This window comes from Cryptocyanus atlanticus LEGE 06306 (assembly GCF_056633155.1).
Genome location: NZ_JBSJOZ010000003.1, coordinates 162,357 through 258,553 on the forward strand (window position 1 = coordinate 162,357; position 96,197 = coordinate 258,553).

General features: G+C 68.2%; 92 protein-coding genes, 2 tRNA genes and 1 pseudogene (1 of these 95 only partly in view). 54 read left to right on the forward strand and 41 right to left on the reverse strand.

All coding sequences use genetic code 11. The features are described from left to right. The 9 genes from lpxD to fba all read left to right on the forward strand — a co-directional run. Positions 1–1,013: the 3' portion of a UDP-3-O-(3-hydroxymyristoyl)glucosamine N-acyltransferase gene (gene lpxD / locus ACWJI7_RS05080; protein ID WP_479935865.1), read on the forward strand. It extends 25 nt beyond the left edge of the window; the window shows 1,013 of its 1,038 coding nt (coding positions 26–1,038); the start codon falls outside the window, past its left edge; its stop codon occupies positions 1,011–1,013. A 46-nt stretch (positions 1,014–1,059) separates the two neighbouring features. Continuing rightward, positions 1,060–2,133, forward strand: coding sequence for a 3-isopropylmalate dehydrogenase (leuB, locus tag ACWJI7_RS05085; protein ID WP_479935866.1), 1,074 nt, complete (start codon positions 1,060–1,062; stop codon positions 2,131–2,133). An 82-nt stretch (positions 2,134–2,215) separates the two neighbouring features. Beyond that, the gene (locus ACWJI7_RS05090) at positions 2,216–3,118 is read left to right on the forward strand and encodes a phosphoribulokinase (protein ID WP_479935867.1); all 903 of its coding nucleotides are present in this window, start codon (positions 2,216–2,218) and stop codon (positions 3,116–3,118) included. Positions 3,119–3,165: 47 nt separating this feature from the next. Then, complete coding sequence (locus tag ACWJI7_RS05095) at positions 3,166–3,555, forward strand: hypothetical protein (protein WP_479935868.1); 390 nt, start codon at positions 3,166–3,168, stop codon at positions 3,553–3,555. A gap of 16 nt (positions 3,556–3,571) precedes the next feature. Beyond that, entirely contained in the window at positions 3,572–4,402 is an 831-nt protein-coding gene (locus ACWJI7_RS05100) for a prepilin peptidase (RefSeq protein WP_479935869.1), read from the forward strand. Positions 4,403–4,435: 33 nt separating this feature from the next. After that, on the forward strand, positions 4,436–5,314 hold the full coding sequence (gene accD / locus ACWJI7_RS05105; protein WP_479935870.1) for an acetyl-CoA carboxylase, carboxyltransferase subunit beta: 879 nt from the start codon (positions 4,436–4,438) through the stop codon (positions 5,312–5,314). Further along, positions 5,311–5,730: a hypothetical protein gene (locus ACWJI7_RS05110; RefSeq protein ID WP_479935871.1), complete on the forward strand. Its 420-nt coding sequence runs from the start codon at positions 5,311–5,313 to the stop codon at positions 5,728–5,730. Before accD ends, ACWJI7_RS05110 begins: the two co-directional genes overlap by 4 nt. Continuing rightward, positions 5,727–6,860: a Gfo/Idh/MocA family protein gene (locus ACWJI7_RS05115; RefSeq protein ID WP_479935872.1), complete on the forward strand. Its 1,134-nt coding sequence runs from the start codon at positions 5,727–5,729 to the stop codon at positions 6,858–6,860. The genes ACWJI7_RS05110 and ACWJI7_RS05115 overlap by 4 nt, the downstream gene beginning before the upstream one ends. Before the next feature lie 110 nt (positions 6,861–6,970). Next, the gene (gene fba / locus ACWJI7_RS05120) at positions 6,971–8,044 is read left to right on the forward strand and encodes a class II fructose-bisphosphate aldolase (RefSeq protein ID WP_479935873.1); all 1,074 of its coding nucleotides are present in this window, start codon (positions 6,971–6,973) and stop codon (positions 8,042–8,044) included. 130 nt (positions 8,045–8,174) lie between these two features. On the opposite strand, the gene ACWJI7_RS05125 is transcribed toward fba, so the two are convergent. Then, complete coding sequence (locus ACWJI7_RS05125; RefSeq protein ID WP_479935874.1) at positions 8,175–11,030, reverse strand: UPF0182 family protein; 2,856 nt, start codon at positions 11,028–11,030, stop codon at positions 8,175–8,177. A gap of 129 nt (positions 11,031–11,159) precedes the next feature. Between ACWJI7_RS05125 and thrC the strand changes: the two genes are divergently transcribed. From thrC to ACWJI7_RS05140, 3 genes are all read left to right on the forward strand, one after another. Then, positions 11,160–12,461, forward strand: a complete 1,302-nt coding sequence (thrC, locus tag ACWJI7_RS05130) for a threonine synthase (RefSeq protein ID WP_479935875.1) — start codon at positions 11,160–11,162, stop codon at positions 12,459–12,461. 97 nt (positions 12,462–12,558) lie between these two features. After that, positions 12,559–12,834: a MoaD/ThiS family protein gene (locus tag ACWJI7_RS05135; protein ID WP_479935876.1), complete on the forward strand. Its 276-nt coding sequence runs from the start codon at positions 12,559–12,561 to the stop codon at positions 12,832–12,834. A gap of 94 nt (positions 12,835–12,928) precedes the next feature. Further along, positions 12,929–13,945, forward strand: a complete 1,017-nt coding sequence (locus ACWJI7_RS05140) for a cupin (protein WP_479935877.1) — start codon at positions 12,929–12,931, stop codon at positions 13,943–13,945. A 36-nt stretch (positions 13,946–13,981) separates the two neighbouring features. On the opposite strand, the gene ftsH is transcribed toward ACWJI7_RS05140, so the two are convergent. Then, entirely contained in the window at positions 13,982–15,802 is a 1,821-nt protein-coding gene (gene ftsH, locus ACWJI7_RS05145) for an ATP-dependent zinc metalloprotease FtsH (RefSeq protein ID WP_479936017.1), read from the reverse strand. 282 nt (positions 15,803–16,084) lie between these two features. On the opposite strand from ftsH, the gene rpmF reads away from it, so the two are divergent. Then, a complete protein-coding gene (gene rpmF, locus ACWJI7_RS05150; protein ID WP_479935878.1) occupies positions 16,085–16,264 on the forward strand; it encodes a 50S ribosomal protein L32 in 180 nt (59 codons plus the stop codon). Here rpmF and ACWJI7_RS05155 read toward each other — a convergent pair. Genes ACWJI7_RS05155 through ACWJI7_RS05165 form a run of 3 tightly spaced genes read right to left on the reverse strand, consistent with a single transcriptional unit; the run spans position 16,225 to position 18,439 of the window. After that, positions 16,225–17,310 (reverse strand): hypothetical protein, encoded by a 1,086-nt coding sequence (locus tag ACWJI7_RS05155; protein ID WP_479935879.1) that lies wholly within the window; start codon positions 17,308–17,310, stop codon positions 16,225–16,227. The two genes, rpmF and ACWJI7_RS05155, sit on opposite strands and share 40 nt — an antisense overlap. Beyond that, on the reverse strand, positions 17,307–17,651 hold the full coding sequence (locus tag ACWJI7_RS05160; protein WP_479935880.1) for a DUF565 domain-containing protein: 345 nt from the start codon (positions 17,649–17,651) through the stop codon (positions 17,307–17,309). The genes ACWJI7_RS05155 and ACWJI7_RS05160 overlap by 4 nt, the downstream gene beginning before the upstream one ends. After that, positions 17,648–18,439, reverse strand: a complete 792-nt coding sequence (locus tag ACWJI7_RS05165) for an HAD-IA family hydrolase (protein WP_479935881.1) — start codon at positions 18,437–18,439, stop codon at positions 17,648–17,650. The genes ACWJI7_RS05160 and ACWJI7_RS05165 overlap by 4 nt, the downstream gene beginning before the upstream one ends. Positions 18,440–18,462: 23 nt before the next feature. On the opposite strand from ACWJI7_RS05165, the gene recJ reads away from it, so the two are divergent. After that, entirely contained in the window at positions 18,463–20,418 is a 1,956-nt protein-coding gene (gene recJ / locus ACWJI7_RS05170) for a single-stranded-DNA-specific exonuclease RecJ (RefSeq protein ID WP_479935882.1), read from the forward strand. Positions 20,419–20,440: 22 nt separating this feature from the next. Here the strand turns inward: recJ and psb30 are convergent, their stop codons facing one another. Then, positions 20,441–20,548, reverse strand: coding sequence for a photosystem II reaction center protein Ycf12/Psb30 (psb30, locus tag ACWJI7_RS05175; protein WP_094510689.1), 108 nt, complete (start codon positions 20,546–20,548; stop codon positions 20,441–20,443). A 113-nt stretch (positions 20,549–20,661) separates the two neighbouring features. Between psb30 and ACWJI7_RS05180 the strand changes: the two genes are divergently transcribed. The 12 genes from ACWJI7_RS05180 to ACWJI7_RS05235 all read left to right on the forward strand — a co-directional run bounded on the left by ACWJI7_RS05180 (position 20,662) and on the right by ACWJI7_RS05235 (position 32,315). After that, on the forward strand, positions 20,662–21,051 hold the full coding sequence (locus tag ACWJI7_RS05180; protein ID WP_479935883.1) for a YkgJ family cysteine cluster protein: 390 nt from the start codon (positions 20,662–20,664) through the stop codon (positions 21,049–21,051). Continuing rightward, complete coding sequence (locus tag ACWJI7_RS05185; protein ID WP_479935884.1) at positions 21,048–21,419, forward strand: TMEM165/GDT1 family protein; 372 nt, start codon at positions 21,048–21,050, stop codon at positions 21,417–21,419. The genes ACWJI7_RS05180 and ACWJI7_RS05185 overlap by 4 nt, the downstream gene beginning before the upstream one ends. Before the next feature lie 4 nt (positions 21,420–21,423). After that, positions 21,424–21,708 carry a TMEM165/GDT1 family protein gene (locus tag ACWJI7_RS05190; protein ID WP_479935885.1) on the forward strand — a complete coding sequence of 95 codons (285 nt, stop codon included), beginning with the start codon at positions 21,424–21,426 and terminating at the stop codon, positions 21,706–21,708. Between the two features lie 136 nt (positions 21,709–21,844). Then, positions 21,845–24,154: an RNB domain-containing ribonuclease gene (locus ACWJI7_RS05195; RefSeq protein ID WP_479935886.1), complete on the forward strand. Its 2,310-nt coding sequence runs from the start codon at positions 21,845–21,847 to the stop codon at positions 24,152–24,154. Between the two features lie 3 nt (positions 24,155–24,157). Beyond that, positions 24,158–24,805 (forward strand): flavin prenyltransferase UbiX, encoded by a 648-nt coding sequence (locus tag ACWJI7_RS05200; protein WP_479935888.1) that lies wholly within the window; start codon positions 24,158–24,160, stop codon positions 24,803–24,805. A gap of 30 nt (positions 24,806–24,835) precedes the next feature. Beyond that, positions 24,836–25,363: a hypothetical protein gene (locus tag ACWJI7_RS05205; RefSeq protein ID WP_479935889.1), complete on the forward strand. Its 528-nt coding sequence runs from the start codon at positions 24,836–24,838 to the stop codon at positions 25,361–25,363. Positions 25,364–25,420: 57 nt separating this feature from the next. Then, positions 25,421–25,858, forward strand: a complete 438-nt coding sequence (locus ACWJI7_RS05210; protein WP_479935891.1) for a DUF2996 domain-containing protein — start codon at positions 25,421–25,423, stop codon at positions 25,856–25,858. A 101-nt stretch (positions 25,859–25,959) separates the two neighbouring features. Further along, a complete protein-coding gene (gene acsF, locus ACWJI7_RS05215; RefSeq protein ID WP_479935893.1) occupies positions 25,960–27,042 on the forward strand; it encodes a magnesium-protoporphyrin IX monomethyl ester (oxidative) cyclase in 1,083 nt (360 codons plus the stop codon). Between the two features lie 186 nt (positions 27,043–27,228). Beyond that, the gene (locus tag ACWJI7_RS05220; protein WP_479936019.1) at positions 27,229–28,626 is read left to right on the forward strand and encodes a TldD/PmbA family protein; all 1,398 of its coding nucleotides are present in this window, start codon (positions 27,229–27,231) and stop codon (positions 28,624–28,626) included. Between the two features lie 2 nt (positions 28,627–28,628). After that, complete coding sequence (locus ACWJI7_RS05225) at positions 28,629–30,023, forward strand: TldD/PmbA family protein (protein WP_479935895.1); 1,395 nt, start codon at positions 28,629–28,631, stop codon at positions 30,021–30,023. A gap of 24 nt (positions 30,024–30,047) precedes the next feature. Beyond that, a complete protein-coding gene (gene fmt / locus ACWJI7_RS05230; RefSeq protein ID WP_479935897.1) occupies positions 30,048–31,088 on the forward strand; it encodes a methionyl-tRNA formyltransferase in 1,041 nt (346 codons plus the stop codon). A 186-nt stretch (positions 31,089–31,274) separates the two neighbouring features. After that, complete coding sequence (locus ACWJI7_RS05235) at positions 31,275–32,315, forward strand: AI-2E family transporter (RefSeq protein WP_479935899.1); 1,041 nt, start codon at positions 31,275–31,277, stop codon at positions 32,313–32,315. 47 nt (positions 32,316–32,362) lie between these two features. Here the strand turns inward: ACWJI7_RS05235 and ACWJI7_RS05240 are convergent, their stop codons facing one another. Beyond that, positions 32,363–33,628, reverse strand: a complete 1,266-nt coding sequence (locus ACWJI7_RS05240) for a DEAD/DEAH box helicase (RefSeq protein WP_479936021.1) — start codon at positions 33,626–33,628, stop codon at positions 32,363–32,365. Positions 33,629–33,825: 197 nt separating this feature from the next. Here ACWJI7_RS05240 and ACWJI7_RS05245 point away from each other — a divergent pair, with 197 nt between their 5' ends. Continuing rightward, positions 33,826–34,335 (forward strand): hypothetical protein, encoded by a 510-nt coding sequence (locus ACWJI7_RS05245; protein ID WP_479935901.1) that lies wholly within the window; start codon positions 33,826–33,828, stop codon positions 34,333–34,335. Between the two features lie 7 nt (positions 34,336–34,342). Here the strand turns inward: ACWJI7_RS05245 and ACWJI7_RS05250 are convergent, their stop codons facing one another. From ACWJI7_RS05250 to ACWJI7_RS05260, 3 genes are read right to left on the reverse strand one after another with little or no spacing between them, the layout of a single operon-like run. Continuing rightward, positions 34,343–35,755, reverse strand: coding sequence for an NAD(P)(+) transhydrogenase (Re/Si-specific) subunit beta (locus ACWJI7_RS05250; protein ID WP_479935903.1), 1,413 nt, complete (start codon positions 35,753–35,755; stop codon positions 34,343–34,345). After that, the gene (locus ACWJI7_RS05255; RefSeq protein ID WP_479935905.1) at positions 35,755–36,051 is read right to left on the reverse strand and encodes an NAD(P) transhydrogenase subunit alpha part 2; all 297 of its coding nucleotides are present in this window, start codon (positions 36,049–36,051) and stop codon (positions 35,755–35,757) included. Before ACWJI7_RS05255 ends, ACWJI7_RS05250 begins: the two co-directional genes overlap by 1 nt. Then, a complete protein-coding gene (locus ACWJI7_RS05260) occupies positions 36,048–37,211 on the reverse strand; it encodes an NAD(P) transhydrogenase subunit alpha (RefSeq protein ID WP_479935907.1) in 1,164 nt (387 codons plus the stop codon). Before ACWJI7_RS05260 ends, ACWJI7_RS05255 begins: the two co-directional genes overlap by 4 nt. A gap of 203 nt (positions 37,212–37,414) precedes the next feature. Here ACWJI7_RS05260 and ACWJI7_RS05265 point away from each other — a divergent pair, with 203 nt between their 5' ends. Continuing rightward, a complete protein-coding gene (locus tag ACWJI7_RS05265) occupies positions 37,415–37,696 on the forward strand; it encodes a 2Fe-2S iron-sulfur cluster-binding protein (protein WP_479935909.1) in 282 nt (93 codons plus the stop codon). A 3-nt stretch (positions 37,697–37,699) separates the two neighbouring features. Here ACWJI7_RS05265 and ACWJI7_RS05270 read toward each other — a convergent pair whose 3' ends face one another. The 3 genes from ACWJI7_RS05270 to ACWJI7_RS05280 form a co-directional block, all read right to left on the reverse strand. After that, positions 37,700–39,382: an NAD-dependent malic enzyme gene (locus ACWJI7_RS05270; RefSeq protein WP_479935911.1), complete on the reverse strand. Its 1,683-nt coding sequence runs from the start codon at positions 39,380–39,382 to the stop codon at positions 37,700–37,702. A 35-nt stretch (positions 39,383–39,417) separates the two neighbouring features. Beyond that, positions 39,418–39,819, reverse strand: a complete 402-nt coding sequence (locus ACWJI7_RS05275) for an MAPEG family protein (protein ID WP_479935913.1) — start codon at positions 39,817–39,819, stop codon at positions 39,418–39,420. Positions 39,820–39,985: 166 nt separating this feature from the next. Further along, positions 39,986–40,558 carry a hypothetical protein gene (locus tag ACWJI7_RS05280; RefSeq protein WP_479935914.1) on the reverse strand — a complete coding sequence of 191 codons (573 nt, stop codon included), beginning with the start codon at positions 40,556–40,558 and terminating at the stop codon, positions 39,986–39,988. 83 nt (positions 40,559–40,641) lie between these two features. Here ACWJI7_RS05280 and ACWJI7_RS05285 point away from each other — a divergent pair, with 83 nt between their 5' ends. After that, positions 40,642–40,767, forward strand: a complete 126-nt coding sequence (locus ACWJI7_RS05285; protein WP_479935916.1) for a hypothetical protein — start codon at positions 40,642–40,644, stop codon at positions 40,765–40,767. A gap of 244 nt (positions 40,768–41,011) precedes the next feature. Here ACWJI7_RS05285 and ACWJI7_RS05290 read toward each other — a convergent pair whose 3' ends face one another. Then, complete coding sequence (locus tag ACWJI7_RS05290; protein ID WP_479935918.1) at positions 41,012–41,911, reverse strand: cation diffusion facilitator family transporter; 900 nt, start codon at positions 41,909–41,911, stop codon at positions 41,012–41,014. Between the two features lie 101 nt (positions 41,912–42,012). Here ACWJI7_RS05290 and ACWJI7_RS05295 point away from each other — a divergent pair, with 101 nt between their 5' ends. After that, on the forward strand, positions 42,013–42,498 hold the full coding sequence (locus ACWJI7_RS05295; protein WP_479935920.1) for a cupin domain-containing protein: 486 nt from the start codon (positions 42,013–42,015) through the stop codon (positions 42,496–42,498). Between the two features lie 44 nt (positions 42,499–42,542). Here the strand turns inward: ACWJI7_RS05295 and ACWJI7_RS05300 are convergent, their stop codons facing one another. The 3 genes from ACWJI7_RS05300 to ACWJI7_RS05310 form a co-directional block, all read right to left on the reverse strand. Then, entirely contained in the window at positions 42,543–43,199 is a 657-nt protein-coding gene (locus ACWJI7_RS05300; RefSeq protein WP_479935922.1) for a 4'-phosphopantetheinyl transferase family protein, read from the reverse strand. Between the two features lie 12 nt (positions 43,200–43,211). After that, positions 43,212–46,514, reverse strand: a complete 3,303-nt coding sequence (locus tag ACWJI7_RS05305) for a beta-ketoacyl synthase N-terminal-like domain-containing protein (RefSeq protein ID WP_479935924.1) — start codon at positions 46,512–46,514, stop codon at positions 43,212–43,214. Positions 46,515–46,763: 249 nt separating this feature from the next. Beyond that, positions 46,764–47,660, reverse strand: a complete 897-nt coding sequence (locus tag ACWJI7_RS05310; protein ID WP_479935926.1) for an alpha/beta hydrolase — start codon at positions 47,658–47,660, stop codon at positions 46,764–46,766. 459 nt (positions 47,661–48,119) lie between these two features. Here ACWJI7_RS05310 and ACWJI7_RS05315 point away from each other — a divergent pair, with 459 nt between their 5' ends. Continuing rightward, positions 48,120–48,395 carry a hypothetical protein gene (locus tag ACWJI7_RS05315; RefSeq protein WP_479935928.1) on the forward strand — a complete coding sequence of 92 codons (276 nt, stop codon included), beginning with the start codon at positions 48,120–48,122 and terminating at the stop codon, positions 48,393–48,395. A 78-nt stretch (positions 48,396–48,473) separates the two neighbouring features. Here ACWJI7_RS05315 and ACWJI7_RS05320 read toward each other — a convergent pair whose 3' ends face one another. From ACWJI7_RS05320 to ACWJI7_RS05335, 4 genes are all read right to left on the reverse strand, one after another. Next, positions 48,474–49,931, reverse strand: a complete 1,458-nt coding sequence (locus ACWJI7_RS05320; protein WP_479935930.1) for a hypothetical protein — start codon at positions 49,929–49,931, stop codon at positions 48,474–48,476. Positions 49,932–49,934: 3 nt separating this feature from the next. Further along, positions 49,935–51,218, reverse strand: coding sequence for a sulfotransferase family protein (locus ACWJI7_RS05325; protein ID WP_479935932.1), 1,284 nt, complete (start codon positions 51,216–51,218; stop codon positions 49,935–49,937). A 108-nt stretch (positions 51,219–51,326) separates the two neighbouring features. Continuing rightward, a complete protein-coding gene (gene tpiA / locus ACWJI7_RS05330) occupies positions 51,327–52,067 on the reverse strand; it encodes a triose-phosphate isomerase (protein WP_479936023.1) in 741 nt (246 codons plus the stop codon). A gap of 31 nt (positions 52,068–52,098) precedes the next feature. Next, complete coding sequence (locus tag ACWJI7_RS05335; RefSeq protein WP_479935934.1) at positions 52,099–52,284, reverse strand: RNA-binding S4 domain-containing protein; 186 nt, start codon at positions 52,282–52,284, stop codon at positions 52,099–52,101. Positions 52,285–52,323: 39 nt separating this feature from the next. Between ACWJI7_RS05335 and ACWJI7_RS05340 the strand changes: the two genes are divergently transcribed. From ACWJI7_RS05340 to ACWJI7_RS05350, 3 genes are read left to right on the forward strand one after another with little or no spacing between them, the layout of a single operon-like run. Next, positions 52,324–54,063 carry an ABC transporter ATP-binding protein gene (locus ACWJI7_RS05340; RefSeq protein ID WP_479935936.1) on the forward strand — a complete coding sequence of 580 codons (1,740 nt, stop codon included), beginning with the start codon at positions 52,324–52,326 and terminating at the stop codon, positions 54,061–54,063. 38 nt (positions 54,064–54,101) lie between these two features. Beyond that, on the forward strand, positions 54,102–54,434 hold the full coding sequence (locus ACWJI7_RS05345; protein WP_479935938.1) for a hypothetical protein: 333 nt from the start codon (positions 54,102–54,104) through the stop codon (positions 54,432–54,434). A gap of 27 nt (positions 54,435–54,461) precedes the next feature. Further along, positions 54,462–54,692, forward strand: a complete 231-nt coding sequence (locus ACWJI7_RS05350; protein WP_479935940.1) for a DUF6447 family protein — start codon at positions 54,462–54,464, stop codon at positions 54,690–54,692. A gap of 33 nt (positions 54,693–54,725) precedes the next feature. On the opposite strand, the gene ACWJI7_RS05355 is transcribed toward ACWJI7_RS05350, so the two are convergent. Together ACWJI7_RS05355 and carB are read right to left on the reverse strand one after the other, a co-directional pair. Then, positions 54,726–55,448, reverse strand: a complete 723-nt coding sequence (locus ACWJI7_RS05355) for a DUF3386 domain-containing protein (RefSeq protein ID WP_479935942.1) — start codon at positions 55,446–55,448, stop codon at positions 54,726–54,728. Between the two features lie 27 nt (positions 55,449–55,475). Beyond that, complete coding sequence (gene carB / locus ACWJI7_RS05360; protein WP_479935944.1) at positions 55,476–58,796, reverse strand: carbamoyl-phosphate synthase large subunit; 3,321 nt, start codon at positions 58,794–58,796, stop codon at positions 55,476–55,478. A 161-nt stretch (positions 58,797–58,957) separates the two neighbouring features. On the opposite strand from carB, the gene ACWJI7_RS05365 reads away from it, so the two are divergent. The 6 genes from ACWJI7_RS05365 to ACWJI7_RS05390 all read left to right on the forward strand — a co-directional run bounded on the left by ACWJI7_RS05365 (position 58,958) and on the right by ACWJI7_RS05390 (position 63,558). Continuing rightward, positions 58,958–59,593 (forward strand): DUF3318 domain-containing protein, encoded by a 636-nt coding sequence (locus ACWJI7_RS05365; protein ID WP_479935945.1) that lies wholly within the window; start codon positions 58,958–58,960, stop codon positions 59,591–59,593. Continuing rightward, on the forward strand, positions 59,586–59,993 hold the full coding sequence (gene rsfS / locus ACWJI7_RS05370) for a ribosome silencing factor (RefSeq protein WP_479935946.1): 408 nt from the start codon (positions 59,586–59,588) through the stop codon (positions 59,991–59,993). The genes ACWJI7_RS05365 and rsfS overlap by 8 nt, the downstream gene beginning before the upstream one ends. 64 nt (positions 59,994–60,057) lie before the next feature. Beyond that, positions 60,058–60,561 carry a CGLD27 family protein gene (locus ACWJI7_RS05375; protein WP_479935948.1) on the forward strand — a complete coding sequence of 168 codons (504 nt, stop codon included), beginning with the start codon at positions 60,058–60,060 and terminating at the stop codon, positions 60,559–60,561. A 39-nt stretch (positions 60,562–60,600) separates the two neighbouring features. Further along, on the forward strand, positions 60,601–61,584 hold the full coding sequence (locus tag ACWJI7_RS05380) for an asparaginase (RefSeq protein WP_479935950.1): 984 nt from the start codon (positions 60,601–60,603) through the stop codon (positions 61,582–61,584). A 69-nt stretch (positions 61,585–61,653) separates the two neighbouring features. After that, positions 61,654–61,730: transfer RNA gene (locus ACWJI7_RS05385), tRNA-Met, on the forward strand. Between the two features lie 115 nt (positions 61,731–61,845). Then, complete coding sequence (locus ACWJI7_RS05390) at positions 61,846–63,558, forward strand: GMC oxidoreductase (protein ID WP_479935952.1); 1,713 nt, start codon at positions 61,846–61,848, stop codon at positions 63,556–63,558. 164 nt (positions 63,559–63,722) lie between these two features. Here ACWJI7_RS05390 and ACWJI7_RS05395 read toward each other — a convergent pair whose 3' ends face one another. After that, the gene (locus ACWJI7_RS05395; protein ID WP_479935953.1) at positions 63,723–63,956 is read right to left on the reverse strand and encodes a DUF2811 domain-containing protein; all 234 of its coding nucleotides are present in this window, start codon (positions 63,954–63,956) and stop codon (positions 63,723–63,725) included. A gap of 317 nt (positions 63,957–64,273) precedes the next feature. Beyond that, entirely contained in the window at positions 64,274–65,440 is a 1,167-nt protein-coding gene (locus tag ACWJI7_RS05400; protein ID WP_479935955.1) for a sirohydrochlorin chelatase, read from the reverse strand. Positions 65,441–65,589: 149 nt separating this feature from the next. Here ACWJI7_RS05400 and ACWJI7_RS05405 point away from each other — a divergent pair, with 149 nt between their 5' ends. Beyond that, positions 65,590–65,829 carry a high light inducible protein gene (locus ACWJI7_RS05405; RefSeq protein WP_479935957.1) on the forward strand — a complete coding sequence of 80 codons (240 nt, stop codon included), beginning with the start codon at positions 65,590–65,592 and terminating at the stop codon, positions 65,827–65,829. 21 nt (positions 65,830–65,850) lie between these two features. Here the strand turns inward: ACWJI7_RS05405 and gad are convergent, their stop codons facing one another. Then, positions 65,851–67,191, reverse strand: coding sequence for a glutamate decarboxylase (gad, locus tag ACWJI7_RS05410; protein ID WP_479935959.1), 1,341 nt, complete (start codon positions 67,189–67,191; stop codon positions 65,851–65,853). A 156-nt stretch (positions 67,192–67,347) separates the two neighbouring features. After that, a complete protein-coding gene (locus ACWJI7_RS05415; protein WP_479935961.1) occupies positions 67,348–69,435 on the reverse strand; it encodes an HDIG domain-containing metalloprotein in 2,088 nt (695 codons plus the stop codon). Between the two features lie 99 nt (positions 69,436–69,534). Between ACWJI7_RS05415 and folD the strand changes: the two genes are divergently transcribed. The 4 genes from folD to ACWJI7_RS05435 are packed head-to-tail and all read left to right on the forward strand — an operon-like array spanning position 69,535 to position 73,368. Beyond that, positions 69,535–70,437 (forward strand): bifunctional methylenetetrahydrofolate dehydrogenase/methenyltetrahydrofolate cyclohydrolase FolD, encoded by a 903-nt coding sequence (folD, locus tag ACWJI7_RS05420; RefSeq protein WP_479936025.1) that lies wholly within the window; start codon positions 69,535–69,537, stop codon positions 70,435–70,437. Positions 70,438–70,487: 50 nt separating this feature from the next. Then, complete coding sequence (gene crtE, locus ACWJI7_RS05425) at positions 70,488–71,390, forward strand: geranylgeranyl diphosphate synthase CrtE (RefSeq protein ID WP_479935963.1); 903 nt, start codon at positions 70,488–70,490, stop codon at positions 71,388–71,390. Continuing rightward, positions 71,387–71,902 (forward strand): divergent PAP2 family protein, encoded by a 516-nt coding sequence (locus tag ACWJI7_RS05430; protein ID WP_479935965.1) that lies wholly within the window; start codon positions 71,387–71,389, stop codon positions 71,900–71,902. The genes crtE and ACWJI7_RS05430 overlap by 4 nt, the downstream gene beginning before the upstream one ends. Continuing rightward, positions 71,899–73,368 carry an AAA family ATPase gene (locus ACWJI7_RS05435; RefSeq protein ID WP_479935966.1) on the forward strand — a complete coding sequence of 490 codons (1,470 nt, stop codon included), beginning with the start codon at positions 71,899–71,901 and terminating at the stop codon, positions 73,366–73,368. The genes ACWJI7_RS05430 and ACWJI7_RS05435 overlap by 4 nt, the downstream gene beginning before the upstream one ends. Before the next feature lie 2 nt (positions 73,369–73,370). Here ACWJI7_RS05435 and ACWJI7_RS05440 read toward each other — a convergent pair whose 3' ends face one another. The 7 genes from ACWJI7_RS05440 to ACWJI7_RS05470 all read right to left on the reverse strand — a co-directional run bounded on the left by ACWJI7_RS05440 (position 73,371) and on the right by ACWJI7_RS05470 (position 80,579). Then, the gene (locus ACWJI7_RS05440; RefSeq protein ID WP_479935967.1) at positions 73,371–74,057 is read right to left on the reverse strand and encodes a GAP family protein; all 687 of its coding nucleotides are present in this window, start codon (positions 74,055–74,057) and stop codon (positions 73,371–73,373) included. After that, positions 74,054–74,641, reverse strand: a complete 588-nt coding sequence (locus ACWJI7_RS05445) for a histidine phosphatase family protein (RefSeq protein ID WP_479936027.1) — start codon at positions 74,639–74,641, stop codon at positions 74,054–74,056. Before ACWJI7_RS05445 ends, ACWJI7_RS05440 begins: the two co-directional genes overlap by 4 nt. A gap of 14 nt (positions 74,642–74,655) precedes the next feature. Next, positions 74,656–74,904, reverse strand: a complete 249-nt coding sequence (locus tag ACWJI7_RS05450) for an acylphosphatase (RefSeq protein WP_479935968.1) — start codon at positions 74,902–74,904, stop codon at positions 74,656–74,658. A 16-nt stretch (positions 74,905–74,920) separates the two neighbouring features. After that, positions 74,921–76,384: a cobyrinic acid a,c-diamide synthase CobB gene (locus ACWJI7_RS05455; RefSeq protein WP_479935970.1), complete on the reverse strand. Its 1,464-nt coding sequence runs from the start codon at positions 76,382–76,384 to the stop codon at positions 74,921–74,923. Positions 76,385–76,404: 20 nt separating this feature from the next. Continuing rightward, positions 76,405–77,691, reverse strand: coding sequence for a glucose-6-phosphate dehydrogenase assembly protein OpcA (locus ACWJI7_RS05460; RefSeq protein WP_479935972.1), 1,287 nt, complete (start codon positions 77,689–77,691; stop codon positions 76,405–76,407). Positions 77,692–77,739: 48 nt separating this feature from the next. Continuing rightward, entirely contained in the window at positions 77,740–79,263 is a 1,524-nt protein-coding gene (zwf, locus tag ACWJI7_RS05465; protein ID WP_479935973.1) for a glucose-6-phosphate dehydrogenase, read from the reverse strand. A 152-nt stretch (positions 79,264–79,415) separates the two neighbouring features. Next, the gene (locus tag ACWJI7_RS05470) at positions 79,416–80,579 is read right to left on the reverse strand and encodes a phycobilisome linker polypeptide (protein ID WP_479935975.1); all 1,164 of its coding nucleotides are present in this window, start codon (positions 80,577–80,579) and stop codon (positions 79,416–79,418) included. 261 nt (positions 80,580–80,840) lie between these two features. Between ACWJI7_RS05470 and ACWJI7_RS05475 the strand changes: the two genes are divergently transcribed. After that, positions 80,841–81,317: an SRPBCC family protein gene (locus ACWJI7_RS05475; RefSeq protein WP_479936029.1), complete on the forward strand. Its 477-nt coding sequence runs from the start codon at positions 80,841–80,843 to the stop codon at positions 81,315–81,317. A gap of 274 nt (positions 81,318–81,591) precedes the next feature. Here the strand turns inward: ACWJI7_RS05475 and ACWJI7_RS05480 are convergent. After that, positions 81,592–81,664: transfer RNA gene (locus ACWJI7_RS05480), tRNA-Glu, on the reverse strand. 50 nt (positions 81,665–81,714) lie between these two features. Continuing rightward, positions 81,715–82,874, reverse strand: a pseudogene (locus ACWJI7_RS05485) (histidine kinase). Positions 82,875–83,006: 132 nt separating this feature from the next. Between ACWJI7_RS05485 and ACWJI7_RS05490 the strand changes: the two are divergent. The 4 genes from ACWJI7_RS05490 (at position 83,007) to pepN (ending at position 87,396) form a co-directional block, all read left to right on the forward strand. Further along, positions 83,007–83,588 carry a hypothetical protein gene (locus ACWJI7_RS05490; protein WP_479935976.1) on the forward strand — a complete coding sequence of 194 codons (582 nt, stop codon included), beginning with the start codon at positions 83,007–83,009 and terminating at the stop codon, positions 83,586–83,588. Positions 83,589–83,621: 33 nt separating this feature from the next. Beyond that, the gene (locus tag ACWJI7_RS05495; protein WP_479935978.1) at positions 83,622–84,065 is read left to right on the forward strand and encodes a cAMP phosphodiesterase; all 444 of its coding nucleotides are present in this window, start codon (positions 83,622–83,624) and stop codon (positions 84,063–84,065) included. 127 nt (positions 84,066–84,192) lie between these two features. Continuing rightward, positions 84,193–84,624, forward strand: a complete 432-nt coding sequence (locus ACWJI7_RS05500) for a hypothetical protein (RefSeq protein ID WP_479935980.1) — start codon at positions 84,193–84,195, stop codon at positions 84,622–84,624. 69 nt (positions 84,625–84,693) lie between these two features. Next, positions 84,694–87,396 (forward strand): aminopeptidase N, encoded by a 2,703-nt coding sequence (pepN, locus tag ACWJI7_RS05505; protein WP_479935982.1) that lies wholly within the window; start codon positions 84,694–84,696, stop codon positions 87,394–87,396. Here the strand turns inward: pepN and ACWJI7_RS05510 are convergent. Together ACWJI7_RS05510 and ACWJI7_RS05515 are read right to left on the reverse strand one after the other, a co-directional pair. Continuing rightward, on the reverse strand, positions 87,366–88,538 hold the full coding sequence (locus ACWJI7_RS05510; RefSeq protein WP_479936031.1) for a glycoside hydrolase family 10-like protein: 1,173 nt from the start codon (positions 88,536–88,538) through the stop codon (positions 87,366–87,368). The two genes, pepN and ACWJI7_RS05510, sit on opposite strands and share 31 nt — an antisense overlap. A gap of 157 nt (positions 88,539–88,695) precedes the next feature. After that, the gene (locus ACWJI7_RS05515) at positions 88,696–89,691 is read right to left on the reverse strand and encodes a ribose-phosphate pyrophosphokinase (protein WP_479935984.1); all 996 of its coding nucleotides are present in this window, start codon (positions 89,689–89,691) and stop codon (positions 88,696–88,698) included. 84 nt (positions 89,692–89,775) lie between these two features. Here ACWJI7_RS05515 and ACWJI7_RS05520 point away from each other — a divergent pair, with 84 nt between their 5' ends. Further along, positions 89,776–90,357: a hypothetical protein gene (locus ACWJI7_RS05520; RefSeq protein WP_479935986.1), complete on the forward strand. Its 582-nt coding sequence runs from the start codon at positions 89,776–89,778 to the stop codon at positions 90,355–90,357. On the opposite strand, the gene ACWJI7_RS05525 is transcribed toward ACWJI7_RS05520, so the two are convergent. After that, positions 90,314–91,369 carry an LCP family protein gene (locus ACWJI7_RS05525; RefSeq protein WP_479935988.1) on the reverse strand — a complete coding sequence of 352 codons (1,056 nt, stop codon included), beginning with the start codon at positions 91,367–91,369 and terminating at the stop codon, positions 90,314–90,316. The genes ACWJI7_RS05520 and ACWJI7_RS05525 overlap by 44 nt on opposite strands. A 104-nt stretch (positions 91,370–91,473) precedes the next feature. Between ACWJI7_RS05525 and ACWJI7_RS05530 the strand changes: the two genes are divergently transcribed. Continuing rightward, a complete protein-coding gene (locus tag ACWJI7_RS05530) occupies positions 91,474–92,712 on the forward strand; it encodes a Coenzyme F420 hydrogenase/dehydrogenase, beta subunit C-terminal domain (protein ID WP_479935990.1) in 1,239 nt (412 codons plus the stop codon). Beyond that, positions 92,712–94,262: a 4-alpha-glucanotransferase gene (malQ, locus tag ACWJI7_RS05535; RefSeq protein ID WP_479935992.1), complete on the forward strand. Its 1,551-nt coding sequence runs from the start codon at positions 92,712–92,714 to the stop codon at positions 94,260–94,262. Before ACWJI7_RS05530 ends, malQ begins: the two co-directional genes overlap by 1 nt. Here the strand turns inward: malQ and ACWJI7_RS05540 are convergent. Together ACWJI7_RS05540 and ACWJI7_RS05545 are read right to left on the reverse strand one after the other, a co-directional pair. Next, on the reverse strand, positions 94,232–95,146 hold the full coding sequence (locus tag ACWJI7_RS05540) for a helix-turn-helix domain-containing protein (RefSeq protein WP_479935994.1): 915 nt from the start codon (positions 95,144–95,146) through the stop codon (positions 94,232–94,234). The two genes, malQ and ACWJI7_RS05540, sit on opposite strands and share 31 nt — an antisense overlap. Before the next feature lie 52 nt (positions 95,147–95,198). Then, positions 95,199–95,948, reverse strand: a complete 750-nt coding sequence (locus ACWJI7_RS05545) for a pseudouridine synthase (protein ID WP_479935996.1) — start codon at positions 95,946–95,948, stop codon at positions 95,199–95,201. A 144-nt stretch (positions 95,949–96,092) separates the two neighbouring features. Here ACWJI7_RS05545 and ACWJI7_RS05550 point away from each other — a divergent pair. Then, positions 96,093–96,197, forward strand: a 105-nt coding sequence (locus ACWJI7_RS05550; protein ID WP_479936032.1) for a sigma-70 factor domain-containing protein, incomplete at its 3' end; no start/stop codon positions are given.

Below are 96,197 nucleotides of genomic sequence, written 5' to 3' on the forward strand. Positions count from 1 at the left end.
ACCTGAGCGAGGTGAGCGAGGCCAGCCCGTGCGAGATCGCCTCCGACCCTGAGCTCAGCGGCGCGGCGGCTGTCCACCAGGCCGCCCGCGGTCAGCTGGCCTTCCTGGAGCCGGGCCACAACCTGGCCGCCAGCCTGGCCTCCTGCGGCGCCTCCGCCCTGCTGCTGCCCAACGACCAGCCCCTCCAGGAGCTCGCCACGGCTGCGGGGATCGCCTGGGTGGGTCTGGCGAACCCGCGGCTGGGCTTCGCCGAAGCCCTGGAGGCACTCCATCCCCGTCCCCCCATCCTTCCGGGAATCCATCCCAGCGCCCTGGTGGATCCCTCCGCCCGGCTTGGCGGTGAGCTCCACATCGGCCCCCACGTGGTGGTGGGGGCTGGCTGCGTCATCGGCGCCGGCTGCACCCTGCACGCCGGGGTCGTGCTCTACGGGGACGTGCAGCTGGAGGAGGGTTGCGAAATCCATGCCAACGCCGTGCTCCATCCCGGCAGCCGCCTGGCGCGGCAGTGCGTGGTGCACTCGAACGCGGTGATCGGTTCGGAGGGATTCGGCTTCGTGCCCACCTCCAGCGGCTGGCGCAAGATGCCCCAGACGGGGCTGGTGGTGCTCGAGGAGGCCGTTGAGGTGGGCTGCGGCACCACCATCGATCGTCCCTCGGTGGGGGAGACCCGCATCGGGGCCGGCACCAAGATCGACAACCTGGTCCAGATCGGCCACGGAGTGGTCACCGGCCGCGGTTGCGCCCTGGCCGCCCAGGTGGGCATCGCCGGCGGAGCCCGGCTCGGTGACCGGGTGATCCTGGCGGGGCAGGTGGGGGTGGCGAACCGCGCCACGATCGGCGATGGGGCGATCGCCTCCTCCAAGTCCGGAATCCATGGCGAGGTGGCCGCCGGGGAGGTGGTGAGCGGCTATCCGGCCATCCCCAACCGGCTCTGGCTGCGCTGCTCGGCGGCCTTCAGCAAGCTGCCCGAGATGGCCCGTGCCCTGCGCCAGCTCAAGGGGCGGGCCGGATGAGCCGGTAACCTCGCCGCTTCCACCGCCGCCAGCGGCCAGCGACGCGATGATCAGTCACCGGATCACCCTCCTCCCCGGCGATGGCATCGGTCCGGAGATCACAGCCGTGGCCCGGCGGCTGCTCGATGCGGTGGCGGCACGTCATCACATCGAGCTCAGCTACGACGAGCGGCCGATCGGGGCGGCCGCCCTCTCCAGCAGCGACGTTCCCCTGCCCGAGAGCACGCTGGAGGCCTGCCGGGCCAGCGACGCAGTGCTGCTGGCGGCAATCGGCGACCCCAGCTGCGACGGCCTGCCGCGCCGGCAGCGGCCCGAAAGTGGTCTGCTGGCGCTGCGAGCCGGCCTGGGACTGTTCGCCAACCTGCGGCCCGTGCGCATCATTCCGGCCCTGATCGACGCCAGCAGCCTCAAGGCGGAGGTGATCGAGGGGGTGGACCTGCTCGTGGTGCGCGAGCTGACCGGGGGGATCTACTTCGGCAGCCCCAAGGGCCGTGTCGAGGCCGACGGGCAGGTGCGGGCCTTCAACACCATGACGTACTCCGACGGGGAGATCGACCGCATCGCCCGGGTGGCCTTCCGGCTCGCCCAGCAGCGCTCAGGCAGGCTCTGCTCGGTTGACAAGGCCAATGTGCTGGATGTGAGCCAGCTCTGGCGCGAGCGGGTGGAGACCATCGCCGGCGAGTTTCCGGCTGTGGCCCTCAGCCACCTCTACGTCGACAACGCCGCCATGCAGCTGGTGCGGGCACCGCGCCAGTTCGACGTGCTGCTGACCGGCAACCTGTTCGGAGACATCCTCAGTGACGAGGCCGCCATGCTCACCGGCTCGATCGGCATGCTGCCCTCGGCCTCGATCGGCGCCAGCGGTCCCGGGCTGTTCGAGCCGGTGCATGGCTCCGCGCCCGATCTGGCTGGCCAGGACAGGGCCAACCCCATGGCGATGGTGCTCAGCGCCGCCATGATGCTGCGGGTGGGTCTGGGCCAGGAGGCGCCCGCCGCCGACCTGGAGGCGGCGGTGGACCGGGTGCTCACGGGCGGCATCCGGACCGGCGATCTGATGGCCGAAGGCTGCACCCTGGTGGGCTGCCGGGCCATGGGGGACGCGCTGCTGGAGGCCCTCTGAGCGCGCCTCTCCCGTGGGTCGAGCCACGGAGCCGGGCCGGTGACCTGCCAAACTCACGTTCGCCTCTCCCCCCCCTGCGCCGATGTCCAAGCGTCACCCGGTTGTGGCTGTCACAGGTTCCTCCGGCGCTGGGACCAGCACGGTGAAGCGTGCCTTCGAGCACATCTTCGACCGTGAGGGCATCGTGCCCGCCGTTGTGGAGGGGGACAGCTTCCACCGCTACGAGCGCGGCCCGATGAAGCAGCAGATGGCCCAGGCCCAAGCGGCCGGTGTCAATTTTTCCCACTTCGGCCCGGAAGCCAACCTGTTCGACAAGCTGGCGGATCAGTTCCGCGACTACGGCGCATCCGGCGGAGGTCAGAAGCGCTACTACCTGCACAGCGTGGAGGAGGCCGCGGAACACAACCAGCGGCTCGGTACGTCCCTGGAGCCCGGCCAGTTCACCCCCTGGGAGCCGATCCCGGAGAACACCGACCTGCTGTTCTACGAAGGTCTGCACGGGGGGGTGGTCGGAGAGGGCTACGACGTGGCCAGCCTGGTGGATCTGCTGATCGGAGTGGTGCCGATCGCCAACCTGGAGTGGATCCAGAAGATCAGCCGCGACAACGCCGAGCGCGGCTACTCGGCCGAAACGATCGTCGACACGATCCTGCGCCGCATGCCCGACTACATCAACCACATCTGCCCGCAGTTCAGCCGCACGGACATCAACTTCCAACGGGTCCCCACGGTGGACACCTCCAACCCGTTCATCTGTCGCAACATCCCCAGCCCGGACGAAAGTTTCGTGATCATCCATTTCCGCAAGGGAGCCCGGGAGAAGTGGGGGATCGACTTCTCCTACCTGCTGCGGATGATCCACGATTCCTTCATGTCCAGCCCCACCAGCATCGTGGTGAACGGCGGCAAGATGGGATTCGCCATGGAGCTGATCCTCACTCCGATCATCCACCGGATGATCGAGGAGAAAAAGACCCTCGCCTGACGTGATCGCCTGACGACCGATTAAGCTGCGTCGACCGATCGGATCTGGTGAGGACGATTTCCTTCGCCACACCTCCATCTTCCGAGCCGCTCAGGTCCGATCTCAGGACCTCTGGCGCTCGGAACACGCCGGGTCGCTCGACCCCTTCGTTCGAGATCCGCGGCGGGGGCCGGGAGGCCGCCGCAACCATCCGCTGGGATCAGATCAACAGCGCCGCCGTGCTGAAGCAGGCCCGACGGGTGTATTTCCACTACGTGGAGCAGTGTCCGGCCGGAAGCGACCCCCTCGGGATCGTGCTCACCCCGGCCTCCCGCCAGGGGAGAGTGGTGTTCGAGGCGCCGGTGCTCCTGCCCGAGGAGCAGTTCGTGCCGATCGATCTGATCCGCGGCCGGGGGGGTGGCCGGCCCCGCTCCGGCCGCGGCTCCCTCCGAGCCTGAGCGCCCGAGCCCGCCCATGCCCGGCCTGCCCGTTGCCGCCGCACCGCTCGCCCTGGTGGCCTCCCTCCTGGGTGCCTGCGTCGGCAGTTTTCTGAACGTGGTGGCCTGGCGGCTTCCCCGGCGGGAGTCGGTGGTCTGGCCGGGGAGCCACTGCCCCCGCTGCGGCGTTCAGCTGGCCTGGCACCAGAACCTCCCGGTTCTGGGCTGGCTGCGGCTGCGGGGCCGCTGTGGATGTTGCCACCGGCCGATCCCGGCCCGTTACCCCCTGGTGGAGCTCCTCTGTGCCGGCCTCTGGGCGGCAATGGTGGTGGCCCGGCCCAGCGCCCTGGCGGACGCCCCCACCTGGCTGCTGCTGCCGGCGGGCTGGCTGCTGGCCAGCTGGCTGATCCCACTCGTGCTGATCGACTGCGACCATCTCTGGCTGCCGGAGCCGCTCTGCCGATGGGGTCTGCTGCTGGGTCTGGCGGTCACGGCCGCAGCGGGCCTGAGCCAGTCGCCGGTCCTGCTGCGTTCCCTGTTGCTGAACCATCTGCTCGCCGCAAGCCTGGGTCTGCTGGCCTTCGAAAGCCTCAGCACCCTGGCCGAACGGGTGATGGGTCGCCCAGCCCTGGGGCTGGGCGACGCCAAGCTCACGGCCCTGCTGGGGGCCTGGCTGGGGCTGGTCGGCATGGGGCTGGCCGTGGCGCTGGCGGTGCTCGGCGGTGCGCTTCTCGGCATGCTGGGACGACTGAGCGGCCGGCTGGGTCCATCGCAGCCGTTCCCCTTTGGTCCGTTCCTGGCTGCGGGAGGCCTTGCGGTCTGGGTGCTGGGCGAGGCCTGGTGGATGGGACGGCTGGGCCTCCTTTAATGGACCCCACGCTCCGACCGACCCCCCACAGCCGTGTCCCTGTTCGACTGGTTCGCCGATCGCCGCAAGACCACCCCCGTGGTCCGCGCCCCCCAGGAGCTCGACGATGGCGATGGATTGTGGAGCAAATGCCCCGAGTGCGGCCTGGTCGTCTATCGCAAGGACCTGATCGCCAACGCGAGCGTCTGCAGTGGCTGCGGCCACCATCTCCGCATCGACAGCGAGGAACGGCTGCGCCTGCTCGCCGATGAGGGCAGCGTCGAGTGGCTGGACAGCGAGATCGCCCCGACCGATCCGCTGGCCTTCAAGGATCGCCGCAGTTATGCCGATCGCCTGCGGGACTCCCAGCAGGCCACCGGCCTGCGGGATGCGGTTCTCACCGCCCTCTGCCGGCTGGAGGATATGCCCCTGGCCCTGGGGGTGATGGATTTCCGCTTCATGGGCGGATCGATGGGGTCGGTGGTTGGGGAGAAGCTCACCCGGCTCACCGAGGAGGCCACGGCCCGGGGGTTGCCGCTGCTGATCGTCTGCGCCTCCGGTGGCGCCCGCATGCAGGAGGGGATGCTCAGCCTGATGCAGATGGCCAAGATCGCCGGGGCCCTCGAGCGCCATCGCCAGGCCGAGCTGCTCTACATCCCCCTGCTCACGCACCCCACCACCGGCGGTGTCACGGCCAGCTTCGCGATGCTGGGGGACCTGATCCTCGCCGAGCCGAAAGCCCTGATCGGCTTCGCCGGCCGTCGGGTGATCGAGCAGACCCTGCGGGAGAAGCTGCCCGAGGGCTTCCAGACGGCGGAGTACCTGCAGGAGCATGGCTTTGTCGATCACATCGTGCCCCGCCCCCGGCTGCGGGGCACCATGGCCAGTCTGCTGCGCCTGCATGGCTGCGCCGCCCCCCGGGTGGCGGCATGAGGGTCCCAGCAGCCGGTCGGTGGTGGCGGGCGGTTCTGCTGGGGGCCGTGCTGGCTCTGCTCACGATCGGACCCGGGGCCGGCTGGGCCGGACCGGTGGACTGGCAGGAGGTCCCCCCCGAGGCCGCGGGACGCCAGTGGTGGGACCAGGGCAGCCTGCGTCTCAGTCGGGGCGGACAGCTCTCGGTGCTGACCCGGTTCCAGCCGGCAGCGCCCGAAGACTCCGATGCCCGGCCTCCCGCCGGGCAGCTCTACGTGATGGAGCTCGACTGCGGCCTGAACCTCTACCGCGACATCTCCGTCAACGGACTGCCCCGCTTCGGTGCCGACTGGCAACCGGCGGGGGGAGACCGGCTGATCAGCGCCGTGGTCCAGGAGGCCTGCCGTGCCGCCGCCCCCCTGCTCGCCTCCCGTTGACTCCCCCCCCGCCCCCCCCGCTTCGTGTCGCCGTGGCCGGCCTCGGCTTCGGGGAATCCGTCCATCTGCCCGCCCTGCGCGCCTGCCCCGGCACCGAGCCCGTGGCCCTCTGGCACCCGCGCGCGGAGCGGCTGGAGGCCGCCTGCCGCCGTGCTGACCTGCCCGGCCACACCGCATTCGAGGCCCTCCTGGCCGATCCGGCCGTGGAGGCGGTGGTGATCGCCACCCCGCCGGAACCGCGCTTCGCCCTGGCCCGCACTGCCCTCGAGGCCGGCAAGCACCTGATGCTGGAGAAACCGGTCTGCCTGGAGGCCGAGCAGGTGCAGGAGCTGCGACGGCTGGCCCTCTCCCGCCGGCTCAGCGTGGCAGTGGATTTTGAATACCGGGCTGTTCCCCAGTTCCAGCAGCTGGCCGCCCTGCTGCGCCAGGGCGTTCTCGGCACCCCCTGGCTGGTCCGCTACGACTGGCTGATGAGCAGCCGCGCCGACCCCGGCCGTCCCTGGAGCTGGGCCTCCAGCCGCGCCCAGGGGGGTGGCGTGCTCGGTTCGCTCGGCACCCACGCCTTCGACACCCTGGAGTGGTTGATCGGTCCGGTGCGCCAGATCGAGGCCACCCTATCCACCGCGATCCGTGAACGCCCCCTCAGCACCGGCAAGGCGGGCCTGCCCGGGAGATCCACGGCGGTGGTGGATGCCGACGACATTGCCCTGCTGCAGATGGAGCTGGAAGGCCCTGGCGGAGGGAGCGTGCCGGCCCAGCTGTCGCTGGCGTCGGTCACCCGGGGGGGGCGGGGCTGCTGGCTGGAGCTCTACGGCAGTGAGGCCAGCTTGATCCTCGGCAGTGACAACCAGGCTGACTACGTCCATGGCTTTCAACTCAGCCTCTGCCGCCCCGGGGAACCGGTGCGACCGCTGCCCCCCGATCCGGGGCTCGCCTTCGGGCGCACCTGGGCCGATGGCCGCATCGCGCCGGTGGCCCGCCTGCATGGCTGGTGGAGCGAGAGCGTGCGGGAGGGGCAGCCGATGCTGCCGGGTCTGGCCGAAGGCCATCGCAGCCAGCTCTGCCATGGACGGGCCCTGGCGGCGGCGGCGGCGGGGGTGCGCCGGGCCATCGGTCAAGGCGACGACTGACGGATCGCCTAGAATCCCCCCAGCCCGAGTCAGGGTCTCCAACGCCGGTGACCCGACCCCCAGGTCAGCCCGACGTTCCCACTTTTCTTCCACCCGCTGAGCTTTTCCCCATGGCCCTCGTTCCGCTTCGGCTGCTCCTCGACCATGCCGCTGAGAACGGCTATGGCATTCCAGCTTTCAATGTCAACAACCTGGAGCAGGTCCAGTCGATCATGGAGGCGGCCCAGGAAACCGACAGCCCGGTGATCCTCCAGGCCTCCCGCGGCGCCCGTCAGTACGCCGGCGAGAATTTCCTGCGCCATCTGATCATCGCCGCCACCGAGACCTACCCGGACATCCCGATCGTGATGCACCAGGATCACGGCAACAGTCCGGCCACCTGTTTCGGGGCGATCACCAACGGCTTCACCTCGGTGATGATGGATGGCTCCCTGGAGGCCGACGCCAAGACCCCCGCCAGCTACGACTACAACGTGGAGGTCACCAAGGAGGTGGTGGATGTGGCCCACGCCGTGGGCGTGAGTGTGGAAGGTGAGCTGGGTTGCCTGGGGTCACTGGAGACCGGCAAGGGTGAAGCCGAGGACGGCCATGGTTTCGACGGGGCCCTCTCCCGCGACCAACTGCTCACCGATCCGGCCGAAGCAGCGGATTTCGTCGCCAAAACCCGGGTGGATGCCCTGGCCATCGCCATCGGCACCAGCCACGGCGCCTACAAGTTCACCCGCAAGCCCACCGGTGAGGTGCTGGCCATCTCCCGAATCGCCGAGATCCACAAGGCCATCCCCAACACCCACCTGGTGATGCACGGCTCCAGTTCCGTTCCGCAGGAATGGCTGGACATGATCAACCAGTTCGGTGGAGCCATCCCCGAAACCTACGGAGTACCGGTGGAGGAGATCCAGAACGGCATCAAGCACGGGGTGCGCAAGGTGAACATCGACACCGACAACCGCCTGGCCTTCACGGCCGCCGTGCGTGAGGCCGCCTTCAAGGATCCGGCCAACTTCGACCCCCGCCACTTCAACAAGCCCGCCAGGGCCTACATGAAGAAGGTGTGCCTCGATCGTTACCAGCAATTCTGGTGCGCCGGTCAGGCCAGCAAGATCAAGCAGCAGAACATCAACTACTACGCCGCCCTCTACGCCAAGGGTGCGCTGGACCCCAAGACGGCCGTCGCCGCCTGAAGCGGCGGGGCCGCTGGTCCCGGCTGACCCGATCCATCGGGTCCACTCCCCCAGGGGCCTTCGGGCCCCTTTTTTGTGGGGCGAGGCCGTTCTCCGGCTGATCCAGCAGTCGAGCCCGGGGTCCTTCCGCTCAGGAGGGATCCTCCCCTGGGGCGGCCAGGGCCTCGGTGGCCGGCGCCGAGCGACGCGGGTCGAGCAGGGCCTCGATCGCCTCCGCCAGGGTGGACTCCATGGCGATGCGGGTACCGTCGCTCACCACCACCCGGGTCAGGGTGGGCAGTCCACCCTGGCGAGCTTTGAGGTACACCGGCTCCACATAGAGCAGGGCCTTGCCCACCGGCATCACCAGTAGATTGCCTTGCACCACCTCGGCCCCGGAGCGGCTCCAGAGCCCGAACTGCTGGCTGATCTTCGGATTCTGGTTGATCAGGGCCGTGATCTGCTCCGGCCCCAGGATCGGCGTCTGACTGGGGAAGCGCAGCACTTCCAGCTTGCCGTAATTGGGGGCGTCGCTCCGGGCCGCCAGCCAGGCCACCAGGTTGGGCCTGGCCAGGGGGGTCAGCGGCTGCAGCAGCAGGAACTCCGGCGCCAGCTCCGGGGCCAGCTGACCGCTGATGTGATAAGGCTCCATGGGAATCAGCTCGGAGCCGTAGATCTCCTTGGGGATCTGCCACACGTCGTCGCCGCTGTAGAACACGGCCGGATCGCTCACGTGGTAGCGGAGCAGCTGGGTGGTCTGCAGCTCGAACTGGGGGATCGGATAGCGAATGTGGGCCTGCAACGCCTTCGGCATCGCCTCGAGGGGCTGGAACAACTCGGGAAACAGCCGCTGCCAGCCGGCGATGAGGGGGTCGTCGGGTTCGGCCACGTAGAGAGCGACGCGGCCCCCATAGGCATCGACCACCGCCTTCACCGAGTTGCGCAGGTAGCGCACATCCCGGCGGTTCGGCACCGGAGCGCTGTAGGGATAGGTGCGGCTGATCGTGAATCCGTCGACGATCCAGAACTGGTTCTGCTCCGGCTGGAAGGGACCGGCATCGTCCCCCAGGCGCACCGTGGCCAGGTAGGGCTCGGCTTCGAAGGTCACGAAGGGCACCAGCCGCCGCACCCGTTCGCGCACCTCCCGCCGGAGCAGCAGACGGGTCTCGGGTGTGAGCGCGCCGCTCACCAGCATCCGCGGCTCGCCGAGATAGACAGCCGCCGCCAGTCGGGCTGCCGAGCTGACCAGGGGAACTCCGGCCCTGCCGCTGTAGTGGGTGTAGAAGTTCTCATCCCCTTCCGGGAAGTTGAATTCCCTGACCTCGGAGGGTGCCAGGGCATAGGGACCCGGCAGGGTGCCGAAGTAGAGGTTGGGCTGGCCCACCGGGATCGCCGCCTTCACCTGGTCACGGCTGATGCCGAGGTCAGGGCTGCCACTGATACGCAGGTTGGCGCCGAGGTCGCTGATGAAGAACTCCGGCAGTCCGTCGGGGGTGCTGGTGTTCACCGGCGTGACCGTGAATCCCTGGCCATGGGTGAACACCAGATGCCGGTTCAACCAGGTGCGCGCCGCGCTCTGCAGCCCGGAGCTGTCCATCTCCCGGGCCGTGATCACCACCTGCTGCTGCTGGGGGGGGCCGGTGCCGGAGGCGATGGCGTAGCGATCGACCGTGGGCTCCGAGAAGCGGTAAAAGACACGCAGCTGCTGCAGCTGGCGGTTGGTGGCCAGGAGCGGTTGGCTGTCCCACAGCCGGATGTTGCGGATCGTCGCCTGGCTCTGCTCCAGGTCAGCTCGCGTGAGGCGCTCATTCGGATTGACGTTGCGGGTGTTGATGCGATCCAGCTGAAAGGCGGCCCGGGTGGCGGCGATGGAGCGAGCCAGATAGGGGGTTTCCCGCTCCAGTTCCCTCGGGTTCACCACCAGGAGCTGCAGAACCGGGAGCAGCAAAGCCTCCAGCAGGAGCACCAGCAGGAGCACGACTCCGCTGACCAGGAAGGTGCGGCTGCGCCAGCCCCGGCGCGGCAGGGGCAACACCAGCAGTAGGCCCGTCAGCAGTGCCAGCACGGCAGCCGCTGTACGCAGGGGCAGCGAGACGTGCACATCAACCCAGCCCGCTCCCGGCACGCTGCCCTCGGTGCTGAGCAGGAGCTGGTGGCGGCCGAGCCAGAAGCCACCGGCCACCGCCAGGGCGAACAGCCCCCACGGCAGCCGGAGGGCCTGCAGCTGGGCACCGCTGAAGCCCGCGAAGCGGCCCTCGCCGAGCTGGGGCGGTCGCGCGAGCAGTCCCCAGAGCGCGGCGGCCAGGTGGGCACAGCCCAGGCTCAGCAGGAGGGTGAGACCGAACGCCAGGGCAGGAAACCTGGCCAGGGCGAAACTCACATCGGCCCCGAGCATGGGATCGCTCACCCCGGTGTCGGGGGCCAGCAGGGCCAGGCTCCAGAAGCCCCAGCCCCGGGCCAGAGCCACGGCGACGAAGGCGCTGGCCAGGGCGGAGAGGAGCCGGGTTGCGCCCTGCGGCGCCCGCAGTAGGGCCAGCAGCACCGGAACGGCCAGCAGGCCCACGACCGGCCAGGAGAGATCCGCCAGGGCCACCAGACCATGCAGACGGCGCGGGTCGAAGGGATTGAGCAGCAGCCGCTGGGCCAGCAGCAGCAGCAGCAGCAGCGGCAGCACCAGGGCAGCCAGAAGCCCGATCAGTGTCAGCAGATAGGGGAGAGGCTCCAGGGCGAACCGGGGTCGCTCGCCCGGGGCAACCCCAGGCCTGGCCCACAGCCATCCCAGCCAGGCCTGCAGTCCCGCTCCCAGGGTCAGCCCCAGGGTGAATCCCGCCCCCTGCAGCAGCCACCGGCGCACAAAGACATCGCCCCAGCCGAACTGCGAGAACCATTGCCACTCCACCCAGGTCCGGGCCGTCAACAGGAGGGTGATGGAGAGGGTGAACACTGCTGCGCCCCCCAGCAACGGCCAGGAAACGCGCCGCAGGTCCCGCAGCATCGATGGGGTCATCACCAGGGGACCCTAGGCAGGGAGGCCGCCGCGGGCGACCCCCTGCCATAAATCCGACATCAGAAGTCGGCTTTAATTGGGGCCTTTGAACAACGCTGTTAGCCTCCGGGTTCACCGCAGGGGTCCCCCGTGACGGCCACCCTCTCCCGCACAGCTCTCTCAGGCCCCACCTTCACCGGTCTGCGCTGCAAGGAGTGCGGTCACCCCTATGAAGCCGGCGCCCGCCATGTCTGCGAAGACGTCTGCTTCGGGCCCCTGGAGGTCGTGTACGACTACGACGCCATCCGCGCCCGGGTCAGCCGCGCCTCGATCGAGGCCGGACCCACCTCGATCTGGCGCTACCGCGAGTTCCTGCCCATCGCAGGGGATCCCATCGATGTGGGCACCGGCTTCACCCCCCTGCTCAAGGCCAACCGGCTGGCCCGCCGCCTCGGCCTCCAACACCTCTACATCAAGAACGACGGCGTGAACATGCCCACCCTGTCCTTCAAGGACCGGGTGGTGTCGGTGGCCCTCACCCGCGCCCGCGAGCTGGGCTTCTCCACCGTGAGCTGCGCCTCCACGGGCAATCTGGCCAACTCCACCGCCGCCATCGCCGCCCATGCCGGTCTCGAATGCTGCGTGTTCATCCCGAGTGATCTGGAGCTGGGCAAGGTGCTCGGCACCCTGATCTACAACCCCACCCTGATGGCGGTGAAGGGCAACTACGACCAGGTGAACCGCCTCTGCTCCGAGGTGGCCAACACCTACGGCTGGGGCTTCGTGAACATCAACCTGCGCCCCTACTACTCCGAGGGCTCCAAGACCCTCGGCTACGAGGTGATCGAGCAGCTGGGCTGGCAGCTCCCGGATCACATCGTGGCGCCCCTGGCCTCCGGTTCCCTCTTCACCAAGATCCACAAGGGCTTCGAGGAGTTCGTCAAGGTGGGTTTGGTGGACCCGAAACCGGTGCGCTTCAGCGGCGCCCAGGCCGAGGGCTGCTCCCCCATCGCCCAGGCCTTCGCCGAGGGCCGGGATTTCATCACCCCGGTGAAGCCCAACACGATCGCCAAGTCGATCGCCATCGGCAACCCCGCCGACGGCCCCTACGCCATCGACCTCGCCAACCGCACCAAGGGCACGATCGCCGCGGTGAGCGACCTGGAGATTATCGACGGCATCAAGCTGCTGGCCGAAACCGAGGGCGTGTTCACCGAAACCGCCGGCGGCACCACCATCGCAGTGCTCAAGAAGCTGGTGGAGCAGGGCAAGATCGACCCGGGTGAAACCACCGTGGCCTACATCACCGGCAACGGCCTGAAAACCACCGAAGCCGTGGCCTCCTCCGTGGGGGAACCGCTCACGATCGAGCCCCAGCTCGCCAGCTTCAACGCCGCCTGGGAGCGGGCCCAGTCGCTGCACCGCGCCAGCTGGGAGCCGCTGGGGGTCTGAATCAGCCCGCCTTCCGCTCGGCGCTCCGGTGCCATCCTTCCCGCTTCCCTCCGATCTCCGCTCATCCCCGGCCGTCGCCGGGCGCCCGAACCCAACCATGGCCATTCAGGTCCTCATCCCCACCCCCCTGCAGAAGTTCACCGCCGACCAGGCCAGCGTCGAACTCGATGCCACCAGCGTCGATGGTCTTCTGCAGGCCCTGGAAGCCCGTTTTCCAGGCATCCTGGGTCGGCTCACCGATGAGAACGGCAAGCTGCGCCGTTTCCTCAATGTCTACGTCAACAGCGAGGACATCCGCTTCCTCGATAACCAGAGCACGGCCCTCTCCGACGGCGATGAAGTGAGCATCGTGCCGGCGGTGGCCGGCGGCTGAGCCTCCCCCGGCGCCACCGGATCGAGGGGGCTGAAGAACGGCACTTTCCTGCCGCCCTCAATAGGCTCTGCTGACCCCGATCACGCCCGGATCGATGACCCAGGCACCCCAGGCCCCCACCAGCTCCCCCCCCAGCGACGATGGCCTCCTGCCCCCCCGGCCCCGGCCGGACGACACCGGCCTGCTGCCGGCCGACCCCCGCAGCAAGGCCCGCCTGTTCGATTACCGCCAGGCGGCCAATCCCCTGCGAGCCGGTCTCACCGAAGCGATACCGGAAGGCCGCTGGGGCCCCGAACTCCATGCCAGGGGCCCCACGGCGGTGCTGCCGCTGGACCTGAGCCGGGCCCTGGGATGTGCCGCTCCCGCAACCAGTCCGGCGCTCTGCGCCAGTTTCGTGCGGGTGCTGGAGGGCGAATCGATGGAAGTGGGGGCCAATGCCACCAGCTCCCTGTTCTTTGTGCTGCGGGGGGAGGGGTGCTGCCGGCGCGACGCGGACGTCACGAGGGCCGAGCTGGTGCAGCCCTGGACGGACGGTGATCTGTTCGTGCTGCCGGCCGGGCCGGCGCCGCGGCTGGAGGCCCGCCGCGAGAGCGTTCTCTACTGGGTGCATGACGGGCCCCTGCTCACCCATCTGGGAGTGACGGCCGATCAGCCCCGTTTCGAGGCCACCCACTACCCGGGGGCCTGGCTGCGGCGGGAGTTGGCCGTGCTGGGGGCCGATCCCAGCAGCGCCCGCAGCAACCGCATCAGCCTGCTGATGGCCAACAGCGACCTGCCCAAGAGCCGAACCGTCACCCACACCCTCTGGGCCATGTACGGCATGGTGCCCGCCGGGGTGCTGCAGCCTGCCCACCGGCACCAATCGGTGGCCCTTGACCTGGCGATCGACTGCGACCCCGGCTGCGCCACCCTCTCGGGCACCGAGCTCAACGACGACGGCACGATCCGCAATCCCGTGCGGATGGACTGGGAGCCCGGTGCCGCCTTCGTGACGCCACCGGGACACTGGCATGCCCACATCAATGAAAGTGGACGCACGGCCCTGTTGCTGCCGATTCAGGACGCCGGACTGCACACCTACCTGCGCAGCCTCGACATCCGCTTCGTCTGAGGCTTTCGCGGAAAGTCCAGGCCCTGCCGGGCCCATTCAGGGCAGGGCAGGCTCCGGGAGCTCCCTTCCGTGGAGCGGTCCGCGGGCGGACCTCCCCTCATCGCCCCGCTCGTAGCGTTCCACAATCTGCCGGAATTCCTCTCCGCTCAGGGTTTCCTGCTCGATCAGCCGCTCGACCAGTGCATTCAGGAGCTCCCGGCGGGGCTCCAGGAGGGCCACGGCCTGGGCCAGGGCCTCACAGGCCAGTCCCTTGACCTGGGCATCGATGGCCCGGCCCGTGCTCTCCGCGTAGCTGGGGCGGGTGTGGATCAGATCGCGGCCCAGGAAGACCTCGCCGGCATCGCCCTCGAGGGCCACCGGACCGAGGGGAGAGAAGCCGTAACGGGTGACCATCTCCCGACTGATGCGGGTGGCCATCTGCAGATCGCCGGAGGCCCCCTGGGTGATCTCGCTCGGTCCGAACACCACCAGCTCCGCGGCACGCCCCCCCATCACCACCACCAGCCGGGCCCGGAGGTAGGCCCTGCTGATCAGGCCCGAATCAATGATCTCCTCATCGGGAGTGGTGCGGGCAAAACCCCCGACCCCACCGGATCTGGGCAGCAGGGTCACCTTGTCGAGCCGGTCGGCCTGGGGCAGCAGGGAGGTGAGCAGGGCATGGCCCACCTCGTGGTAGGCGATCAGACGCTTCTTGGCACTGTCCTGAAGAGGCGCCACGGACAGCCCCATGGTGATCCGCTCGAGGGCATCGCCCAGGGCCAGGTCGTCGATGCCGTCCTGGTGGCGGCGGGCCGTGAGGATGGCGGCCTCGTTGAGCAGGTTGGCCAGGTCGGCCCCGGAGAATCCCGGGGTGCGCGCCGCCCAGCTGGCCAGGGACACCTCCGGTCGAAGCGGGCGGCTGCGGGCATGCACCGCCAGGATCGCTTCCCGTCCCCTCCGGTCGGGCAGGTCCACCTGGATCTGGCGGTCAAAGCGTCCCGGACGGGTGAGCGCGGCGTCAAGCACGTCGGGACGGTTGGTGGCGGCCAGCAGGATCACGCCGGAGTTTTCCTCGAAGCCATCCATCTCAGTGAGGAGCTGGTTGAGGGTCTGCTCCCGTTCGTCATTGCCACCGCCGATGCCGGCACCCCGCTGGCGTCCGACCGCATCGACCTCGTCGATGAAGATGATGCAGGGCGCCTTCTCCTTGGCCCGTTTGAACAGATCGCGGACGCGGCTGGCTCCCACCCCGACGAACAGCTCCACGAACTCCGAAGCCGCCATGGAGAAGAACGGCACACCCGCCTCCCCGGCGATCGCCTTGGCCAGCAGGGTTTTGCCCGTGCCGGGGGGACCGATCAGCAGCACGCCCCTGGGGATCTTGGCCCCCAGGGCCGTGAACCGTTCCGGCTGGCGCAGGAAGCTCACCACTTCCTGGAGTTCCTGCTTGGCTTCGTTGATGCCGGCCACGTCCTCGAAGCGCACGCTGACGGTGCCTTCCGGCTGGAGCCGGGGCTGACTGCGGCCAAACCCCATCGCCTTGCTCGCCGCCTGGGAGGAGCGCCGGATCAGCAGGGTCAGCCCGCCGAGCAGCAGCACGACCAGCAGGACGTTCACCAGCAGTCCGGCGGTGGCGTCGTCCTGGCGGTCATCCCGAACGTTGAGGGGCACCTGGCTCTGCTCGGCGGTACGCAGCAGCAAGGTGTCGTTGGCGAAAACGGGAACACTCGTGCGGCTTCCGTCCTCGAAGCGGACCTCCACCTCCCGCTGGCGGGGGGACAACTCCAGGTCCTTCACCTTGCCGTCGCGGATCAGCTGCAGGAGCTCGCTGTAGGAGGGAGGTGGGGTCGGACGCTCGCCCACCAGGGAACGGAACAGGCTGGGGCGCTCCGCCGCCGCGGGCGCCGCGGCGGCGGGATCGTCGGGCGGGGCGGTGGCCGATTCCGGAGGGTCGGCTCCGGAGGCCGCCGGAGCCCCGGATGGAGCGGTCGGTGCGGTGGCGCCCTCCGCCACTGTGGCGAGGACAGCAGGAACTCCCTCAGGCCAGAGAGGAAGCACCGGATGCGCGCTGCTCACAGGGTTCTGCTTCTGGGGCGAGCTTAGCGATTTGACGGATGGGGTCATGCCGGCGGAGGATCTTCGTTTGGTCGAGCGTTCGGGATGGCTGTCCCCAAGAAGAAAACCTCCAAGGGCAAGCGCAATCAACGCCATGCCCACTGGAAAGCCAAGGCCACGGTGGCCGCCCGCAAGGCACTCTCCCTCGGCAAGGCCGTGCTGAGCGGACGGGCCCAGGGCTTCGTCTATCCCATCGACGAGTCGAGCGACGAGGACGAGAGCTGAATCCGGCCGGCCCCGTGCACGGCAAGAGCCGCGCGGGCCTCTGCACCGGTTCCGATCCAGCGGCAGCGGCGACGCCCATCGAGCACCGCCATCGCCTCCGGCCCACGCCCAGACCCCAGCGTCATCGCCGCAGCGTCGTTGGGCAGGCGCCAGAGCGGATCCTGATAGAGCGGAGGGGGAAGGGAGACCAGGCTTGAGCGCACCAGGCCGGCCAGGGAGGCGGCGTCGAGAGCCTCTCCATGCTCCCGCCGCTGGCGGGCCTCGGCCTGAAACCGCCACCTCCGGGGGAAACGCCAGTCGATCGGGCGCAGCATCCAGACCCCATCGAGCTCCGCCCAGAGGGGGGCATAGGCCGCCAGCTCAGCATCCCAGTGGGGCAGCCAGTCGGCTTCCGGCGGGCTGAGGCCCAGAGCCGAAGCCCCCCCCAGGCTGTCAAGCCGCTGCTCCAGCTCCGCCGGGCCCAGGGAGCGGCAACCGATCAGCCAACCCTCCAGCACCGCCACGTCAGCTTCCTGAACCAGCCAGCCGGCGCGATCGCCCTGGCCCTGGCAGAGCCGTTTATCGAAGCGAGGCAGCTCCAGCCGCCGCGACGATCGCCAGCCGGCGATCCGCTCCAGCAGCAGAGCCACGTCGTGACTGCCGGGCGGCACCCGAGACACACCGAAGGGGTTGCCCGCCAGCCGATCGCGACGCTCCGGCCACTCCAGGTAGGCATCATCGATCGAGGCCACCGCCAGCCGGAGCCCCAGCAGGGGAGCCAGCTCCCGCAGGATCAGGCCGAGCCGGCTCTTGCCGGCCCCCACCGGACCGTTGAGACCGATCAGCAGGGGGCGTCCCGGTCCCGCCCCCCGCTGACAACGACTGAGCAGGGGCAGGGCCAGACCGCGGAGGTCCTCGAAGCGATGGCCCGGGCCGGTCCAGTTGTGCGTCGTGAGCCGTTCACGCCAGTCCCACTCCCAGCGGGAGGGATCGGGGACCCCGCAGGCGGCCAGCAGGCGCCGATGGGGCCCGGAGGGCGGAGGGGCGGGGGGGATGGTCGGACTCACGATCCAAGTTTGAACCCCTCGAGCGCCACGGAATAGACCAGTCCGATCCGGACGTTGTCGCAGACGATCCAGCCCAGGGATGGTTCCCTGGTCACCCAGCGACTGCGCAGGCGGCTCACCAGCTCGACCGCCCCCACCAGCAGCAGCACCACCAACGGCCGGAAGCCGAGCCGGATCAGCACCAGGGTGGTGAGGGTGTTCCCGGCGAAGAGACCCGCCAGCAGGGCCAGCAAGGCCAGCGAGCGCCGACGCCAGCTCCCTGCCAGGCCAGCGAACAGCACCGACCCGAGACGATCCAGCAGGGACTGGAACCGGGTCGACTGGGTGGGCAGGCGGCTCACGGGCTGGGGGACTCCGGCTGGCGGGCTAGCTCCTGCAGATAGGAGAGCGTGATCTGGCCCTGGGCACAAGCCGGACCACACAGAACGGTGGTGGGGGTGCCCGGGTCGCCCAGCTGATCGACCACGGCGGCGGCACCGTCGAACGGTTGCAGGGGCTGCCGGGAGGTGGGGCCGCTGAGGGTCACCAGGGTGCGCAGGCCGCAGCCGGTGGCGGCCTGGAGACCCTGGGGGGAATCCTCGATCGCCAGCGCCTGGGGAGGGGCCAGCTTCAGCCGGTCCAGAGCCAGGCGGTACGCCTCGGGATCCGGCTTCTTGGCCGCCACGTCCTCCCCGCAGACCCGAACGATCAGGGCCGCCTTCAGGTCAGCGAGCTGCCGGTCCAGCAGGGCGGTCACGGCACGGTGACCGCTGGTGGTGACGATGGCCTGCTCCAGCCCTGCCGCCGCCGCCGCCGCGATCAGCCGCCGGACCCCCGACCGCAGCCCCACCACCCCCTGAGCCACCAGGTGCGCGTAGTGCGTCTGCTTCCGGAGCCAGAGGGCCTCCAGCAGGGCCTGGGGAGGTTCGATGCCCTCCCGCTCCAGCAGGAACCGGCGCAGGCGCTCCCTGCCGCCGCTCACCGCCAGCAGGCTCTGGTAGGTGGTGGGGTCCCAGTGCCAGGGAAGCTCCAGAGCGGCGAAAGCCCGGTTGAACGCCACCCGATGGCCCTCCTGCTCGGTCTCGGCCAGGGTTCCATCCACGTCCCACAACAGGGCGCGCAGGGAATGCTTCCGGGACACCGCTGGCATGGCCAGCAGGCTAAGGGGCAGTCATGGAGTGGACCCAGACCCGGAATCCAGCCGGAAGCCCAGAATGCGCAGGTCAGCGTCCCACCCCCCTGCAGCCCCGTCTCCCCCTCCAGCGCTGGCAACTGCCGGCTCCCCTGCCCAACCCTCCCCCCGACGCCCCCGGCAGAGGGGGCAGCACCGGCGGACTCCCGCCCGAGCTGCTGGCGGTGCTGGCCCGACGTGGCTACCACAGCCCGGAGGCGATCGAGGCCCTGCTGAATCCACCGGAGGCGCCCGACCCCCATCACCACTTCGCCGATCTGGGGGTGGCGGTCCAGCGGCTGCGCCAGGCTTGTGTGGCCGGCGAAGCGGTTGCGATCTGCGGCGACTACGACGCCGACGGCATGACCAGCACCGCCCTGCTGGTGGGGGTGCTGCGCGGCCTGGGGGCCCGCCCGCGGGCGGCCATCCCCAGCCGGATGGAGGAGGGCTATGGCCTCAACGTCGCCATGGTGGAGCGCCTGGCGGCGGAGGGGGTGCGGCTGCTGGTCACGGTGGACAACGGCATCGCCGCCAGCGCAGCGCTCGAGCGGGCCCTCCAGCTGCAGCTGGAGGTGATCCTCACCGATCACCACACCCTTCCGCCCGAGCCGCCTCCCTACCTGGCCCTGCTCCATCCGGCCTGCACCCCCCCGGGGTCCCCCTACCAGGGACTGGCGGGGGTGGGACTGGCCTACCTGCTGGGTCGCACCCTGGCCACCGACCTCGGCCGCCCCGACGCCACCGCCATGGCGATGGACCTGTTCTGCATCGGCACGATCGCCGACATGGCTCCACTGCTGGGGGTGAACCGGCGCTGGCTGCGGGAGGGCCTGCCGGGCCTGCATGGGACGACCCTGCCGGGGCTTCAGGCATTGCAACGGCTGGCGGGCGTGGGTGAAATCCCGCTCGACGCCACGGCGGTCGCCTTTCGGCTCGCCCCGCGGATCAACGCCGTGGGACGGCTGGGCGATCCGGCCCTGGTGGTGGACCTGCTCACCACCGACGACCGGAGCCGCGCGATGGAGCTGGCCCAGGACTGCGAAGCCCTGAACCGGCAGCGCCGGGAGCTCTGCGACGCCATCGAGGCGGAAGCCACGGCCCTGGTCGAGGCCGATGGTCCCGAGGGCACCCCATTCCTGCTGCTGGCCCAGACCCACTGGCACCACGGCGTGATCGGGGTGGTGGCCGCCCGTCTGGTGGAACGGTTCGGCCTGCCGGTGGCCCTGCTGGCCTCGGAAGGCCAGGGCCGGCTGCGGGCCTCGGTGCGGGCCCCCCGCGGCTTCGCCGTGGATGCGGCGCTGCGGCACTGCGACGCCCTGCTCGAGCGCTACGGGGGACATCCGGCGGCGGGTGGCTTCACGGTTCGGGCCGAACGGGTGGCCGAACTCCACGCCGCCCTCAACGGTCTGGCCGGCGACTGGCTGGCCGGGCGCAGCCGCGGCACACCGGTGGAGCCGGAGGCCCGGCTCCCGCTGGATCGGATCAGCCGCGACTTCTGGCGCGCTCTGCAGCGGCTCGAACCCCTCGGCGCGGGGCTACCGGCGCCGGTGTTCTGGAGTTCCGGCTGCCGGGTGATCGAGCAGCGCTTGGTGCGGGGCGGCCATCTCCAGCTGAGCCTCGAGCAGAACGGCGCCCGGCAACGGGCGATCGCCTGGCGCTGGCAGGGGGACGGCCGACTCCCCGAGCATGTGGATGTGGCCTTCCGGCTGCGCTGCGACACCTGGCAGGGGGAGGAGCGTCTCCAGCTGGAGGTCGTGGGACTGCGGGCGAGCGGAGACGGAGAGGTGGTGCTGGTGCGTGGCGACCGCGCCTACCGCTGCTCCCGGCAGGGGGACGCTCTGCTGATCAGGAATCCGGAAGGACGGGAACTGAAGACCTGTCTGCCGGCCACGGATCTGCCCGCCCAACTGCGGGCGTTGATCGAAGAAGCCTCCCTGGCCCTTGGACTGGGAGCCTGACGGACCTGGGTCCGGCTGGCGCTCAGAGAGCGCCGCGGCGGTAGAAGAGAATGAAGATCACCGCAGGACCGGCCAGGGTGATCAGGGCCAGGGCGAGGAAATTGGCGATCAGATGGAAATCGATTCCCATGGATGCGGCACTCAGGGGGCAGTCCTGGGCTCAGCGTACGGGCCGTTGAGCCCGGCAGGAGCGGCCGTGGCATGCCACTGTGACGGCTTGTCACAGCGGCGGGGGCGGACCCGATGAGCGGCGGAACCCACTGGAGCTGCATTCAGGGTTGCGGGGCCTGCTGCCGCCTGGATCCGGCCGAGCGCGGCGAGGCGCTCAAGGCCCTGAGCCCCCCCCAGCGGGAGCGCTATCTCGCCATGGTCGGACCCGACGGCTGGTGCCTCCACTTCGACAGCGGCGGGCGGCGCTGCCGCATCTACGACGAGCGCCCCGACTTCTGCCGGGTCAGTGCCCTGGCACCGCTGTTCGGGGTGCCGGCCGAGCAGGCCGAAGCCTTCGCGATCGCCTGCTGCCGGCAGCAGATCCGCCAGGAGTACGGGGGGCGAAGCGGCGTGTTACGCCGCTTCGAGCGCGCCACGCGCCGGCCCGCTCCGGATCCGTCCACTCCCTCGGGCCGGCCATGAGCGACCGGTTCGACTCCGGGGCCGAGGCCCTGGATTCCGGGGCGGAGGCCCTGGACCCCGCGGCCTCCAGCGCTCCGGATTTCCTGGCCATCGTCTTCACCACCTTCACCACCGTCTTCCTGGCGGAACTGGGGGACAAGACCCAGCTGGCCGCGCTGCTGCTCTCCGCCCAGTCGGGCCGGCCGCTGCTGGTGTTCATCGGGGCGGCCTTCGCCCTGATCTGCTCGAGCCTGGTGGGGGTGCTGCTGGGCCGCTGGCTGGCCTCCGTTCTGCCGCAACAGCGGCTGGAGTGGATCGCCGGCCTGCTGATGGTGTCCCTGGGACTCTGGCTCGGGGGCCAGGCCATCGTCGGCCTCCTCACCTCCTGACGTCATGCAGCTGCCCCTCCTGGCCTCCACCTTCCTGACCGTGTTCGTGGCCGAACTCGGGGACAAGACCCAGCTGACCATCGTCTCGATCAGCGGCACCACGCCCAACCCCCTGGCGGTGTTCCTCGGCAGCGCCGGCGCCCTGGTGTTGGCCAGCCTGCTGGGGGCCCTGGCGGGAGGATCCCTCTCGACGCTGATCCCCGCCGACGCGCTCCAGCTGGCGGCCTCGCTGGGGTTTCTGGTCCTCGGGCTGCGGTTGATCCTGCGGGCGGGGCAGGAGGGTCCGTAAAGTCGACATCTGGAGGCCGACGCCACGGGGCTTCTCCGCGCCCTCCTCGGTGTTCACGGCCGGCCGGGCCTGGAGCTGGGCAGGCCCGGCCGGCTCGCCGCCCAGCCCAGCTCCTGTTCCCTTCCCTGACGCCCCGATGAAGTTCACGGTCGCCGACCTGCTCGACCAGCTCCCCGCCTCGGAAGCCTTACCGCTCGCCAGGCTCGAGAAGGCCCTCGGCCTCACGCTCAAGCCGGACAAGCAGCAGTTGCGCATCGCCCTGGGCGGTCTCAGCCGGGTGGGCCTGCTCGAGGAAAACGAGGCCGGGGTGCTGCTGCGTCACGACGACAGCCTGATCGCCGCGCGCCTGCGCTGTTCCAGCAAGGGCTTCTGCTTCGCCCTGCGCGATGACGGCGGAGAGGACATCTACATCCGCGACCACCAGCTGAACCACGCCTGGAACGGTGATCGGGTGCTCGTTCGAATCACCCGCGAAGGGGGACGCCGCCGCTCACCGGAGGGAGGGGTGCAGTGCATCCTCGAGCGAGCCACCACCTCCCTGCTGGCCCAGGTGGAGCAGCAGGATGAGCGCCTGGTGGCCATGCCCCTCGATGATCGTCTGCTCACGACGGTGGACCTGCCCGAGACCGACGCGGTCTATCTCGACCCCGCCAAGGAGTCGGTGGTGGAGATCAGGCTCGATCGCTACCCTCTGGCCCAGTTCCCCCCCCTCGGCCATGTGGCCCGGCGCCTGCCCATCCATGGAGGGGAGGAGGCCGATCTCGACCTGCTGCTCACCAAGCACGGGCTCCGGCAGCGTCCGACGGCACCCCGCTCCAGCCTGAAAGTTCCCGCCGACAAGAGCCGCACCGATCTGGTGGCCCTGCCCACGCTGCTGATCGAGGGCTGGAGCGGCCAGGAGGCCCCGACCCTGCCCGCCCTCTCGATCGAGCAGGACGGTCAGGGCACCCGCCTCTGGATCCACAGCCCGGCCGTGGCGGAACGGCTCGGGCCCTCCGGGGCCCTCGACCTCTGGCTGCGGGAGAGGGCCGAGGCGTTCTGCCTGGGTCGCCGCTGGCTGCCGCTGCTGAGCCCGACCCTCGGCAAGGCCGCCGCGTTCCGGAGCGGCGAAGCCCAGGCGGCGGTATCGGTGGCGTTGCGCTTCGACGCCGAGGGGGCTCTGAGCGACTACCACTTCGCGCTCACCACGATCAAGCCCGATCTGAGCATCGGCGCGGCGGCACTTCAGGCCCTGGCGGAGCGCAAACCGAAGGCCCGCACCGTCCCCGCGGCCCTCAAGCCGGTCAAGGAGCAGCTACCCCAGCTGGAGGCCCTTCTGGCGCTTGCGGCCAGCCTGCGCCAGCGGCGCCTGGCCGCCGGCTCCATCGACCTCGACCTGCCCAGGCCCGCCCTCGAGAGCCTCGGCGATCTGGCCATCCCGGACCCTGAAGAACGCCGCCAGGGCTGGCTGGTGCAGCTTCCGCCCCACCAGCCGATGGCCCTGCTGCGGGAGCTGCTGCTGCCGGCGGGCCAGGCCCTCGGCCGCCATCTCGCCGCCCTCGGCCTGCCCGCCCTGTTCGCGGTCAACCCCCCCGCCGATGCCACCGACGTGAATGAGGTGGCCAAGGCGGCCCTCGGGCTCGACATTCCCCTGGAGCTGGCCGACGACGGCAATGCGCCGGCCGTGGCGGAGCTGACAGCCGCCTTCGCCGCCACCGACCGCAGCCGGGTCCTCCAACGCCAGCTCAGTGAGATCCTTCCGCCGGTGCAGCTCAGCGCCACACCCGCGCCCCATGGCCTGGCAGCGGAGAGCGTGGCTTTCGCCCCCTGGACCCTGCCCTCGGTGCACTACGCCGACCTCTGGAACCAGCAGCTGCTGGTGCTGCTGCTGAGCGAGGGCAAGGACCGGCCCAGCGTCCGCCACAAAACCAGGGTGGACCTGGCCGGCCCGAGCTGTCACGGCGCGATCGACTGGCCCCTGCTGACACCCACCCTGCTGGCCGAGCTGCAGCACGGACGCAGCCCCGCCCTGATCCAGCGGCTCAACGCCCGCTCCCGGTTCGTGCTCGAGCTGCAGGCCGACCTGCTGGCCATGGCCCAAGCCCGGGCCGCCGAACCGCTGGTGGGGCAGACCCTGACAGGGGTGATCAGCGGCATCCAGAGCTACGGGTTCTTCGTGGAGATCCCCCCCTCCCAGGTGGAGGGTCTGGTGCATGTCAGCTCCCTGAAGGACGACTGGTACGAGTACCGCTCGCGCCAGAACCGCCTGGTGGGCCGGAAGAACCGCCGGACCTACCGGCTGGGCGACCGCGTCGAGGTGGAGATCCAGAAGGTGGACGTGCTGCGTCACCAGATCGATCTGGCCGTGCTGGTGGGGGAGGAGGACGAGCTCGCCTCCGGCGACGCCCGGACCCCGCCGGCCGACGACCTCGGGGGGACCGCCCCGAACGACGCTCAGGAGGCGTGAGCAATGGCTCCACCGGCTGGCCCGCCGCTGGGCCCCGTCGTGCTGGCGGTTTCCGGCGCCTCCGCCATGCCCCTGGCGGAGCGCGCCCTGCAGCTCCTCCTGGAGGCCGGCGACACGGTGGAGCTGATCACCAGCCGGGGGGCAATCGGCGTCTGGCTGGCCGAGCAGGGCGTGCGCATTCCCGCCGAGCCCGATCTCCAGAGCCGCTTCTGGCGGGAGCGCACCGGCAGCAGCGGCGGAACCCTGCACTGCCACCGCTGGAATGACCAGGCGGCGGCCATCGCCAGCGGCAGCTTCTCCACCCGTGGCATGGTGATTCTGCCCGCCAGCATGGGAACGGTGGGGCGGATCGCCAGTGGTGTGGCCCTCGATCTGGTGGAGCGGGTGGCCGATGTGCACCTCAAGGAGGGGCGACCGCTCGTGATCGCGCCGCGGGAGACGCCCTGGAACCTGGTCCACCTGCGCAACCTCACCGCCCTGGCCGAGGCGGGCGCCCGGATCGCCCCCCCCATTCCCGCCTGGTATCACCGGCCCACCAGCCTCGAGGAGATGGTGGATTTTCTGGTGGTGCGGGTGTTCGATTGTCTGGGTTACGACCTCGGTGCCCTGAAGCGCTGGGAGGGCCCCGTGCCGGTGCCTTCCGGCCGCTGAACGCATCCTTGAGGAGCAGAGGCCCCCTCCGTGCTGCACCGTCTCCTGCTGATCCCCCTGCTGGCCCCCCTGCTGGCCGTGCTGCTGGTGGCAGCGCTCAACCCCCGCCCCAACACCCGGCTGCGGCTGCTGATCTGGACCTCACCGGCCCTGCCGATCGGCCTCTGGATCGGGGCGGCGGCCGCTGGGGGGGCGGCGCTGAGTGCCGGCCTCACCGCCCTGGCCCTCCAGCCCGCCGAGCGGTTGCCGATGCGGCGGCGGAGCCGCAGCGATCCCTTCTCCGGAGGCGGTGTCGACCCCGAGCCCTGGGAGGAGCGGGCCCAGGCCAGACGCCCGCCCGCCGGCCAGGGCAGGGAGACCGGCCGATCCCCGGCCCAGCCGGAGCGCTCCCCCCAGGATCCCGCTCCCACCGTGGCCGTCCCATTCCGGATCCTCCGCCGCGGTCGCGGTTCGGCGACGGAGCAGGCCCCCACCGCCGGGGCGGCCACGGCGCGCAGCCCATCGACCGGAGTCTCCGACAGCGAAGGCTGGGACAGTGGCGTCAGCGACGACTGGTAGCGATCCAGACGACCTGCCTAGAGTTTTCACCACTGTTTCGACACGAGGTCTGCGCCGGTGAGTGACTCAGCCAGCCCCGCTCCCGCCAAACCCACACCGGCGGCTGCCCCGGCCCCGGCCAAGGCGAAGCCCCCCGCGCCCGAGGACAAACCCTTCGCGGAGTTCATTCCCCAGCTCTTTCTCCCGTCCCTGACCCAGGCGATCGAGGCCCATGGCGGTCCCGCTCCCCAGCTCGTCTTTGAGCAGGGCCCGATGCCCGTGGTGGGGCTCCCCTGCTGGATGGTGCAGGGCCGTTTCCCCGGCGAGCGTCGCTTCTGGCTCTGCTTCACCGAGGCCGCCATCACGGCCACCAAGACCATCGCCCTGGCCGAGGGAGGGAGCACCCCGAGCCTGCTGGAGCCCTTCCTCGGCGATGAGAAAAAGATGACACTCCCCCTGCTGGTGTCCCGGGTGATCTCCCGGTTGAACGGCCAGAAGTGGCTCGGTCCCAACTGAACCGGCCCATTCCTTCCGGCGCTCGGCCGGCGCTTCACATCTCCGGCTGCCCTGGCTGGAACCCGCCTACGATGGCCCCATCGCCCTGATCCGTCGCCCGAATGGTGCCCCCGATCGCCGCTCCCGCCGCCACCGCTGGAAGCCAGGCTCCGGCCTTCAAGGACCCCGTCAAGGACACCATCCTGACGCCGCGGTTCTACACCACAGATTTTGAGGCGATGGCCGCGATGGACCTGCGCCCCAATGTGGTTGAGCTGGAGGCGATCTGCGAGGAGTTCCGCAAGGACTACAACCGTCACCACTTCGTTCGTAACGAGGAATTCGAAGGTGCCGCCGACAAGCTCGATCCGGAAACCCGCAAGGTCTTCGTCGAGTTTCTCGAGCAGAGCTGCACCTCGGAGTTCTCCGGTTTTCTGCTCTATAAGGAGCTGAGCCGCCGCATCAAAACCAAGAACCCCCTGCTCTCCGAGTGCTTCGCCCACATGGCCCGTGATGAGGCCCGCCATGCCGGGTTCCTCAACAAGGCCATGGGTGACTTCGGCCTTCAGCTCGACCTGGGGTTCCTGACCGCCAACAAGGCCTACACCTTCTTCAAGCCCAAGTTCATCTTCTACGCCACCTATCTTTCTGAGAAGATCGGCTACTGGCGTTACATTGCCATTTACCGCCACCTCGAGAAGCATCCGGAGAGCAAGATCTTCCCGATCTTCAATTTCTTCGAGAACTGGTGCCAGGACGAAAACCGCCACGGCGACTTCTTCGATGCCCTGATGAAAGCCCAGCCCGACACGGTGCGAGGTCTGCAGGCCCGTCTCTGGTGCCGGTTCTTCCTGCTGGCCGTGTTCGCCACCATGTACGTCCGCGACGTGGCCCGCAAGGAGTTCTACGAAGCCCTTGGCCTTGATGCCCGCGCCTACGACAAGGTCGTGATCGCCAAAACCAACGTGACCTCCGCCCGGGTCTTCCCGGTGGTGCTCAACGTCGAGCATCCGAAGTTCTACGTGCGACTCGAGCGCATCGTGCAGAACAACGCGGCCCTCACCGCCGCCGACCAGAGTGACGCTCCCGCCCCGGTCCGGGCCCTTCGCAAGCTCCCCTTCTGGGCCGCCAACGGGCTGGAGATGGCCAAGCTGTTCCTGATGGCCCCGATCCCCAGCGATCGGTTCCAGCCCGCCATCCGCTGAACCCCGCCGCTGCACCAGGCCGCGGAGCTGATCCCCGCCAGCGGCGCGGAGAGCCACAGGGTTCGCCAGCATGGCCGCATCCCGGCTTGGCCCAGCAGCGTTCCCCCTTGCGGCAGAGCCACCCCAGTCCCCACTCCACCCCCTGCCGTGCTCGCTCCCTCCCCCGCCGCAGCAACCAGCACTGATCTGTTCGGAACCGGCTGGCGGCCCCAGCTGGAGACCGTGCTCGCCGCCGGCCGATCGGCCGGAGCCAGCCTCGTGGAGCTGTTCCTTGAGGGTACCGATCACCTGGGTGTGCTGGCGGAGCAGGACCGGATCACCAGTGTCAGTCCGGCCTTCGGCCGGGGCGCCGGCATCCGGGTCTTCCGGGGAGATCGGGATGGGTTCGTCTCCACCAACGACCTGAGCGAGGCGGGGCTCCTGCGTGCTCTCGACCAGGCGCTCGGCATGCTCGGCCTCGAGCGCCATGGCGCCGGCCGCTCCGACTTCGAGGGGCTGGCGGCCCTGCGCGACCACGCCGCTGCCAAGGCCGACTGGCTCACCCACTGCCCCGGCCTAGCGGAAGCCACCGGGCGGCTGCTCGAGGGCACGGCCCTGCTGGAGCGCCACGGAACCCACCTGCAGGCGCGGCGGGGCAGCTACGCACGGGACTGGCAGGAGGTGCTGGTGGCCGCCAGCGACGGCACGTTCGCCCACGACATCCGCCTGCACCAATCGGTGGGGCTCAACACCCTCGCCGCCGACGGCGAGCACCGGGCCAGCCTGGGTCGCCGTTACGGCAGTTCCGGCACCCCCGACGACCTGCGCCGCTGGGACCCGGATGCCGCCGCGATTGATCTCTGCGCCAGCGCCGCCTCGATGCTCCACGCTGACTACGTGGAAGCGGGCACCTACCCGGTGGTGCTGGCCAACCGCTTCGGTGGCGTGATCTTCCATGAGGCCTGCGGCCACCTGCTCGAAACCACCCAAGTGGAGCGGGGCACCACCCCCTTCGCCGACAAGGTGGAGCAGGCGATCGCCCACGAAGCCGTCACCGCCATCGACGAAGGGGTCAGCGACGGGGCCTTCGGCAGCCTTTCGATGGACGACGAAGGGATGGAGCCCCAGCGCACCGTGTTGATCGAAAACGGCGTGCTGAAGCGCTTTCTCTCCGACCGAGCCGGCGAACTACGCACCGGTCACCCCCGCACCGGCAGCGGCCGCCGCCAAAGCCACTCCTTCGCCGCCGCCAGCCGCATGCGCAACACCTACATCGCGGCCGGTCCCCACACTCCCCAGCAGCTGATCGAATCGGTGGAGCGTGGTCTTTACTGCAAATCGATGGGGGGCGGCAGTGTGGGACCCACCGGACAATTCAATTTCGCCGTGGAGGAGGGCTATCTGATCGAGAACGGCGCGCTCACCAAGCCGGTCAAGGGCGCCACGCTGATCGGCGAAGCCCGGGAAGTGATGCCCCGGATTTCCATGTGCGCCAACGATCTGGAGCTGGCGGCGGGCTTCTGCGGCTCCATCAGCGGCAGCATCTTCGTGACTGTCGGCCAGCCCCACATCAAGGTGGACGCCATCACCGTGGGAGGCCGTTGAGCATGGCCAGCACCAGCACCGCTTCGGCCGGCACCGCCCCGGACCAGTTCGATGCCGCCCGCCTGGGTGAACGGCTCCAGGTTCTGGCCAGCGACCTGGCCATCCGCCGCTGGGACCTCGGGGCCGCCTGCAGCACCGACACCTCCGTTCAGGTCGACCGGGGCGAGGCGAAACAGCTCAAGGGAGCCCAGCGCAGTTCGCTGACAGTGCGGGTCTGGAACGATGACGGGTTGGTGGGGATCACCAGCACCAGTGATCTGTCCGAGGGCGGACTGGTGCGGGCCCTGGCCGGCGCCCGTGATGCCAGTGCCTACGGCAATCCCGACGACACCCCCGCCTTTTCTTCCGAGGCCACCGCCCCTCTGGCGCCTCTGGAGCAGCCCCTGAGCCCCCCCCTGCCGATCCTCGAGCTGCTCGGTCGCCTCCAGGGGGCGGAACGGGAGTTGCTCGGGCGCCATCCAGCCATCAGCACAGTGCCGTACAACGGCCTGGCCCAGCGCTCCAGCGATCGCCTCTACCTCAACAGTGACGGTGCCTGCCGCCAGCAGCGCCTGTCCACCGCCAGCCTCTACCTCTACGCCAGGGCCGAGGAAGCGGGCCGGAAGCCCCGCAGCAGTGGCGCCGTACGTTTGGCCTACGGCGCCGATCAGCTCGATGTGTCCGGCTGCATCGAGGAGGCGGCCCAGCTGACGATCAGCCATCTCGATTACGCCCCGATCGAGACCGGCCGCTACTGCTGCATCTTTAGCCCCGAAGCCTTCCTCGATCTGATCGGGGCCTTCTCCAGCCTGTTCAACGCCCGGGCCGTGCTCGATGGCGTCAGCCTCAGCAGCCGCGAAGCTCTGGGCCAGCCCCTGGCCGCCCCGTTCCTCTCGATCCACGACAACGGCCTCCATCCCGGCAACGTGGGCGCCTCCAGTTTCGATGGGGAGGGCACACCGGTGCGGCCTCTGCCCCTGGTGGAGGGAGGACGGCTCACCCACTTCCTGCATTCGGAGGCCACCGCCCGCGCCTTCGGCCAGCCGCCCACCGGCCATGCCGGCCTGGGAGCCAAGGTGTCGGTGGGGCCCCACTGGTTCGAGATCGGCGCCACCCCCGGCTCCGGAGGCGGCGCCGCCGGGCTCGATCGCCACGCCGCCGATGGGGTCGTCTGGATCGATTCCCTCTCAGCTCTCCATGCCGGGGTCAAGGCCAGCCAGGGGTCCTTTTCCCTGCCCTTCGATGGCTGGCTGCTGCGGGGGGGGGAGGCTCGCTCGATCGAGGCGGCCACGGTGGCCGGTGACATCCGCACCCTGTTGAAGAGACTGGTGGGCTTCGAGGGGGAGCCCAAGATCACCCCCGACGGCCTCTCCCCCCACGTGTGGGTGGAGGGTCTCTCGATCACCGGCGAGTCCTGAGGCCCACCTGCGGACAAGCCCGCCATGAAGATCCTGTTCTGGGGCACTCCGGGCTATGCGGTGCCCAGCCTTGAGGCGCTGGTGCTGGCAGGCCATGAGCTGGTGGGGGTCGTGAGCCAGCCCGACCGGCGCCGCGGACGTGGTTCGACCCTGGTGCCCTCGGCCGTGAAGAGCCGGGCCCTGGAGCTGGGACTGCCGGTGCTCACCCCCTGCCGGATCCGGCGCGAGCCGGAGACCCAGGAGCAGTTGGCGGCGCTGGGGGCGGAGGCCTCAGTGGTGGTGGCCTTCGGACAGTTGCTGCCCCCCGAAGTGCTGGCCCAGCCGCCGCTGGGCTGCTGGAACGGCCACGGTTCGCTGCTGCCCCGCTGGCGCGGCGCCGCCCCGATCCAGTGGTGCCTGATCGAAGGCGACAGCGACACCGGCGTGGGGATCATGGCGATGGAGGAGGGCCTTGACACGGGGCCGGTGCTGCTGGAGCGGCGGGTCACGATCGACCTGCTGGAGAACGCCACCCAACTGGGAGTGCGTCTGAGCCGGCTCACCGCCGAGCTGCTGGTGGAGGCGATGCCCCGGATTGCCCGGGTGGGGCCAGGCCCGCAAGCCGAGCGCTGGCACGGGCTTGGCCTCAAACCCCAGAGCCGGGAGGGCCTCACCCAGGCGCGGCTGCTGCAGAAGCAGGATGCCCACATCGACTGGAGCGCCTCCGCCCTGGCCATCCACCGGCGGGTGATGGGTCTGCATCCAGGGGCCGTGAGCCCGTGGGGGCAACGGCGCCTCAAACTGCTCGCCACCGAGCCCCTGGTGCCGCGCCTGAGCGATTGGCTCACGCCAGCCGGCGCCGCGCTGGCGCACCGGTGGGGCGAGCCGGGATCCACCGCCCAGGCCGAAGCCAGGGCTGCGGATCCCGGCCACGTGCTGGAGCGGGCCCGGGGCACCGGTCTGGTGGTGGCCACCGGCGGTTGCCCCCTGCTGATCCGGGAGGCCCAACTGGAGGGGAAACGGGCCCTGAGGGACGACGCGCTGCTGCAGCAGCTGGGGGCCCGGTTGGGGGATCGGCTGGGATGAAACCAGACGGGCAGCCCGCGGGTCTGCACCGCGACGCCGGCATCTGGATCCTGAGTGGGCTCAGCGAACCTGGGGCTGCGGGGGCTGGTCCGGCCGGGGAGGGTGCCGAGGGTGACGGTGGGGAGCCGGGCCCGGCTCCATCGGAGAGCATGGTTGGATCCACTTTCCCCGGCGATCCGCAGCACCATGAGCCAACCCAACACGCCGCCCTGGCAGGGGCTGAACCAATCGGCGCTGCTGCGGTTCCTGCTGCTGCTCGCCTGCGGCTGGGCGCTGGTGCAGCTGGTGGCCTTCTTCCGGCCCGTGCTCACCCTGTTCATCGCCGCAGCAGTGCTGGCGGTGTTGCTGGAGTATCCGGTGCGCCGGCTGGTGGCCCTGGGCTGCAGCCGGGGCCTGGCGATCCTGCTCACCGGCCTGGCCGCCTTCGGCAGCGGCAGCCTGTTCGTGGCCGTGCTCGGCTTCCAGCTGATCAACCAGGGCAGCAGCCTGCTCAACGATCTGGTGCTGGGCCTGCAGCGCCCCGATCTGCCCTTCCACGATTATTTCAAGACGATTCAGCTGGCCCAGGTGCTGGACCTGCTGCGCAGCAGCCTCGGCAGCGGCCTGGGGATGATCGGTGGCGCCTTCTCGAACGTGTTCGCCGGCGTGATTCTGCTGGTGATCGTGGTCTACATGCTGGTGGACAACGGCGCCACCTGGACCCAGGTGCTGCAGCTGTTGCCTGCGGAGGTGCGCGGGCGTTTCGACCGCAGCGTGCAGAAGAACGTGTTGGGGTTCCTGCGCGGCCAGATCACCCTGATGCTGTTTCTGAGCCTGGCCAGCTTTCTGGTGTTCGCCCTGCTGGGGGTGAAGTTCTCCCTGATCCTGGCGATCGTGGTGGGGGTGCTGGATGCCATCCCCGGCATCGGCGCCACCCTCGGGGTGATCGTGGCCACCAGCGTGGTGTTCCTCACCCAGGGCCAGTGGCTGGCCCTTCAGGTGGTGATCGCCTCGGTGGTGCTGCAGCAGATCCAGGACAATGTGGTCCATCCCCGCGTGATGGGCCGGGCCCTGCAGATCCGCCCGGTGGTGCTGTTCTTTGCCCTGTTCGTGGGCGAGCGGCTGGCGGGCCTGCTGGGGGTGTTCCTGGCCATTCCCGTCACCGGCATGATCCTGGGCTGGGGAAAGGAGGAGCTCCCAACCTCCCCCACACCCCCGGAGGAGGATGCCCTGCGGCCAGGATCCTGAAGGGCCCCAGCTGATTCTTCCCCCGCCCGGGCGGCGGGTGGACGGACTCAGCCCCGCCCCCGGGGCCGGCTTTCCCGCGAGAGGGGTTGGCTGCGGGGGGTGCCGCTGCGGGGGCCGTTGCGGCGTGGCACAGGGCCGCCTGGACCACCCCGCTGACCGCCACCTCCCCGGCGCGCCCCCCCTTTGCCCCGCCCGCCGCTGAGATCCAGGGGGGGGGCCGAGAGGATGGTGGGCTCGAAGCCAGGGATTTCCTGCCGGGGCAGGGGGTTGCCGATCAGCTTCTCGATCGCCCGCAGCAGTTCATGTTCCTCGGCGGCCACCAGCGAAAGGGCGTGGCCGCTCTGGCCAGCCCGGCCGGTGCGCCCGATGCGGTGGACATAGTCCTCAGCCACGTTGGGCAGGTCGAGGTTCACCACATGGGGAAGCTGCTGGATGTCGAGGCCGCGGGCGGCCAGATCGGTGGCCACCAGCACCCGCAGCTCTCCGCTCTTGAAGCTGGCCAGCGCCCGGGTACGGGCCCCCTGGCTTTTGTTGCCGTGGATGGCCATGGAGGTCACCCCCTCCTGGCAGAGCCGCTCGGCCAGCCGGTTGGCGCCGTGCTTGGTGCGGGAGAACACCAGCACCTGCTGCCAGTTATTGGTCCGGATCAGGTGGGAGAGCAGATCCCCCTTGCGGGCCATGTCGCAGGGGTGCATCACCTGCTCCACCAGGGGCGCCGCCCGGTTCTCCGGGGTGGCCTGCAGCTGCACCGGCTGGTGCAGGAGACCCTGGGCCAGTCGGCGGATGGAGGGATTGAACGTGGCGGAGAAGAGCAGGTTCTGCCGCTTCGGGGGCAGCAGGGCCAGAATCTTCTGGATATCGCGGATGAAGCCCATATCGAGCATGCGGTCGGCCTCATCGAGCACCAGGATCTCGAGCCGGTCGAAACGGATCGCGTTCTGCTGATACAGGTCCATCAGCCGGCCGGGGGTGGCCACCAGCACGTCGGCACCGCGACGCAACCGCTGCATCTGCGGGTTGACCTTGACGCCACCGAAGACCACGTCGCTGCGGAGATCGAGGTAGCGGCCGTAGTCGCGCACGCTCTCGGCCACCTGGGCCGCCAGCTCCCGGGTGGGGGTGAGCACCAGGGCACGCACCTGGTTGTTGCGGGCATGGGGGCCGTGGCGCAACCGCTCCAGCATCGGCAGGGTGAAGCCGGCCGTCTTGCCCGTGCCGGTCTGGGCGGCCGCCATCACATCCTGTCCGCCGAGCACGGCGGGAATCGACTGGATCTGAATCGGCGAGGGAGTGGTGTAGCCCTTGGCGGCGATGGCCTTGAGGAGAGGTTCGGAGAGACCGAAGGAGGCGAAATCGACGACGGCGGGGGTGAGCGAACGGGTCTGCTCCTGTCCCGGAGCTGGGTGGGTCAGAAGGGAAATCGGAGCAATCCGCGCAAGACCACCACTCTAGGCGGGCGGAACTGGGATCATGCCTGCAGGGCCCGTCCCATCGCTGTCCGGCCATCGCCATGAACCCCACCCTCTACACCCGTCTGCGGCAGGCGAACCGGAGCAGCGAACGGACCTGGACAGCTCCCCTGCGGCCCCGGCCGAACGGCGTTGTCGTGGTTCCTGCCACCCACGCCCCGCCCCCAGGACCGGAACCGGCCGATCAACGGCTCAGCCAGGTCCAGGCGGACCCTGGATACGAGCCCCTCGCCGATGCCGGTAGGGACGGTGCCCTGACGGCCGGGGTCCCCCAGCCCGAGACAGCAGCGGCGGAGGCACCCGCACCGGCGCCGAGACGGCAGCCGGTGATCATCACACCACCGGTCTCCTCAACCTCCTCCTCCCGGCGGTGGGTGGTGCTGCTGCTCTGGATGGTCCTGGTGGTGATCGATGGAGCGGCGGCGGCCGTCGCGTTGGCCCGCAGTCTTCGGACGGTCTGGCACCAGGCCGGCCGCCCACGGCCCGAAGCGGCAACGACGGTCAACCCCGCGGAAACGAGGCCCTGGCGCTCAGCGGTGGCGGTGAGCTGACGACGGCCTAGCTGGCCTTGCCCGAACCAACGGGCACCTTGCCCACCCCCAGCTCGCGCAGGTTCTGGAGCAGGGCCTGCAGCACCTGCTTGGCATCGCCGAAGACCATGGAGGTCTGGGGCAGCTCGAACAGGTCGTTGCGGATGCCGGCATAGCCCGAACCCAGGCTGCGCTTGACGACGAACACCGAGCGCGCCTGATCCACCTCCAGCACGGGCATGCCGTACAGGGGGCTGGAGGGGTCACTCTTGGCGCGGGGATTCACCACGTCGTTGGCCCCGAGAACGATCACCACATCGGTCCGCGGAAAGTCCGGATTGATGGCATCCATCTCGATCAGCTGGTCGTAGGGCACGTCGGCCTCGGCCAGCAGCACGTTCATATGGCCAGGCATCCGCCCCGCCACCGGGTGAATGGCGTACTTCACCTCCACGCCATGGGTCTCCAGCAGCCGGGCCAGCTCCTTGAGGCTGTGCTGGGCCTGGGCCACCGCCAGGCCGTAGCCCGGCACGAAGATCACCCGTTCGGCGGCCTCGAGGGTGAGGGCACACTCCTCGGGGCTGCAGGAGGTGACATTGGTGTAGTCCTCACGGCCGCCGGCGGCACCGTCCTCGCTCGGGGCGCCGCCGAGGGCGCCGCCGAAGAGCACTGAGGGGAGGGAGCGGTTCATCGCCGTGCACATCACCTGGGTGAGGATCAGGCCGGCGGCGCCCACCATGGCTCCGGCCACGATCAGCAGTTCGCTGCCCACCACGAAGCCGGCGGCGGCGGCGGCCACACCCGAATAGGAGTTGAGCAGGGAAATCACCACCGGCATGTCGGCACCGCCGACCGGCAGGGTGAGGCCCACTCCCAGCAGCAACGCCAGCACGGTGAGGGGAATCAGGGCCAGCAGCAGGCCCTTGAGCACCAGGGCGCAGCAGACCAGGCAGGCCACCGTCATCAGGATGTTGACCGCATGGCGCTGGGGCTTGAGGGTCCAGGGCGGTGTGCCGATCCACTCCTTGAGCTTGCCCATCGCCACCAGGGAGCCGCTGAAGGTGATCGCCCCCACCAGCACCGACACCAGCACCGACACCTGACCCAAGAGGTTCAATCCGCCGGGCAGCTGCACGGCCCCGAGGGCCACCAGCAGGGACGACATGCCGCCACAGCCGTTGAACAGGGCCACGGTCTCGGGCATGGCGGTCATGGCGACCCGGAAGGCCAGCAGCGCCCCCAGGCCTCCCCCGGCGGCCAGCCCCCCCAGCATCCAGGGCCAGCCCGCCAGCCCCTGCTGGGCCAGCAGGCCTACGACGGCCAGGACCAGGGCCAGGGCCGCCAGGCCATTGGAGCTGCGGGCGGTGCGGATCTTGGCCAGACCCTTGAGGCCGAAGGCCAGCAGCAGCACGGCGCCCAGTTCGATCGTCAATTCGCCCATCAGGTGGTCTCCTTGCGTCGGAACATGGCCAGCATCCTGTCGGTGACCAGGAAGCCCCCGACCACGTTGAAGAGGGCGAAGCCGAGGGCCACCGCTCCCACGGCCCGCAGCGCCGGGCTGGGCGCCTCGCTGATCAGGGCCAGAGCGGCCAGCAGGGTGATGCCGCTGATCGCGTTCGCCCCGGACATCAGGGGAGTGTGCAGGGTGGGGGGCACCTTGCCGATCAGCTCCAGCCCGAGAAGGCTACCGAGCACGAGCACCCAGAGCGCCTGGGTGAGGCCGAGTCCGCCGCTCATGCCACCACCTCCTCAAGCGAAGGCCAGAGGTCGGAGCGGCGACAGAGCCCCCCATGGGTGATCAGGCACGATTCGAGCAAGGGGTCCTCCGGATTGAGTGTCAGGCCGTCCTCGGCGAGCAGGGATTCGAGCAGCGCCATCAGGTTGCGGGCATAAAGGGCGCTGGCATGGTGGGGAACGGTGGAGGGCAGGTTGGAAGCGCCGATGATCCGCACTCCTCCGATCTCCACCGTGCGATCGGGCTGGCTGCCGGCGCAGTTGCCACCGCTCGAGACGGCCAGATCGACCACCACCGAACCCGGCCGCAGGGCACCGAGCATCTCCTCGGTGATCAGCAGGGGGGCCGGGCGCCCCGGCACCTGGGCGGTGGTGATCACCGCGTCGGCCTCGGCCAGGTGGGTGGTGAGCTGCTGGCGCTGGGCCTCCAGGAAGGAGGCGCCCGCCTCGCGGGCATAGCCACCGCTCTCGCCGGGGGCCTCGCGGGCGGGGGGGTCGATGAAGCGGGCTCCGAGCGATTCCACCTGCTCCCGGGCCGCGGGCCGCACATCACTCACCTTCACCACCGCCCCCAGGCGACGGGCGGTGGCCACGGCCTGCAGGCCGGCCACCCCGGCCCCGAGCACCAGCACCTTGGCGGGCTGGACGGTGCCGGCCGCCGTCATCAGCATCGGGAAGAAGCGATCCAGCTCGGCGGCCGCCAGCAGCACGGCCTTGTAGCCGGCGATGTTGGCTTGCGACGAGAGCACATCCATCGACTGGGCCCGGCTGATGCGGGGCAACAGCTCCAGGGCGATCGCCGACACCCCCCCGGCACTGAGGCGCTCGATCAGGGGGCGGTTGGCGTACGGGTCGAGCAGACCGACCAGCACCGAGCCGGCGGACAGGCGTTCGAGACCACCGCTGCCGCCATCCCCCTCGGCCAGCGGGGGCTGAACACACAACACCGCCTCGGCCCGGCCCCAGCTCTCGGAGCAGCCCACCGAAACGATCGCGGCGCCGCTCTCCCGGTAGGCATCGTCACTGAATCCGGCGGCCAGACCCGCCCCTTGTTCGAGGGAGATCTCACACCCCCGGGCCAACAGGCGGCGAACCGTTTCCGGCGAGGCGGCCACCCGTTGCTCCCGTAGCCGTTGTTCCGCCGGAACCAGCACCCTGACCACGCATCTCTCCAGCGAGCTCCCCTCCATTGACAGGCCCAGGGGTCTGGCAATGCAAGCGCTCGAGGCCACGTGTGTTCATGCCACCACACGAACCGAGGCGTCGCCCTCCAGGCCCAGCGGCCTGGCCCTGTGTGACGAGCACTACCCCATCCCCCCCAGGACCTGCCTAATCAGGACAGAGTTCCATCCGCAGCACCCCGGCCATGGCCTCCTTCACCATCACCCTGGAAGACGGAACGAGCTTCAGCTGTCCCGACGATCAGTACATCCTCGATGCGGCCGAGGAGCAGTCGATCGACATGCCCTACTCCTGCCGGGCCGGTGCCTGCAGCACCTGTGCCGGCAAGATCCTCTCCGGAAGTGTCGATCAGTCGGATCAGAGTTTCCTCGACGATGAGCAGATCGCTCAGGGCTATGCCCTGCTCTGCGTCAGCTATCCCCTGGCTGACTGCACGATCAAGCCGGGGGTGGAAGAGGAGCTCTGAGGCTCAGATGGCCTCCACCGGCCGGTAGCGCGGATGCCAGGTGGCCTGATCCAGCCGCTCGATCGCCTGCTCCGGCGTCGTGGCCAGACGGGCCACCCCTTCCGCCACCGCAGCCAGCGCCACGGCCACCGCCACCGCCCTCGAGACGGAGCGCACGTCGGAGAGGTCGGGCATCAGGGGGGCCTCGGGATCGCTCGCCGCCGGGATCCTGGAGGCCAGGGCTTCCAGGCCCGCATCGATCATCGCCTCGCTCACCCGGCTGGCACCAACGGCCACCGCCGCGAATCCCAGACCGGGAAAGAGGAAGCAGTTGTTGCACTGGCCGATGCGGCGATGGACGCCACGGACCCGCACCGGAGCGAACGGGCTGCCACTGGCCACCAGGGCCCGCCCACCGGTCCAGGCGAGCAGATCGGTGGGCGTGGCTTCTGCCAGGGCCGTGGGATTGGAGAGCGGCAGGATGATCGGCCGCTCCACCCCCGCCGCCATCGCCTCCACCACCGCCCGATCGAACGCACCGGCCACCGTGGAGGTCCCGATCAGCACGGTGGGATGCACCTGCTTCACCACCTCCAGCAGGCCGATGCGTCCGGCCCCGTCCGGCTCGAACGCCCCCATCTCCTCGGACGGACGGGCAAAGGCGGCCGCACAGGGAAGTGAATCCGAGTGGCCCTGAGCGACCAGGCCCCGGCGATCGATCGCCCAGATCCGCCGTCGGGCCTCCTGGGCGGGGAGGCCGGCCCGGCTCAGCAGCCGCACAAGACCTTCAGCGATGCCGCAGCCGGCCGTGCCGGCGCCGAAGACGACGATGCGGTGATCCACCAGGGGCAGGTCGGCGCCGCGGGAGGCCGCCAGCACCGCCGCGCAGGCCACGCCGCGGGTGCCCTGGATGTCGTCGTTGAAACTGGGCAGTTGCTCCCGATAGGTGGCCAAGAGCTGGTGGGCGTGGCCGGCTCCGAAGTCCTCCCAGTGGAGGAGCGCCGAGGGGAACACCCGCTGCACCGCCTCGACCAGCCGGGCCATGAAGCGATCGTAGGCGTCCCCGGCCAGGCGGGGCTGGCGCCAGCCCGGATAGAGGGGATCGGCCAGAAGCTCCTGGCGATCGGTGCCCACATCCAGCACCACCGGCAGCACCCGCTGGGGATCCAGGCCGGCGCAGAGGGTGTAGACGGCCAGCTTGCCGAAGCAGATCTCGATGCCACCGATGCCCTGGTCACCGATGCCCAGGATGCCCTGGGCATCGGTGACCAGGATCAGGTCCACCGGGCCGGGCACCACCTGGCGCAGGATGGCGGCGAGTCGCTCCTGATCGGGCGCGGCCAGGTAGACCCCACCGGTGGGACTGCGGTAATCGAGGCTGAACCGCTGGATCATCTCCCCGACGGTGGGGGTGTACACGATCGGCAGCACCGCGTCGATGTGATCGGCCAGAAAGCGGTGGAACAGGGTGGTGTTGGCCTGGCGCAGAGCCCGGGCAAAGCGGAACCGCTCCAGCGGGCTCGGCAGGGACTCGTAGGCGGCCCAGACCCGGGCGACCTGGGTGTCGAGGCTCTCGACCGCATGGGGCAGGAGCCCCTCCAGGCCGAGGGCCTCGCGTTCGGCGCGGCTGAAGGCCGTTCCTTTGTTGAGGCCGGGATCCCCCAGCAGCTGACGTCCCCGCAGGCGGGTGCGGAGGGGCGGGAGCATGGACGCGGGCGGGGATGCCGACCCATTGTGCGTGCTCAGAGCAGCCGGACCACGCTGCCGACCAGGGCCATCACCAGCAGGACCGTGCTCGCCAGGAAGCTGAGCACAAATCCCACCGTCCTCTGCTCGGCCGCCTGCAGATACCCGACCGCGTAGGCGATGCGGCCCACCACCCAGATCGCCCCGACCAGGGAAGCCGCCAGCGGGTTCGAGACCATCACCGCCACCCAGAGGGCCGGCAGCATGATGACCACCTGCTCCAGGGTGTTCTGCTGAACCCTCAGGGCCCGCTCGAAAGCTGGTGGGCCGCCCATCTGGGGGGGCATCACCCCGTGGCGCTGGCGCGAGCGGCCCACCACCAAGGCCGTGGCCTGGGTGACCAGCAGCGCCAGAACGGTGACCAGGCCGGGCAGGGCGTAGGCATTCGGGGCAGGCATGGCAGGGGCTGCGGCGGTGGCCGATCCTCTCACTGGCCCCGGCGACGCAGTTCCCGGGTGAACTCCGACGCCAGCCGGTCCTGGGTGAGCCGGGTGCGGATCCAGCCGATGCAGTCCAGGCAGCGGAACAGCAACCAGGTGACGAACAGGACCTGCAGCAGCGGTTTCAGGGAAGGCCGTTCACGGCTGCCGGCAAGGTAGCGGCTCCAGGCCGTGGCGCCCCATCACGGCACCACAACGCCAGACCGCCTCCGCGGCCGCGGGCCGCCAGCCAGTCCACGCCCTGGCCTTCGGAGCGATGGCCGTCCCGCTCGCAGGCGATCAGGGCGAAAAAGGGCAGCTCTCCGGGACGCTGCCGGGCGAAGTCCAGGGGCTGGGCGAGCGGTTTCTCCAGCAGGGTGAGGGATCCGAGCCGAAGGAGGAGCCGGTCGAACCGGAACAGGAGCAGGGGCCGTCGACCCTCCAGGCGGGCCCGGCCCACGAAGCGGAGTTCGAGGGCGCCGAGCCCCACCCTGTTGGCGAGCTGCAGCTCCTGCGCCGTCGCGCCGGCGGTGAGACTCAGGCGTGCTCCCAGGGCCTGCAGCAGGGTGCCGGCGAGCCGGGCGGGGCGATCGCCGTTGCGGGGCCAGGTGGCCGTCAACTGCCAGTGTCCGATCAGATCGGCGGGATCGATGCCGGAACCGTTCGGGCGGCAGCGGCGCTCGCGGCTAAGCAGCTCGGCTCCATCGGGGAGTGGCACGGCGATCCTCCTAGGGAACACTATGGAATCAGCATCGCCTCAGGCAAGCCGCCTAGGTTCACCCCTGCCAGCGATTTCCGCCCATGGCCCCGACAGACCAAACCGCCCGCCAGGTGCCATGGCAGATCGCCGGGGCGGTCTTCTTCCCTCTGGCCTTGCTGGGATGGTGGCTGGCCTCGATCGGCTTCTTCCAGCCCCCAGCGGGATGACCGGACCCGGAGCGGGCCGGGAGGATCAGACGCTCGGGCGCGACGGGCCGAGGGACGCTAGATAACGGCGCCGCTGGCCGGACGCCCAGGGCTCATCGCGGTGGAGGGGGCAGGTGGGTCCGGTCACCCCAGACGGCTCCAGGGAAGCTCCTGGACTCTGGATCGTGTCGTCGTGTTCGTTCATGCCTCGATGGTACGCGCCACGGGGGCGGAGCCAAGGGAGGCTCCGCGACGGGAAGGCCCCTCAGCGGGGACAGGATGCCCCACCGAAGTCGGCGGGCTCCAGCTGGATCGTGCAGTGGACGATGCCGAGCCCAGCCAGGCGTTCGCTGACCTGATTGAGCAGGGCACGGTCATCCGTCTCGGAGGCCCGGCGCGCCAGTTGAGCCGTGAGGGCCACCCGAGAAGTGCTCATCCCCCAGACGTGGAGATGATGGACTCCCACCACCCCGGGAAGGGACAGGAGCGTCTGCTCGACCCGATCCAGATCGACGGACCGGGGCACGCCGTCGAGGGCCACGAGGGTGGCCTCCCGCAACAACCCCCAGCCACTCCAGGCCACCACCAGACCCACCCCGATCGCCGTGAGCGGATCCAGCCAGCTCCAGCCGGTGAGACCCACCAGGAGGGCACTGACGAGAACTGCCACCGAAACCGCCGCATCGGTGAGCAGGTGAATGACGGCGGCCCGGCGGTTCAGGTCGTGGTGATGATCGTCGCCGAACAGGCGAGCCGACAGCAGGTTCACGACGATGCCGGCCGCCGCTGCCCAGGCCACCGGAGCGCTGACCATGGGCACCGGAGCCCAGAGGCGCTGGATCGCCTCAACGGTAACCACCGCTGCCGCCATCAGGATCAGCACCGCATTGGCCAGGGAGGCCAGCTGGGTGCTCCGGCCAAGGCCGTAGGTGAACCGCTGGGTCGGCGGACGCCGGCTGAGGCGCTCGGCGCTCCACCCGAAGGTGAGACCGGCCACGTCACCGAGATTGTGAACGGCGTCGCCGATCAGGGCCAGGGAGCCGAAGCTGAAGCCGATCACCAGCTGCAGCGCCGTCAGCAGCACGTTGAGCAGGATGCTCCAGCGGAAGGCATGCCTCGCGCCTGCGCGTCGCTGGGCCGGGGAGACAGGATGCTGGTGATCCATGGGCTGAACAGGCGGAGAGGGGTCTGGCCCCGGCTGGTCGAGGACTCCCGGCTAGTGTCCCGCCCCGGGCGCGCCGCACCGATCAACGCACGCATCGACCCATGGAATGCACCCCGGACCACCTGATCGAACGGCTCCAACTGATACCCCACCCGGAAGGGGGCTGGTATCGGGAGCTGCATCGATCCACGCTGGAGATTCGGAGGTGTACCGATGGGGCCTCGCGGAATGGACTCACGCTGATCGCCTATCTCCTCGGCCGCGACGCCGTCAGCCGTTGGCACAGGCTCAACGGCAGTGATGAAATCTGGTTGCATGCCGCTGGCGATCCCCTGGAGCTCTGGGCCCTGAATCCCCAGGGTGGTCGGGCGAAGCGCACCCTCCTCGGTCCAGCCGATCGGGACGAGCCGGGAATCGAGAGCGTCGCCCGGATCCCGGCCGGTTGGTGGCAGGCCGCCCGCAGCCGGGGGAACTGGACTCTGGTGCACTGCTGCGTGGGCCCCGGGTTCGACTTCGCTGACTTCAGCCTGCTGGGGGAACGGCCCGCCGCGGAACATCCAGCGGGGGCCATGGCGGATCTGCTCTGATCCGCTTTGCTCCTGTCAGACGATGGCTGGCGAGCCGTGTGCGCTCAGGCAACCGGCGCTTCGAGCGCCACCGCCATCGTCCAGGCCTCGGCCACCAGACCCACTCCAGAGAACCGCCGGCCCGGGAAGGCCGCTTCGAACGCAAATGGACGGTGCCCCAGGGAAGGATCAGCTGCAGCAGGGAAGCTCATGGTGTGAAGTTGAAACCCGCCATGGGGGAGCGAGCCGGCAAAAAGTTTGAAACCAGCTTCATAGATGGTCCAGACACAGCAACACCTGAGCTCGAAGGACACAACTGGAGCCGCCGCAGGAAGGGGCCAACCCATGTAATTGAAAATTGCGGTCCAGTCATGGCCAGCGGCATGCTCGATATCGACTCCAAAGGGTGCCCCCGATCGAACACCGACCAGGACCAGACCACGGGAATGGGACACCGAGGCATGCAGATCGATCAGGGGCTGCTGATGGAGGTAGAGCGACGGTGGAGTACCCGGCGCCCCCCGGAGTTCAAGGTCAGAAGCTGAGATCTGATCCAGCTGGAACCAGCGGTGGAGCAGCAACTTACTGATCAATCGGCTGGTGACAAAATCAGCGGCCCGCAACGAGTGTCGTAAACCGGCAAGCTGCCGCTGCTCCTCGCTGGATAGGAATTGTCTGGACAGATGCCGGCATAGCAGGGGGTCAGCTGCCTGCACCAGCATCAAGGGCATTCGTCAGTCCACCTGGTTGAAGATCTGCTGTGAGGTGGCATCTGCACTGGCAAGAATGGTCAGGATCGATCGGCTGTGCTCCAGCAGGAGGTGATAGCCCAGGCCGGGATCCTCCTGCGTGGCCGCGGCAGCAGGGGCAGCGGTGGGGATGGGAGTGGGCTCCATGGGGGGAGAAGCCTTCGCGGCGACAGGGGCCTGGGGGAGAACTCCGTTGGACGGGGGAGTTGGAGGGCCCAAGCTGAGCTCGGCTTCGGCATCGGGTTGCAGGGAGGCCAAAAAGTCTTTGAGGCCGGCGGAGTTGTACTGGGGAATCTCTGAGAGAACCGAAACAGCGGTTTTCGGTCGAGTCACCGTGGTCAATCCAGTTCGATAGCGTTCGATAAAGAGTGAATCAAGAGCAGGAAGATCCAGGTCGAGGCCAGAGGTCCACAGCGTTGCGACTGACTGGAGAAAGGCTGTTGTGCTGTCTTTGCGGGAAGTTCCGAGCGAAACCGCCACCACATCTGGGCAGTCAGAAAGAGCTTCCTTGGTATAGCTCGTCAAGGTGGTATTTGGGCCAAGTTCGATGAAGTACCTGGCACCATCAGCGTACATTCGTCGAATAGTCTCTTCGTAGCGAACTGGGTGAAGCCATTGGTCGATAAAAATCCGGGTACCCTCATCCAGGTCGTTGGGATAGGGTTCGGTCGTCAGGCAGCTGTAAACAGCAGCATGATGCGGTTCAAACTGAATCGAGTGGGGATACTCCCGATAGAGTCTTCGGTGGGTTTCGGCCCCCTGCTGAAAGTATCGTGTGTGGTAGGGGCGGGTCAGCGGTGTCGGCAACAGGGATCCACCGGCGGCCAGAACCTGCTCTTCGAGATCCTTGCTGAAAGCCGCCTCAGAAAACACGACCCGCTGGGAGCGGCAGTTGTCAGAAATCAGCGACCATTCCGAACGCCGCTCCAGAATTTCCTTGAGTTGACCTGTACTCAGGCCTGAGATGGCAAAAGTTGAACCCTCTGGAAATTCATCAATGGAATCGGCCTGAGAGAAGAATTCATGGATTTGCTTGACTCGGGTTTTCAGGTCTTCTTCATTTCGCATCGTTGCCAAGCTGCCTGAAAGCATCACTGCATTCGATTCACCCTGGCTATGGCCAACAATCTGATCAGGGCTAAGTCCGATACGAGAGGCAATCTCATAGAACGACATCAAGCAAGCGGCAATGATCTGGGTGGCCGAATCCTGGGCATACAGAAGCTCAATGCGCCGGGAATTTGCCGCCTTAGCACAACTCAGATCAGAGTTCGGCATGCAGGTAACCAAACCCAGAGGAATATCACGCTCCAGGGCCTCATCCATAAAATTATACCAATACGAAAAAAGGTCAATATTATTTGTTAGATCACTGAGCATCTCAGGAGCCTGCACACCTTCACCCGGAACAAGAAAGGCGATCTTGCCTCGTGGTCTGGCCGATTCCGAATAGATGAAGTGACGCCCGCGATGGGTCGCTGCGGATGAATCTCCCGCCAGCCAGGCCGTCGCGTCTCGGAGGCCCTCACCAAGCTTGCTGAGCGAGGCCGCGAAGATCACAAGCCTGATCGGCAGCTCGGAGCTTCCGCTCTGGCCCGACGGAGATCGGAACATCACGGCCCGATTGATCGCCTCCACCTCCACCTGTGTGATCAGCTGCTCCAACTCAGATCGTGAGGATGCCGCCAGAAAGATGGCTCGGCCCGTGGTGCTGTAACCCTGATGTCGATACTGCAACAGACCTCGATAGGTCCGCCCCGATGAATCCGTGCTAAGGACGGTTTCTTCGGTCTCCTGATGCGGCTGTGGGGCCAACCTGGGATAGGGAAACAGGATGGAAGGAGCGGAGCAAGGCTGGTGCAGGCCCACATGCTCCTGAATTAACAAATGACCATTGATACCACCAAACCCAAATGAGTTGATGGCGGCAATCCTGGGCTTGGCGGAAGAATGAAACCAGCGACGCAGTGAGCGGTTAATGTAAAAAGGAGTGGAGTGGTCAGAAACCGCCTCCAGAGGATCTGGACAGATCGATGGGGGGATCAATTTGTTCTGTAGTGCCAGCGAGATCTTGATCAGACTGGCAACACCGGAAGCTGGAATCGTGTGACCAATCAAGGATTTAATCGATCCAATAGCAATCGTGGACAGGCCTCGATGACAATCAGCAAAGACCTCCAACATGGACGAAAGTTCAGTGTTGTCTCCATGCGGAATGCCAGTTGCATGCACCTCCACCAAAGAAACGTCCGAAGGCTTGATCTCACATTTTTCGTAGGCCCGTTTCATCGCTGCGATCTGCCCCTGGCGATTCGGTGCCAACAGACCTTCTCCCTTGCCATCGCTGGCCAGAGCAACGGAACGAATCACCGAATAGATCGTATCGCCAGATTGAACGGCATCTTCCAAACGCTTGAGCGCAATGAAGCCGACACCCTCGGATAGCAGTGTTCCAGATGCCGTTTTCGACATGGGGAAGATTCCTTCTTCTGACAACGCATTGATCGTGCAGAAAAGTTGATAGATCGGAAAATTCATGGTGGCCTGAACTCCACCAACCAACATCAGATCAGCATCACCGGTATCCAGCTGCTTGATCGCGTGATCCACGGCAATCATGCCTGAAGTGCAAGCACCATCAACAAGATAATTGGGACCAAGCAGACCAAGACGGTTGGCGATGGTACCCGAAACGACATTGGAGATCAGGTTGGGGGTGATCGCCGGATCGGCCACCAGTTCATAGGTTGACGACAGCAGGGAGCGGAGTTGTTTACGGCGATCACCACTCAGGGAAGCGCCGGCGGAATCAGCAAGAACATCGATGAAATGTTCCATGATCATTCCATTCATCAACGCACCGACAATGCCGCGATGGGGGTGGTCACCCATACCGACCACAACCCCAGTTCGCTCATGGGGAATCCAGGCTGGCTCCCGGCCTCTGAGGCCATCGGCCACAGCCTCAGCAGCCACCTGAAGGCAAAGATACTGGGATGGATCTCCCTCGACGAGATTGGGAGGAAAGGCAAACCGAAGGGAATCAATCCAACTATTTTCGGCAATCGATCCGTATTTTTTTGTATAAATTGTGGAGTATGATTCGCGCGGGTTAGATCTGTCCTGATTTTTATTGTAGTAGAGGTTAGCCCAAGAATCAGTCATCTCCTTTAGAAGAGACTCTCCTTTCACCAATGCCTTCCAGTACGATGAAGTATCGGTAATTCCGGGATACCTGCAAGCCATGCCTACAATTGCGTAGCCCTGCATAGAAGCCAAGTCACTCATATGACACTAGCATGAGTATGTCGGAAGAAAGCCATACCTGGATTTGCGCACAAGGGGGGTCCCTGGCGACAGCCACCCCTCAATGATGCTGAACTCGTCTGTACGACATCCCATCATCCAGGCCAGACCCAATTACGAGTTCAGGCCGAGCCCACGGGAGCCGTAAGGATCCGACCCATCACTCCATGGAGCGTCAGCAGGATGGATGGGGGCTGTTGTGGTGAGGGCAGAAGCCTGTACTGGGGCGGATCATTCGTTCAGAAACGCGAGGATGGCAGCACCCGTTGAACTTCCTGGCTCACCAATACTGGTGTGAATACGCTTGTGATCAAATGAATGGCCGGAAAGCGAGGCCTGAAATGCAGGGCATTGATTAAGCGTAGTGGCAAACGATTTGATTTCCGCCTGCTGTTTCCCAGGTCGCTGATTGGAATACATAATCAACACCTCAGTTGGAGAGGGTCTGCTTGGACAGGCGTTCTTCACGAGTTGAGCAGGAACCCACTCAGATAGAAGAGACCTCTGATCCTTATTAGCACCGGTTCCAAAGATCACGGCCAAGCTCTGCCTATAACGAGATACTTTACCTGTGTACCAGTTGGAATCATTGAGAATGAACTGTTGATAGGCATCAGCTGTTGACCGGTACTTCGGGCTGGTGGCTGTCAACGCTGCCAGATAGGCTCCTGCCGAATGACCCAGCATGGCAGCCCTGTTCATGCTGCAGGCGGGATTGGTTGTACTCAGATTCGTCTTCAGCCAAGCCGTCGCTGCAACCAGGGAGTCCATCTGCTGCTCGATCAATCCCTCCACGGGTCGCCCGTACACCGGATAGTTAACTGAGACCAGACAGACTCCATGGCGATTGAAGAACGTCGGCATGGAGCCGACACTCCGTTTATCCCCACGCATCAGGGATCCGCCGTGAACATAAACCAGCGTTGGACAGTTGCCCTTGGTCGTCTTCGTGCAAGCAAAGATGTCCAGCGTATTGCTTCCGGCCGGAGCGCCCGGGATCAGGGGTGAATAGGTGTTCCCACTAGTCGACACATTGACCGGTCGGGAGGCTGTCGATGGCCTCTCGCCCTGCATGCGGCGCCGGAACGATCGAGCCATGGCGCAACCGGAAAGCATGGTCTCCAGCACCAGGAGGATGGCCAGGAGAGGCAGCGTCGATGCCCATCGGCCATTTTGCCGATGGGCCGCAGGGGGATGGTCCGGTTGGGGAGATCGTGCCATGGGGCCGCTGGGATTCGTTTCAACAGTTCATTCATCAAGCTGACATCTGGATGTGCCAAGCTTTTGACGGCCAGATATTGGGTCGTTCAGAGATCTGTGAATAGGGCTGAATAAAGCCTGCTTCAACATCACTGAATGACAGAACCTATGATGGATTTCATTGAATACGCTACCATGCCCCCACGTTTAGTCCCAACTGAACGGCACCTGATCAGCCTCCACATCCTCCAAAACGTGAACGACACGAACCGTGGCTGGCCTGCCGCCCATCCAGGATCAACGGGCGAGCGGCAGAATCGGTGTGCAAACCCCCATTCAAGCCTGCCGCCTCAGCTAAGCTTCAATCAGATGATCTGAATCACAGACATGGACAATCCCGAGAGTGAAGTCGATCAATCACTTCACGTCGAAATGGTCAATCAACTGAATCTGCTTCCCAACAAATTCCATCAAATCTCAGCCGAAGATATTGACCATCTCAATGAGATTTCAACCAAGGAAGCGGAGAGACAGCTGAGTTTGACATCCTCTGCGATGAAGTTGTTTTCCAATTTTGAAAAGTTGCTGCCCATTGGACCCATCGCAGCCAAGAAACTGGGAGGATTTGCTGGGAATACAAAAGATGAGCGCAGATCATCATAAGTTAACAAAGGCCAGAGCTGGCCACCCTGGATCAGGCTATCGCCTTGCCCCAGGGAAGCACAAACCAAGAAAGCCCAACTAGAGGGATATGATTTGACATCCACTCTTAGGATTTATACGATATTCACCTCGATCCGAATCTGATGTGCGAGTCAGCACTTTAGGTCCGAATGGATTGGCCGTACAGACATGAACCTTGCTATTCCAGTTAATAATGTTTCTGATCCCAAAATTATAGATGTTATCAAAGCCATTATGGGTCCTGCAATTCCAATCAACTCCATCTGTTGAAGACCAGAGTTCAGACCCCCCATAGGACGACAGAAAGACTTGCATGCTATCCCAATCCAGAAGTCGTCCAAATCTGGTTTTTCGCTCTTCCCGCAGTGCCCAGAGGCCGAAGATTGACCAATCCATGGTGCCGAGATAGAGACGATCATCAATACTGACAATCTTCCAGATATAGGCATTAAAGTAGTTACCAAAGCCAGGACCGCGTCCACTCAGTGGGAGCAGGCCATCCCTCGGGTTCGCACAGACCAGCTCGAGGTCATCATTCGGGGCAAGCCGCAGCACTTCAGCCGCCGCAGGGCCGACATTATTAGTCCGATCATGCCCACCATTTTGAATACCTGTACCGACATATAGATAGCCTCGATGACTACATAGGGAGATAATTCCTTGATTCAGCGCACCACGACCACCACCATCTTTGACAACCATCTCCCAATCAAAAGCAAACTTTCCTGTTCGCTTTCCTCTCCACAATTGGAATCCGTTGATGCCACCCGTTCCAGCATAAAGCAGACCTTGATGGATGCAAAGTTCATAAACAACAACGACTTCAGGGAACGTTCCCAGGCCCTCTCCATTAATGGAGAACCATTCTCCCGTTGTTGGATCATCTGTTGCAAAGATCGTGGTGATTCCAGCTCCGTTCACATTGCCATTGGAGGCACCTGTAATGGTGGTGACCAAGAGTTCTTCATACTGGAGTAGGGAGCGTATCGAGGTGAGGGTGATTTCGTTGGATGAAAAAGCTGAAATTATACTGGGTTTAGGCAGTCGCTCAAACTGATGCCCGTCGTAGGTGACCATCAGATCGGGTCCGTCCCCCCGTGATCTGGATGTGGAAGCAACATACAGAGCCTTATCGGTGGAGCCCTCTTTAAAGGTGCACATGCTCCGGTATCCATAATGGCGCCGAAACGGAGTCCCGATCTCCGGAAGAAACCAATCAGCTTGATGAACTCGCGTGGGTGCGGGTGAATCCGGTCGGAAACACCAGATCTCTGCCGCCGATACGTTATCTTCGAAGGCCTGCTCGTAATTCTTGTACTCAATCGGCACTGGCCACATGTCGATGTGGACATTGGGCATGCCGAAGCGTAGAAAGACCAGATTGGCGCGGCCCGTGCCAATGTACATGGCGCCTTTGAATACGGCCGCAGAGTAGGCGTAGGCGTTATAGGGATCGCCAAAGCCATTGGCACAGACAGGAGCCGGCTGGACTTTGGTACAGATGGCAGTTGTCATCGATCAGGCCTGATAACTGGGGATGTTGCCCATGAGAGCTTGACTCACATCTGAGAGCGAATGGAGCGCTGGAAATGACTTCCAGATATCGGCTCGATCATTCACTATCCGATTTTCGAGGAAGAATTTAAGGTCACCCGCATACGCGTTCGTTTCGATCTGATGGGTCTGATCCCCGCCATAGGGATTGGCACAGCTGGCGTGGTAGGGGAGTTGAAGGAAGGAAAGGAGCGCCCCCATGGTCTGCTCTGGGCTTGTAACCAGGTCTTCATAACTGACATAATGCAGCCGAGCATCATCAATCCCAGGAAGAATGGATTGAATATTCTGATGACAGAGCGCCCAGATCATCTCGGGGATGGTTGTGGAATCGCCTTCGTAGCGGCGCGCGAATGGAATAATTTCCTGGAGCTGGGAGTCAATCAGTGACTTCAGCACCGCCGAGGGGTGACGCCCAAGATAGATGAAGCGTGCCTCCGGAAACTGGGCGGAAATCCGCTCCAATGTTTGCTTGCTATAGGCATAGGAAGGCGTGTTGTCAACCAGGTAAGCTTTGCTGAACCCATCCTCGATTTCCGTGAAGAAATTTAAGATGGGCTCTTCCCTGGCGATATAGTCAATCTCTCGCTGGTTGGAATCATCCAGGGAGATTCCGTTGATCTTGGCGCGAAGCCGAGCGGTTCCCCCGAGCAGATGCCTGGTTTCAGGCTGATTCAGGGCCTCGTTCCGCTGCGCATAGGTGTCATAATGCAGAAGGTGCAATTCTTCCGGGGATTCAATATCCGGGTGCTGATCCAGCATCCGCTGAAGCAGGGTGGATCCGGATCGTGGAGAAGAGAGGACAAAGGCCAGCTGATAGCCGGTGCGGATGGGTTCGGGATCCGAAAACGTTGGTTTCTGGATCAGTGATTTGAACTGTTCAAACTCTGAAGGACCGAATAGGGAGCGCTGATACTTCCTGTCGTCAGCTGGTTGCTGCGGCTGATCAGACGATGAAGCGGGTGTCGAAATGGCAGCAGAGGCGGCTGCCACCTCCTGCTCGACATAGTCACTGAGCTGGCCAATACTCAGGTCAGCAACATACTGACCTTCGACCGGCATGACCAGCTTGATGAAGGACAAGCGTTCGGTGGTGAGAGTCTGACACTTCTGAAAGAGAGAGACAAAGTCGACCGAAGTCAGGCCCAGATCGGCAATCAGATTAGTTCTTGCAGAAAGAGACTCATCATAGAAAATATCATTATCTTGGCAGTAGTCATCAATAATGTGAATGACTTCTTGGAGCATCGCCGATCGAAAGCTGATTGAGGATAACACGATCTGAAGGATCGTTCAGCCCTGGGTGGCAGTGCCGGCGGTTCAGCCGCACCGGGCGCCCCCGTCATCGCGAGACGATCACACGGCTACCGGGACGTGATAATTGGCGATCCGGGCGAATCCTTCCGGATCGAGGGAGGCACCGCCCACCAGCACCCCGTCGATCTGGGGTTGTGCCATGAGCAGGTCGATGTTGTTGGCTTTGACCGAGCCTCCGTACTGAATCACCACATCGTCATGGCCAACCCACCCGCGGATCAGTCCGCAGATGCGGTTCGCCTCTTCAGCCCCGCAGGTCTTGCCGGTACCGATGGCCCAGATCGGTTCATAGGCCACCACCAGTCTTGTGGGGTCGAGGCCGTCGAGCCCCTGATCCACCTGACGGCGAATCACCCGTTCGGCCTCCCCGGCCTCCCGCTGGGAGTCACTTTCGCCGACGCAGAGAATCGGGATCAGTCCGGCTTTCTGGGCCGCCCGGGCCCGCAGATTGATCTGTTCATCGGTTTCGCTGTAGTACTTGCGGGGCTCACTGTGGCCCACGATGGCGTGGGTGGCCCCATGTTCCAGGAGCATCGGGGCGGAGATCATGCCGGTGTAGGCGCCCTCGAGATCCCAGTGGACATTCTGGGCGGAGAGCTTGAGCCCACTTCCGGCGATGGCCTCCCCCAGGGCTTCCATGGCGGTGAAGGGAGGGGCCAGAACGACGACACGATCGGGGGGCAACTGCTGCACCCGTGGCAGGAAGTCAGCCGCATAGTCCCGCGCCTGGGCGCAGGTCATGTGCATCTTCCAGTTGCCCGCGATCACGGCCTTGCGCAACGGACTGCCTCCCTGAGTCGTGCCCATCAACCTAGGTGGCTGTGGGGACCGTCAGACTCCGGCCACCCAGCTCGACACGCTCGCCACCGACCAGCTGGCGGCCCCGTCGCCGCTCCACCGCACCATCGACCCGCACCTCCCCCTGCTGGACCCGGACCTTGGCCTCGCCGCCCGTGCTCACCAGTCCCTGCCATTTGAGGAATTGATCCAGCCGCACCGGTGGGAGGCGCCCTGGAGGCGCTGATAGGGTTCGCCGATGCTCGCACCCCCTTCGGCCGGCTTCCGCGGGTTGTTGCCGCTGCTGAGGCCCCATCGCCCCAGGCTCCTGGCCGGGGGGGCCTGCATGCTGGTCTTCGTGGCCTGCTGGCCCCTGCTGGCCTGGTTGGCCGGCCGGCTGATCCCGGCGATCGGGGCCGGCGATTTCCCTGAAGTGCTCCGGGTGATCGCGCTGGCCCTCGGGGTGTTTCTGGTGCAGAAGTGCGCCCAGTTCGGCCAGGACACACTGCTGGCGGCTCCGGCACTCCAGGTGAGTCAGGCCCTGCGCAGCCGGCTGTTCGCCCGGCTGCAACGCCTGGAGTTCAGCGCCCTGGAAACGCTCTCCGCCGGTGATCTGACCTACCGGCTCACCGAGGACGCCGACCGGGTCGGAGAGGTGATCTACAAGACGATCCAGGACAGCACCCCCAGCCTGCTCCAGCTCGTCGTGGTGTTCGGCTACATGGTCTTTCTCGACTGGAAGCTGTCCATGGCCACCCTGCTGCTCGCCCCGGTGGTGGCCGTGCTGGTGAGTGGCTTCGGTGCCCGGGTGATGGGGGCGGCCGAACGCAGCCAGAAACAGGTGAGCGAGCTGGCCGGGCTGCTGGGAGAGGCGATCGGCGGGCTGCCCCTGGTGCGGGCCTTCGCCGCCGAGGACTGGCTCCAGCAGCGCTTCGAGCAGGAGATCGACCTGCACCGGCGGGCCCGGTACCGCACCTTGAGCCTGCTGGCCCTGCAGCATCCGGTGGTGGGTTTCATCGAGGCGGCCGGCATTCTCTCGGTGCTGCTGATCGGAGCCGCCCGCATCCAGGCCGGCGGCCTCGACAGCCAGGGCTTCAGTTCCTACGTGGCCGCCCTGCTGATGCTGATCGATCCGATCTCCCATCTCACCACCAACTACAACGAGTTCCAGCAGGGCCAGGCCTCGCTGAAGCGGTTGGGCGAGATCGAGCGGGAGCCGGTGGAACGTCCGGACCGCAGCGATGCCCAGCCGCTCGGACCGGTCAGGGGAGACCTCCGGCTCAGCGATGTGTGGTTCGGCTACGATCCCTGCCAACCGGTGCTGCGCGGCCTCGATCTGGCCGCCCGACCCGGACAGCTGGTGGCCCTGGTCGGCCCTTCCGGGGGCGGCAAGAGCACCCTGTTCTCCCTGCTGCTGCGCTTCAACACCGCCCAGAGCGGCCAGGTGCTGCTCGACGGCCAGGACCTGGCCAGCCTCAGGGCCAGGGACCTGCGCCGGGCGGTGGCCCTCGTTCCCCAGCAGAGCAGCGTTTTCTCCGGCACGGTGGAGGAGGCGATCCGGTTCGGTCGCAACGCCAGCACCGAGCAGGTGCGGGAAGCGGCACGGCTGGCCAACGCGGCCGGATTCATCGAGGAGCTCCCCCATGGCTACGCTTCACGCGTCGAGGAGCGGGGCAGCAATTTTTCAGGAGGTCAGTTGCAACGGCTCGCCATCGCCCGTGCCGTACTGGGTGATCCAGCCGTGCTCCTGCTCGATGAGGCCACCAGCGCCCTGGACGCCGAGGCGGAGGACGCCGTACAGCAGGGCCTGAGGCGGGCGATGGAGGGCCGCACCGTGCTGGTGATCGCCCACCGGCTGGCCACGGTGCAGGGGGCCGACCAGATCCTGGTCCTCGATGGGGGTCGCATTGTGGAGCGGGGCAGCCATGATCAGCTGATGGCCCGTCCCGGTCGCTACCGCGAGCTCTGCGAGCGTCAGCTGATCCGGGTGGCCGCCTGACCTGTGACCGTCCCTCGCGCGCTGCGGCCATGGCCGACATGACCCTGTGGGAGTACCGGGTCATCCACATCAACGTGGAGAACAGTTCCCCGCCCGTGCCCCCCGATCCCCGGATGGCCAGCCAGCGGCTGCAGGGGGTCCTCAGTCCGGAGTTCATCGCCCGGGAATTCCCCGATCTCTATGGCGGACCACCCCCGCCGCGCCATCCCGCCGAGCAGCTGCAGTATTACCTCAACCTGCTGGGGCGCCAGGGCTGGGAGCTGGTGGAAGCGGCCCAGGTGGGCCCCCTGCTGATGTTCTTCTTCAAGCGGCCGCTGCGGCCGGCTCCCGCCAAGCTGCCCCCGGCCAGCTCGGCCGCCCAGGCGCCGTAACCTGTCGGCGACGACACGGTTGCAACTTTGACGGCTACTCCCTCCCAACCCCCGGTGCTCACCTTCGAGGGCAAGCGCTATGAGCTCAATGCCCTTCCCGACGACGTGAAGGAACTGGTGCGGGGCATGCAGGTGGCCGATGCCCAGCTGCGGCTCTACGAGGACACGCTCAAGGTGCTCGCGGTGGGGCGGCAATCGATGGCCTTCCAGCTCAATGAACGGCTGAAGGCGATTCCGCCGCTGCCCGATGGGCTCTGAAGCCCGCCCACCGGCACCGCACCAGCGCGCCGCTCAGAGCGCCTGAAGATCCTCGAAGCGGAACGTCTGGCGGCTCGGGTCGGCGGCGACTCCAGCCGCGTCTTCCGCTCCTTCGGTGGCCTGGGTTTCGATCAGCCGCTCCACCAGTACCCAGGGGCCCTGGCCAGCGAGGGGCACGAAGGTGTCGGTGAAGAAGCTGGGGCCGCCTCGGGCGGCGCCGGTGGCGGGATCGCTGTACTGACTGGTGTAGGTGTGGCTGAGGTAGCCGGCCCCGGTGTCGGTGGTGCTGCCGGTGAAGATCGTCACCACAGTGCCATGGATCTGACGGTGCACCATCGTCACCACGTCGTTGGCGATGCGGTAGCGATCGCCCGCGTTCTTGCCCCCCACGATCACCTCCACACCCACGGCGTCGGTATCACCGGCCGTGAAGGTGTTGGCTCCGTGGGTCTGCTCGAAGCTGCGGCGCACCCGGTGGATGCAGACCTCCCAGAGCTGGCTGGCCAGGGCCTTGGAGGCGTCCTCATCCTCGATGCCCTCCAGACTCGCCTTGAGGTCGGGCCCCACCCGGAAGGAACCGGCCACCTGGCGCTCGCCCGCCAGCCAGATGCAGCGGCCTCGGTAGCCGGCGAAGCCGGGCTCCCAGGTGTAGCGGTTCTCATAGGCGGCACGGAAGCGATCCCGCAGGTCGGTGCCCGGGGCGATGGGGGCGGCGGTCGCTGAAAGGGGGGCTGAACGGGGGGCGGTGCTGGTCAAGGCCGGTGGGAGCGCGGTCCGCTCACCCTAACGAGGGCCCCGGGCATGGATGTCCTGGAGGGCGGCCACCGTGAGTTTTCGGGTCTGGAGCGTGGCGATGGCTTCCACCGCGGCATGGGCCCCGGCCACGGTGGTCACGGTGGGCACGGCGTAGTCGAGGGCGGCCCGGCGCAGGTAGGTGTCATCGAAGGCGGCCTGACGCCCGATCGGGGTGTTGATGATCAGCTGAATGCGGCCGGAGCGGATCGCATCCTCGATGTTGGGACGTCCCTCATGCACCTTAAGGATGTCCTCCACCTCCAAGCCCCCCCGGCGGAGCGCCGCGGCCGTGCCGCTGGTGGCGACCAGGGCCAGGCCCAGCTCCGCCAGGCGGCGGGCAACCGGCAGCAGGGAGGGCTTGTCGCGGTCGTGGGTGGAGAGAAACACCGTGCCGCCGGTGGGGAGGCTCTCCCCGGCCGCGATCTCAGCCTTGGCGTAGGCCATGCCGAAGCTGTCGGCCGAGCCCATCACCTCCCCGGTGGAGCGCATCTCCGGACCCAGCAACGTGTCGGATCCAGGGAAGCGCCGGAAGGGCAGCACCGCTTCCTTGATGTTCTGCAGCGGGGGTCTGGGTTCCTCCGTCAGCCCCAGGTCGCCCAGGGTGCGGCCCGCCATCAGCTGACTGGCGATCTTGGCCAGCGGCACGCCGGTGGCCTTGGCCACGAACGGCACCGTGCGCGAGGCGCGGGGATTGGCCTCGATGATGAACACCCGCTCCCCCTCGTCGGGGTCGACCTGGACGGCGAACTGGAGATTGATCAGGCCAGTCACCTTCAGCGCCAGGGCCAGGGCTTCGCTCCAGCGGCGAATCGTCGCCAACGACGACCCGCTGAGGGACACCGCCGGCAGACAGCAGGCCGAGTCGCCGGAATGGATGCCGGCGGGCTCGATGTGCTCCATCAGGCCTCCGATCACCACCCGGCCCTCCCGGTCGGCCAGCGCATCCACATCCACCTCGATGGCGTTCTCGAGGTACTGATCGATCAGCACCGGATGGTCGGGCTCCACCTGGACCGCCTCAAGCATGTAGCGGTTGAGCTCCTCCTCGTCGAACACCACCTCCATGGCCCGTCCCCCCAGCACATAGCTGGGGCGCACCACCACGGGGTAGCCCACCCGAGCCGCCACGACCCGGGCCTCGGCCTGGCTGCGGGCGAGACCGTTGCGGGGCTGGCGGATGTCCAGACGGCGCAGGATCGCCTCGAACTGCTCCCGGTCCTCGGCCTGATCGATCGACTCGGGCGAGGTTCCCCAGAGACGGGTACCGCTGGCCAGCCCCTCCGGCGTGGCCAGCCAGCGCAGCAGGGGCAGGGCCAGCTTCAGGGGGGTCTGGCCACCGAACTGCACGATCACCCCTTCTGGTCGCTCCGCCTCGATCACATTGAGCACGTCCTCGAGGGTGAGGGGCTCGAAATAGAGCCGGTCGCTGGTGTCGTAGTCGGTGGAGACGGTTTCCGGATTGCTGTTCACCATCACCGTGGCGAAACCCTCGGCCCGCAGGGCGAAGGAGGCGTGGCAGCAGCAGTAGTCGAACTCGATGCCTTGGCCGATCCGGTTCGGTCCCCCGCCGAGAATCATCACCTTGCGGCGTCCCTCGGGCTGAACCTCATCCTGGGGCGACAGAGGGATGGGGACGCCATCGGCGCCGATCCGCTCCAGGGGGCGCTCGTAGGTGGCGTAGTGATAAGGAGTGGTGGAGGCGAATTCGGCCGCGCAGGTGTCCACCGTCTTGAACAGGGCATTCACCCCCAGCCCCTGGCGGGTCCTCCGCACCGTGAGCTCGTCGGATCCGGTGGCCCAGGCGATCTGGCGGTCGGAGAAGCCCAGTTGCTTGAGCTCCAGCAGGGACGCCGCGCCCAGTTGGTCCAGAGTCCTGTTCTGGAGCAGGGTCACCTCGGCCTCAATCAGGCGGCGCAGCTTGGCCAGGAACCAGGGATCGATGGCGCTCAGCCGGTGGATCTCCCCATCGCCCCGGCCCGCCACCATGGCGGCGCGCACCGCGAAGATCCGATCGGGCGACGGGGTGCGCAGCAGCCGATCGAGATCGGTGGGCTCGATGGGCTCGTCGGGCCGGTCGCAGCCCCAGCCAGCGTGGCCGGTTTCGAGCGAACGCACCGCCTTCTGGAAGGATTCCTCAAAGCAGCGGCCGATCGCCATCGCCTCCCCCACCGACTTCATTGAGGTGCTCAGCACGGCCGGGCTGCCGCGGAACTTCTCGAAGGCGAAGCGGGGAATCTTGGTGACCACGTAATCGATCGTGGGCTCGAAGCAGGCCGGCGTGGCCCCGGTGATGTCGTTGACGATCTCGTCGAGGGTGTAGCCCACCGCCAGGCGGGCGGCGATCTTGGCGATCGGGAAGCCCGTGGCCTTCGACGCCAGCGCCGAGGAGCGGCTCACCCGCGGGTTCATCTCGATCACCACCACATCGCCGTTGGCGGGGTTGATCGCGAACTGGATGTTGCTGCCGCCGGTGTCCACACCGATCTCGCGGATGATCGCGATCGACTGGTCGCGCAGCCGCTGGTACTCGCGGTCGGTGAGGGTCTGGGCGGGGGCCACGGTGATCGAATCGCCGGTGTGCACCCCCATCGGATCGAGGTTCTCGATCGAGCACACGATCACCACGTTGTCAGCGCTGTCGCGCATCACCTCCAGCTCGAACTCCTTCCAGCCGATCAGCGACTGCTCGATCAGGATCTGGCGGACCGGGCTGGCCTCCAGGCCGCTCTTGCAGAAGGCGCGGAATTCCTCGGGGTTGTAGGCGATGCCGCCGCCGGAGCCCCCGAGGGTGAAGGCGGGCCGGATGATGCGGGGATAGCCTCCGATCTGCTCCCCGACCGCCTCGGCCTCCTCCGGGGTGGAGGCGATGCCGGACGGACAGACCGCCACCCCGATGCGCTCCATCGCCTGCTTGAAGAGCAGGCGGTCCTCCGCCATGCGGATCGCTTCGAGATTCGCCCCGATCAGCTCCACGCCGAAGCGCTCCAGGGTGCCGTCCTCGGCCAGGCTGACGGCCAGGTTCAGGGCGGTCTGGCCCCCCATGGTGGGCAGCAGGGCGTCCGGGCGCTCGAGGGCGATGATCCGCGCCACCAGCTCGGGGGTGAGCGGCTCGATGTAGGTGCGATCCGCCATGTCCGGATCGGTCATGATCGAGGCGGGGTTGCTGTTCACCAGCACCACTTCGAACCCTTCGTCCCGCAGGGCCTTGCAGGCCTGGGTGCCGGAGTAGTCGAATTCACAGGCCTGGCCGATCACGATCGGCCCGGAGCCCAGCAGCAGGATGCGACGCAGATCCGACCGGCGGGGCATGGGCGGAGCTTGAGCGGCCAAACTCGCCCAGCCTCTCATGGCTTCCGGCCCCATCGGCCCGCCCCGACAACCGCCGCTCCGTTCCCACCCCGGGCACGGGAACCGGGAAGGGCTGGTGTTCTCGCTAACGTGGCATTCTGCAGACTGTCCCCAGCGGCTCCATGAGCGAACTCCAGCGCCTGAAAGGGCTCCTGCCGCCTGAGATGCAGAGCTGGGTGTTCGTGGAAGCCTCCGCCTCCGCCGACCCTCCTCTGATCACGATCGAGGAGATCGGCCGCGACGAGGTCGAGATCCAGGTCGACCTCCTGACCTGGGACAAACTCGCCCTTGACCACCGCAATCTGCTCTTCTGGCACGAGGTGGGCCGCATCCAGAACGACGCCGTTCCCCGCGATGGCTGGGAGATGGCGGCCCTGGCCATCGGCCTGGGGGGGGCGATCGGTGAGCTCTGGGTGCAGGACGGCCTGCTCCTGCTGATGGCCATGGGTCTGTCGGGTTTCGCCGGTTACCGGCTCTACCTCAAAAACAACAACGAGAAGCGGCTCCAGGACGCCATCGCCGCCGACGAGCGGGCGATCTCCCTGGCCACCCGCTTCGGCTACACGATTCCCAACGCCTACAAGAGCCTGGGTGGCGCCCTCAAGGAGCTGGTGGAGCAGACCCGCAAGAAGCGCCGCCGGGCGTTCTACGAAGACCGGCTCGAGGCGCTGCGCAAGAGCGCCGGCCGGGCCCGGGCCGAAATGGCCCAGCAGCAGGGAAGCCGCCAGTCCGTCACCAGTGAGAACGTTTATGGATGACACCACGGCCAGCCACCCGACGATCCAACCCGGCGACAGCCGCGCCCTCGCCCTGGCTGCGGCCGACGCCTGTGACGACCGCAAGGCCGTGGACATCCTGCTGATCCGGGTGGACGAGGTCTCCTCCCTGGCCGACTGGTTCGTGATCTGCTCGGGCCTCTCCGATGTGCAGGTGCGGGCGATCGCCCGGTCGGTCGAGGATCGCCTGGACGTCGACGCCGGCCGCCTTCCCCTGCGCCGGGAGGGCCAGAGCGAAGGACACTGGGTCCTGCTCGATTACGGCGAATTGATCGTGCATGTACTCACCCCCGACGAGCGCCGCTACTACGACCTTGAGGCGTTCTGGGGGCACGGGGAGAAGGTGCCGTTCCTAGGCTCGGGGGAGCCTTTGCCGATCTGAGGGATGGACGATCCGAGGCCAGCCCCCCGGATCACCACCACCGGATCGCCGCCCCCGGAGAGCCATGGACCAGGCCTGCTCGGAGATCCCCAGTCCGGTCCCGCTCAACCAGCGGCCCCTGGAGGAGTACCGCCAGTTGCTGGCCTCCTGGTTCTTCGCCTGGCCGGCCGATGGCCTGGCAGGGGTGATCAGGCCCCTGGTGGGCAGCTGGTTGCTCACCTTCCCCGTCTCCCTGCTGATCGCCAGCGGCAGTTGGCCCCTGCGTCACAACCTTCCCCGCCTGGTGGTGATGGGAGCCGTGGCCGCCGTGCTGCCGTCCCTGCTGCTGCTCGCCCGACAGTGGCTGGGTTGGAGCTATGTCCACCGTCGCCTGATCAGCGAGCGGGTGGACTATGAGGAATCCGGCTGGTACGACGGCCAGGTGTGGGAGAAACCCCTCGCCTGGCGGCAGCAGGATCTGCTGGTGGCACACCATCAGGTGAAGCCCGTGCTGGATCGCCTGCGGCGGGTGATGGCGGGGACGCTGACCCTGCTGCTGGGGGGGGCCGGCCTCTGCCAGGCTCTCTGACGCCGAGAAGCCCCCACTGCTGGCCTATCCCCCCCTGCGATGACCCTGCCCATCAGCTTCGGCACAGCCCAGAGGCCCGGTGTCCCCCCCCTGGAGGTGACCCTGCGGCGGAACGGGATCGTCGAGTCCATCCACCGGGTTCATGCGGTGGTCTGTGACCGGCGCGGCCGGGTGCTGATGCGCTCCGGCGATCCCCAGCACCTCAGTTTCGTGCGCTCGGCGCTCAAGCCCTTCCAGGCCCTGGGCTTCGTCAACAGCGGTGCCGCCGACCAGACCGGCAGCGGCGACCGTGGTCTGGCCATCGCCTGCGCTTCCCATGCCGGCACCGCCGCCCATGCCCGCGAGGCCTTCAAGCTCCTCTGGAGCGCCGATCTGGATGCGGAGTGGCTGCAGTGCCCCACCCCGGCGGGCGGCCAGAGCCCGCTCCAGCACAACTGCTCCGGGAAGCACGCCGCCTTCCTCACCACCTGCCGGCGGATGCACTGGCCCCTGGAGAGCTATCTGCAGGTGGACCACCCCCTGCAACAGCAGGTGCTGCGAGGAGTGGGCGAGCTGCTCGGCCTGCCGGGGGCCGAACTGGTCACCGCCCGCGACGATTGCGGAGCCCCCACCCTGCAGCTGCCCCTGGCCCAGATGGCCCTGCTCTTCGCCCACCTGGGCGCCTCCGAGCAGGCCGGTCTGGAGCGGCTCAGCCGGGCCATGCTGGCCCACCCCGAGCTGGTGGCCGGTGAGGGGCAGTTCGACACCGAGCTGATGCGGCGAGGCCACGGCATGGTGGTCAGCAAGGGGGGCGCCGAAGGCATCCAGTGCCTGACCCGCATGGGCGAGGGGCTGGGGCTGGCGATCAAGGTGGAGGATGGGGCCCGAAGGGCCAAGCAGGCGGTGGCCCTGCACCTGCTGCGCCAGCTGGAATGGCTCACGCCCCTCACCCTTGAGGAACTGGCGGCTCAGTTCCTGCTGCCGGGGGAGGGCCTGGAGCTCTGTGTCCAGGGGGAACTCCGCTTCGACGCCGCCAATCGCTGAACCAGGCGTCCGGCACCGGGGGCTCCGATTGCGGGATGGCCCCACCGACTGATACTGTCCACAAGGCGCCGCGGGGTAGAGCAGTCTGGTAGCTCGTCGGGCTCATAACCCGAAGGTCAGGAGTTCAAATCTCCTCCCCGCCACCATTTGCAAACACCCGGTCCCCCCCTGGGAGGCCGGGTTTTTTACTGGCGATCCCCTCGCTCGATCCCCGGGGCCAGGGGGTCCGCCGCCAGCCGCTCCTTCCTCCCTGACCAGCGCGTGACCCCGGACTCCCTGGACGCCCCTGCCTACGACGCCGTGGTGGTGGGCTCGGGCGCCGCCGGTGGAGTGGCCGCCATGGTGCTCGCCGACGCCGGTCTGCGGGTGCTGGTGCTGGAGGCCGGATCCGAGCCCAGCAGTCCGGCCCGGGCCTTCGGCCGCGAACCGCTCAACAGCCTGCGCCGCCTCGCCAATCTCAGCAGCGGCCGCCAGCTCCGCCAGAGCCAGCATCCGGGTTACTGGAAAACCAACCCGGCCCTCTACGTCGACGAGATCGAGAACCCCTACACCACCCCCGCCGACCGGCCCTTTCTCTGGAGCCGGGGGCGGCAGGTGGGGGGCCGGAGCCTCACCTGGGGCGGGATCACCCTGCGCCTCTCCGACCACGAGTTCCGGGCCGGTGAGCGGGATGGGCACGGGCCCAGCTGGCCGATCGGCAGCGTTGACCTCTCCCCGTACTACAGCCGGCTGGAGCGGATGCTCGGAGTCCATGGTCAGCGGGACGGGCTGCCCCAGCTCCCCGATGGGGAGTACCTGCCCCCCCTTCCCTTCACTCCGGCCGAACGGCATTTGCAGGGGGCCATCGGCCAGGAGTTGGGCCTGCCCCTGATCCACTCCCGCGGCTTCGCCCGCCCCGTCCGCTCAGGGGTCCCTGCCTGGCCTCGATCCAGCTCCCAGGGGGGCGCCCTGGGACGGGCCCTGGCCAGCGGGCGGGTGACCCTGCGCAGCAACGCGGTGGTGAGCCATGTGGAACTGGTGCCGGGCGGCGGCTGGGCCGAGAGCGTGATCACGGTGGATCGCACCAGCCGGCGGCGGCAGCGGGTCCGGGCCGCCCTGGTGGTGCTCTGCGCCTCCACGCTGGAAACGGTGCGGATCCTGTTGCATTCCGGCCCGTCGCACCGGAGCAACGGCCTGGAGGATCCATCCGGGTGCCTGGGCCACTACCTGATGGATCACATCTCCACCAGCCGCTTCTTCGCCCTGCCGGATCAGCCCGCTCCGGCGGAGCCCGCCGAGCTCTCGGGGGCCGGCAGCGTCTTCATCCCCAACACCGTCAACCTTGATCCGGGCGGGGCACTGCCGTTCCGGCGGGGCTACGGTCTGTGGGCGGCCATCCAGCGCTTCGATCCCCCCGGCCTGCTCAAGCGGCGCTCGACAGAGGCGGTGGGCTTCCTGATCGGCCATGGCGAAGTGCTGCCGCAGCCCCACAACCGGCTGAGCCTCGATGGCAGCGCCGCCGACGCCTGGGGGCTGCCCGTTCCCCACATCGACGTGCACTGGGGGGAGAACGAGCGGCTCCTGGTGCGCCACATGCAGGAGCGCATGGAGGAGGTGGTGGAGGTCGGCGGCGGCCGCATCCAGCCCCTCGAAGACCTCTTCCTGTTTCCCCTGGCCGAGCCGCTGCTGCGGGGCAGTGCGGCCCTTTCCGCAGGACCGGCCCCCCCCGGCTACTACATCCATGAGCTGGGGGGAGCCCGGATGGCCACCAGGGCCGATCAGGGCGTGGTGGACCGGTGGAACCGCTGCTGGAGAGCGCCGAATCTGCTGGTCACCGATGGCGCCTGCTGGCCGAGCGCCGGCTGGCAGAGCCCCACGCTCACGATCATGGCCCTCACCTGGAGGGCCTGCGAACGAGCGGCGCTGGACCTGCGCCAGGGCCGCTCCGCCAACTCCGCCTCGAAGACGGCCACAAGGGGCGGACGGTCCGTGTGAGCACCCCCTGACCCGGCAGCTCAAGCGGTGTCAATGACCACAACCGGGGCCCGGAGGGCGGCGCACAATCAGCAGGCGACCTTTCAACGGGTCGGGCAAGGGAGAACAAGAGCGGGGGCGGCAGCTCCCGCTTTTTTTTGTCCTGCCCCTGCCGGGGCGTCCGCTCAACCGGGGCCGGTCCGCATGAACAGCCCATTGAGGTAGTGCTGGGTCACGCAACGATCGGTGCAGCCGTTCTGGAACAGGAAGCCCGCCAGAGCCGAGCTGATCAGGCGGTACTGGTCCCAGTGGGGATGGCCGCGGAGGAAGTCGTGCATGCCCTCGAAGAGGGCCTCCGGAATTTCCGCCTCGAGGCTGATGCGGGCCATCTCCGCCTCTGGATCGCCGCGCTCGTTCATCGTCTCGTCCCATGGATCACGGACACAGAAAGCCACGGATGGGGGCTCGCCGTCAAAGGGGGCTTCCGGAGCGCGCCCATCCCGCATCAGCCTGAGACAGGCCTGCGGTGCGGGAGATGTGACCGGATGCCCCGGGGCACGGCCCCAGCGCAAAGGCGACGACCCGGACTGTCAAGCCATGGACCTGGGGAACACCACAATCCCCAGCCCCGACGGTCCCAAGACCGATTCACCCCGGAAGTCTGTGGAAAAACCCCGGTTGGGCTGGGGAAAACGACCTGGAGCTGGGGAAATCCTCCACTGATGAGCAGAGCTGATCAATGCTTGGTCTCTTGCGACTTGACCGGCGGCGAGACGGATGAGGCAGCTCCCAGGCTGCGGGGACCGAGGGGGTGGTCGGCATGGGGGTAGCGACCATGGCCGTGGTCCTGGGGGTGCTCATGGCCGTTGGCGTGGGTGTGGTCATGGGGGTGGTTATGGGCCGGGAGCGGCGCCCCGCCTCCAGCCAGGGGGATCGGCACCCCATCGGGCTGGCAGGCCCCGGTGCATTCGCTTTCACAGAGCAGGCAGCTCACCACCAGGCCCTCGACATGGTGATGGTGGCTGCGCTGGGGGGCCCCCACCTCGGTCTCGAAGCCCAGCACCTGGGCCCGGTACTTGCAGAGCGAGCAGTTCATCTGGGTGTCTCCGCGCACCACCTCCTGCACACGCTCCCGGAAGGTGTCGAGCACGAGGGGGTGATCGCCCAGATAGCCGGCCTCCAGGATCTCCATGGCGGGGTGGTCGGCCGCCACCAGGCGGGTGTGCTGGCGGATTCGGCTGACCAGCACACCGGAGAAGAGGAAGTAGGGGAACACCAGCAGGCGCCGGAACCCCAGCTTGACCACGTGGCGGAGACCGGGCTCCACCAGTGGGAAGGTGACCCCGGAGAAGAGGGTCTCGCCCCAGCCGAAGCCAAAGCCCTCCACCAGCATGCGGGTCACCTTGCTGACGTTGGAGTTGGCATCGGGATCGGAGGACCCCCGTCCGACCACCACCAGCAGGGTCTCGTGCAGGGGAATGTCCCGGGGGGCCGCGGCGAGAGCCTCCCGCAGACGGGCCCCGGCGGCCTGGATCATCTTGAGATCGACGCCGAGCTCGCGGCCGTAGTCGATCCGCAGGCCCGTCTCGGCGGCATAGGTGTTGAGCACCGAGGGGATGTCATTCTTGGCGTGGCCAGCGGCGAAGAGCATGCCGGGCACCGCCAGCACATGCTCCACACCCTGCTCCCGCAGGCGATCGAGACCGTCCCTCAGGATCGGCCTGGCGAATTCGAGATAGCCGTACTCGACCGGCAGACCGGTCAGGCGGCCGCGGAGGGCCTCCGCCAGCTGGGCGAATTCAGCGACGGCGAGACGATTGCGGCTGCCATGGCCGCAGATCAATACGCCGAGCTTGCCGTGGGGGCCGATCGCCGCCAGGGGCGGCGCTGGAGAAGAACGCATGGACTGACCTGCCTGGAAGGACCCTATCGCTCCTGGGCGATCCCCCCGGAGAGGGCCAACGGCATTAGAAGGGCAAATGACTGAGATGGCCCCCAGTTTGTCAAGAGCGCGCAAGGATCCGTTACATTGTGATCCGTCGCTTGACCTCCATGACCTCCTCCACCGGCCTGCGCTCCACCCCGTTCGCCAGCTCCAGCGGCCAGGCGGATCCCTCCTGGTACAGCAGTGCCGCCGCAGCCCAGATCCATGAAGAGCAGCTGCGTCGCGTCGAGCTCTTCAACGGCCGGGCCGCCATGCTGGGCTTCCTGATCGGCGTGCTGACCGAGGCCCTCACCGGCCAGGGCATCCTGCACCAGATCGGCCTCGGCACCCTGCTCTCCCAGGGCTGAACGGCGTCCGGAAGTTGGTGCTCAGAGATGGGCGAAGCTGGGCCGGCTCACGGAGGCCGGCATCGGTCCGTCGAGGCCTTCGAAGAAATCGAGGGCCCGACGCACGTCCTCCAGCAGCATCTCGGCCATGTCACCGCTGAAATCGGCCCGGATCACCAACCGCAGGACGGAGCGATCCTGCTGATGGGCCGGGAGTGTGTAGGCCGGAATCAGCCAGCCGCGCTCCCGCAGCTTGTCGCTGAGGTTGTACACCGTGTAGGTGGTGATCCCCGGATCCAGCTCCAGGGCGAACACCGGCAACTGACCGCGGGGGTGACTCACCAGACGCAGGGGACCCATGGCTGCGAGGCCATCGGCCAGTTGACAGGCAATCCCCTCCAGCATCTGCATCCGAGCCCGGTAGCCCCCCCAGCCCAGGTGCAGAAAATTGAAGTACTGCGCCACCACCTGGGCGCCAGGCCTCGAGAAATTGAGCGCAAAGCTCGGCATCTCTCCACCGAGGTAGTTCACTCGGAAGACCAGATCCTCGGGCAAGGCGGCACGATCGCGCCAGACCACCCAACCCACCCCAGGGAACACACCGCCATACTTGTGGCCGCTCGTGTTGATCGACTGCACCCTCGGCAGGCGAAAATCCCAGGGCCATTCGGGTGAATTGAACGGGGCCACAAACGCCCCTGAGGCCCCATCCACATGGATCGGGATGTCAAGACCCGTGCTGGCCTGCAGGGCGTCAAGACAATGCTGGATGCCGTCGATCGGTTCGTAACTGCCGTCGAAGGTGCTGCCCACGATGCCCACCACCGCGATTGTGTTGGCATCGCAGCGGGCCACGGCCTCCTCGCCGTTCAACTGGAGCCGGCCCGCCTCGAGGGGCACCAGTCGCGGCTCCACGTCGAAGAAGCGGCAGAACTTGTCCCAGCAGATCTGGGTGTTGGCCCCCATGACCAGGTTGGGGCGATCCGCCGGTTCCCCCGCAGCCTGACGACGTTGCCGCCAGCGCCACTTCAGCGCCAGCCCGCCGAGCATGCAGGCCTCGCTGGAGCCGGTGGTGGAGGTTCCGATCACCGCCGCCGGATCCGGGGCGTTCCAGAGGGCGGCCAGGATCCGGACGCAGCGCTCCTCCAGTTCGGCGGTCTGGGGGTACTCATCCTTGTCGACCATGTTCTTGTCGGCACACTCATCCATCAGGCGCCGGGCCTGGGGCTCCATCCAGGTGCCCACGAAGGTGGCCAGGTTGAGGCGGGCGTTGCCATCGAGCATCAGCTCGTCATGGATGAGCTGATAGGCCGTCTCGGCCTCCAGGCCGGCTTTGGGCAAGCGATCACGGGGAATCGTCTCGGCCAGGTTCCGATGGGCCATGTGGGGGCTCGTGCCCAGAACCTTCGATCGCCTGCGGTCGCTCATCGGCACTGGCCCGCTGGGGCCGAACTGGCTGGATCCTGCAGGCCTTCCCCTCCGGCGTCAATCCGGATCCGGATGTCCACGCCGCTGCACCCGGGGCGTGGCGCGGAGGGGTCAGGCGCTGTAGGCCTTGCGGGCCGGGATCGGATAGGGAATACGCCGGTGCCGCATCCGTTTCCAGACCCGCACGAAGGCCTGGATCACCAACTCCAGCTCCGCCAGGCTCAGACCGCTGTCGCGCAGCTGGCCGTCGAGGCGGCGGGCATCGATCAGGCGCCGCACCATCGCGCTGGCTTCCCCCTGCGAGGTGCCGGGCGGCAGGGAGCGCAGGGCGGCCTCACAGCCATCGGCCAGCATCAGGATTGCCGTCTCCCGGCTCTGGGGCGTGGGCCCCCGATAGCGAAAGCTCTGCTCCGGGGTGGAGGGATCGCGCTCCCGGGCCTGGTGGAAGAAGTAGCCCATCCGCAGCGTGCCCTGGTGCTCCGGGATGAAATCGGCCAGGGGGCGCGGCAGCCGATGCCGGCGGGCAAGCTTGAGCCCTTCGTCCACATGGGCCTGGAGGATTCGGGCGCTGCCGAAGGGATCATCGAGCTCATCGTGGGGATTGGCCCCTTCCGACTGGTTCTCGATGAACCACTGGGGAGCGTGGAGCTTGCCCACGTCGTGGTAGAGGGACCCGGTGCGAATCAGGTCCACATCCGCTCCGATCGCCCTGGCGCCCTCCTCGGCCAGGCCACAGATCATCAAGGTGTGCTCGAAGGTGCCGGGCGCCTCGATGGAGAGCCGGCGCAACAGCGGCCGCTCCAGATCGGCCAGCTCCAGCAACCGGGCACGGGTGAGCAACCCGAAGGAGCTCTCCACCAACGGCCCCAGCAGCAGTCCCCCCATCAGCAGGGCCCCCATCAGCAGGGCTTCGGAGGCCAGTTCGCTGCCACCCGGGGGCACCCGGGTCCCTCCGTACCAGCGCGAGACGCTCTGGAGCACCAGCCACTGGAGAGCCAGGGCCCCGATCGGCAGCAGGATCGCCAGCTGGACCAACTGGGCGCGGCTGCGCTGGCGACCGGCGAGCACTGCCGCCACCACCGCCACCAGGGCGGCCACCAGCAGCCGGACTTCGCTGTAGTCGTCGAGGGGCTGTGGCCAGAGCAGGCTCGCCACCGCCAGCCAGGCCAGACCGGCCGGTGTGCCGAGCGCCTGGGCCAGCAAGAGTGTGGGCGGCACCAGCAGCGCCAGGGGGCTGGCGGTGTTGCCCAGCCAGAGTTTGAACCCCTGCACCACCAGCAGCATGGCCAGGGCGAGCAGGGCATGGCGCGGCTCCAGGCTGCAACGCCAGCGCCGCAGGATCAGGACCATCACCACGCAGGCGGTCAGAGCCTCGAGCAGATGACCGAGCCAGGCCCGGAGCAGGGGGCGTCGGTCGACCAGGCCGAAGTGATCGAGCACGTCGAAGGCCTGGGAACTGATCGGCTCCCCCTGGCGGGTGATCAGATCGCCCTCTTTCACCACGATGCGGGGAATGCCCTGCTGGGTGAGGATGTCTTCGATCAGCCGCTGACTCATCAGGGCATCGGTGCGGAGATTGGTGCGGCCCTGCAGGTTTGTGGCCAGCAGGCGACTGCCCAGCCCCAGGGCCGGCTCCTCCAGGCCGATCAGCTGCATCCGGGCGGCCTTCTCCAGCTGCTGCAGAGCCACGTTGCCGACCACCCCCTGACTGAGCATGCGCTGCTGGGCGACCCGCAGGGTGAGCTTCCAGTCGTTGAGCTCCTCAGGTGTGCGGCTGACCAGCCAGGCCTGCTCGGCGGGGGTGAGGTTCAGGGGACCCACCCGATCCTGGGGGCTCCGCGCCACCTGCTCGAGCTCCTGGAGCTGCCGCGCGAGCCGCTCCTGCAGCGCCTGGTTCGCCGCGGGGTCCACCACCTGAACCGTGGTGCGGGTACCGAGCTGGGAACGGCGACGCTCGAGGGCTTCGCTGTCGATCACGGTGGCGGCCTCGGGGGCCCGGGCACTGATCGGGGCCGGCACTCCCGGCCGCAGACTCGGCTCCACCAGCCAGGGCCAGCTGGAGAGCAGCGCCACCAGCAGGCAGGCCACCAGCACCGCCAGCCCATCCAGCACCCTCCAGCTGCAGAGTGCCTGGCGCGGTGATTCCCGCCGCAGCAACTGCCGCCACAGCTGCTTGACGCGACCCAGGCGCAGCACCATCACGGCTTCACGGGATGTCCGGCCTCTCGGAACCGAACGCTAGCGAGGTCGCGGCGGCCCCTCCGGCTTGCATGCTGGAGGCTGATGCACCCGTCCCCCATGGCCCTGCGCCTGGATGGCCGCCAGCTGGCGGCGGAGCTGGAGCAGCGCCTGCTGGCGGTGATCGGTGAGCGGCTGCCCCGGGCCGGGCGCCCCCCCGGTCTTGCCGTGTTGCGCATCGGCGACGATCCGGCCAGTGGGGTCTACGTGGCGAACAAGGAGAAGGCCTGCGCTCGCGTCGGGATTCGCAGCCTGGGGGCCCATCTGGGCCCTGCCACCCCGGCCCAGGAGCTGCTGGCCACGATCGAGGCGCTCAACGGCGACCCGGCGGTCGACGGGATCCTGCTGCAGCTGCCCCTGCCCCGGGGGCTCCAGGAGGGGCCCCTGCTGGCGGCAATCGATCCGGCCAAGGATGCCGATGGCCTGCACACTCTCAATCTGGGACGGCTGCTGAAGGGGGAACCGGGGCCGCGCAGCTGCACCCCCGCCGGGGTGATGGCCCTGCTGGGGCGCCACGGGATCGAGCCGGCCGGCCGTCGGGCCGTGGTGGTGGGACGGAGCATCCTGGTGGGTCAACCGATGGCGCTGATGCTCCAGGCCGCCGATGCCACCGTCTCGGTTGCCCATTCCCGCACCAGGGATCTGGCGGCCCTGAGCCGCCAGGCGGAGCTGCTGGTGGTGGCAGCCGGCCAACCCCGGCTGATCGGCGCCGACCACGTGAGTGCCGGCACCGTGGTGGTGGACGTGGGGATCCACCGCACCCCCGGCGGCCTCTGCGGCGACGTGCGCTTTGAGGAGGTGGAGCCGATCGCGTCGGCGATCACGCCTGTTCCGGGCGGGGTGGGGCCGATGACCGTCACCATGCTGCTGGTGAACACCGTGGCGAGCTGGTGCGCCCGCACCGGATCGTCCGACCGGGCGGACACGCCACCTGACAATCCGTTGGCGGATCTGCTGCCCTGACCCCCGACGGCCCGTGGCCTGAGAGAATCCCCGCCAGCGCGCTGGTTCCCATGGCCGTGGCGGTGAGCACGGATTTTGATTTCACCGCCTACCTCGAGGTCGCCCGGGGCCGGGTGGAACGTGCCCTCGATGCCTCCCTGGGGCCGGAGCGGCCGGAGTCCCTACGGGATGCCATGCGCTACTCCCTTCTGGCCGGCGGAAAGCGACTCCGTCCCATCCTCTGCCTGGCGGCCTGCGAACTGGCCGGAGGCGAGAGCGATCAGGCCCTGCCCACCGCCGTGGCGCTGGAGATGATCCACACCATGTCCCTGATCCATGACGATCTTCCGGCCATGGACAACGACGATCTGCGCCGGGGTCGCCCCACCAACCACAAGGTGTACGGCGAAGCCAACGCGATTCTGGCCGGCGACGCCCTGCTCACCCGTGCGTTCGAAATGGTGGCGCTGCGCAGCCCCGGGGTGGCACCGGAGCGGCTGCTGCAGGTGGTGGGGGAGCTCTCACGGGCCGCGGGAGCTCCTGGCCTGGTGGGCGGCCAGGTGGTCGACCTCGAGTGCGAGGGCAAGCAGGTGGATCTCGCCACGCTCGAGTACATCCACCTCCACAAGACCGGTGCCCTGCTGCAGGCCTGTGTGCTCTGCGGCGCCCTGATCGGCGGAGCGGAGCAGACGCTGCTGGATGCGCTGCGGGTGTACTCCCGCGGCATCGGCCTGGCCTTTCAGATCATCGACGACATTCTCGATGTGACCGCCAGCAGCGAGGTGCTCGGCAAGACGGCCGGCAAGGATCTCACCGCCGACAAGACCACCTACCCCAAGTTGCTGGGTCTGGAGGAATCGCGGCGGCGGGCCGAGGGGCTGGTGGCGGAAGCGAAGGGGGCGCTGCAGCCCTGGCAGAACAAGGCCCATCCCCTGCTTGCCCTGGCCGATTTCATCACCAGCCGCGACCGATGACCCCCTCCCCGCCCGCTGACACCCTGCTGCAGCTGCTCGACAACGGCGTTCTGGCCTGGGCCCTGATCGCCTGTGGGCTGGCCCAGCTGGGCAAGCTCCTGGTGGAACTGGTGGAGCACCGCCGCTGGCGACCGGCGGTGCTGTTCGAGACCGGCGGGATGCCATCCAGCCACTCCGCCCTGGTGACAGGAGCCTGCGCCGGCATCGGCTGGGACCTCGGCGTGGAGGATCCCCTGTTTGCCTTCGCCTGCACGATCGCCTTCGTGGTGATGTACGACGCCAGCGGCGTGCGCCGGGCCGCCGGGCTGCAGGCGGAGCGCCTCAATGCCCTGCCGCCCGGGCTCTGGCAGCAACCTCTGCTGCCCGAGCCCCTCAAGGAAAGCCTGGGTCACACCCGGCTGGAGGTGCTGGCCGGCAGCCTGCTGGGACCGGCCATCGCCCTGCCCGGTCTGGCCCTGCTGGGCACCCCCCTGCAGATCGCCCAGGACTGGGGCTGGCTGCCGCTGGCTTGAGTCAGCCGCCCCCCGCCGGTTCCACGCCCCCGTTCACGGCCGGCCAGCTGGAGGCGGTTGAAGCCTTCCTGGCCTGGCTGGGGGCCAAGCACGACGGCCGACCCTTCGTGCTCAGCGGCTATGCCGGCACCGGCAAGACCTTCCTGTCGATGGCCTTCCTGGCGGCCGTGGAGGAGCGCCGGCTCTGCTGGACCGTGGCGGCCCCGACCCACAAGGCGGTCGGTGTGCTCCGCCACTACCTGGAGCGCAGCGGCCTGCGTCCGAGCTGGTTTCCTTCCACCCTGCACCGCCTGCTGCGTCTGAAGCTGCGCCGGGAGGGGGGGCGGGAGGTCTGCGAGGAGACCGAGCAGACCGCCGCCTCGCTCGAACACTTGGCCCTGGTGCTGATCGATGAGGCCTCGATGGTGGACGGCGGACTGCTGGAGGTGGCCCTGCGTTGCGCGCAGCCGTTCGGCACCCGGCTGGTGTTCGTAGGGGACCCGGCCCAGCTGCCGCCGGTGGGGGAACCCGGCAGTCCCGTGTTCAGCCTGGGGCGGGCCCAGCGGTCCTCCCTGGTCGAGGTGGTGCGTCACCAGGGACCCGTGCTGCGTCTGGCCACCGGGCTGCGGCAGGAGACCCTGCCCTGCCGCGTGCCCCCCCGGCTGCCCCGGATCCAGACGCCGGAGGGATCGGTGGCGCTGCTGGAGCGGGGCGCCTGGCTGAAAGCGGCCCAGGCCGCTCTGCAGCGGGCCGCCATGGGGGACGATTCCGACCAGGCCCGCATCCTCTGCTACACCAACCGCTCCCTGGAGCAGTTGGTTCCCCTGGCCCGCCGCGCCATCCATGGGGCCATGGCCGATCAGCTGCCCGTGCTGCCCGGGGAGGTGCTGATGACACGCATGGCCGTGATGGCCCCCGCCTGCCGGGACGGAGAGGAGGGCGGAGAAAAACCCGACATGGTGCTGGCCTCCAACCGCGAGCTGGTGGTGCGTGATGTGACTCCGGAGCGCTGTGACCTCGCCGAGTTCGGAGTGGGGGGCGGCGAGGGCCGCTCCGCTCCGGTGATCGAGACCCTGCTGGTGACGGCGGAGGCCGGCGAGGGCCAGCTCTCCCTCCGGATCCTGCCGCCGGCGGGGTCCGCTCCGCGGCGGCAGCTGGAGGGGGTGCTGGCCGGCCTGCGGGCGGAGGCCCGCGCGGCCGGCCGGGGCGGGGCGGGGGCCCGGGCCCTCTGGAGGCGCTATTTCCTGGTGCGCGACGCCTTCGCCTCGCTGGGGCCTGCCGCCGTCCTCACCGTGCACCGCAGCCAGGGCAGCAGCTTCGGGGAGGTGTTCATCGACGCCGACGTGTTCTGGCCGGAGGATCCCCGCCTGCGGCGCCAGCTGGTTTATGTGGCCGTGAGCCGGGCCCGCAGCGGGGTCTCGATGGTGGCCATGGCGGGCAGCCCGGAGGAACGCCACCAGTGGCAGCGGTGGCTGCAGGAGCCCTGAGATCAGGCCAGCTGGAGACCCTCGATGCCCTGCCAGGTGAGATAGGCCGCCAGGGCCAGGCTGATCGTGCCCATCACCAACTCCCCATTGGCATAGAGCACCTGCTTGCCGCGCCGCAGCGTCGGCAGCACCCGCTCCCGTCCGAAAACTACCCCCAGAAAGGGCAGCAGCAGCAGCAGACTCGCCGCCAGCACGAAGGCCGCGGCCAGGAGGACCTCCTGGCCGCGGCCCAGGCCTGCCGCCAGCAGGGCGGAGGCCCCCTTGGCCAGCAGCACCAGGTCGTCGGGGCTGATCACCTCGATGGCCACGCTCACACCGATCAGAAGCGGCAGGGGCAGGGCACAGAAGCGATCCAGCTGGCGGACCCAGCCGGCCGGTTCGTCCCCTCCGGCCTTGGTGGGCATCAGATCCCTGACCCCCAGAGCCAGCAGCGCACCCGCGCCGATCAGGTCCAGGCCGGTGCGGTGGGTGCTGCCCTGCTCCATGGTCAGCAGCAACCCGTGGCCCACGGTGAGTAACAGGGCCACCATCACGACGATCGTCACCATCCAGCTGAGCACGAGCAGACCCCCACGCCGCAGGGGATCCGGACCGAGCAGCAGCAGCAGGAGCAGACCGATGTGGATCGGGCTCAGGCTGATCCCGCTGCCGTAGGCGATCAGTTCGGCCCAGAGGGTGGCATCGGTCATGCGGACGGAGGGGTGGGAGGCACGTTCCAGCGCAGGATGACGGGTCGCTCCCGTTCGTGGCCGAGCACGCCGAGGGTTCCGGTCTCCAGGGCGAAGAGGGCGCCCCCGGTTGCCCCGAGCCCGAGCCAGGTACCCGTCAGGGCCCGCAGCAGATGCCCATGGGCCACCAGGGCGACCCTGGCCGGCGCCAGGGCGGAGGCAAGAGTGATCACCCGCCGGCAGCGCACCTCCAGCTGGGCGGCGTTCTCGCCGCCCGGACATCCATGGGTCCACACCGTCCAACCGGGCGTGTCGCGGCGGATCTCGGCGGTGGTGCGGCCTTCGTAGTCGCCGTAGTCCCACTCCATCAGATCGTCACAGGGCCGGGCCCCGTCGCCGAGGCCGGCCAGGTCGCAGGTGCGCCGTGCCCGCTGCAGCGGGCTGGTGAGCACCGCGCTGAATCCCATCCCCGCCAGGGCCGGGGCCAGGGCCCGTGCTTCCGCCTCCCCTTGGTCGGTCAGCGGCACATCGGTGCGGCCGGTGTGCCGCCCATCGCGGGCCCAGGCCGTGGCCCCATGGCGCAGCAGCCACAGTTCAAGTCGGATGGGGAGAACGGGTGTCAGGGGCGGATCTCGAACCAGTCGTGGCCACCGAGGGGGATCACACTCGCGCTCACACCGCCGACCTGGGCGGCGGCGGGACCCGATTCACACCAGAGCCGCAGATCCTCGAGGCCCTGGATGCTTCCCTCCGCCTCCAGTTCCACGCGGCCGTCGGCCCGGTTGCGGACCCAGCCACCGAGCCCCAGCGACTGGGCCCGACGGCAGCAGGCCTGCCGGTAGCCCACCCCCTGCACACGGCCGCTCACGATGAGCCTCCAACGCTCAGGGGGGGGGCACCGGCCAGCCGCCCTCGCCTGGCCCCCTGGCCGGACCCCAGGGCGTCGTCCGGGCGGCCACGTCGCGCAGGCGCCGGCAAATCACCGAACATCCAGCCCAGTGGAGGTGAAGCCAGCTGGCGTGAAGCGTCGCGGTGGTCCATCCTTCCAACCTCGTCGGCCAACCCCAGCCTTCAAGCTGCCACAGCGCTCCGAATCCGTCTACCGTCCCATCCCGCAACTCCCAGCGGTGGAACTCGTGGCCGCAGACGGTGTCGCCGCGCCGCAGGGCCAGGCCGTCGCGGAGGGTGGTGGCCCGGCGATAGCCCAGCTGCAGGCGGCCGCGACTGGCGCTGAAGGGCAGCAGGCCGGCCATCGGATGGGCCACTCCGGCCGGATCCTCCAGCTGGCGACCAAGCAGCAGCAGCCCACCGCACTCGGCATAGATGGGAAGGCCGGCGGCGGCTGCGAAACGGAGGTCCCCCAGGCTTCGGCGGCTGGCGGCCAGTTCGGCGGCATGGAGCTCGGGGTACCCGCCGGGGAGGATGACACCACGGCAGCCGGTGGGCAGGGGCTCGTCGGCCAGGGGCTGCCAGGGAACGGCCTCCACCCCCAGGGCCTCGAGAAGTTCGGTGGCCTCCGGATAGCGGAAATGGAAGGCGGGATCGGCGGCGATCGCGATCGGGATCGGTGCTGCAGAGGTGGACCGCACCGGCACGCCGCCGGACTCGGCGCTGCCCGCCAGGCACCAGGGAATCGGATCGGACGCACCCCCGGCCCCGGGGGCCAGGGGGGGTGGGGGCCCCAGCAGGGGAACCAGCCGCTCCAGATCCAGATGACGTTCGGCCAGGGCGGCCCAGGCGTCCTGGCGGGCGTCGAGGTCAGCCAGCTCATGGGCGGGAAGAAGCCCCAGATGCCGGGAGGGCAGGCTCAGATCGGGATGGCGGGGCAGCACGCCCAGCAGGGGCATGGCGATCGAGGCCAGAGCTTCGGCCAGCAGGGAGTGATGGCGCTCCGTGCTCACGCCGTTGAGCACCACGCCGGCCAGGGTCAGGTCGCTCTGATGATCCCGGAACCCCCGCACCAGGGCCGCCAGGGAGCCGGCCTGACGGCTCGCCTCCACCACCAGGACCACGGGCAGTCCGAGCCGGGCCGCCACCTCGGCGGAACTGCCCTCGGTGCCGGGGCCGCGCCCGTCGAACAGACCCATCACCCCCTCCACCAGGCAGTGGTCGGCCTGGGATCCCCACCAGTGGTACGCGCGCTCCAGCCACTCCTCCCCGCAGAGCAGGCGATCGAGGTTGCGGCAGGGGCGACCGCTCACCCGGCCGAGCAACTGGGGATCGAGGTAGTCGGGGCCCACCTTGAAGGTCTGGATCGAGTCGCCGCCACGGCGCAGATGGGCCGCCAGGGCCAGGCTGAGCAGGGTCTTGCCGCTGCCGCTGCAGGGTGCCGCGATCAGGCAGGCCATCGGCTCGACCCCTCAGTCCGTCATCCCTGGGGCAGCAGCTTGGCAGCAAGCGGGGCAGCGGCTGCCAGCAGCGGGTTGGTGGAGTCGTGGCCACCCCCCAGCAGGCGGGCCATTTCCCATTCATCCGTGGCGTGTCGGCCGGGCACGACCTCCTCGGCCAGCTCCATCCGGGCCATGCCGCCGGCCTCGAGGCGCATGCAGCCGCCCGACTCGGAGCAGAGGATCACGCAGAGCGCCTGTTGACCGGGGGTCTCGCAGATCAGCCGCAGGCCGAGGACGGTGCCGGGGTGGCTGCTGGGGACCCCCACCGGGACCGGAGTGAGGTGGAACTGCACCGCCGCGCCATCGGTGCGTTCGAATTCGGCCCGGATCCCCCCATCCGTCCCGGTGTCGCTGGCGACCCAGTGCCAGCCGAGACGGTCGGCAAGCCAGGCCGCCAGGAGGAGGCCCTGCACCGGATGGGAGCCCTCCACATCGATGTCGAGCTGTACGACATGGTTGAGGGCATCCCGCCGACCCGGGGGATCGAACACCATCGCCAGGGATTCGCGCCAGCTCCGCTGGCGCAGCCAGTTGAGGTCATTGACGGCCTGGCCGCTGGCAATGCGGGCCTTGAGCAGATCGAGCACGCGGCGGGGACTGCCCAGGGCCGTGTCAAGCACGAGGCGGCGACCGGGCTGGCAGAGGGCCTCCAGCAGATCGGGGGCCTCGTCGAGGGATCCGTTCCACCAGACCCAGCAGGGCAGATCGGAGGGCACCAGGGGTTTGAGCAGGTCGAGACCCTGTTGCAGGGCCCCGAAATCACCCCGCAGCACCACCACATCCCCGCAGGCGGCGGCACTGCCCTCGCCGGGGAGGGGGCAGTAGGCGGCCACCAGCGTCTCGAGGGGCCGGCCGTGGTCGAGGGTGGGGGCCAGGGTGATCAGGCGCCGCGGCTGGTAGGCGCTGATGGCGGCGTCGATGTGCTGGCCGCGCAGGTCCTCGCCGTGGTGGTCGCCGGGCTGTTGCCCGAGGGCCCAGGCCAGCTTGGGAGAGAGCGGCGAGGTGCTCAGCGGCAGGGAGCTGGCGGGAACCGCCGCACGGGCCGCCTCCAGCAGTTCCGGGCGAACCACCCCAGTGATGGGCCCCTCCAGCCGGCCGGTGCGGATCAGATGCTGCTCCACCCAGGCCGGCTGCCAGACCAGCAGGGTGAAGGTGGAGGCCCCGGAGGAGGACTCGAGATCCTGGCTCCAGAGTTTCTCGAGGTATCCGGTGAGCTCGGGGGGCGGCAGGGCCACCGGGGCCTGAAGGGTCAGCTGGGGAGACATGGGTGGGTGGGGTGGGGATTCAGGAGGTGAGCGGGGTGGGGCCGCCGCTCAGGGCCGGCGCCACATCAGGCCATCGCGGCCGATCAGGCTGTCGGCGGCGGCGGGACCCCAGGTGCGGGCCTCGTAGGGATGGACTGGAAGCTGCCAGGGACTCTCCTCGATCAACTCCAGCAGCGGCGTGTAAAGGCGCCAGGCCGCTTCCACTTCGTCGCCTCGGGTGAACAGAGTGGGGTCCCCCAGCATGGCGTCCGCCAGCAGGCGCACGTAGCCCTCATCGGAGGGTTCCCCAAAGGATTCGTCATAGGAGAAGTGCATGTCCACCGGGCGGCTGCGCATCCCCGACCCGGGTGATTTGACCTCGAAGCGGAAGCCGGCACCCTCGTCGGGCTGGATGCGCAGGATCAGCTGGTTGGCGGTGGGGCTGCCGCCGGCGGCATCGAACAGATGCACGGGAGCCTCCCGGAAGGTCAGCACCACCTCACTCATGCGCTTGGGCAGGCGCTTGCCGGTGCGCAAGTAGAAGGGCACGCCCTGCCAGCGCCAGTTGTCGATGAAGAGCTTCATCGCCACATAGGTTTCGGTGGTGCTGTTGGGGTTAACCCCCGGCTCCTGGCGGTAGCCCGGCAGCGGGCGGCTGGCGCTGCCACCCGGTCCGTACTGGCCCCGGACGCAGCAGTTCCAGGGCTCCAGCTCATCGGCCAGCCGGGCCGACTGGAGCACCTTGGCCTTCTCGTTGCGGATCGCCTCGGGATCGAACCGTCCGGGCGCCTCCATGGTGGTGAGGGCGAGCATCTGGGTCAGGTGGTTCTGCACCATGTCCCGCAGGGCTCCGGAATCCTCGTAGTAGCCAGCCCGCTCTTCCACACCGACCGTTTCCGCGGCGGTGATCTCCACACTGGCGATGTAGTTCCGGTTCCAGATCGGCTCGAAGATCGTGTTGGCGAACCGCAGCACCAGAATGTTCTGGACAGTCTCCTTGCCCAGATAATGATCGATGCGGAACACCTGGCTCTCCTGGGCGCAGGCCTGCACGATCGTGTTGAGCTGCTGGGCGCTGCCGTAGTCGCGGCCGAAGGGTTTTTCGATGACCACCCGGCTGCGCTTGGGATCGCTGAGCAGGCCGGCAGCGGCCAGGGCCTGGCAACCGCTGCCGTAGAACGCCGGGGACACCGACAGGTAGAAGGTGCGATTGCCACGGGTGGCCCGCTGGCGGTCGATGCCCTCAAGGCGCTGGGCAAGCCGCACCAGATGGTCCGGCTGCTGCAGATCGACGGGCTCATAAAAGAGCCCGGCGGCGAACTGATCCCAGGCCCCCTGGTGTTCGGTGGCCACCGTCCCAAGCGCTTCGGCCATGTGGGAGCGGAAGTCCTCGTCGCTCCAGGGCCGTCGCGCGCAGCCCAGAACGGCGAATTCCGTGGGCAGGCGTCGCTGCCGGTACAGCTCGAACAGGGCTGGCACCAGCTTGCGGTGTGTGAGGTCGCCGCTGGCGCCGAAAATCACCAGACACTGGGGCGAGATCACCCGTTCCTGGCGCAGCCCGACCCTCAGCGGATTGGTGAGCGTGACGGTCATGGAGGAGAGGCGGATGGATCCTGAGTACCCACGAAAGCCGGGAACGCCCCCCCGGCGCCGCCGCCGGCGCGCTTCTGTGCTGGTTTCGGAAAAAAGGCCCGCCTCCGGGGGCGGGCCAGGCCCGGCCGCGATGGCGGGCCCGGGGGGAGATCTCAGTAGGTTTCCACGTGCCAGCGCTCGGCCTTCTTGAGCTGGGGACGGAGTTCCGACCAGGTGAGACCCTTGGCGTCGGCAGCGGTGGTCATGGCCTCATCGATGCCCGGCTCCATGCCCCGCAGACCGCACATGTAGACGTGAGTGGAGGGATCTTCGATCAGATCGAAGATTTCCTCGCCGTGTTCGGCAACCCTGTCCTGGATGTACATGCGGCCGCCGCTGGGGTTCTTCTGCTCCCGACTGATCGCTTTGGTGTAGCGGAAGTGATCGGGGTAATCCGCCAGGTAGGTTTGAAAATCCTCCTCGTAGAGAAGGTTGGCGGTGGTGGGAACCCCCATGATCAGCCAAGCTTTGCCGCGGAACTGGTACTCAGGATTGCGGGCCCGCTCGCCCGGATCGAACATGCGACGCAGGAAGGCCCGCATCGGAGCGATGCCGGTGCCGGTGGCCAGCATGATCACATTGGCGTTTTCATCGGCGGGGAGTAGCATCTCCTTGCCCACCGGCCCGGTGATCCTGATCTGGGCCCCGGGTTCAATGTCACAGAGGAAGCTGGAGCAGACCCCATTGATGGTTTCACCGTCTTTCTCATACTGCAGCTGACGCACACAGAGGGAGACGGTGGCATCTTCCTGGTTGTCGCCGTGGCGGGTGCTGGCGATGGAATAGAGGCGGAGCTTGTGGGGCTTGCCGTTGGCATCCACTCCATCGGGAATGATGCCGATGCTCTGCCCCTCCAGGTAGTGAAGATTCCCGGCAGAGAGATCGAAGGTGATGTGATTCACCCTCCCGATCGCCCCCTCCGCCAGCAGGGAGTAATTGCCGAGGACGGTGCCGACGTAGGGATCCTTCGGCTTGTAGAGGTTGACCGGAACGGCTTCGTGCTTGACGGGGGTGGTCACTGGAGGGGCGGCGGCTGGGCTGGGGGCGGGGGGTTCCGAAGCCTGGGGAGCCGGGACGGCAGGATCCTGGCCGGCGGGCGTTACCGAAAGGAGGCGGCCACCCAGCTGATTGATCAGACGAAGGGTGGCCTGCATCCGGGAGAGCGGGATGGTGAAGCGCCTCTCGGCCGTGCGCGTGGCAGCCGTCTGAAGCCCCTCGACCACCAGGGTGAACATGCGGGCATCGGACTGACGGAGCGCTGCTGTCGAGATGCGCATCGAATCCACTGTCTCCGGAAAAGGCGCGCCGATCATAGGCACTCTCTTTGCTCCCCCCCCCTGACGGACCGTCGGCCTTTGCGAACCCAATTCCAGGCATTGCGGCTAGGTTTGTCGGGCAGCTGTGGCCCGACCCGTCCGCCCTGCCCCGAATCCAGCGTTCTCCACAACTTGGCGCAACACTCGGTTCTTCCATCCGTGTCCCCTCCAGCGCTGGTTCCGATCCAGGACAGTTGCAGCCTTGACACCATCCAGCAGGACATGGAGCGCCTGCCGCAAGGCACCCGCCGGCTGGCGGTGCAACTGAGGCTGAGCCTTCCGCCGGAGCTGATCTGGACGGTTCTGACCGACTACGAGAACCTCAGCCGATTCATCCCCAACCTGGATTCCTCCCGCCTGCTCTGGCGCCGAGGGGACCGGGTCGGCCTGGAGCAGGTGGGCTGCCAGCAGTTCTGCGGGCTGCGCTTCTCGGCACGGGTCGAACTGGAATTGCGGGAGCAGCGGGGCGAGGGCCTGCTCAGTTTCATCATGCTGCAGGGGGATTTCCGCCGGTTTGAAGGGTCCTGGCAGATTGGCGACGACCCGATCGGCAGCCGCCTGCTCTACGAACTCACCGTCCAGGGACGTCCCGGGATGCCCATCGGCCTGATCGAGCAGCGCCTGCGGGAGGATCTGGCCGCCAATCTCCGCTCCGTGCAGCGGGAAGCCCTGCGCCGCAGCTCCACCGCAGGCTGCTGAGCCCGGCCTGGGGAGGGGCTGCGTCCGAGCCCCGGCGGCGGACCCCACGCTGGACCCGGGCAGCATCGCCGCGCCAGGTCAGCCGTGGCTGCGCGGAGGGATTTGCATTCTCCGCTGAAGGATTCCTCGATGGAATCCTTCAGCGGAGAATGCGGCATTACCGGCACGATTGGGTGTGTTGCAGGCCGGCTGATGGGGAAATCTTTCAGCCTTCTTGATCCTGAAAGCGGAATGACCTGAATCCGAATGGGCCGATGATCTGCAGTGGTCGTGATACCCCCAAGGGGATTCGAACCCCTGTCGCCTCCGTGAAAGGGAGGTGTCCTAGGCCTCTAGACGATGGGGGCGAGGCCACCGGGGTTGGGCATTCTGGGCCGGCTCCACCGATGGGTGGACGCTACGGGTCGGAGTGTCCCTTCGTCAAGGCTGGGACTGGCCTGGCGAGTTCTGCCCGGTCCACACCGGCACGCTCACGTGGAAACAGGCTCCCTCTCCCGGTTTCGAGACCACCCAGATCCGGCCCCCGTGCACATCGGCGATGCGGCGACAGACCGAGAGCCCGACGCCGTAGCCGGAGGTGGTGGCCGAGGTCTGGGGCAAGCGGACCCGCTCCAGGAAGATGCGCTCCTGTTCCTCGGGAGGAATACCCGGGCCCGTGTCACAGACCCGGATCAGCACCCACTGACGGGTGCGATGGAGCAGGGAGAGGGTCACCTGCCCCCCCTCCGGAGTGAACTTGAGGGCATTCTCCAGCAGGTTCAGCAGCACCTGCCGCATCCGGCGCTGGTCGGCGAAGACGTCGGGAAGATCGGCGGGGATCGCCGTCACGAGATTCAGGTTGCGGCCCACCCAGAGTTTCTCCAGCTCGAGGATCGCCTCGGCAGCCACCGGAGCCAGGGCCAGACGCTGGGGATTGAACAGGGCCTCCCAGCGGGTGGTGCCCACCTCAAGCAGATCCATCGACAGGAGTTCGATGTCATGGAGACGCCGGTCGAGCACGTCGCGGCAGCGACTGTTGTCGATCTGACCGAGCTGGAGGCTCTGCAGGGCCAGCTTGGCCGCCGTGAGCGGTGTGCGCAGCTCATGGGCCACCATCCGCAGCAGACGCTCCTGCACCCGCAACCGCTCGGCCAGGGTTTCATTCTCCTGGCGCAGCACCAGCACCTGGTCTTCCAGCTGCAGCTCCCGCTGGGTGCGACTGCCATCCCGTTCGGCGGGTCGCAGGGTCATGCCCAGATCGCTGACCACCCCGTGCTGCTGCCAACGGGGCAACCAGCCCTTGAGCTGCTCGAGAACGGTGTTGCCCGCGAAGACCTGACAGGGGGGCGGTTCCAGCTTGACCAGCGCCGGTGTCGCCACCAGGCGGTAGAGCTCCAGCAGCTCCGGCTGCTTGGAGGGATCGGCCACGCTCAAACTGATGTCGAATCCACAGTCGTTGCCGTCGAGGTAGCTGAGCACCCCGCGCAGGTCGGCCGAGGCGAGATGGTGGGGTGCCGCGACCAACAGCAGCTTCAGCGGCCTGTTCCGCGGGGAATCCCCCTCCGGGGAAGCCGGGATGGTGGGGCTGGTTTCCCCCGCAGCAGTCACCGTGTCGAGACCCGGAAGGTGGGCTTCACCCTATGGGTTCAACCCGCAACCCCGCGCCACCGCTATGACAAGGGGAAGATCCCCGATCCGCGGCCGGCCACGATGACCTCCAGCGCGGATCGGGCCAAGACACACACCCCCGCTCAGCCCGCCCGACGGGGGGAACCGAGCCGGATTCAGCTGGACAGCAGCCTCAAGCGCTGGTTCTCCCGTAACCTGGGCCTGTGGCGCTCCCGGCGCGTCTACTTCTTCCGGGATCAGGAAGCCGCCGAGCGGGACGACATGCTGCTGCGGATCGAGCGTTTCGACGAGCCGGTGGAGGGGGAAGCTGCCTATCGGTTCTCGTGGTGGCCCGAACGGGATTGCGGCTTCTTCGAGCGGCAGACCAGCCAGGTGGCGGCGGGCAGCATGACGGCCTATCTCTGCGGCCACCAGCTCCGGCGCAGCTCGGGATACCACGGCAGCGCCCCGATCCGATCCCAGATCCGCCAGGTGGACGAGCACGCGCTCACCTTCGAATCCCATCAGCGGGACTGGGATATCCTCGATCACATCCGGCTCGTGGATCAGGACCGCTATCGGACCCGGTCGATCTACTCCTGGCGCGACGGCGAGCTGGAACTGGCCGAAAATCACCACGAACTCCGCCTGGAGGAGGCCGGTGTGCCGTTGGTGATCGATTGATCGACGCCGGCTGTGCAGCAGCATGGGGACTTCATGACGGTTCAGACGTTGCGCCTCACGCCACACCGGATCCAGCCCCTGCTGGTGGCTGCCTCCCTGCTTCTGCCGCTGGGTCTGGTTGCCCCGGGGGCCGAGGCGGCGCCGGCCACGGATGCCGAGATGTCTCTCTACACCAGGATTGCCGCAGTTAACGTCTGCATCGCCCTGGGAGCCGATGTGCCCTTCGACAAGGCCGCCCCCATCGCCGGCGAAACGATTGCCCAGCTCATTCAGGGGCAGCACGGCGGGCAGATCCGCCAGGTGGGGGACCAGCCCCTGAGCATCGAGGAGCTGCGCCGCGGCTCGGTGAATTCAGCCGTGCTCGGAGCCGTGGAGCTCTGCCCGAAACTGGTGCCCGCCGATGTCACCCAATCGGTGGAGGAGGCCCTCAAACAGGAGGAGAGTGGCCCCGCCGCCCCGCCGGCCCGCACCCCCTGAGCGGGGCCCGCTCCGGGAGAGGATGCATCCGGACACATCCGCCGGCGCGGCAGTCGCAGTTCAGGCAGGCCTCGCCGCTTTGCTGATGGCACCCCTTCGGGGCTGACCTCCGCCTGTGACCGCCATGGTGTCCTTCCGTCCCCTCCACCCTTCTCTCCTGCTGGCCGCGGGGCTGGGAGGGATCGCCCTGCTGCTGCCTGGCCACGCCGCCGCCAATCCGTACGCCCCCGTCTACCAGATGGTGCCTGTCTACCAACCGGTGCGGGTGAGTCCGGGACCCGCCGTTCCGGTGCGCAACTGGCCCGCCGCCCCCTACCAGGACTACGCGGCCCCGGTTCCATACGCCCAGGTGCAGCCGGGGCCCATGAGCTGGCAGGAGGCCCAGGCCCAGCAGCAACGCTGCTCGATCGGCCGGCTGGTGGGCGGTGTGCTCGGCGGCGGAATCGGCTATGCCGCCTCCCGTCAGGACGGACGCACCTGGGCGGTGCCCCTGGGGGCCCTGCTCGGGTCCCAGGTGGGCTGCAATACGGGCCAGGGGCGTGCACCGCTGCCCTGGTGAGGCGCTGGGGCCCCCTCCTCGCCCGGGGTGACGGGGCGCCAGGATCGGAGCCCGTTGCTTCCGGGCCCGATGCACCTTGTGCGGCTGGCTGACTACCGCCCCTTCCCCTACAACCTCAAGCGGACGGACCTGACGGTGCGGCTCTTCCATGGCCATGCCGAGGTGGAGGCCTGGCTGGCCTTCGACCCGGCCGCCGTCGGGGCGCCGGCCGGGTCGGCGCCACCCCTGCTGCTGCAGGGGGCGGCTCTGGAACTGCTCGAGCTGGACCTCGATGGAGCCCCCCTGGGCGGGGAGCACTACCGGCTCGATGGCGATCAGCTCCGCATCGACGCCCCGCCCAGCGGCCCCTTCGTGCTCCGCAGCCGGGTACGGATCCATCCCCAGGTCAACACCAGCCTCGAAGGGCTGTACGTCAGTGGCGGGATGTTCACCACCCAGTGCGAGGCGGAAGGATTTCGCCGCATCACCTTCCACCCGGATCGCCCGGATGTGCTGAGTCGCTTCCGGGTGCGGATCGAAGCCGACCGTGACAGCTGCCCGGTGCTCCTCTCCAATGGCAACTGCCAGGAGAGCGGCGCGCTGCCGGGTCCCTCCGCCGAAGACGGCCGGCACTACGCCATCTGGGACGACCCCACGCCCAAACCCTCCTACCTGTTCGCCCTGGTGGCGGGTCGCCTGGAGGAGGTGCGCGATCACTTCATCACTTCCAGCGGCCGGACCGTGCAGTTGCGCCTCCATGTGGAGCAAGGCGACGCCGCGTTCACTGGCCACGCCATGGCTTCGCTGAAGCGTGCGATGGCCTGGGATGAGCAGGTCTACGGGCTGGAATACGACCTCGATGAATTCAACATCGTAGCCGTGCGCCATTTCAACATGGGCGCGATGGAGAACAAGAGCCTCAATATATTTAATTCCAAGCTGGTTCTCGCCGATGCTGCCACGGCCACCGACGCAGAGCTGGAGCGTATCGAAAGTGTGATCGCCCATGAATATTTCCACAACTGGACTGGCAACCGCATCACCTGCCGTGACTGGTTCCAACTCTCGCTTAAGGAAGGCCTGACCGTCTTCCGGGATCAGAGTTTCACGGCGGATCTTCATTCAGCTGCCGTGAAAAGAATTGAAGATGTATCGGTTCTGCGCAACACCCAGTTCCGTGAGGATGCCGGTCCCACAGCCCATCCCGTTCAGCCCGACCACTATTTGGCGATCGACAACTTCTACACCACAACCATCTATGAAAAGGGAGCGGAGCTGATCCGCATGCTGCAGACGCTGCTGGGTTCAGATGGCTTCCAACGCGGCATGGCGCTCTACGTCAAACGCCACGACGGCACAGCCGCCACCTGCGACGACTTCCTGCGGGCGATGCGGGATGGCAACCCCGGCGCCGCCAAGGTCGACTTCGATCGCTTCCGGCTCTGGTACAGCCAGGCGGGCACGCCAGTGCTGCGGATGCTGCGGGACTGGGACGCCGAGACCGGAGCCTTGACGCTGACCGTGACCCAGCACACTCCACCCACCCCTGGGCAGGACGAGAAGTCCGCCGTGGTGATCCCCCTGGTGCTGGGACTGGTGGATCAGGGGGGGGAGCCCATTCCCCTCCGGCTGGCGGAGGAGAGCGCGGAGCAGGCCGAGCGCGCCCGACTGGACCCTTCCTGGGGTCCCCACAGCCGTCTGCTCGTGATCGAGCGGGAGGAGCAGACTCTGCGCTTCGAGGGTCTCGCCCCCCACAGCCATCCGCCGGCCCTGTCGCTGCTGCGGGGCTTTTCGGCTCCGGTGCGGCTCGAGATCGAGCGCCCCCCCACCGAGCTGCTGCACCTGCTGGCCTGCGATGGGGAGCCGTTCGCCCGCTGGGATGCCGGCCAGGCCCTGCTGCGGGAGGTGGTGCAGCAACGGGCCACCGGCCAGCGGGACGAGGAGCTCGAGGAGGGGTTGATCGCGGCGTTCGGGCGCATCCTCCAGGACGGGTCCCTCTCGGAGGCCAACCGCTGCGCTCTGCTGGCCCTGCCGGGATCCGCGGAACTGGAGGAAGCCATGGAGGTGCCCGATCCACCGGCCCTGTTCGCCGCCCTGCGGGGCCTGGAGGCCCGGTTCGGCGAGGCCCTCTCCACCGTGCTACTGGCTGAGCTGCACCGCTGCCGGCCCCAGTGGGACCTGCCCTGGCCCCAGGGCAGTGGCGATCGTCAGCTCACCGGGGTGATCTGGGCGTGGCGGGCCGCCGCCGGCGATCCGGCGATCCGGAAGGAGGCGGCCACGGCGGTGACGGGATCCTCGATGACCCTGGCGCGGGCCGGCCTGCGGGCCCTGCAGCCCCTGGCCTGCCCGGAGCGGGAGGAGGCGATGGCCGCCTTCCTGGAGCGCTGGCAGGAGCGGCCGGTGATCCTGGACGCCTGGTTCGCCCTCGAAGCCAGCGCCCCCTTCGCCGATGGACTGAGCCGGGTGGAGGCCCTGTTGCAGCATCCCCGCTTCGACCCCGCCGCCCCGAATTCGGTGCGAGCCGTGCTCGGCGGCCTGGCCGGGAACGCTCCGGTCTTCCATGCCCTCGACGGCAGCGGCTACCGCTTCATGGCCGAGCGGATCGCCTGGCTCGACGGCCGCAACCCGATCACCGCCTCACGGCTGGCCAAGCTCTTCTGCCGCTGGCAGAGCTACGGCCCGGTGCGGCGGGAACGGATGCGGGACGCCCTGGAGCTCCTGGCCGCCGGGACGCTCTCCTCCAACACCAGCGAGGTGGTGGATCAGAGTCTCGGCCGGGAACTGCGGGGATAGGGATCGGGATACAGCGACTGGTGCAGCCGACCGAAGAAGGCCTGGCGGGCCGATCCCCCCTCCCGGCCGGCATGGACTCCCCAGAGGCCCTCCCAGTAGAAGTAGATGACGCCCATCCCTCTCCTGGAGACCTGCTCCACCTTCTGCTTCAGCACCGGGGTGGCCGTGGTTCGTCCGCCGAAACCGGCCAGCACCCCGATCTGGATCGGCATGCCCCAGCGGCGGGCCTTGACCAGCGCCGCCTGGCTGAGGTCCTTGGTGAAGCCGGCCACGGAATAGGCGTAGTTCTGGACCACCAGCTCATCGACGAGTTCGCCGAGGGCCCAAATCTCCCAGTCCTGCAGCCAGTGGTTGTAGGCGAAGCGGAATGGGCCGGGGGAGTGACTGATCACGGCACCACTGCGATTGCGTCGCAGATCGCTGCGCAGGGCGCGCAGCAGGCCCGTGAGCTGCTGACGTCGCCAGGTCATCCACTCCCGGTCGGTGTAGTTGTCGGGCGGTTCACGGCCCTTGTCCTGCCGGTAGAGCCCCCGGGTGTAGGCGTCGTAGCCGAGTTCCACGGGCCAGGCGAAATGGTCGTCGAGCTGGATGCCATCCACCCCGCAACGGGTGACGATCTCCCCGATCAGGCCCAGGACCCGCTCGCGCACCCCGGGATGGGCCGGGTTGAGCCAGACCCGCAGATCCCGCAGCGGGGACGTCTTGAGATTCGCGCCGTGCATGGCGTAGAGGGTGGAGCCGTCGCGGCGTTTCAGCACCCACTCCGGGTGGCGCCGCACCACCTCGGCGTCGGCCGGCTCCATCAGGCCGTATTCGAACCAGGGAATCACCTTCATGCCCCGGCGCTGACCGGCCTTGGTGATGCGGCAGATCGGATCGAGCGAAGGATTGACCTGCCGGAGCTTCGGCTCCATCGGTGCGAATCGGCTCTGATGGAAGGTGGTGCCGCGGCTCCAGACGTTCGGATAGAGGGTGTTGACGCCGGCGGCGGCCATCTGCTCCACCGCCCGCTCAATCAGGGCGGGGTCGTAGTAGAGCCGGCTGGGACTGTTGGTGAGCCATACCCCCACCCTCTGGCTGGCCGCCAGGGCCGGCAGCGCGGCCAGGGCCTGCAGGGCGGTGGTGAGCGCCACCGTGACCAGGGCCGGCAGGGCCCGCCGGAGACGGGTCCTGGCCGAAGACGGTTCAAGGGGACGGGGATCGGAGAGAAGGGAGGGGATTGCGATAGGGCTGGGACACGACGCTGGACGTTACCCAAGCAAGCCGGGAGCGCAAGCCGACCGGATCAGCTCCATCCCGTCAGCGGAACATCGAGCTCACCGAGCTCTCCTCATGGATCCGCCAGATCGCTTCGCCGAGCATGTTGGCCACCGACAGCACCTGCAGCTGGGGGAAATGGCGCTCGTCGCTGATCGGAATGCTGTTGGTGACCAGCACCTCCTCGAACAGCCCCGGTTCGGAGAGCCGCTCGATCGCCGGCCCCGAGAAGACCGGATGGGTGGCACAGGCCAGCACCCGGCAGGCGCCGCGCTGACGCAGCAGCCGTGCTCCCTGGCAGATCGTGCCGCCAGTGTCGATCATATCGTCGATCAGGATCGCCGTCTTGTCGGCCACATCCCCGATCACCGTGAGACTCTCGGCCACGTTGTGGCCGAAGCGGCGCTTGTCGATGATCGCCAGCGGGGCATCATGCATCTGCTTGGCGAAGGCCCGGGCCCGGGCCACCCCCCCCACATCCGGCGACACCACCACCACTGCGCCCAGGTCGCGGGTGGAGAGGTAATCCACCAGTACGGGGGAGCCGTAGATGTGATCACAGGGGATGTCGAAATAACCCTGGATCTGGGAGGAATGCAGGTCCATGGCCAGCACCCGATCGACACCGGAGGTGACCAGGAGGTTGGCCACCAGCTTGGCGGTGATCGATTCCCGTCCCGCTGTCTTGCGGTCGGCACGGGCATAGCCGTAGTAGGGAACCACCGCCGTGATCTGGCGGGCCGAGGCGCGCCGGCAGGCGTCCACCATGATCAGCAGCTCCATCAGGTGATCGTTCACCGGAGCGCAGGTGGGCTGAATCAGGAAGACATCACAGCCGCGGATCGATTCCTGGATCTGGATGTAGAGCTCACCATCGGCGAAGCGCTTGATCACCCGTGGACCGTCCGGCACGCCCAGGTACGCACCGATCTCCCGGGCCAGGGCCGGGTTGGAGGTGCCGCTGAACAATCTCAGCCGACGGGTGTCGTGGCTGGGGGGCTCGTGCTCCACCCGTTCAGCGGTCAAGAAACTGGTCACGGCTGGCGTGAGCAAGCACGGCTGAAAGCTGATGGTAGAAGCCCCCGGGCCAGCTGAGTGAAACGAACCGTGAAGTCGTCCTCCATGGAGGTCGTCGCGGCCCCCGTCCCCCCCCCCCTGCGTCTGGTGCTGGTCCCCGCTGGCCAGGCCGAGAGGATGGACGCCGCCCTGGAGGGGGCCGCCGCCCGGCTGGGGGCCCGGCTGGAGCTGCCCCGCCATCGACTGGCCGGAGCCGGGGAGTTCAGAGCGGCCGACCCCGACGCCGCCCTGGGGGCGCTCCAGGACCGGGGCGGGCCCTGGCTGGGGACCCTGGCCGCGGACCCCGGTCGATGGCAGCCCTGGGGCGGCCGCTGGGCGGAGGTGCTGGGGGCCTGGCGCCAGCCGGCGCTGCTGCTGATCGACGCCGAAGGGATGGACTCCGGACGGGCCGCGGCCTACGTCGCCCTGCTGGAGCGCTCGGCCGTGCCGCTGCTGGGACTCCTGCAGTGGGGCGAGAGCGTGGTCGGCCGTGACGGAAGCCGCCAGGGGCTGCCCTGGTTGGGCTGTCTTCCCAAGGCCGGATCGGATGGACCTGACCCGGCCGCCCCGGGATCGGGCGAGGAAGAGATGGAGCTGGCCGCGATCAGCGCCCTGGCCCGGCGCTGGAGGCGCCACTGTTCAGAGTGACCTGCGGGGGCCAGAGGGGCCGTGGGGCGGCAGCCTTCAGCTGGCGCAGCGGCTGAGCGGCGGTCCCCACCGGCTCCAGGGGCACCTGATCCACCACCAGGGGCCCGGAGCGCTCCAGGGCGGTGGCTAGCAGGCTGAGCGCCTCGCCCTGGGTCAGGTTGGTGTCCAGCTGGGTGGTGAGCCGCTGCCAGCGCTCCGGCAGCTCGGGCCACTGATCGGGGCGGGCCAGCTGCTGGACCAGGGCGATCAGCACCTGGTGCTGACGCCCGCGGCGGGCCGTCTCACCCCCCGTTGTGTCGCGATAGCGGACGAACTGCTCCACCTCGGGGCCTTTGAGCAGCTGCAACCCTCCCTGGAGATCGATGCCGTAGGCCTGGGCTTTGTCCTGGTATCGCATCGGGGTGTCCAGGCTCAGCTCCAGTCCGCCCAGGCCGTCGACCAGTTCCCTGAGGGCCGAGCGCGGCAGCACCACATAGCGCTCCGGCTGGCCGGGATCGAGCCCCACCAGCTGGGCCACGGCCTCGGCCGTCAGGGCCGGCCCCCCCTGTCGGTAGAGGGAACCGAGCGACTGAAGCTTGGCCTGGCCCGGGAGCTTCACCGCCAGCTCGATCGGGAGGGCCAGCACCCGTGGCGGCCCCTCGGGATCGACGCGCACCAGCAGCAGGCTGTCGCTGTTGGCGGGGCCGGAGGGGGCGGCGCCGTTGGTGGCACTGGCCAGACGGTCGGCATCGCTGCCGACCACCAGCACGGTGATGGGCCGGCTGGTGGGATCGGCCAGCCCCGCGGGGCTGGCGCCGGACGCGTCGACGGCCAGGCCGCGATCGGGTTGGGCCCAGAGCAGATCCAGCAGGCCGATCGCCCCCACCACCCCGAGGACACCGGCGCTGATGGCCAGAAACCTCAGTCCCAGCGCCCGGAGGCTCCGCCGCGGAGACGGCTGGCCGGGTTGCCGCTCGCTGGGCCGGTGGGGGTGGTGCCGATCCGGCACCCCCGCGGAGTGTCCGCCGCTCATGGACCCTTCTGCCGCTGACGACTTCCCTTCACTTTGACGCAGCCGCTTCGCGCGGAGGTGGGCGCCGATAGGTTGTGGAGGTTGCTTCCCCGGCCGGATCGCCCTTGACCGCCGCCTCAAGCCCCGGCCCTTCCCCCTCGCCCCGGCCGCCCCGGCAGGGCGCACCCCACGAGCGGGCCCGGCCCCTGACCAAGGGGGGCACCTACCCGGCCAAGGACCTCTGCAGTCAGTGCGGCCTCTGCGACAGCCGCTGGGTGGCCTACGTGCGCCAGGCCTGCGCCTTCCTCAACCAGCGGTTCGAGACCCTTGAGGAGCAGGCCCACGGCCGCAGCCGGCGCCTCGCCGACGAGAACGAGCTCTATTTCGGCGTGCACCAGCGCATGGTCACGGCCCGGCTGACCCCGCCGATCGAGGGGGCCCAGTGGACCGGGATCGTCAGTCGGATCGGCGTGAGAGCCCTGGAGACCGATCTGGTGGACGCGGTGCTCTGTGTGCAGCAGAGCCCCGACGACCGCTTCACCCCCGTGCCGGTGCTGGCCCGCACACCGGCCGAGGTGCTGGCCGCCCGCGTGAACAAACCCACCCTCTCCCCCAACCTGGAGGTGCTCGAGCAGCTGCCGGGCAGCGGCATCCGCCGGCTGCTGGCGATCGGTGTGGGGTGCCAGATCCAGGCCCTGCGGGCCGTCCAGCCCACCCTCCCCCTTGACGCGCTCTACGTGCTCGGCACCCCCTGCGTGGACAACGTCAGCCGCAAGGGCCTGCAGACCTTTCTGGAGAGCGCCAGCCGCTCGCCGGACACGGTGGTGCACTACGAGTTCATGCAGGATTTCCGGATCCATTTCCGCCATAGCGACGGCAGCACGGAGACCGTGCCGTTCTTCGGCCTCGACACCCCCCGGCTCAAAAGCGTCTTCGCCCCCAGTTGCCTGAGCTGTTTCGATTACACCAATGCCGGTGCTGATCTGGTGGTGGGCTATATGGGGGCCACCTTCGGGCGGCAGTGGCTGGTGGTCCGCAACCCGACGGGCCAGCGGTTGCTCGATCTGGTGGAAGCGGAACTGGACCTGGCTCCGGTCACCAGCCGGGGCGACCGTCGGGCTGCGGTGCAGCAGGGTATCGACGCCTATGACAAGGCCCTGAAGCTGCCGATGTGGCTGGCGGAACTGGTGGGTGCCCTGGTGAAGCGCTTCGGCCCCCAGGGGCTGGAGTACGGCCGCTTCTCGATCGATTCCCATTTCACCCGGAACGCCCTCTGGGTGCGCCGGAACCACCCCGAGCTGGAGGAGCGGCACATCCCGGCCTTCGCGCGCAAGATCGTCGATCGCTACAGGCTGCCCGGTTGATGGTCCCCACCTCCGAACCCGGCCGGCGACCAGCGTCGCGGCGCTGCGGCGTGCTGCTCCATCCCACGGCCCTGCCGGGCACCCCCGGCTGCGGCACCTTCGGGGCCGGGGCGCACCAGTGGATCGATCGGCTCAGCGACGCCGGGATCGGCGCCTGGCAGTTGCTCCCCCTCGCCCCCACCGACGGCACCGGCTCCCCTTACAGCTCCCCCAGCGGTTTCGCGCTCAATCCCTGGTTCCTGGATGCGGAGAGGCTGCTCGAAGACGGGGCCCTCACGCCACAGGACGCCCGGGCCCTGCCGGACGGCCGGCTGGACCGGCTGGATCTCGAGGCCTGCACCGCCCGCAGCGCCGCCCTTGGCCAGGCCCTGCTGCGACGCTGGCCAGAGCAACCGCGGGAGAGCCGGGAGCGGTTCGAACGCTGGTGCGAACGGGAGGCGTTCTGGCTGGAGGATCACGCCCGCTTCATGGTGCTGCGCCAACGGCATGGCGAACGCCCCTGGTGGACCTGGCCGGAACCGCTGGCCCGCCGGCGATGGCACGCCCTGAGCCGCCTCGACCGGGAGCGGTCGGCCCCCCTGCTGCAGGAGAAGCTGCTGCAGTGGCAGCTCCAACAGCAATGGGAGCGGCTGCGGGATCACGCCAGCCGGCGTGGCGTTGATCTGATCGGTGATCTGCCCTTCTACGTGGCCCATGACAGCGCGGATGTCTGGGCCCATCGCCATCTGTTCTCCGTCCGGCCGGATGGCTCCCTCACGGAGCAGAGCGGAGTGCCGCCGGACTACTTCTCCGACACCGGCCAGCTCTGGGGCACTCCGGTGTTCCGCTGGCCGCTCCATCGTCTCACCCGATTCCGCTGGTGGATGCGGCGGCTGGAGCGGCAGCTGGAGCTGCTTGATTGGCTCCGCCTGGACCACTTCCGCGCCCTCGAGGCCTTCTGGAGCGTGCCGGGCGAGGCGGACACCGCCCAGGCGGGCCGCTGGCGGCCTTCCCCGGGGGTGGCCCTGCTGAGCCGGCTCCAGAGCCGCTGGCGACGGGCCGGGACCGGAGTGCTGCCGTTGATCGCCGAAGATCTCGGGGTGATCACCCCGGAGGTGGAGGCCCTGCGGGATCGCTTCACCCTGCCGGGAATGAAGATCCTCCAGTTCGCCTTCGACGGCAACCCCGACAACCCCTACCTGCCCGCGAATTACCGGGGGGATCACTGGGTCGTGTACACCGGCACCCACGACAACGCCACCTGCCTGGGCTGGTGGGACGATCTGGCCGAGCACCAGCGCCGCCAGGTGGGGGAACTCATCGGCAGTCCCATCGAGGCTCCCGGCTGGCAACTGCTGGAGCTGGCCCTCAGCTCCAGTGCCGAACTGGCGGTGGTGCCCCTCCAGGATCTCCTCCACCTCGATGATCGGGCCCGCTTCAACACCCCCGGCACGGCGAGCGGCAACTGGAGCTGGCGGCTGGACCAACCGATCGACAGCCTGGAAGGAGCGTTGCGGGGCCTTGCTGGGCTGGCGCAGCGTTATGGGCGCGCCACCGGTGGGATCCGGTAGGTGCCGTCCTGATCGGGCTCGGCCGGCAGGGGCTTTTCGTTCCAGAGCACCCCGTTCGGACCCGCGGGCGGATCCAAGCTCAGCCGGATCGGCGGCTGCAGTTGCAGCACCAGTTCACCGCTGGCCCCGCGCAGCTCGGAACGCTGGCCGGATTCACTGGCCAGGCTGATGCGGGTCGGCTGGGCCAGCTGCAGGCGGAGGACCCCCACCACCGAGGCACCCCGCCGGCCCCGTTCCTGCTGCTGCAACCGCTGACGTGCCACGCCACGGGAAGCCTGCCGCAGGGGCCGCAGCTCCGGGTAGGCCTCCAGCAGGGCCGCACCCGGATCGGGCGCTTCGGCCTGCTCCTCGGCCGGCAGGGGCGGAACCGGACGGAGAGTCAGCTGATTGGCCGCGGCCAGCCGCTGCTGCTGCAGGTTGAGCAGGTAGACGAGCCCCAGGGTGATCAGGCCATAGAGCGCCGTGCCCTGCCAGGTGGTAAAGACATCGATCGATCCCGGCGTGAAGCGCACCAGCAACGGCCGGGACTCGGAGTCCCGCCCCGCCGGATCGGACTGGGGTGGAAACGCCGGCTCCAGGCTGCCGGCGGGCAGCTCCAGGGAGTGCTCCAGCAGGGGAAGCATCGTGCGCAGGTAAGCGGGCTCCGGCAGGCGCTCGCGCCAGCCACGCTCGAGGGCCTCCAGCACCGGTGTGCTGATCCTGGTGGCGGCGGCGAGCTCGCGCAGCGTCAGCCCCCTGGATTCCCGGCGCTGCCGAAGCAGCCGGCCGCAGGCCAGCAGCGGATCTTCCGGGGCGGGGGGGGGCAGGGGACTGGACGGGCGCGACCAGGGCCACCAGCGCCGCAGGCGACCGGAGACGACGGTGGGGATGCTGGAGCGTGGCATCGATCGGCCGGGTCGCAGCGGGCGTCGAGGTGGATGGCGACAGCCTGGCCGATCAGACCGGGCCGGCGTCGCTGGCCTGGGGGGCCATCGCCTGATCGTCCCACTCCCCGGGCTCCAGGTGGCGCCAACAGCCCTCCGGCAGAGCGCCGAGTTGCAGCGGGCCGATCGCCACCCGCTCCAGGTCCTGGACCGGATGGCCAAGCCGCTGGGCCGTGCGGCGGATCTGCCGGTTTCGGCCCTCCCGCAGGACCAGCTCCAGCAGTGTTCCATGGCGCCGGCTCCGGATCCGACGCAGCGCGACGGGCAGGCTAGGACGCCCGTCGAGCGGTACGCCCAGGCGCCAGCGCTCCAGCACCTCAGGGGACGGATGTCCCTCCACCCACACCTGGTAGGTCTTGCGGTGGCCATGGCGTGGATGGCTCAGGCGCAGGGTCAGATCACCGTCGTTGGTGAGCAGGAGAGCGCCGCGGCTGTCCGCATCGAGGCGCCCCACCGGGTGCAGCCCGGTGCCACGGGAGAGCTCCGGCGGCAGCAGGTCCAGCACGGTGGTGCGGCCGTGGGGATCCCGGCAGCTGCAGAGGACGCCGGCGGGCTTGTGCAGCAGCAGGGTGATCGGCGCGGCCCGCTCCCGCAGGGGCTGGCCGTCAAGCTCGACCCGATCCAGCCGTGGATCGGCCCGGTCGCCAAGCCGGGCCACCGCCCCGTTCACCCGCACCCGCCCCTGGACGAGCAGCTCCTCGGCGCGCCGGCGCGAACAGAGGCCCGCACCGGCCAACAGCTTCTGCAGGCGTTCCGCCGTCATCCCTGTCCCGGTCTGGCCGCAGCCGATCACTCCGGAGTCAGTCTCGCCGCTGCGGGGGGCCGGTGGGAGGCGCCCCTGGCCGGAATGGGACAGTCGATGGTAATTTACGAAACACAAAGGTTTCCTAACTCCCTTTCCGGCTCCATGCCCTCCCTTCCCGTGGCCGCTGCCGACTCCGCCTCCCTCGTGCCCAGCGGCGATCTGGTGCGTTCCTACCTGCGCGACATCGGCCGGGTGCCGCTGCTCAGC

Coding starts and splice junctions, on each gene's coding strand:
- leuB (WP_479935866.1), top strand. CDS start 1,060: ATGATCAGTCACCGGATCACCCTCCTCCCCGGCGATGGCATCGGTCCG.
- ACWJI7_RS05090 (WP_479935867.1), top strand. CDS start 2,216: ATGTCCAAGCGTCACCCGGTTGTGGCTGTCACAGGTTCCTCCGGCGCT.
- ACWJI7_RS05100 (WP_479935869.1), top strand. CDS start 3,572: ATGCCCGGCCTGCCCGTTGCCGCCGCACCGCTCGCCCTGGTGGCCTCC.
- ACWJI7_RS05110 (WP_479935871.1), top strand. CDS start 5,311: ATGAGGGTCCCAGCAGCCGGTCGGTGGTGGCGGGCGGTTCTGCTGGGG.
- fba (WP_479935873.1), top strand. CDS start 6,971: ATGGCCCTCGTTCCGCTTCGGCTGCTCCTCGACCATGCCGCTGAGAAC.
- ACWJI7_RS05125 (WP_479935874.1), bottom strand. CDS start 11,030: ATGACCCCATCGATGCTGCGGGACCTGCGGCGCGTTTCCTGGCCGTTG.
- ACWJI7_RS05135 (WP_479935876.1), top strand. CDS start 12,559: ATGGCCATTCAGGTCCTCATCCCCACCCCCCTGCAGAAGTTCACCGCC.
- ACWJI7_RS05140 (WP_479935877.1), top strand. CDS start 12,929: ATGACCCAGGCACCCCAGGCCCCCACCAGCTCCCCCCCCAGCGACGAT.
- rpmF (WP_479935878.1), top strand. CDS start 16,085: ATGGCTGTCCCCAAGAAGAAAACCTCCAAGGGCAAGCGCAATCAACGC.
- ACWJI7_RS05165 (WP_479935881.1), bottom strand. CDS start 18,439: ATGCCAGCGGTGTCCCGGAAGCATTCCCTGCGCGCCCTGTTGTGGGAC.
- recJ (WP_479935882.1), top strand. CDS start 18,463: ATGGAGTGGACCCAGACCCGGAATCCAGCCGGAAGCCCAGAATGCGCA.
- psb30 (WP_094510689.1), bottom strand. CDS start 20,548: ATGGGAATCGATTTCCATCTGATCGCCAATTTCCTCGCCCTGGCCCTG.
- ACWJI7_RS05180 (WP_479935883.1), top strand. CDS start 20,662: ATGAGCGGCGGAACCCACTGGAGCTGCATTCAGGGTTGCGGGGCCTGC.
- ACWJI7_RS05185 (WP_479935884.1), top strand. CDS start 21,048: ATGAGCGACCGGTTCGACTCCGGGGCCGAGGCCCTGGATTCCGGGGCG.
- ACWJI7_RS05190 (WP_479935885.1), top strand. CDS start 21,424: ATGCAGCTGCCCCTCCTGGCCTCCACCTTCCTGACCGTGTTCGTGGCC.
- ACWJI7_RS05195 (WP_479935886.1), top strand. CDS start 21,845: ATGAAGTTCACGGTCGCCGACCTGCTCGACCAGCTCCCCGCCTCGGAA.
- ACWJI7_RS05200 (WP_479935888.1), top strand. CDS start 24,158: ATGGCTCCACCGGCTGGCCCGCCGCTGGGCCCCGTCGTGCTGGCGGTT.
- acsF (WP_479935893.1), top strand. CDS start 25,960: ATGGTGCCCCCGATCGCCGCTCCCGCCGCCACCGCTGGAAGCCAGGCT.
- ACWJI7_RS05225 (WP_479935895.1), top strand. CDS start 28,629: ATGGCCAGCACCAGCACCGCTTCGGCCGGCACCGCCCCGGACCAGTTC.
- fmt (WP_479935897.1), top strand. CDS start 30,048: ATGAAGATCCTGTTCTGGGGCACTCCGGGCTATGCGGTGCCCAGCCTT.
- ACWJI7_RS05235 (WP_479935899.1), top strand. CDS start 31,275: ATGAGCCAACCCAACACGCCGCCCTGGCAGGGGCTGAACCAATCGGCG.
- ACWJI7_RS05245 (WP_479935901.1), top strand. CDS start 33,826: ATGAACCCCACCCTCTACACCCGTCTGCGGCAGGCGAACCGGAGCAGC.
- ACWJI7_RS05250 (WP_479935903.1), bottom strand. CDS start 35,755: ATGGGCGAATTGACGATCGAACTGGGCGCCGTGCTGCTGCTGGCCTTC.
- ACWJI7_RS05255 (WP_479935905.1), bottom strand. CDS start 36,051: ATGAGCGGCGGACTCGGCCTCACCCAGGCGCTCTGGGTGCTCGTGCTC.
- ACWJI7_RS05265 (WP_479935909.1), top strand. CDS start 37,415: ATGGCCTCCTTCACCATCACCCTGGAAGACGGAACGAGCTTCAGCTGT.
- ACWJI7_RS05270 (WP_479935911.1), bottom strand. CDS start 39,382: ATGCTCCCGCCCCTCCGCACCCGCCTGCGGGGACGTCAGCTGCTGGGG.
- ACWJI7_RS05275 (WP_479935913.1), bottom strand. CDS start 39,819: ATGCCTGCCCCGAATGCCTACGCCCTGCCCGGCCTGGTCACCGTTCTG.
- ACWJI7_RS05285 (WP_479935916.1), top strand. CDS start 40,642: ATGGCCCCGACAGACCAAACCGCCCGCCAGGTGCCATGGCAGATCGCC.
- ACWJI7_RS05290 (WP_479935918.1), bottom strand. CDS start 41,911: ATGGATCACCAGCATCCTGTCTCCCCGGCCCAGCGACGCGCAGGCGCG.
- ACWJI7_RS05295 (WP_479935920.1), top strand. CDS start 42,013: ATGGAATGCACCCCGGACCACCTGATCGAACGGCTCCAACTGATACCC.
- ACWJI7_RS05300 (WP_479935922.1), bottom strand. CDS start 43,199: ATGCTGGTGCAGGCAGCTGACCCCCTGCTATGCCGGCATCTGTCCAGA.
- ACWJI7_RS05305 (WP_479935924.1), bottom strand. CDS start 46,514: ATGAGTGACTTGGCTTCTATGCAGGGCTACGCAATTGTAGGCATGGCT.
- ACWJI7_RS05315 (WP_479935928.1), top strand. CDS start 48,120: ATGGACAATCCCGAGAGTGAAGTCGATCAATCACTTCACGTCGAAATG.
- ACWJI7_RS05320 (WP_479935930.1), bottom strand. CDS start 49,931: ATGACAACTGCCATCTGTACCAAAGTCCAGCCGGCTCCTGTCTGTGCC.
- ACWJI7_RS05325 (WP_479935932.1), bottom strand. CDS start 51,218: ATGCTCCAAGAAGTCATTCACATTATTGATGACTACTGCCAAGATAAT.
- ACWJI7_RS05340 (WP_479935936.1), top strand. CDS start 52,324: ATGCTCGCACCCCCTTCGGCCGGCTTCCGCGGGTTGTTGCCGCTGCTG.
- ACWJI7_RS05345 (WP_479935938.1), top strand. CDS start 54,102: ATGACCCTGTGGGAGTACCGGGTCATCCACATCAACGTGGAGAACAGT.
- carB (WP_479935944.1), bottom strand. CDS start 58,796: ATGCCCCGCCGGTCGGATCTGCGTCGCATCCTGCTGCTGGGCTCCGGG.
- ACWJI7_RS05365 (WP_479935945.1), top strand. CDS start 58,958: ATGAGCGAACTCCAGCGCCTGAAAGGGCTCCTGCCGCCTGAGATGCAG.
- rsfS (WP_479935946.1), top strand. CDS start 59,586: ATGGATGACACCACGGCCAGCCACCCGACGATCCAACCCGGCGACAGC.
- ACWJI7_RS05375 (WP_479935948.1), top strand. CDS start 60,058: ATGGACCAGGCCTGCTCGGAGATCCCCAGTCCGGTCCCGCTCAACCAG.
- ACWJI7_RS05380 (WP_479935950.1), top strand. CDS start 60,601: ATGACCCTGCCCATCAGCTTCGGCACAGCCCAGAGGCCCGGTGTCCCC.
- ACWJI7_RS05395 (WP_479935953.1), bottom strand. CDS start 63,956: ATGAACGAGCGCGGCGATCCAGAGGCGGAGATGGCCCGCATCAGCCTC.
- ACWJI7_RS05400 (WP_479935955.1), bottom strand. CDS start 65,440: ATGCGTTCTTCTCCAGCGCCGCCCCTGGCGGCGATCGGCCCCCACGGC.
- ACWJI7_RS05405 (WP_479935957.1), top strand. CDS start 65,590: ATGACCTCCTCCACCGGCCTGCGCTCCACCCCGTTCGCCAGCTCCAGC.
- gad (WP_479935959.1), bottom strand. CDS start 67,191: ATGGCCCATCGGAACCTGGCCGAGACGATTCCCCGTGATCGCTTGCCC.
- ACWJI7_RS05415 (WP_479935961.1), bottom strand. CDS start 69,435: ATGGTGCTGCGCCTGGGTCGCGTCAAGCAGCTGTGGCGGCAGTTGCTG.
- folD (WP_479936025.1), top strand. CDS start 69,535: ATGGCCCTGCGCCTGGATGGCCGCCAGCTGGCGGCGGAGCTGGAGCAG.
- crtE (WP_479935963.1), top strand. CDS start 70,488: ATGGCCGTGGCGGTGAGCACGGATTTTGATTTCACCGCCTACCTCGAG.
- ACWJI7_RS05430 (WP_479935965.1), top strand. CDS start 71,387: ATGACCCCCTCCCCGCCCGCTGACACCCTGCTGCAGCTGCTCGACAAC.
- ACWJI7_RS05440 (WP_479935967.1), bottom strand. CDS start 74,057: ATGACCGATGCCACCCTCTGGGCCGAACTGATCGCCTACGGCAGCGGG.
- ACWJI7_RS05455 (WP_479935970.1), bottom strand. CDS start 76,384: ATGGCCTGCCTGATCGCGGCACCCTGCAGCGGCAGCGGCAAGACCCTG.
- ACWJI7_RS05460 (WP_479935972.1), bottom strand. CDS start 77,691: ATGTCTCCCCAGCTGACCCTTCAGGCCCCGGTGGCCCTGCCGCCCCCC.
- zwf (WP_479935973.1), bottom strand. CDS start 79,263: ATGACCGTCACGCTCACCAATCCGCTGAGGGTCGGGCTGCGCCAGGAA.
- ACWJI7_RS05470 (WP_479935975.1), bottom strand. CDS start 80,579: ATGCGCATCTCGACAGCAGCGCTCCGTCAGTCCGATGCCCGCATGTTC.
- ACWJI7_RS05475 (WP_479936029.1), top strand. CDS start 80,841: ATGGAGCGCCTGCCGCAAGGCACCCGCCGGCTGGCGGTGCAACTGAGG.
- ACWJI7_RS05490 (WP_479935976.1), top strand. CDS start 83,007: ATGACCTCCAGCGCGGATCGGGCCAAGACACACACCCCCGCTCAGCCC.
- ACWJI7_RS05495 (WP_479935978.1), top strand. CDS start 83,622: ATGACGGTTCAGACGTTGCGCCTCACGCCACACCGGATCCAGCCCCTG.
- pepN (WP_479935982.1), top strand. CDS start 84,694: ATGCACCTTGTGCGGCTGGCTGACTACCGCCCCTTCCCCTACAACCTC.
- ACWJI7_RS05520 (WP_479935986.1), top strand. CDS start 89,776: ATGGAGGTCGTCGCGGCCCCCGTCCCCCCCCCCCTGCGTCTGGTGCTG.
- ACWJI7_RS05525 (WP_479935988.1), bottom strand. CDS start 91,369: ATGAGCGGCGGACACTCCGCGGGGGTGCCGGATCGGCACCACCCCCAC.
- malQ (WP_479935992.1), top strand. CDS start 92,712: ATGGTCCCCACCTCCGAACCCGGCCGGCGACCAGCGTCGCGGCGCTGC.
- ACWJI7_RS05540 (WP_479935994.1), bottom strand. CDS start 95,146: ATGCCACGCTCCAGCATCCCCACCGTCGTCTCCGGTCGCCTGCGGCGC.
- ACWJI7_RS05545 (WP_479935996.1), bottom strand. CDS start 95,948: ATGACGGCGGAACGCCTGCAGAAGCTGTTGGCCGGTGCGGGCCTCTGT.